Below are 115,343 nucleotides of genomic sequence, written 5' to 3'. Positions count from 1 at the left end.
GGTCATGCGCGCCAACACCGGCCCCGACGCCGGGAAGATCACCTTCGTCTACACCTTCAGCGTCGACGCCAAGGGCGGCGAGATCGCCCAGGGCAAGGCCACCCGCATGCAGCAGGTCTCCGTGACCTACGACGCCGCGACCTTCGACCAGGAGGAGAAGGACGGCAAGGAGCACCGGCCGGAGAAGCTGGTCATCACCACCAGCCAGGAGAACGGTGAAGGCGCCGGCATCCAGGCCGGTGCCGGTGCCAACATCCCCGGCACGCCGGTGACCATCGACGTCGGCGGCGGTGGCGGCAACATCAAGTCCCAGATCCACACCGAGTCCGCCGAGGTCGTCCTCGACAACGACGGCGACAGCAAGACGGTCGAGGACTGGCTGCGCGGCCGGGGCGACTCCCCTGCCAGTGACGTCCTGCCCAGCCCCTCGGACGCGGCGGAAGTCCCCGGCAGCGACGCCGGACCGCTGCAGCGCCTGCTCCACGACAAGGGCAAGCTCTCCCGGCTCGACTACAACGCCAACACCGACTGGTGGAACGCCTCCCTCGGCATCGGCTTCGGCATCTCCGCCGGCCAGGTCACCGCAGGGTTCAAGCTCTTCGGCATCGACATCACGCACGAGGAGAAGAACCAGACGATCACCGGCAACCCGTCGTACGCCACCGGCCCGAAGAACGGCGGAGCGCGTCCCTGGGTGGAGTGGAAGAACTGCACGCAGACGACTCCGATCGCCTAGGGCCTGTCGTTTGGATCAGGCCGGATCAGGGAGCGCCCGCCGCGCCGGCGGCTGATGTCCGCGTTGGTGCGTGCGAGCGCAAGGCGGAGGAGGGAGACAACGCGGAGCGTTGGCGACCGACGACAACCCGGCGGGCGTGCGTGCCAGACCCCGCGAGCCCGGCAAGATCCGAACGACAGGCCCTAGGTCGCCGGGTTCCGTGTCCCGGGCGGGTGGCCGCACCCGCGGCCATCCGTCCGGCCACCGTTCCGGCGTAAACGGGCTGGACAGCAGACCGAACGGGCAGCCGGACAGGCCGCCGGACGCGGCGCCGTCACGCTGCCGTGACGACCTGGTTAACCCCGCCCCCGGCGAGTACACATCGGGGACCACCGATGGCAAGATCGGCGCAACTCACACACCATGTGGGCTGTTGTCCGTCCCCCGCCCTGGAGGCGTCTTGTCCACCCGTACGCGTAACGTGTTGCCCGTCATAGCCACCGCAGCCGCTCTCGTCGCCATGACGGGATGCACGAGCACCGAGTCCACCGCGACCGACGGCTCGAAGGTGGAGCTGGTGAAGTCCGGCAAGCTCACGACCTGCACCCATCTGCCGTACGAGCCCTTCCAGTCCCGCCAGGACAACAAGATCGTCGGATTCGACGTGGACCTGGTGGATCTGGTCGCCAAGGAGCTCAAGGTCACCCAGGAGATCGTCGACACGCCGTTCGAGGGCATCCAGACGGGTGAGGACCTCAACGCCCGCAAGTGTGACGTCGCCGCCGCCGGCATGACGATCACCGATGTGCGTGAGGAGAACCTGGACTTCTCCGCCCCGTACTTCGAGGCCACGCAGGCGCTTCTCACCAAGAAGGGCGCCGACTTCGACTCGCTGGCGAGCCTGAAGGGCAAGAAGCTGGGCGTCCAGCAGGGCACGACGGGTGAGGAGTACGCGAAGAAGAACGGGCCGGGCGTCGAGACCGTCCAGTTCGAGGATCTGGCGCTGCTGCTCACGGCCGTGAAGACCGGTCAGGTCGACGCCGCCGTCAACGACAACGGTGTCCTCTTCGAGTACGTGCGTAAGAACCCGGACACCGAGGTCACGGCCGAGTTCGAGACAGGCGAGCAGTACGGCGTCGGTGTGCGCACCGGCAACGACGCGCTGCGCAAGGAGATCGACCAGGTCATCAAGGCGGCCCGATCGGACGGCCGTTACGACGAGATCTACAAGAAGTGGTTCCCCGCCGCTCCCAAGAAGTGAGGATCCACCACCGATGTCCATGTCCCGCCGACAACGGGCCCGCCTCGTCCGAAGCGTGCAGTACGCCGTCCTGGCCGTCGTGCTGCTCGTCGTCGCCCAGGCCGCCGACTGGGGTGAGATCCGGCGTGCCTTCTTCGACGTCGAGGTCGCCAAGGCGCAGTTCCCCGACATCATCACCACGGCGCTGGTCAACACCGTCATCTACACCCTGCTCGGCTTCGGGTTCGGGCTGGCGCTGGGGCTGCTGCTCGCGCTGATGCGGCTGTCGCAGGTACCGCCGTACCGCTGGCTGGCCATCGTCTACATCGAGTTCTTCCGCGGCATTCCGGCGCTGCTCGTCTTCATCGCGCTCGGATTCGGTGTGCCGCTCGCCTTCCAGGTGGCGCTCAACCAGTACGTCACCGTGATGCTGGCGCTGGGTCTGGTCGGCGCCGCCTACATGGCGGAGACGATCCGGGCCGGTATCCAGGCCGTGCCCAAGGGGCAGACGGAGGCGGCGCGTTCGCTCGGGATGTCGCAGGGCCGGGCGATGATATCCATCATCATTCCGCAGGCCCTGCGGATCGTGCTGCCGCCGCTGACCAACGAGTTGATCCTGCTCACGAAGGACTCGTCGCTGGTCTATCTGCTGGGTCTGTCCCTGTCCCAGTACGAGCTGGCCAAGTTCGGCCGGGACGCCCTGAATCAGAATCGCAGTCTCACCCCGATCCTCATCGCCGGTCTCTGCTATCTGGTCATCACCCTGCCGCTCGGCCATCTGGTCCGGCGGCTCGAAGCGCGTACGGCAAGGGCGAGGTGAGCGCGGTGAACGAACCGGTGAAGAAGCCGGGCGCGGGGGCGGAAGCGGACGCGGGCGCGCCCGCGATCGAAGTACGCGCCCTGCACAAGTCGTTCGGCACGCTGGAGGTCCTGGCGGGCATCGACTTCACGGTGGCGCGCGGCGAAGTCGTCTGTGTCATCGGCCCGTCGGGCTCGGGCAAGTCGACACTGCTGCGCTGTGTGAACCGGCTGGAGGAGCCGACCTCGGGCACGGTCCTGGTGGCCGGGGCCGAGGTCACCGACCCGGACGTGGACATCGACAAGGTGCGCCGCGGCATCGGGATGGTCTTCCAGTCGTTCAACCTCTTCCCGCATCTGACCGCGCTGGAGAACCTGACGCTCCCTCAACGGCGGGTGCTGGGACGCGACAAGGCGGAGGCGACACGCGTCGCCCGGGAACGGCTGGCCCGTGTCGGTCTGACCGACAAGGAGTCCTCCTATCCCGCGCAGCTCTCCGGCGGGCAGCAGCAACGGGTCGCGATCGCACGGGCGTTGGCGATGGACCCGCAGCTGATGCTCTTCGACGAGCCGACGTCCGCGCTCGACCCGGAGCTGGTGGGTGACGTCCTCGCGGTGATGCGCTCGCTCGCCGACGAGGGGATGACGATGCTCGTCGTCACGCACGAGATGAGCTTCGCCAAGGAGGTGGCCGACCGGGTCGTCTTCATGGACGGCGGGGTCATCGTCGAGGAGGGCAGCCCGGCGCATGTGATCGGCGCGCCGAGCCACGCCCGTACGCAGTCGTTCCTGTCCCGCCTGCTCGACCCGGCGGCGGCGGGGCTGAACGAGGGCGGGGCGCAGACGAAAGCCGCGAAGGAGTAGCGACGGCCCATGGTCGGCGGTCGGCGGATTCAGCGGCCGACCGCCACCAGGCCGGCCCAGAGTGCCGGATCGGCCGGGTCGCGGCCCGCCGCGAGCAGGAGGCGGAGGAGTTCGGTCGCCGCCGGGCGTACGGACCGCGGGAACGCCGCTTCCACGCTCCGCGCCGGGTCGAGCATCCAGAGCTGGGCATCGCGCAGGGCGTGCGCGGGCGCGTCGCCCTCCCGCAGACGGTGGTGGAACAACAGGTCGAGCAGCGCGGTCGCGTGGAGCCGTACGGGCCACAGTGAGCCGAGCACGGACGACGCGCCGCCCGCCAGGAACGCCGCGGCCATCGTGAAGGACTCGTCGTGGTGTCTGCGCGGCAGGCTGTTGATGCACGAGGCCAGCGAGACGCAGAGCCCCGGCCCGGCGGGCGGCACGGGGAACCGCCGCGCGGCGATGGTCTGCACGGAGAGCCGGTCCACGCCCGCGCCGGTCTGTGCGCCTGTCTGTGCGCCGGGCCGTGTGTCGCCGAAGACCAGATGGCTGCGCCAGCTGTCCGACGGGTCCGGCATCAGATGGGCCGAGATGTCCACGATCCCGTGCTCGCCGCAGGCCCGCCCGATCTCGGCGAGAATCGTCTCGGGCCTGGTGTCCCCCTCGCGTTTCCCGTCCGGGGTCAGCAGCCGCGTGCTGCCGTACAGCCGGTCCAGACCCCTGCTGGAGGAGACCCCGATCTCCTTCCCCGTGAGGCCGAGCAGCAGCAGCGCGGAGTCGGCGGCGCGCACCGGCGGCCGGGCCGCCGTGGCGGCGAACATCCGGGCGGACGGCGCGGTCGACAGCACCAGGCCGTCGACCGCGAGCCGGCGGCGGCGTCCGGCGGTACGGCCGCCGGTACGGGCCGCCGACCAGGGGACGGCAGCGAGCGGGCCGAGCGGCACGAGCACCAGGCGCGGGACGCGGCCAGGTCCTCGCCATGGCCCCAACTGCCCCTCCAGCGGCCCGATCACGGCGGATCCGGCCCAGTCGCACAGCTCGTGGAGCCGGGTCTGCCACTCCCGTGCGGCCTCCGGCGAGCCGGGCGAGGCGAGCAGCGACTCCAGCGCGGTCAGATACTCGTCCAGGTACGCGGTGGCCACCAGACCCGGCAGTGCGCTCCACCGCACCCGGCCGTCGCTGCCGACCCGCAGAGCGCCGCCGGAGGCCGAGCCCGAGCCGGCGGGCAGCAGATGGACCAGTTCGTCCGCCCCGGTGCGCCGCAGCGCGGCGGCGATGTCCGGTACCGACGGCGGGCCGATCAGCTCGTAGAGTACGCCGTGCTCCTCCAGCACCTTCCGCACCGCGACACCGAGTTGCTCGGGCAGGGGGTGTTCGACGTATGGGTCCCAGGACGTTCCGGGGGCGGGGGGCGCGGCCGCGCGATCGCCTGTCCGGGAAGCGCGGGCGGCGGTGCGCCAGTCGTGCCACCGCTCGGCGAGGCCGGCGTGCCCCAGCCCGGTCAGCCGCGCGCGTACGTCGGTGCCCGCCATCTCGGTGTGCAGTGCGAGTGCCCGGCCCCTCTCCAGCACCCCGACCGCCTCCTCGTACGCGCCGTCCTGGACGCACCACCCGGCGATTTCGCGCGACAGGGCGCCGGCGCGTTCAGCGGTGAGTACGGCGTCGGCGGCCACGTCCTGCACGAGCGCCCGGCGGGCCAGCATGCCGAGCACCTCGATGCCCAGTTCCCGTGCGCGCCGCCGGTCGGCGCCGCCGGAGCGCGTCCCGCGCCCGAGGTGCTGCCGTCCCGCCGTGAGCAGGGCTCCGAGCGGCCCTGCGGCCGTCGGCGCACCGCTGTCCGTGCGGTAGGCGCGCGCCAGATGCATGCGCACCTCCACCGCCGCCGCGTGCACGGCGTGCGGCTGCGCGGCGCAGCGCGCTTCCAGTGCCCGCAGGGTGTCGGCGCGCGAGACGACGGTCCGCGTTCCTGATCCGGAGTCCGAGGCGTAGGAGTGCGCGGCGCGGATGATCTCCTGGAGTGCCGGGCGGGCCACGACGTCCGGGCGCTCCGCGAGCCGTCCCAGCGCGTCGATGTGCCCGCGGACGGCGACGGCGTCGCCGGACCGGGTCCGCTCCTGCGTCAACGCCGCGATGCGGTGGTGCAGTTCGCGCCCGGCCCAGTAGGGCGACTCCTCGGCGGTCCTGGCCAGCGACTCGGCCATCACCTGCCGGGCCTCCGCCACCAGGTCGTCGCGGGCCGCGCCCCGGTGCGGGCCCGCACCGGGCCCGTCGGGATAGGTGGCGGCGAGCAGCAGTGCCCCGCCGAGCATCTGGAGGATCAGCGCCAGTACCTCGACGGCCTGGCCCTCGCGTTCGGCGGCCATGGTCCGCGCCTCGTCGGCGTAGAGCCGCATCTGCTCGTGCGTGCGCGCCGAGTGACCGGCGCGATGCTCCGCCGGGCCGGCGTCGTCGCCGGTGCCCGTGCAGTCCGCGTCGTCCGATCCGGCGTGGAAGTGGAAGCGCAGATGGGTGGAGGCGAACGCGGCGTCGGCGTACAACCGGTGGAGCGGGTCGACCAGTTGTCCGGCCCGGACCCGGCGCAGCAGTGTGAGCGCGGAACGTATGTCGCTCAGCGAGCCGGTGTGGTCGGCCCGCGAAGTGAGCAACTGCCCCTGTACGAGCAGGAGGTTGAGCATGTGCTCGTGGTCGGGAGGCAGCAGGGCACGGACGGCGTCGAGCTGTCGCAGCGCCACGTCCACGTCGCGGTCCGCCGACACGTCGACGGCGACGGACTGCGCGTACGCGAGGGCGCGGACCGTCAGCACCTCGGGGCGTTCGGGCGCCTCGTCGTCCATGTCCCGCAGGGCGGCCTCCAGGGCCTCGACGGCGTCCCGCAGGCCCAGTCCCTCGACGACCACGCCCAGTTGGACCGCCCGGAACAGCTCTCCCCCGAACCGCGCGGCGGCCAGCGGATTGCCCGGTGAGGCGAGCCAGTTCGCCCGGTGGTCGAGAACTCCGGCCGCCAGGCCCGTCGTACGGCTCGGGTCCGCCCCCGTGTCGATGTACGTGGTGAGACTCGACGCGATCTCCCGCAGGTGCCGGCGGACGTCGTCGTCCAGCACACTGCCCGGCCGGCGCAACTCCTCCGCCTCCGCGCGTGCGCGGATCAGCTCGGCGTGGCTCGCCGCGCCGTACTCCGCGAGCCGCTGGGTGAGGAACGCGTCGAGGTACCGCCACTGGTCCCGGCGCGCGTCGCCGGGCGGCAGCAGGCGCAACCCGCGCCGTGCCACGCCCTGGTGGGCCGTCCTGGCCGCGACCATGCGCGTGGTCGCGAGGGCGGGCGGGATGCCGTCGCGCCGGTTGACCAGCGTGCGCAGGCAGCGGTCCGTCTCCTCGTGCACGTTGTGCAGCGTGCCCAGGTAGGCGGCGCACTCCTCGGCCGGGTCCCGGTCCGACGCACCGCCGCTCCGGCGGTGTTCCTGCTCCAGCAGCCGGCGGTAGGGGTCGAGGCAGCGCGTGGCCGACGCGAGCCACCGCTCCAGGATGTCGGCCAGGGGTACGGTCGGCGGATCCTGCCGCCCGGCGAACGCGTCGCAGGCGGCCTGCACCTCGCCGATCGACCAGCTCAGGTCGTCCAACGCCCGCACGCTGTGCGGGGATTCGAGGAACTCCGCCGCGCGCACGGAGGAGGTACGCAGGACGGTACCGAACGCGCCGCCGTCCGGCTCGGGTCGCCGTGCCGGGTGGGTGTGGTCGATCACGGGGCGGTGCCTTCCTGCTGGGAAGAGGGCTGCGGGGCGAGCGGGGACGGCTCCGCCGGTGGCGGGCGCTCGAAGGTGACCTCCGGTCGCGCCCCGTCCACGCGGTTGAGATAGGCGGTGAACTCGGCGCCGGTGCGCCTGGCCGTCTCGGTGTCCGCCGGGAGAGGCCAGCCGGCCGCCTCGTACAGGGCGTCGTGGTGGCGCAGGACGGCGGCCTCCACGGTGTCCGTGTAGGCGTCCACGCTGTCGCCGAGGCCGACGAGCAGCAGGAGCGTGATCACGCACCCGGCCACCGCGACGATCCCCGCAGGCAGGTCGTGGACCCGGTCGAGGAAGGAGATCGCCAGGGAGACCAGCACCGTGAGCGCGGCCCAGAGGAGATTGCGGGCGCGGCTGAGCACCTGGTCCGAGCCCTGTTCGAGCCGGCGGCGCGCCGCGTCGTCAAAGAGCTGTTCCAGGAGGGGCCAGCCGAGGCTCGGGTCGATCCCGTGCCGCCCCCGGACACGGCCGTTCATGGCGGCGAAGCTGTTGCCGATCCGGGTGGGCAGCATCAGGTCGTCGTGGACCGGCAGACGGTGGAGCTCCTGCCGGGCGCGCGCGACGCGCGTCGCGGCCTGGGCGCGGTGTGCGGCGGCGCGGGGGGTCGGCGGCGCATCCGTGGCGGCCCGGTCGGGCGGCGGGCCCGCCTCGCCCGCTCCCCGGGCCCCGTCCGCTTCCTCCGCCTCGGCGAGCGCGGTCAGCCGCCGCTTGACCACGTACCGCCGCCGCAGTGCCAGCCGGACCAGCGGTGCGAGGAGGACACCGTGGGTGGGCAGCGAGGTGCCCGCGAGCAGTTGGAGAAGCGGCACCGCGAGCGCCGCGACGACGAGGGACAGGCCGGTGGCGACGACCACGGCCAGTACCCCGAGGGCGGTCAGCGCCAGCGGCCCGCCCTCGGCGAGGTCGGCGAGGTCGCACACCGCCGCGTGCAGGTCATCTCCCGTGCAGGACTTGGCGGTCGGGCCGACCCAGGGCCGCAGAAGCAGCACCACGACGGCCAGGAAGGCGTACGCTCCCCCGCTGATCAGCGCCGTCCAGCGCTTGGCGGGTCCGGACGCGAGCGCGGAGATGGCCCCCACGGTGTACCGCCTCTGTGTGGTGGTGTCCGCGACCGGGGCCGGCCGGGGTCGGGGTCAGGGGCGGGGTCAACGGCGGTCGCGGGGCTGGTAGGTGAGCCGCTCGCCGTGCTCGCACCTGCCGTTGCCGTACTGGGGGAAGTCCATGCTGCCGGGGATGTCCGTGGAGCACGGGGCCGAGGTCTCGGCACAACGCCAGCTGTACGAGGAAGGGTTGCCGGCGGCGGTGGCCACCGGCTTCACCACGAGCTCGCCGTCGGCGGTCCCGATGTCGGCGGGCGTGCCGAACTCGAAGTAGTCGTCCTCGTCACCGCTGTCCCGGTACCGCTCGTTCTGTGCCATCTGCCCAGTCTGGGGGACAGTCATCCGGATGGCCCATGAAGCGAAGAAAGCGCGGCCCCACGGTGAACTCCCGTGGGGCCGCGCCTCGTTGTGCCGGCAGTTGTGCGTCAGAGGTTGCCGCGCTTCTCCTGCTCGCGCTCGATCGCCTCGAAGAGGGCCTTGAAGTTGCCCTTGCCGAAGCCCATCGAGCCGTGCCGTTCGATCATCTCGAAGAACACGGTCGGCCGGTCCTGGACCGGCTTGGTGAAGATCTGGAGCAGGTAGCCGTCCTCGTCGCGGTCCACGAGGATCTTCAGCTCGCGCAGGGTCTCGACGGGCACGCGGGTCTCGCCGGCCCACTCGCCGAGGGTGTCGTAGTACGAGTCGGGGGTGTCGAGGAACTGGACACCGGCCGCCCGCATCGCGCGCACCGAGCTGACGATGTCGTTCGTCGCGAGCGCGATGTGCTGGACGCCGGCGCCGCCGTAGAACTCCAGGTACTCGTCGATCTGCGACTTCTTCTTCGCGATCGCCGGCTCGTTGATCGGGAACTTCACCTTGAGGGTGCCGTCGGCCACGACCTTGGACATGAGGGCGGAGTACTCGGTGGCGATGTCGTCGCCCACGAACTCCTTCATGTTGGTGAAGCCCATCACCTTGTTGTAGAACGCCACCCACTCGTTCATCCGGCCCAGCTCGACGTTGCCCACGCAGTGGTCGACGGCCTGGAAGGTGCGCTTGACCGGGGGCGCGACCATCGGGGCGGCGGCGGCGTAGCCCGGCAGGTACGGGCCGTCGTAGCCGGTCCGCTCGACCAGGGTGTGGCGGGTCTTGCCGTACGTGGCGATGGCGGCGAGGACGACGGTGCCGCCGTCGTCCTTGACCTCGTACGGCTCCTGGAGGCCGGTGGCGCCGTTCGCGGTGGCGTAGGCGTACGCGGCGCGGGCGTCCGGCACCTCGATGGCGAGATCGATCACACCGTCGCCGTGCTCGGCGACATGGTCGACGAGGAAGCGGCCCCACTCGGTGGACGGCTTGATGACGGAGGTGAAGACGAAGCGGGCCGAGCCGTTGGTGAGCACGTAGCTCGCGGTCTCGCGGCTGCCGTTCTCGGGGCCCGCGTAGGCGACCAGCTTCATGCCGAACGCCGTCGAGTAGTAGTGGGCCGCCTGCTTGGCGTTGCCGACGGCGAAGACGACGGCGTCCATTCCCTTGACGGGGAAGGGGTCGGCGCCGCGCGCGGTGGACGGGGCGGAATCGAGGTTCACCGAGGTATCTGCCATGACGGCAGCGTCTCGCCGTTCCGCAAGGTGCGCAACAGTTCGCGCTTTCACTGGTCAGTCTGTACAGCGGGGGGCCAGGATGACCGGACCATCTGCACAGGATGACCACCTGCCGGTGCAGCCACCATCAACCGCCTCAGGAGGCACCCATGGCGATCGACGGACTGGACGGCAGGCTCATCGCCCTGCTGGCGCGGGAGCCGCGCATCGGGGTTCTGGAGGCGTCGCGCCGGCTGGGGGTGGCGCGCGGGACCGTACAGGCCCGGCTGGACCGTCTCCAGACGAATGGCGTCATCCGGGGATTCGGTCCGAACGTCGATCCGGCCGCTCTCGGTTACCCCGTCACGGCGTTCGCAACCCTGGAAATCAAACAGGGACAAGGTTCCGATGTTCGAGCACATTTGAGCAGCGTTCCAGAGGTCCTCGAACTGCATACCACCACTGGAACGGGGGATATGCTCTGCCGACTCGTCGCTCGTTCGAACGCCGATCTTCAACGGGTGATCGACCGGGTTGTCGGTTTCGAGGGGATTCAGCGGGCTTCCACGGCGATCGTCATGGAAAACCCCGTTCCGCTGCGGATCATCCCGCTGGTGGAGCAGGCCGCGCAGGACACCGACGGTGACCGACTGTGACCAACGAGCACGACCCGAACGAACCGAACGACCTGATCGGCCGACCGGCCGACTCCCGACCGGCTGACTGCCGACCGGCCGTCCGGCCGACCGGCTCCGACCCACCGAGAGGAGCGCCGTGGACTTCTGGGACTACCTGGCCAACCGCCATCAACAGTTGCTCACCGACTCGTTCCAGCACGCCAGCGCCGTCTTCCAGTGCATGCTGATCGCCACCGTCCTGGGTGTCGTCATCGGCGTACTGACCTACCGCAGTCCCTGGGGCGGAAATCTGGCGATCCTCTCCACCGCCTCCATCCTGACCATCCCCTCGCTGGCGGCCATCGGCCTGCTCATCCCGCTGGTCGGTCTCGGTGTCGCGCCCACGGTGATCGTCCTGACGCTGTACGGGCTGCTGCCCGTCGTCCGTAACGCCGTGGTCGGACTGCGCGGCGTGGACCCCGACCTGGTGGACGCCGCCAAGGGCATCGGCATGTCACGTACCGCCCGGCTGCTCAAGGTCGAACTGCCGCTCGCCTGGCCGCCGATCCTCACCGGGATCCGGGTCTCCACCCAGATGCTGATGGGGATCGCCGCCATCGCCGCGTACGCCTCGGGGCCCGGCCTCGGCAACGAGATCTTCCGTGGCATCGCCTCGCTGGGCAGCGCCAACGCGATCAACCAGGTGCTCGCCGGGACGATCGGCATCGTCATTCTCGCCCTGCTCTTCGACGCCGCGTATGTCCTGCTCGGCCGACTCACCATCCCGAGGGGGATCCGTGTCTGAGACCGCTGACCCGAAGACGGCCGAGGCAGCCGACATCGCCTCGCCGGGTGCCGTGATCGTCCCGTCGAACGGCGCCGCGGGGGGCGCCGGTTCCACGAGCGGCGCCACCATCCAGCTCGACGGCCTCACCAAGCGCTATCCCGGCAGTCCGAATCCGGCAGTCGACAACGTCTCGATGGAGATCAAGGCGGGCGAGACCGTCATCCTCGTCGGCCCGTCCGGCTGCGGTAAGTCGACCACCCTCAAGATGATCAACCGGCTGATCGAGCCCTCGTCCGGGCGGATCAGGATCAACGACGAGGACGTCACCGACATGGACCCGGTGAAGCTGCGCCGGCAGATCGGCTACGCGATCCAGTCGTCCGGTCTCTTCCCGCACATGACGGTCGGCGAGAACATCGCGCTCGTGCCGAAGATGGTCGGCTGGTCCAAGTCGAAGGTGAAGGACCGCGTCGAGGAGATGCTCGACCTGGTCGGGCTCGACCCGCGTGAGTTCCACGGCCGCTATCCGCGCCAGCTCTCGGGCGGCCAGCAGCAGCGGGTGGGGGTGGCGCGGGCGCTCGCCGCCGATCCGCCGGTGCTGCTGATGGACGAGCCGTTCGGCGCCGTCGACCCGATCACGCGCGACCATCTCCAGGACGAACTGATACGTCTGCAACACGAGTTGCACAAGACGATCGTGTTCGTGACGCACGACTTCGACGAGGCGATCAAGCTCGGCGACCGGATCGCGATCCTGCGGGAGCGTTCGCAGATCGCGCAGTTCGACACCCCCGAGGCGATCCTCACCAATCCCGCCGACGACTTCGTGTCGGGCTTCGTGGGCGCGGGGGCGGCGCTGAAGCGGCTGAACCTCACCCGCGTACGGGACGTGGAGATCGCCGAGTTCCCGACGGTGACGGTCGAGGACCCGCTCCAGTCGATCTTCAACAAGCTGAACAGCGGCCCGCACAACGAGCTGCTGATGCTGGACCGGAAGAACCGCCCGTACAAATGGCTGCGCCGGGGCGACCTGTCGCGCGCCAAGGGCTCGCTCGCCAACGCGGGCCAGCTCGTGCACGACACCGTGACCAGGGACGCCACCCTGCACGACGCGCTGGAGGCGGTCCTGACCGACAGCGGCGGCCGGGTCGCCGTGACCGGCAGGCGCGGCGAGTACATCGGTGTCGTCGACATGGAGACGCTGATGACGTCGGTCCAGGAAATGCTGGAGGCGGACCGGCTCACCGCATTCGAGCACCAGCACGAGTTGGCGGAACAGCGCCGGGAGCGGACCGGGCAGGAGCCGCAGGGCGGTGCGGACGCATGAGTGCTCCCGCGCAGAAACAGCGCCCTCCGGGCGAGTACGACGTCAAGGGGCACGCCTTCCGGGACGAGGAGTCGGAGCCGGTGGCGCCGCCCGCCGCCCCGAAGCGCCGGATCACCTGGGCCAAGCTGGTGACGGTGCCCGCCGTGATCGCGGTCTCCCTGCTGCTGACCTACGTCTGGATCACCACTGTCCCGCTCGACTCGATCGCGAAGAACTCGCTCGTCGGCGGCAATGTGCAGCTGCGCCTGTGGCAGCACGTCGAACTGACCGCGATCTCCACCTTCTGGGTGCTGATCATCGCGATCCCGCTCGGTATCGCGCTGACCCGGCGCGGGCTGTCGAAAGCGGCGCCGGCGGTGACCGCCGTCGCCAACATCGGGCAGGCGACCCCGGCCATCGGTCTGCTGGCGCTGCTGGTGATCTGGCTGGGCATCGGCCCGTCGACGGCGATCGTCGGCATGGTCATCTACGCGGTGCTGCCGGTGCTCGCCAACACCGTGGCGGGGCTGAAGGCCATCGACCCGCAGCTGGTCGAGGCGTCGCGCGGCATCGGGATGTCGTCACTCGGGACGCTGGCCAGGGTCGAACTGCCCCTGGCCGTACCGCTGATCCTGGCGGGCGTACGGACGGCGCTGGTGCTCAACGTGGGCACGGCGACCCTGGCGACCTTCGGCGGCGGTGGCGGGCTCGGTGACCTGATCACCTCGGGCATCCAGACGCAGCGCATGCCGGTCCTGGTCCTGGGATCGGTGCTGACGGTGACGCTGGCGCTGCTGATCGACTGGCTGGCCTCGCTGGTCGAAGTGGCCCTCACCCCGCGCGGACTGGAGGAGCGCTGATGCGCACCATGCGATACGGCCACCGCAAGCTCGTGACGGGCGGGCTGGCCCTGCTGCTGAGCGCCGCCACGCTCAGCGGGTGCGGCCTCAAGAGCGGCTCGCCGATGGTGGACGACGTCGTCCCCGGCTCGGTCGGCCGGGGCGAACCCCTCAAGGGCGCCTCGCTGACGGTCACGTCGAAGAACTTCAGCGAGAACATCATCCTCGGCCAGATGATCGGCCTGATCTTCAAGGCGGCGGGCGCGGAGGTCCTGGACCGGACGAACCTGCCGGGCTCGATCAGCGCGCGCGAGGCGATCGTCAAGGGTGACGCGGACGCGATGTACGAGTACACGGGCACGGCCTGGATCACCTACCTCGGCAACGCGAAGCCGATCGTCGACTCGGGCGAGCAGTGGACCGCCGTACGGGACGCGGACCGCTCGCACGATGTGAGCTGGCTGTCGCCGTCCACGCTCAACAACACCTACTCGCTGGGCATCAGCAAGCAGAACAACGCGAAGTACAAGCTCAAGACGATGTCGGACGTCGCCGCGCTGTCGAAGAAGGAGCCGGGCGCGGTCACGATCTGCGTGGAGAACGAGTTCGCGTCGCGGGACGACGGGCTGCCGGGCATGGTGAAGGCGTACGGGATGAACATCCCCGCGTCGAGTGTGAAGAAGATGGACGCCGGCATCATCTACACGCAGGTGTCGAAGTCCAACTCCTGCCTGGTGGGCGAGGTGTTCACGACGGACGGCCGGATCAAGTCCCTGGATCTGGACACGGTCTCCGACGACAAGCGCTTCTTCCCGAACTACAACGCGGCGCCGGTGATCCACAGTTCGACGTACAAGAAGTACCCGGAGATCGCCGGTCTGCTCGATCCGCTGAGCAAGCGGCTGAACACCGGGATCGCGCAGGAGCTGAACGCGAAGGTGGACGTGGACGGCCAGGATCCGCACGAGGTGGCGAAGGACTGGCTGATCGAGGAGGGCTTCATCAAGGAGGGCTGAGCCGCCGAGCCCCCGAGCGCGAACATGCAAAGAAGTGGTTGCAAAGAAATCCTTGCAACCACTTCTTTGCATGTCTACGATGAGGCCATGTCCGAGAACCCACCCGCCTCCGAGCGGACCGCCCGCACCCTGGACCCGCGCTCACTGCGTGGCCTCGCCCACCCCCTGCGGATGCGGCTGCTGGTCGCCCTGCGCCACCACGGTCCGGCCACCGCGTCCCAGCTCGCGGAGCGGCTCGGCGAGTCGAGCGGCGCCACCAGCTATCACCTGCGCCAGCTCGCCGGTCACGGCTTCGTCGCGGACGACCCGGAGCGCGGCAAGGGCCGGGAGCGCTGGTGGAAGGCCTCGGACTACGGCGTCATGATCGACGACACGCTGCACTTCGACCCCAGCCCGGAGGTACGAGGCGCGCTGAACACCTTCATGCACGAGGTCGCCTCCATCCACGGCCAGGAGGTGAGCACCTGGCTGGGCACCATGCACGACTGGCCGAAGACGTGGGCGACCAAGGCCGACCTCAGCGACTTCACGCTCCGGCTCACCCCCGAGCTGATGGCCGAACTGGACGGCCGGATGCACGACTTGATCGCCAGTTACATGGACCGCGCCGCATCCGAGGACGACGAGTCCGTGGCTCAGGTACGGATCCATCTGCACGCCTTCCCGCAGAAGCAGCTCGACCGCCCGGACGCCTGAGCACCGCCGCCGCCCGAGCACCACCTCCACCCCTGCACCACCCCTGCACCACTCCCGCGCCTCGTCAGTCGGCGCGCGAAGGGACGATTTGTCATGCTATTTTCCGACGTGCACCTCCACCTCCACTCCCTACGCGCGGCCGAACTGCGCGCCGAGGCCGCCGCATACCGCCACCGCGCGGTCCGCCGCGAAGCGCGGGCGCGGGCCCGACTGGGCTGGCTCCTCGTCGAGTTGGGCCTGCGGCTCGTCAACGGGCCCTCGCGGCCCCGTGTCCGCCCCGTATGAGCGCCGCACCGATACGGCGGTGGCCGCTCACCGCCGTCCTGACCGCCAACGCGATCTCCGCCACGGGCCGCACCCTCAGCCTGATCGGCATCCCCTGGTTCGTCCTCCAGACCACCGGCAGCGCCGGCCGCGCGGGTGTGGTGGCCTTCTGCGCCACCCTCCCGGTGGTGGTCTCCGCGCTCATCGGCGGCCCCGTCATCGACCGGATCGGCCGGCGCCGCGTCTCGATCGCCTCCGATCTGCTGTGCGCCTTCTCCGTCGGGGCGATCCCCCTGCTGCACAGCGCCGACGCGCTCCCGTTCTGGACGCTCTGCGCGCTGGTGGCGCTGCACGGCCTCGCCCACACGCCCGGCGACACGGCCCGCTACGTCCTCGTACCTGACCTCGCCGAGCACGCGGGCACCTCGCTCACCCGCGCCGCGAGCCTCTTCGACGCGGTCGAGCGCGGCGCCCGGATGCTCGGCGCGGCGCTCGCGGGCCTGGTGATCGCGCTGCTCGGGGCCGAAGTCGCCCTGCTGCTCGACGCGTTCACGTTCCTGCTGTCGGCGCTGCTGATCGGCGCCGGACTGCGCGGCGTACGGGGCGCGGAGCCGGTCAAGCACATGGCGCCGGTGTCGCCGCGTACGTACGGCGCCGAACTGCGCGAGGGCTACGCCTACTTGGCGCACACCCGGCTGCTGGCGGCGGTCGTCCTCATGGTGATGTTCATGAACGGCATCGACCAGGGCTGGAACGCGGTCCTGCTCCCCGTGCACGCCGAACGAAATCTCGGCGGGGCCGCCGAACTGGGCCTGGTGACAGCGGCGTTCGGGGCCGGCGGACTGCTGGGGGCGCTGCTGTACGGCGCGGTCGGCCACCGTTTCCGGCGCCGTACGGTCCTCGCCGTCGCCGCCCTGCTCTGCGGCGCGCCACGCTTCGCGGTCGCGGGTCTCAGCGACTCCACGGTGGCGCTCGCCGTCGTCCTGGCCGCGGCGGGAGTGGCGGGCGGGACGATCAACCCGATACTGACGACGGTGATGTACGAACGCGTCCCCGACGAACTGCGCAGCCGGGTGGCCGGCGCGATGACCGCGGGATGCGAACTGACCATGCCCCTGGGCGGTCTGACGGCGGGTCTGCTGGTCGAGGGCGCCGGCCTCTCCCCCGCCCTGCTGCTGATGGGCGGCGCCTATCTGCTGGCGACCCTGAGTCCGGTGCTGCTGCCGGTGTGGCGCGGCCTGGACGCCGTGGGGCCCGAGGACCGTACCGACGTCAGCAGTTCGGCACCTCGCCCCCCTGCTCCAGCGCCTTCAGCGACGACACCGCGCCCTTCAGGGTCCTGACCGGGATCAGCCGCATCCCGTCGGGGAGTTCGGACCGCGCGTCCGCGCACTCCGCCTCGGGGACGAGGAAGACCGTCGCGCCGTCGCGGCCCGCCGCCTGGGTCTTGAGCGAGACGCCGCCGACCGCGCCGACGTCGCCGGTCGCGCTGATCGTGCCGGTGCCCGCGATGTCGCGGCCGCCGGTGAGGTCGCCGCCCGAGCCGTCGCCGTCGAGCATGTCGACGATGCCGAGCGCGAAGAGGAGGCCCGCGCTGGGGCCGCCGACGTCCGCGAGGTGGAGGGTGACGTCCACGGAGTCCCGCTTCCGGCCGAGCTGGCCGAGGGCCGCGTCGACGGCGGAGTTCTGCGACTTCACCATCTCGTCGGTGTTGTGCTTCTGGATCTCCTTGTCGGACTGGCCCGCCGGGTAGACGGAGTCGCGCGGCAGCACGGCGCGGTCGGTCCGGATCCAGCCGTCGAGGACATCGGCGAAGTCGACGTCGGCGGACGGTCCCGTCGCCAGGATCGTCGTCATCCGCAGTTGCCCCTCCGTCTCGCGGGTCGGCGCGCCCTTGACCGAGATGACGGGCGTGCCCTGGTAGTCGCCGAGGACGTTCGCGGTCAGGCCGGGCTGGGCCACCGCGTACGGCAACGGGGCGACTCCGACGACGACGAGCAGCGCGACGATCGGGACCGCCGAGAGGGCGAGGGTGCGGGGGCGCGAGAGACCGGAGAGACGAGAGAGCACGGCGCCAATCTATCCGCCGCTCCGGGGGCACCCGAAACCCCCGGGGCCCAGGCCCCGCGCCGGGCCCGCTCAGCGCAGTGCGTCGGCCACCTCGCGCGCGGCGTCGACCACGCGCGGACCCACCCGCTCCGGCACCGAGTCGGCGAGCATCACGACGCCCACGCTGCCCTCGATCCCGGTCACCCCGACGAGCGCGGCGGCGGCGCCGCTCGCGCCCGCCTCCAGTTCGCCGTGGGTCAGCGTGCACCGTGCCTCGGTGTACGAGCCCTGCCGGGCGGCCAGGATGGCCTTGCCCGCGGCGCCCCGGTCCAGCGGGTGCCGGAAGCCGGCGCGGTACGCGACGTGGTAGTCCGTCCAGGTCGGCTCCACAACGGCCACGGCCAGCGCCTCGGCGCCGTCCACGAGCGTGAGATGGGCGGTCGCGCCTATGTCCTCGGCGAGCGAACGCAGTGCGGGCAGTGCCGCTTCCCGTACGAGGGGATGCACCTGGCGGCCCAGGCGCAGCACCCCCAGGCCCACTCTGGCGCGTCCGCCCAGATCGCGGCGGACCAGCGCGTGCTGTTCCAGGGTGGCGAGGAGTCGGTAGACGACGGTGCGGTTGACGCCGAGTTTGTTGGACAACTCGGTGACGGTCAGCCCGTGGTCGGTGTCGGCGAGCAGTTTGAGGACGCGCAGTCCCCGGTCGAGCGTCTGGGAGGTCTCCGCGGTCACGACGCCCCTCTCCTTCGGAGTTTCGGAGTGAGCCGCCAGGCAGGCCTTGGCGCACCGGCTGCGCTCCGCGGCGGTGCTGCCACGGCGCGTATGTATTGCCGGGACATTAGCGATCCGTACCGCTCAGCGGAAGACCTCGTCCAGAATCCGGTCATGGGTGGTCAGTTGCTCCCCGTTCGCGCCAGAACAAGCACAGAAAAGGGACTCTCACTGACTATTCATGTGATTTCCCATGAATGGACGCGCGTAGAAAGGCCTCCCGGACGCCGCGACGGCGTCCGGGAGGCCGAAAAAATACCTTCGCGCTCAGCGCATTCGGGTCGCCCACTCCTGAACTTTTCTGATCCGCTCGCGGAGTTGGCCGCCGGTGGCCTCCGCGCTGGGCGGTCCGCCGCACACACGGCGCAGCTCCGTGTGGATCACTCCGTGGGGTTTGCCGCTCTGGTGGACGTAGGCGCCGACCATCGTGTTGAGCTGCTTGCGCAGTTCGAGCAGTTCCTTGTGGGAGACCACGGGGCGCCGGTCGGCGGGCAGCTCCAGCAGGTCCGCCTCGGAGTCCGGCTTCTTGCGGCTGTGCGCGATCTGCCGGGCCTGCCGCTTCTGGAGCAGCATCTGCACCTGGTCGGGCTCCAGGAGGCCGGGGATGCCGAGGTAGTCCTGCTCCTCCTCGCTGCCGGGGTGCGCCTGCATGCCGAACTCGGCGCCGTCGTAGAGCACCCGGTCGAAGACCGCGTCGGACTCCAGCGCCTCGAAGGGCAGCGCGTCCTGCTCGCCGGTGTCCTCGTCCTCCTGGCGCTCGGCCTCCGCCATCTCCTTCTCGGACTCGGCGTACGGGTCGTCCTCGCCCTCCTTCTTGGGCTTGTCGAGGACGTGGTCGCGCTCCAGCTCCATCTCGTTGGCGAAGCCGAGGAGGCCGGGGATGGTGGGCAGGAAGACGGACGCGGTCTCGCCCCGTCGTCTGGACCGGACGAAGCGCCCGACGGCCTGCGCGAAGAACAGGGGCGTCGAGATGGTCGTGGCGTACACGCCGACGGCGAGGCGCGGCACGTCGACGCCCTCCGACACCATGCGCACGGCGACCATCCAGCGGTCCTCGCCCGCGCTGAAGTCGTCGATGCGCTTGGAGGCGGCGGCCTCGTCGGACAGGACGACGGTCGCCTTCGTCCCGGTGATCTCACGGATGAGCTTGGCGTACGCGCGCGCCGAGTCCTGGTCGCTGGAGATGACCAGACCCCCGGCGTCGGGGATGCCCTTGCGTACTTCGGTCAGGCGCTGGTCGGCGGCCCGCAGCACGTTGGGCATCCAGTCGCCGCGCGGGTCGAGCGCGGTGCGCCACGCCTGCGAGGTGGCGTCCTTCGTCATGGGTTCGCCGAGCTTGGCGGCGATCTCGTCACCGGCCTTGGTGCGCCAGCGCATGTTGCCGCTGTAGCTGAGGAAGATGACGGGGCGCACGACGCCGTCGCCGAGCGCGTTGCCGTAGCCGTAGGTGTAGTCGGCGGAGGAGCGGCGGATGCCGTCGTTGCCCTCCTCGTACGCGACGAAGGGGATCGGGTTGGTGTCGGACCTGAAGGGCGTACCGGTCAGCGCGAGCCGCCTGGCGGCCGGCTCGAAGGCCTCAAGACACGCCTCGCCCCAGGACTTGGAGTCACCGGCGTGGTGGATCTCGTCGAGGATCACCAGGGTCTTGCGCTGCTCGCAGCGGTTGCGGTGGAGCATCGGGCGTACGCCGACGCCCGCGTACGTCACGGCGACCCCGTGGTACTCCTTGCTGAGCGGCCCCGCGCTGTAGTCCGGGTCGAGCTTGATCCCTATCCGCGCGGCGGCGTCCGCCCACTGCTTCTTGAGATGCTCGGTCGGCGCGACGACGGTGATCTGCTGCACGACATGGTGGTGCAGCAGCCAGGACGCGAGGGTCAGCGCGAAGGTGGTCTTCCCGGCGCCGGGGGTCGCGACGGCGAGGAAGTCGCGCGGCTGCTCCTGGAGATATCGCTCCAGCGCCTTCTCCTGCCAGGCGCGCAGCTTGTTGGCCGTGCCCCAGGGGGCGCGGCCGGGGAAGGCGGGTGAGAGGTGGTGGGAGGCGGTAGTAGTCACGGTCTCCGGTTCGCGGACGCTCGGGTGCACGGGCTGGGGCACGGGATCGAGGACGCCCCGACCCCCGGGCTCAGATACGACAACCGGGCCACCCTACCGGCGGCCCGGCCCGTTCCTCGTACGAACAAGCCGGGGCCGCTCAGGTGCGACCCGGCTCACATCGCGCCGTGCGGGACGCGCGACCGGCGTGCGATCTCACCGGCCCGCCGTGGCCGTGGTGGTCCCGATCAACGCGTCCTTACCCTCGTCGCCACCCACACCCCGGCCAGCGCCACCGCCGCCATCGGGAGGAACACCGCCGCGAACGCGGCCGGGTGGGAGGCGTCGGCCGAGGTGAGGTCGTGGGCGCCCACCGCGCCGCCGCCCAGGGCCGCGAAGGCCGCGCCGCCCGCCGCCAGCAGCAGGACGTTCGAGAGGCCGTCGGATATCTGGAGCGCGGCGGAGTTCGTGCCCGCCTCCTCAGGAGGTGAGAGCTTCAGCAGCAGCACGCTCGTCGACGCGATCACCGCGCCCATGCCGAGGCAGCCGACCGCCCAGGCGACGCCCACGACCCAGACGGGGACCCACTCGATCAGCACGCTCGGCGCGGCGGCGATGGAGGCGGCGACCAGCGCCATGCCGCCCATCAGCAGCCGTTCGCGGTGCGGCTCCATGCGGGGGCGGGACTGGATGTACGAGCCGAGGGCCCACGTCGCGCCGCCGACGGCCAGCGAGAGGCCCGCCAGCGTCGGGGACAGGCCCCGCTGGGTGACGAGCATCAGCGGTACGAAGCTCTCCGCGGCGATGAAGGAGCCGGCCGCGACGCCGCGCAGCAGGACGACCGAGGGCATGCCGCGGGCGGCGCGGTAGGTGCCGGGCGGCAGCAGGCCGAGGACGGCGGGCACGATCAGCGCGGCGCCGGCCGCGCCGGGCAGCAGGGACCACCAGCTCAGGTCCTGGCCCGCGTACTGGAGCAGGCCCGCGCCGAGCGAGATCGCCAGCGCCAGCCGGATCCGGCGCCGGTCGAAGGCCGGTACGGGCTCCGACGGGTCTGCGGGCCCGGCCGCCATCTGCCGGATCGCGGGCAGCGCGGTCGCCAGCGGCAGCACCACCAGCACCGGGATGCCGACGAACACCCAGCGCCAGCCGAGGTGTTCGGTGACCGTGCCGGAGGCGAGCGGCCCGACGACCGACGGGATCACCCAGCTCGCCGCGAACGCGGCCATGATCGCGGGCCGCAGCCGCTCCGGGTAGGCGCGGCTGACGACGACGTACAGCGCGACGATCACCAGTCCGCCGCCGAGCCCCTGGACCGCCCGGCCCGCGATGAACAGCCACATCGCGCCGGCCGTGCCGGAGAGCAGCAGCCCGGCCGCGAAGGCGGTGATCCCGGTGACGAGCGGCCGGAGCGGGCCGCTGCGGTCGGCCCACTGTCCGGAGAGCACCATCGCGAAGAGGCTGGTGGTGAAGTACGCGGAGAAGGCGAACGCGTACAGCGAGACGCCCCGCAGTTCGCGCGCGGCCACCGGCATCGCCGTACCGACCGCCGTGGCCTCGAAGGCGATGAGCAGGACGACGCAGATGATGCCGATGCTGAGCGCCCGGTGGGTCCTGCCGAGGATGCCTTCGCCGCCGGGGTCGACCGCGAGAGGTGGCGCGGGCGGGGCAGGTGGGGCGGCTTCGGCGGCGACGGCGGCGTCGCTCGGTTCGAGGGCGGTCATGGCATCAGAGTAAGGGGCATGGACCCCTGAGAACCCTGTCGCTGGTCGGGGCGGACCTGGTCCCTTGGTCGTACGCCCATGAACGCCGTGTGGCAGTCGTGTTGCGGGACGCGCCGTTCCCTTGAGGGACGCCCGCCGGCCCGCTTACGGTCGGTGCACCGGTAAGCACGGCCGTGTGCCCGAGTGGTTCAGGGGCTCGACTGCAAATCGAGTTACGTGGGTTCGATTCCCGCCACGGCCTCTTGAAGAAGTCCTTCTCCCAGCGGCACTGCCGCACTCCCCCGCCGACGAGCCGGCGCGCTCACGCGCCCGCGCCCGTCACGCCCCGGCCTCACGCCCCCGCCGTCACGACCGCCGACTGCGGCCTGATCGGCAGCCTGTTGACCGGCCGCCCCGTCGCCGCGCGAACCGCCGCCGCCACCGCCGCCGGGGACGTCACGACCGGCGCCGCGCTCGCCGGCTTCGCGCCGAACGGGGCCACCACGTCGCGCTCCTCGACCAGTTTGACGATCCGGATGTCCGGCGCGTCCAGGGACGTCGGCAGCGCGTAGCCGGTGAGGTCGGGACGGCGTACCAGACCACGCGTCGTACGGAGGTTCTCCGTCAGGGCCGTACCGATGCCCTGGGTGACGCCCGCCTCGATACGGGTCGCGAGCTGCGCCGGGTTGAGGACCCGGCCGACGTCCTGCGCGACGGCCATCTCCACGACGCGGATCGAGCCGAGTTCGATGTCGACGTCGACGACCGCGCGGATCGCGCAGAAGGCGAGGCCGACGAACGCGTCGCCCTGGCCGGAGTCGTCCAGCGGTTCGGTGGGGTGCGGGCGGCACTGCGCGGTGGCCCACAGTTCCTTGCCGTCCATCGCCTCGGTGACGGTGGTCGACAGCACACCGTCGTAGGAGGTGATCTTTCCGTCGGTGATCTGGAGCAGCTCCGTCGACATGCCGAACTGGTGCGCCAGCGGCTGGAGGAGCTGCGTACGGACCATCTTCGCGGCGCGCTCGACGGCGCCGCCCGAGACCCAGGTGTGGCGGCCGTGCGTGGCGGGCCCCGCCGGGGGCTGGTCGGTGTCGACCGAGGCGACGTGGACCTCCTCGATGCCGAGCGTCTCCTGGACGATCTGGCGGGCGAGGGTGGAGAACCCCTGTCCGGTCTCGACGGCCGCGCAGATGACCGTGGCGACACCGTCATGGACCTTGACCGTGGCCGTGGAGACCTCGTCGGCGCCCTCGGCGCCGAGCATGTGGACCATGCCGAGCGCGTAGCCCACGCCGCGGCGTACGGCGCCGGGCTCACCCGCGCCCTCGGGGCCGCCCGGCAGCAGCCAGGACGACTCGGGGATGTCCTTGGGCAGCGCGGGGAGCGGGAAGTCCCGCACGGCGCGCAGCAGTTCCGCGACGGGCGCCGGGCACGTCACCGTCTGCCCGGTGGGCAGAATGTCGCCGGTCGCCAGCGCGTTGCGCAGGCGCAGTTCGGCCGGGTCGATGCCGAGCTTGGTGGCCAGCTTGTCCATCTGGCCCTCGTAGGCGGCGCAGACCTGCATCGCGCCCTCGCCCCGGACATGGCCCGACGGCGGGTTGTTGGTGCGTACGGCCCAGCCTTCGATGAAGGCGTGCGGGACGATGTAGGGACCGCAGGCGAACGCCACGGCCGCCGCGAGGGATTCGGACGAGGCGTCCGCGTACGCGCCCGCGTCGAGGAGGATCTGCGCCTCGACCTTGACGAGCCGGCCCTCGCTGTCGGCGTGGTGGCGGTAGCGCAGCAGCGTCGGGTGCCGGTGGGCGTGTCCGAGGAAGGACTCCTCGCGGGTCGCGGCCAGCTTCACCGGGCAGCCGGTGCGCAGCGCGAGCAGACCGAGCGGGATCTGGAAGCCGGGGTCCTCGCGGTCGCCGGTGGCGCCGGGGACTCCGGTGACGACGACCTTGACCTGGTCGGGTTCGAGGCCGAAGCAGGCGGCGGCCAGATCGCGGTCGGTGTGCGGGTCGGTGGAGCCGGTGTAGATCTCCACGCCGCCGTCGGGGCGCGGTACGGCGAGTCCGGCCTCGGCGCCGATGGGGGCCGGGTCCTGGCGGCCGATGCGGTACAGGCCCTCGACGACCACGTCGCCGGTGAGGTCGGGGTCTCCGTAGCGCAGCGGGATGTGGCGGATCAGATTGCCGTCGGGGTGCAGCGGCTCCGCCTCGAAGGCCTTCTCCGGGTCGGTGACGGGATCGAGGACCTCGTACTCGACGGCGATGGCGGCGGCGGCGAGGCGGGCCGTGTCGGGGTGGTCGGCCGCGACGGCGGCGATGGCCTCGCCGTGGTGGCGTACGACCTCGGAGGCGAAGACGGGGCGGTCGACGACGAGCCGTCCGTAGGAGGGGTCGCCGAGGACGTCGAGATGGGTCACCACGGCCCGTACGCCCGGCATTTCGGCCGCCGCGCTCGTGTCGATCGACAGGATCCGCGCGTGCGGGTGCGGTGAGCGCAGGAGCGCCGCCCACAGCAGGCCTTCGGCCCAGAGGTCGGCGGCGTACGGGAACGTGCCCTCGGTCTTGGCGCGGGCGTCGGCCGGTGGGAGAGAGGCGCCGAGACCCAGGGCGGGCGGCTCCTGCCGGGGGCCGTCGAGCGTCTGGGTCTCGGTGGCCGCGTCCTTGCTCACGCCATGCCTCCGTCGTGCGGGTCGAGAGGTGCGGGGTGGGCGCCGCCGGCGCCCGGTGGTGCCTGGTGCGGGATGCGGGCCTCGTCGGCGGCCTCGGCACTCGCCGCGCGTTCGGCGACGACCTCGCCGACGGCGTCGAGGACCCCCCGGTATCCGGAGCAGCGGCAGAGATTGCCGCACAGCGCCTGCCGGGTCTCCAGCTCGCTGGGGTCGTGGTTGCCTTCGAGGAGGTCGTGGACGGTCATGGCCATGCCGGGGATGCAGAACCCGCACTGGACGGCGCCGCAGTTGGCCAGCGCGCGCTGGACGTCGGACGGTTCGCCGTCCGAGGCCAGGCCCTCGACCGTACGGACCTCGGAACCGGCCGCGGTGGCCGCCGGGACGAGGCAGGAGGCGACGAGCCGGCCGTCGACCTGGACGTTGCAGGCTCCGCACTCGCCCTGCGAGCAGCCGTCCTTGGCGCCGGCGAGGCCGAGGCGCTCGCGCAGGACGTAGAGCAGGGACTCGCCGATCCAGGCGTCGGTGACGGGGCGGTCGCCGCCGTTGACGCGCAGGACGTAGGAGTTGGCGGGGTGTTCGGCGCTGTCGTTGCTGCTGGTGAGGGGGGCCGGCTCGGGTTCGGGTTCGGGTTCGGGCTCCGGTGCCGGCTCCGTGAGGGCGCCGGGAGCGGCTTCCGCTTCCGGCGCGGCCTCGGCGTCCGTTTCCGTGTCGGCGTCCGCTCCGGCCTCGGTCGCGGCCGCCGGCTCGGCGTCGGGCGCACCGTCCGTGTCCGGCCCGGTCTCGTGAGCGGGTGCCTCGGCCTCGTCGGGCGCGGCCTGCGGCGGCTGTTCCGCCACGGGCTCCGCAACCGGTTCCGGTTCGGTCGCCCAGGGAGCGCGCGCGCCACCCGGAAGTGTGGCGGGCGGAGCGCCGCCCGACCACTGCGAGGTGATGGGCACGGACGTGGTGAACTCACCCGATTCGTCCGGAAGATCATCCGTGACGACCGGGATCACCCACTGGCCGGTGAGCTGCGACGGCGACTCCGGCTCCGTACGGGCGCCGGTGGCGCCGCCGTCGGCCGTGTCCGCGAAGGACCACTGGCCGGTCGCCTGCGGGTCGTGCGGCACATCCTGACCGCCGGTCCCGCCCGGCTGGTACGCGTGCGGGTGTCCCTGCCCGTACCCCTGGCCGTTCCCCTGCCCGTAGCCGTACGGATCGGGCTGCGTCTGCGGGGTGTGCGGCGCCCACTGCCCGACATCGGCCGGACCGCCGGGAGCCACGCCGCCGTCCGGCTGCCGCTGGTCGATCGTCGGTGGTACGTACCCGTGTCCGGGCGCCGCCAGCGGCGCGTCCGTCTTGTCCTCGGGCGGCAGTTGGACGAACGCGGTCGACTCGCCGTCGTACTCGCCGCCCTGCGGGATCGGCTGCCACGCGCCGCGCCCCTGCGGATGCCCGTGTGCGTGCGGCTGCGGACGCCCCTCCGGATTCCCGGAGTTCTCGTTCTCGTCGGTGGTCACGGCAGCGCCCTCCCCAGTGCTCGTCGAGCCAGCGTGGCGACGGTACGCCTCAGGTGCAGTACGGCGGGCGGCAGGGCGGGCGGCTCGCTCCCGTCCGCCGCCGGGGCCGGGTCGGGGATGCACGCCGCGGCGACGTACTCCCCGAAGGCCGCCAGCGCCTCGGGCGCCAGCCCCCTGTCCGCGTCCCAGTCGATCAGCGAGGCGATCCAGCGCTCGGCCTCCAGCGGGCGCAGCGGCATCGGCGCGATCGCGCCGACCGCGCAGCGCACGCCGCGGCGCGCCGGGTCGAGCACGACGGCGACGGACGCGGTGGCCCGGCCGGGGCCGGTGCGGCCGGTCGCCTTGAGGTAGACCTGCGGGGCGTGCAGCAGCGGTACGCGGACGAAGCCGATGAGTTCGGCGGGCGCCAGCATCTCGCGGCCCGCCAGCAGATGGGAGACGGGGATCTCGCGGCGCGCGCCGTCGGGGCCCGCGACGACGAGGTCCGCCTCCAGGGCCGCCAGGACGGGCAGTGAGTCGCCGGTGGGGGCGGCGGTGGCGATGTTCCCGCCGAGCGTGCCCGCGTTACGGATCTGGGGCGGGCCCGCGGCGCGCGAGGACGCGGCGAGCGCGGGGATGAGGGCGGCGAAGTCGGGCCGTCCCATGCGCGCGTGGGTGAGTCCGGTGCCCAGCAGGGCGTGTCCGTCCTGGTAGTGCCAGCCGCGCAGTTCGCTGATCCGGCCGAGTCCGACCAGGCCGGCCGGCCTGAGCAGGCCCTTGTTGACGGCGGCCATCAGATCGGTGCCACCCGCGACGGGCACGGCGGCGGGCATGGCGCTCAGCGCCGCCACGGCCTCGTCGAGCGAGACCGGCAGCGTCACGGACTGCGCAGTCTGCGGTGCGTGCGTGGTCAACCCAGCTGCCCCTTCCCGGTGTCCCGGCTGTCCGCCTGTGTTGGCCGTACCGTACGTGCTCACAGGCCGGACGAGGCAACTCTGGCACATCTTCCGGGCCTACCGGTCCGAGGGTCCACGAAGGGCGTATCCGCCCCCGAACGAGGGGAAGATCCGCTTTCACGCCTCTTGACCGACACATACGGAATGCCATCTTTCAGCATTCATGTACGACTTGGCGGTACGGACAACCCCCGTCGGGGGGCTCACGATTCACCGGGTTCACAGTCTCAGGCGGACGCGCGCGGGGCACGCGCCCCGGCGCGGACTCACACGTTCGGGGGCGGTCCATCGATCGGACGTCCGAGACTCGCGGAGTCCCCGTTCGGTGCCGGGCGCCGCTGCCAGGGCAACGGACCGCCGGGCGGCCGGTAATCGACCCCGAGGGCGTCAAGGCGCTTGTAGTGCACGGTCATTCGCCGTTCGAAATCCGTGAAGTCACGGTCCGGGGACGCGGGCAGCGCGGACCAGGCGACCTCGGCGAACGCGGAGAGTCTCGGGAAGAGCTGGTAGTCGACGCGGGAACGGTCCTGCATCACCTCGGTCCACACATTGGCCTGGGTGCCCAGGACATGGGCGGCGTCGGCCCCGGTCAGCTCCGGCGGCACGGGCTCGAAGCGGTAGACGTCCTCCAGCGTGCGGACGTATCCGATGGGCATCGGCTCGTCCTCGCCCGCCGCCTGACGGTGGTCCAGGTAGACCTGCTGCTCGGGGCACATGACGACGTCGTGGCCGGCCTTGGCCGCCGCGATCCCGCCGGCGTACCCGCGCCAGGAGGAGACGGCGGCGCCGGGCGCCAGCCCGCCCTCCAGGATCTCGTCCCAGCCGATGAGGCGCCGGCCGCGCGCGGAGAGCCAGCCGTCGAAGTGCCGGATGAACCAGGACTGGAGCTCGTCCTCGTCGGCCAGGCCGAGTTCACGGATCCGCTCCTGGGCGGCGGGCGAGCGCTTCCACTGGTCCTTGGGGCACTCGTCGCCGCCGATGTGGATGAACGGCGAGGTGGCGGCCGGGAAGAGTTCGAGCAGTTCCTCGAAGACGCCCTCGAAGAAGCGCAGGGTGTTGTCGGAGGGGGCGAGCACGTTCGGGTTGACGCCCCAGGTGTCCCAGACCTCCAGCTCCGAGGTGTCGACGACGTCGGTGTTGCCCAGCTCCGGATAGGCGGAGATGGCGGCCTGCGAGTGGCCCGGGATGTCGATCTCGGGGACGACGGAGATGTGCCGCTCGGCGGCGTACGCGACGATCTCGCGGATGTCGTCCTGGGTGTAGTAACCGCCGTGCGGCTTCTCGTCCCACATGTCCGAGAACCGGTGGCCGTACTTGGTCCGGGACCGCCACGCGCCGACCTCGGTCAGCTTCGGGTACCGCTTGATCTGGACGCGCCAGCCCTGGTCGTCCGTGAGATGGAAGTGGAAGACGTTGAGCTTGTGCGCGGCCATCAGGTCCAGGAAGCGCAGGACGCCGTCCTTGGGCATGAAGTGCCGTGACACGTCGAGCATGACGCCGCGCCAGCCGAAGCGGGGGTGGTCCTCGATGACCTGACGGGGGATCTCCTGCCGTACGCCGGGGGACACGGGCGCGCGGCGGAAGGCCTTGGGGCCGAGGAGCTGACGGAGCGTCTGGGCACCCCAGAAGACACCGGCCGCGCTGCCGCCGTGGATCTCCGCGCCCCACTCGGCGGTGATGTCCAGCCGGTACGCCTCGGGGGCCATGGACTCGTCGATGCGCAGCGAAACGGCGTTGCTGCCGCCGGGCGGGCCGGGGGCCAGCGGGAGCCCGAGGGCCGCTCCGAGGGTGGCCCGCAGCCAGCGCTCGGTGCCCTCGGTCCCGGGCGCCGCCCAGAGCGTGGTGGCCGAGTCGGGGACGAAGCCACCGCTCTGCGGGCCTTCGACACTGACAGGCGCCGGGATCAGGTCCATCACGTCAGTCCTCAGTCCTCGTTCGGCTGGCATATGCCGGAGTCAATGGGTCGTTGAACTTCCAGGCTGGACACTAGGCCCGGCCCTGACGAACGGACAAGTGGTCTCGACCAATCGGTGACCAGGCACACGTGTACCCCCCATCCGGCCGCGTACCCCCCTCGCCCACCCGCTCGCGCACCCGCGAACGCGAACTGCCCCGGGGCGCGATCGAACGCGCTCCGGGGCACTTGAGCCGGGCGACCGGGAGAGGAGCCCGGTTCCAGGCCGTGTCCGCCCTAGCTCTTACCCTTGCCGCTCTTGTCCTTGCCACCCTTGTCCTTGTCCCCGCCGGGGCCCATGGACTCGTAGATCTCCTTGCACATCGGACAGACCGGATACTTCTTGGGGTCGCGCCCCGGGACCCAGACCTTGCCGCACAGTGCCACCACGGGAGTGCCGTCGAGGGCACTCGCCATGATCTTGTCCTTCTGGACGTAATGGGCGAAGCGCTCGTGGTCGCCGTCGCCGTGCGACACCTTCGGTGTCGGCTCCACGAGGGTGCCCGTACCTGCCCCGCGCTCGGGCTCAAGAGTGCTCATAACCGCCAAGGGTACCCACGCTCGCGCCATCCTGAAGGCCCCGGGCCCGAAGGGGTGTCCGGCACTCCGCCGCCGCCCGCTCACGCGTCACGGCGACGCAGTGTCACGAGCCCCCCGCAGAGCGCCGCGGCCGTCCACAGCAGCAGCACACCGAGGCCGCCCCAGGTGCCCACGCCGATCCGGTCGTCGGGGACGACCCGCAGGATCTGGGCCCCGGCGACATTGGGCAGATACCGCGCGAAAGCGCCGACACCGGGCAGGCTCGCGAGGATGTCCGAGACGATGAAGAACAGCGGGACGAGGATGCCGAGCGCCGCCACCGTGCCGCGGAGCATCATCGTGACACCGGCGGAAATCAGACACAGCAGCGTCAGGTAGACGGCCAGGCCGACGGTCGCGCGCAGCGCGCCCGGGTCGCCGAGCGAGGCGTTCTGCCGCTCCCCCATCGCCGTCTGCGCGACGGCGAAGGTCAGGAAGGCGGTGGGCAGGGTCACCGCGAAGGCCGTCAGGGCGACGGCGGTGAGCTTCGCCGCGCCGAACACGCCACGGCGCGGTACGGCGGTGAGCGAGGCCCTGACCGTTCCCGTCGAGTACTCGGCGCCCACCGCGAGCACCCCGAAGCAGACGAGCGCGAGCTGTGCGACGTTGGTGCCAGCGAAACCGTAACCGACCGCGTCCCACTCGGGCTTGGCCCCGAAGTCCTCGTAATTGCCGCTGATCACCGAGCCGTAGAGGAGCCCGATGCCGACGGACAGGGCCACGACGGCGGCCAGGTTCCACCAAGTGGAGTGCAGCGTACGGAGCTTGAGCCCCTCGGCGGACAGGACGGCCAGGAAGTGGGACGTGCCGTGGCGGCCCGGCCCGCCGCGTACCGCGCTCATCGCACACCGCCCGACGTCAGCCGCATGAACGCCTCTTCCAGCGAACCGGCGGGACCCGCGTACGTACGGACGATCTCGTCCACGCCACCCTCCGCGAGGAGTCTGCCGCGCCCGATCACCACCACGTGGTCGACGGTCAGCGCCGCCTCGCTCATCAGGTGCGAGGAGACCAGCACGGTCCGCCCCTCGGCGGCCAGCTCCCGCATCAGGGTGCGGATCCAGACAATGCCCTCGGGGTCGAGGCCGTTGACCGGCTCGTCCAGCAGCAGCACCCCCGGATCGCCGAGCAGCGCGGCGGCGATCCCGAGCCGCTGCCGCATGCCCAGCGAGAACGTCCGCACGCGGCGGCCTGCGACGCCGTCGAGTCCGGTCTGGCCGATCACGTCGTCCACGCGGCGCTCCGGAACGCGGTTGGTCCTGGCGAGACAGCGCAGATGGGCGCGGGCGGTCCGCCCGCCGTGCACGGATGAGGCTTCGAGCAGCGCGCCCACGGTGCGCAGCGGATCGCGCAGCCGTCCGTAGGGCTCCCCGCCGATCAGCGCGCGGCCCCGGGTCGGGCGGTCGAGGGCGAGCAGCATGCGCAGCGTGGTGGACTTGCCGGCGCCGTTGGGGCCGAGGAAGCCGGTCACGCGGCCCGGTTCGACGGTGAAGGAGAGCGCGTCCACGGCGGTCGTCGAGCCGTAGCGCTTGGTCAGGTCGGACACTTCGATCATGTGCCGTACGGTCCCGCCCGCGCCGCCCCGCGCGCGTCGGGCCGGGGGCGGAGCGGCGCCGTCTCCCTCTCGGGAGGGAGGCGGTGGCCCGCCCGCCGCCTCTACGGTCGGGGCATGACCGTCGACAGCCGCGCACGAGCGGTGTTCGGGCGCCGCTTCCCCGCGCTCATCGGGCGCGATGCCGTGGCCGGGCGTGCCGTTCTGGGGCGCGACGCGCTCATCGTGCTCGTGTACGTCCTGCTGCTCACCGCCACCGGCAGCCCCGACGCCACCGTGCCGGGCGGGACGACGGCCGGCGACCGCGAGGTGCCGCTCTGGCTCCAGCTGTCGCTGATGGCCGCCGCGACGCTCCCGGTGGCGTTGCGCAGGCTCGCCCCGCTGCCCGTCTTCTGCTGGGTGCTCGGGGTGTCCGCCGTCGCCGTGGTCCTCGACGCCCTGTGGGACCCGTTCCTGCCGGCCGCTTTCGCGCTCTACGCGGTCACCGTGACGCGCGAGGGCCGCCGCTGGTGGGAGCGGTGGCTGCCCGGTCTGGCGGTCCTCCTGCTGACGGTCGCCGGTCTCTTCGCGCCGGCGGAGCTGGCGGACACGTACTGGTGGTCGGCGGGGCCCGGACAGCTGCTGCTCGGTTTCGCCGCGCTGCTGGCCGCCGGGGAGCTGGGCCGGGTCGTACGGGAGCGGCGCGCCCTGGTGCTGCGGACGGGGCAGCAGATGGCCCAGCGCGCCGTCACCGAGGAGCGGCTGCGGATCGCCAGGGAGCTGCACGACGTGGTGACGCACTCGATGGGCCTGATCGTGGTCAAGGCGAGTGTGGCCAACCATGTCGTTCGGACCCGGCCCGAGGAGGCGCACGACGCGCTGCGGATCATCGAGGCCACCGGCCGGGGAGCGCTCACCGAGATGCGGCACATGCTCGGTGTGCTGCGCTCCGACACCACCGGCGAGCGTCTGCCGGCCGCGCTCGGCCCGGTCCCGGGACCCGACGCCCTGCCCGAACTGGCCCGCCGCGCGGGCGCGGAGCTGACCGCCGAGGGGCTCGACGGGCTGCCGGAGGGGGTGGGGCTGGCCGTCCACCGGATCGTTCAGGAGGCGCTGACGAACGTGCTGCGGCACGCGGGCCCCGCGGCGCCCTGCCGGGTGCGGGTCACGGCCGTCGACGGCGTGATCCATGTCGAGGTCGTGGACGACGGGCGGCCCCTTGATCCCGGCGCGCCCGTCGAACGGCATCGTCGCGAGACCCGGCGCCGCGAGGGCCACGGCCTGGTGGGCATGCGCGAGCGCGTCGCCCTGTACGGCGGCACGTTCACGGCCGGTCCCCGGGACACCGGCGGCTTCGCGGTACGGGCGACCCTGCCGTACGCCGAGCCGCCCGCCGACGCGCGCGTGGAGGCCGCCCGGTGATCCGCGTGCTGGTCGCCGACGACCAGGCCCTGCTGCGCGGGAGTCTGCGGCTGCTCGTGGACGCCGAGCCGGGGATGGTGGCCGTCGGAGAGGCGGCGGACGGCGCGGAGGCGGTACGGCTGACCGCCACCACCCGCCCCGACGTGGTGCTGATGGATGTGCGCATGCCGGGCATGGACGGGATCGAGGCGACGCGTCTGATCTGCGCTCCACCGAAGACCTCACCGAACGCGGGGCCTGCCGAACGAGCGCCGGGCGGCGGTCCGCACGTACTGATCCTGACCATGTTCGATCTGGACGAGTACGTGTACGGCGCGCTGCGCGCGGGCGCCGGCGGTTTCCTCCTGAAGGACGCCCCGCCCGCCGAACTGCTCGCGGCGATCCGGGTGGTGGCGGCCGGTGAGGCGCTGATCGCCCCGGCGGTCACGCGCAGGCTGATCGCCGAGTTCGCCCGCAGACCCGGCCCGGCGCGGCGCGACAGCGCGGGGCTCGCCGGGGTCACCGACCGGGAGCGCGACGTGCTGGAGCTGGTCGCGCGGGGCCTGACGAACACCGAGATCGCCCAGCGGCTGTTCGTCGGTCTGTCGACGGTGAAGACCCATGTGAGCCATCTGCTCACCAAGTTCGGGGCGCGGGACCGGGCGCAGCTGGTGATCGTGGCGTACGAGACGGGCCTGGTCACCGCCGGGATCTCGGCGCCCGGCAGCCGTCCGCCCGCCGAAGACGCCCGCGCGGCACGTCAGTTGAGCGAGGGGTCGTCCGGATAGGTGGCCACCATGGCGAGTTCACTGCGCTGTCGGCGCAGCACCGCGCGCCACAGGCTCTCGGGGCGCGGCGACGACACGTCGCCGGGCTCCGACTCGACCACGTACCAAGCCCCTTCGGTCAGTTCGTTCTCCAGCTGGCCCGGTCCCCAGCCCGCGTATCCGGCGAAGATCCGCAGCGAGCCGAGCGCCCGCGCGAGCAGTTCGGGCGGTGTCTCCAGATCGACCAGGCCGATCGCGCCGTGCACCCGCCGCCAGCCGAGCGGCCCCTCGTCGCCGGGGATGACGGCGAGACCGAGCGCCGAGTCGAGGGAGACCGGGCCGCCCTGGAAGACGACGCCGGGGTCCCCGGCGAGGTCGCCCCAGGACTCCAGGATGTCCCCGACATCCACCGGGGTGGGCCGGTTGAGGACCACGCCGAGCGAGCCCTCCTCGTCGTGGTCGAGCAGGAGCACCACCGCGCGGTCGAAGTTCGGATCCGCCAGGGCCGGAGTCGCGACGAGCAGCCGCCCTGTGAGCGAGGACACCTCGGTCATGCGAGACATGATCCCGCACATTCGCCTTCCTTGGGGCCCGCGCGGCAGAGTGGACGTGATCGCAGCTCAGGCGCACGGCGGCACGGGGAGCGCAAGGACGCGCCGTAACCGGCACCGAAGTGGGCACAAACTGAAAGGTGACTCATCGCAACGGACGGCCAACAGAAAGTGTTCTGTCACCTTCCCTACGGCCTCAGGACGTCCGATGCCTTACGGGAGAGGGGCCCGAGCCCCTTACCCTTTTGCTTTGGCCCCCTGTCCGACGACTCCCGGAACGCGAGATTCATGACCGGCACAGACGATGTAATGCTTGTCCACGGCGGAACCCCGCTGGAGGGCGAGATCCGCGTCCGCGGCGCGAAGAACCTGGTGCCGAAGGCCATGGTCGCCGCCCTGCTCGGCAGCGGGCCCAGCAGACTGCGAAACGTGCCCGACATCCGTGACGTACGGGTGGTCAGGGGGCTGCTCCAGCTGCACGGTGTGACGGTCCGCCCCGGCGAGGAACCGGGTGAGCTGATCCTGGACCCGTCGCACGTCGAGAGCGCCAACGTCGCCGACATCGACGCCCACGCGGGCTCGTCGCGTATCCCGATCCTGTTCTGCGGGCCGCTGCTGCACCGCCTCGGCCACGCCTTCATCCCGGGCCTCGGCGGCTGTGACATCGGCGGCCGGCCCATCGACTTCCACTTCGAGGTGCTGCGCCAGTTCGGCGCGACGATCGAGAAGCGCGCGGACGGGCAGTACCTGGAGGCCCCGCAGCGGCTGCGGGGCACGAAGATCCGGCTGCCGTACCCCTCGGTCGGCTCGACGGAGCAGGTGCTGCTGACGGCCGTCCTGGCCGAGGGCGTCACCGAGTTGTCGAACGCCGCCGTGGAGCCGGAGATCGAGGACCTGATCTGCGTGCTCCAGAAAATGGGCGCGATCATCTCGATGGACACCGACCGGACGATCCGCATCACCGGTGTCGACAAGCTCGGCGGCTACAACCACCGCGCCCTGCCGGACCGTCTGGAGGCCGCCTCCTGGGCGTCGGCCGCGCTGGCGACCGAAGGCAACATCTATGTGCGCGGGGCCCAGCAGCGGTCGATGATGACGTTCCTGAACACCTTCCGCAGGGTGGGCGGCGCGTTCGAGATCGACGACAAGGGCATCCGCTTCTGGCACCCGGGCGGCCCGCTGAACGCGATCGCCCTGGAGACCGACGTACACCCCGGCTTCCAGACCGACTGGCAGCAGCCGCTGGTGGTGGCGCTGACGCAGGCAGCGGGGCTGTCCATCGTCCACGAGACGGTGTACGAGTCGCGGCTCGGCTTCACCTCGGCGCTCAACCAGATGGGCGCGCACATCCAGTTGTACCGGGAGTGCCTGGGCGGCTCGGACTGCCGCTTCGGCCAGCGCAACTTCCTGCACTCGGCGGTCGTGTCGGGCCCCACGAAGCTCCAGGGCGCCGATCTGGTCATTCCCGACCTGCGCGGCGGCTTCTCGTATCTGATCGCGGCGCTGGCGGCGCAGGGCACCTCGCGGGTGCACGGCATCGACCTGATCAACCGCGGCTACGAGAACTTCATGGAGAAGCTGGTCGAGCTGGGCGCGAAGGTCGAACTGCCGGGCCGCTCCCTCGTCTGACGCCTCGTCCTCACGCGACAAGGGCGGTCACCCCGACCGGGGTGACCGCCCTTGTGCTGCCTGAGGGTGTTACTTGCCCTTGGCGGCTTCCTTGAGCTTGGAGCCCGCGGAGACCTTCACGCTGTAGCCGGCCGGGATCTGGATCGGGTCGCCGGTCTGCGGGTTACGAGCGGTGCGAGCGGCACGGTGGGTGCGCTCGAAGGTCAGGAAGCCGGGGATGGTGACCTTCTCGTCGCCCTTGGCGACGATCTCGCCAACGGTCTCGGCGAGGGCGGCCAGCACGGCGTCGGCATCCTTGCGAGTCACCTCGGCGCGGTCGGCCAGGGCGGCCACCAGCTCACTGCGGTTCATGTTGTTACTCCCGTGTTCTTTCTTGCGTGTGAGGCGTGAGATCGAAGCCGATGCTGCCAGGACCCTCTGACAGTCCCTGTGACCGGGTCTGTCCTTCAGGTCTTCGCGCCCCAGTGGGGTATCCCCTGGACATAGTCCTTGAGAAAGCATCCTGCCCCCACCAGCGGCGGGAAAGCGAATCCGGGCCCTGAAACCCCCTCGGAGCAGCGGGCTCATGGTCCGCCACCCTAGAGGTGGGTGCACGGTGCCGCTAATCGCGACGCGCCGGGCGTCAGACGGACGTGGCGCCTGTCACAACGTCACCGGCGCTCTTGGCGGCGGTCCTTACGGCTCCCGCAACGGCGCCCGCGACCTTGTCGTTGAAGACCGAGGGGACGATGTAGTTCGGGTTGAGTTCGTCACCCGTGACGACGTCCGCGAGGGCCGCGGCGGCGGCGAGCATCATGTCCGTGTTGACAGCGCGTGACTGCGCGTCCAGGAGGCCGCGGAAGACGCCTGGGAAGACCAGGACGTTGTTGATCTGGTTGGGGAAGTCGGAGCGGCCCGTGGCCACAACTGCCGCTGTCTCGCGGGCGATTGCCGGGTCGACCTCGGGGTCGGGGTTGGCCAGCGCGAAGACGATCGCGCCGTCGGCCATGGCCGCGACGTCCTCGCCGCCCAGCACGTTCGGGGCCGACACGCCGATGAACACGTCGGCGTCGACGACGGCCTCCTTGAGGGTGCCCGTGACGCCCTCCGGATTGGTGTTGTCGGCGATCCAGCGCAGGGGTGACTCGGCCGCCGCGGACACCAGGTCGACGCGTCCCGCGTGCACCACTCCGTGGATGTCGGCGACGACGGTGTGCTTGACACCGGCCGCGATAAGAAGTTTGAGAATCGCTGTACCGGCCGCACCCGCGCCCGACATGACGACGCGTACGTCACCGATCGCCTTGCCGACCACGCGCAGGGCGTTGGTCAGCGCGGCGAGCACCACGATGGCCGTGCCGTGCTGGTCGTCGTGGAAGACCGGGATGTCCAGGGCCTCGCGCAGCCGCGCCTCGATCTCGAAGCAGCGGGGGGCGGAGATGTCCTCCAGGTTGATGCCCGCGAAGCCGGGGGCGATCGCCTTGACGATGGCGACGATCTCGTCGGTGTCCTGGGTGTCGAGGCAGATCGGCCACGCGTCGATGCCCGCGAACCGCTTGAAGAGGGCGGCCTTGCCCTCCATGACGGGCAGCGCGGCCATCGGGCCGATGTTGCCGAGGCCCAGCACCGCGGAGCCGTCGGTGACGACCGCGACGGAGTTGCGCTTGATGGTGAGCCGGCGGGCGTCCTCGGGGTTCTCCGCGATCGCCATGCAGACGCGTGCCACACCCGGCGTGTAGACCATGGAGAGGTCGTCACGGTTGCGGATGGGGTGCTTGGACTGCATCTCGATCTTGCCGCCGAGGTGCATCAGGAACGTACGGTCGGAGACCTTGCCGAGGGTGACGCCCTCGATGCCCCGCAGTTCCTCGACGATCTCGTCCGCGTGGCTGGTGGAGCTGGCGGCGATCGTGACGTCTATCCGCAGCTTCTCGTGGCCGGACGCGGTGACGTCCAGGCCGGTCACCGAGCCGCCGGAGGACTCCACGGCCGTGGTCAGCTGGGACACCGCCGTACCGCTCGCGGGCACTTCCAGTCGGACCGTCATCGAGTACGAGACGCTTGGCGCCGTTGCCATGACCGTGTTCCTCTGCTTTCCCTGGCTTCACTTGCCGCACCGCCTCGCGCCTGGCGTCCGGCGGGACCGTCCGATGGTCGCACCTACCTGCTGGTAGGCGGTAACGGGGGTTGAAACCGGGAAAGGCGGCAAGCACGAGCGGGTCCGCGTCAGTTTGTGACGCGGACCCGCTCCTGTGAAGACTTATTCCGGGGAATCCCCGTGAACACTAAGAAGAAAAGGATGGCACCGACCCGCCATGCTCGCCTCGCGGCAAGTGGTCGCTCGAAGCGACGAAGGTTGGGCCCGGGGGCTTGGATCGAGCCGGTGCCAACACCAGGCTAACAAACCACCCCGGAAAGTGATTCCCGCACGCGAGTTGACTTCACGATCAGTCCCCGGACCGCGTGCGGATCACTCCCTGAGGAGATCGGGGACTCCCTGCTCGTCGGGGTCGTCGCGGCCCGCCGAGACGACCGTGAGCTGCTGCGTCGCGCGGGTGAGGGCCACGTACAGCACCCGCAGTCCGGCCGGTGACTCGTCGGCGATCTCCGCCGGCGAGACGACCACCGTGGCGTCGTACTCCAGCCCCTTCGCCTCCAGGCTGCCGAGCGCCACGACCCGGTCGCCGAGCCCCGCGAGCCAGCGTGCGGCCTGTTCGCGGCGGTTCATCGCGACGACCACGCCGATCGTGCCGTCCACGCGGTCCAGGAGACGCCCGGCCTCCTCCCGTACGGCCCCGGCCAGATCGCCGTCCCGTACGGCGCTGAAGCGCGGCTCGACGCCCGTGGAGCGGACGGCGGCCGGTGACTCCATGCCCGGCATCGCGAGCGCGAGCACCTTGGCGGCGAGCGCCGCGATCTCGGCCGGGTTGCGGTAGTTGACCGTGAGGGTGAAGTGGCGGCGCGGACGGTTGCCCAGGGCCTCGTCGCGTGCCTCCGCCGCCTCGTCCGGGTCGGACCAGGACGACTGGGCGGCGTCGCCGACGACCGTCCAGGTGGCGTGCCTGCCACGGCGGCCGACCATCCGCCACTGCATCGGGGTGAGGTCCTGCGCCTCGTCGACGATGACGTGCGCGTACTCGGTGCGCTCGGCCGCCAGCCGCTCCGCGCGCTCCCGCTGCGACTCCTCGCGCTGCGGCATCAGCTCCTCGAGACCGGTCAGCTGGTCCAGCGGGTCCAGCTCGCGGCGCCTGCGCGGGCGGGACGGGGTACCGAGCAGCTGCTCCAGCTCGTCGAGGATCGCCACGTCGTGCACGGACAGCGGGCCTGTGCCGTCGGGGCCCGCGCGCCGCAGCGAGCGGGCGACCTTCCGGGTCTCGTTCGGGTTGAGGATCCGGCGGGCCCAGCGGCCGAGCCGGCGCTCGTCGGCCATCGCGGCCAGCACACCGCGCGCGGTGAGTTCGGGCCACCAGGCGTCCAGGAACTCGATGAAGCTGTCCTCGGACGTCACGTCGTCGTCGAAGCCGCCGCGCAGTTCGGCGGCCAGTTCGGCGTCGCCCTTGGCCATGTGGTCCCCGGCGCGCGACGCGGCGCCGGACTTCGCCCACAGCGCGTCGAGGAGCAGCCTGCGGGCGCGGGGGCGCAGCAGGTTGACGGGCGCGGCGCCGCCGAGGACGGACTGTCTGATGCGGTGCAGCTCGTCGGATTCGAGCTCCAGCCGGCGGCCGAACGCGACGACCCGCAGCCTGGTGGGTGTGGCGGCGCGCCCGGAGGTCCCGGGTGAGGCGCCGGTGGCGCTGTTGCCGCCGCTGTCGTCCCGTGCCGTGCCCGGGTCGTCCTCGCCGAAGGCGAGCTGGCCGGTGGGGCGCGCGGCGGTCTGTCCCGCCGTACGGCTGCCGCGTCCGCCGCGGCCACCGGAGGGCGTCCGGTCCCCCTCCAGGGCTCCGCGTGCCGCCTTGCGCAGCACCTTCAGCATGCGAGCCGAGCCCTTGACGCGGGAGACGGCGGGCTCGTCGTACGCGGTGGCCTCCGCGCCGTCCACGAGGGAGCCGACCGCGCGGATCGCGACCTGCCCCTCCTCGCCCAGGGACGGCAGCACGCCTTCCGTGTACGCGACGAGCAGCGGGGTCGGTGAGACGACGAGGATGCCGCCCGCGTACCGCCGTCTGTCCTGGTACAGCAGATAGGCGGCGCGGTGCAGCGCGACGGCGGTCTTGCCGGTGCCGGGGCCGCCCGACACCTCGGTGACGGAGGCGGCGGGCGCCCGGATCACCAGGTCCTGCTCGGCCTGGATGGAGGAGACGATGTCCCGCATGGTGTGGCTGCGGGCCTGGCCGAGGGCGGCCATCAGCGCGCCGTCGCCGATGACGGGGAGCGTGTCGCCGTTCAGCGTGGCGGTCAGCTCCGGGCGCATCAGGTCGTCCTCGACGCCGAGGACCTTGCGGCCCTTGGAGCGGATGACCCGGCGCCGTACGACACGGCCGGGGTCGACGGGTGTCGAGCGGTAGAACGGCGCGGCGGCCGGCGCGCGCCAGTCGATGACCAGCGGCGAGTAGTCGGAGTCGAGGACCCCGATCCGGCCGATGTGGAGCGTCTCGGCGATGTCGGCGGTGTCGTCGTCGCGTACGGCGTCGTCGGCGGGCTCGACGGAGGTGTACGCGCCGTCGGGGCCCTTCTTGCCGTCCTTGCCGGGCAGCAGGTCGACGCGCCCGAAGAGGAAGTCCTCGAATTCGTTGTTGAGCCGGTTGAGATGGATTCCGGCCCGGAACACCTGCGCGTCGCGTTCGGCGAGCGCGCCCGGTGTGCCGACCTGGCCGCGTTTCGCGGCGTCGTTCATCAGGAATTCCGCCTCGTCGATCTTCTCTTCGAGGCGGCGGTAGACCTGGTCGAGATGTTCTTGCTCGACAGCGATCTCGCGGTCGCGGACGGAGTCGGCGCCCGCGGAGTTCCCCGTCGGGCGGGCGGGGTGGCTTATGGCGTCGTTTCCCTTGTCGCGTACGGGATCGACAACCGATCCAGCGGATTCAACAGCGGCATCCTGCGCGGCCACCGAGGCCCCCTTCTGACGTGCACTGGGCAGCCGTCAACCGTACGCGAAGGGGGCGGGTATGTCAGGCCTCGACCTCCACCAGACGTTTGCCGTCGAATGTCCGGACCTCGAAGTGGTCGATGTCGTTGCGGTCCATGGCCGAGCCGCCGTGCACGTAGAGCGGGTTCTTCGCCACGTCGTGCGTGCTGTCCGGGAGGCCGTAACCCCACTTCGGCACGGCCCACGAGGTGACGATCTCCTCCTCGCCGGTCTTGGACACGGCGATGAGGCTGCACTTGAGCGGCCCCTTGACGTTCTTCAGCTCCAGGGCCGCGTGCGTCCCCCAGCCCTTGCGTTCCATGCCGACGGTGGCGCTGACCTTGGTGACCGGGTCCGTCGCCGCCACCTTCTCCGGCATGTGCTCCATGAAGGCGTCCTCGGCGGGACTGGTCGGGTGCGGGTCGGCGGCCCGGTTGCTCGTGCCACCGTCGGCGGAGGTGGCGACGACCGCGACGGCGGGACCGCCGATGACCAGTGCCGCCGCTGCGGCGACCAGATACATCGAGCGGCGCCTGCGCTTGGCGCGCTTGACCGCGACCTCGTCGACGAGCCGGTCGAGGAGCCGGGGGCTGGGCTGCACGGTGACCGCGGGCGCCGGTGGCGGCGTGGCGGCGCGCCCGAACGGGGAGGCGGGGGCGCCCGACGCGGCCGGCTGTGCGAAGGGATCGGACCGGCCGTAGGGCGACGCCTGTCCGAACGGGTCCGGATTGTCCGCCAGCATGGCCAGCATCGGCTCCATCCCGGCGAACTCCTCCAGATGGAGCGCGCAGATGTGGCAGCCCGCCAGGTGCGCCTCGAAGGCGGTGGCGTCGGCTTCGTCCAGGATGCCGAGCGCGTACGCCGCCGCCGCGTCGTGCGCGGTCGTGCCGTCGCCCTGCCCGGACTGCTCGTACGTGGTCATGCCGAGACCCCCCTTTCCTCCAGCGCGAGCTTCATGGAACGCAGTGCGTAGAACACACGCGACCGCACGGTCCCACTGGGTATGCCGAGCGTCTCGGCGGCCTCGTTGACCGTGCGTCCCTTGAAGTACGTCTCCACCAGAACTTCCCGGTGGGCGGGGGTCAAATCATCGAGGGCATCAGAGAGCGTCATCAGCCACAACGCCTTGTCGATCTCGTCCTCCGCGGGCATGACCTCCAGCGGCGACGGGTCGACCTCCTGCGGCCGGGCCTGCCGGCTGCGGTGACCGTCGATGACGATGCGTCGGGCGACCGTCACCAGCCAGGGTCGGACAGAGCCGGTCGCCCGATTGAGCTGACCGGCGTTCTTCCAGGCACGGATGAGCGTCTCCTGTACGACATCCTCGGCCCGTTGGCGGTCGCCCGCGACGAGGCGCAGGACGTAGGCGAGCAGGGGTCCGGCATGTTCCCGGTAGAGAGCGCGCATCAACTCCTCGTCGGGAACGGAGATGTTGGTGCGCTGTGCCTCGCTCCGGTGCCGGGCCCGGTGAGGTCGGTCGTCGGCCACGGCCGCATCCTTGCGCACCTGAACCTCCCGGGTCGAGACCTTGAGACGGCTGCTTGTTCCCATCACTGGTGACTTACGGGCCGGTGGGGAGATGTACTCAACGAGCAGCGGAAATCTTTCAAGATCTTTTACGGGGGGTGGGGAACGGCCCACGCGGGGAACCGCCCCGGCTTCTCAGGCGCGGGGGCACGATGTCTCAGGCGCGGGGAGGCCGCCCGGCGCGGGGAGCCGCCCGGCGTCTCAGGCGCGGGCGACCGCGGCCCGGCGCCGGTGCCTGGCGACCCGCTCCCTGTTGCCGCACACCTCGCTGGAACACCAGCGCCGCCGGCGCCCGCGCGAGGTGTCCAGATACACCCGGCGGCAGCTGTCGCCCTCGCACTGCCGCAGGCGCGCCCGGGCGACGGGGTCGGTCAGCAGGTCCACGGTGTCCCTGGCCACGGCCGCGAGCAGCGCGCCGCATTCGGGCTCGTCGCTGAGCGTCCGGACGAGCGCGCCGCCCGGTTCGCGTACGGCCCTGATGCCGGGCGGGGCGCCGGCTGCGATCGTGTTGACGCGCTCCAGCGCGGCTGCCGCGTACCGCCCGTCGATCTCCGCGCGCACCAACTGGCCGACGCAGTCGCGCAGTTCCGCGAAGCGCCGGACCCAGGCGGTGTCGACGCCGGTCAGCGGGGTACCCGCGGGCACCAGACCGGAGCCGGTGAGCCAGCGGCCGAGCAGTCCGGCGCCGTCGGTCCGTGGCTGTTCGTCGAAGCCCTTCGGGGCCGGTTCCCCGGTGGCCACCAAGTCCAGGCAGAGGCGCCCGGAGTCGAATCGCCACTCGTACGAGCCCACGCCCGTAGTCATGTGCCTGTCACCGCCTCGGTCACCGTCCTGCCGCGTTCTCCCCAGAGTGCATGCCCCGGAACGCGCCGGGAACCCCTCGGGGGACCACTCACTTGAACCGTGCCCCGCGATTTCACAGGCGCGACGCGGAACCCGGGCGCCGGGAACACCCTCTTACCGTCTTACGGCGCGGTGTTCGGCGGGCCGTCGTGCAGGATCCGCTGGAACAGCTCGTGGTCGCGCCACGCGCCGTCGATATGCAGATAACGCGGCGCCGTCCCGATGAGTTCGAACCCGCATTTGCGCAGGACCCGCTCCGATCCGGTGTTGGACGGCATGGTGCTCGCCTCGATGCGGTGCAGCCCCAGATCCTCCAGCGCTGCCCTGCCTACCTCCTCGACCGCGCGGGTGGCCAGTCCGCGCCCGGTGTACTCGGCGTCGATCCAGTAACCGAGGCTGGCGCTGCGGAACGGCCCGAGGACGAGGGTGGAGAGCGTGGCCTGGCCCACGACGCGCCGTCCGTCGACGAAGTGCCAGCGCAGGGCGGAGGGGTCGGCCAGCAGGTGGGCCTGCGCCTCGGGGGTGAAGTAGTCGGCGGTGCGGTACGGAGACCAGGGGCCCATGTGGTCCCTGTTGCGCAGAAGTGCCTCGGCGAGAGGGCCGGCGTCTTCCGCTCGCGCGGGCCGGAACGGAAGGGAGTCGTTGACCATCCGATTAAAATAGACGCCCCGGTTCCGGTTCCGGTACCCAAATGCCCACCGTGATCGACGGACGGTCACTTCGCGCTGTTCAGGCGCCCCCGTACTTCGTGCCGGCGGCCGGGTCCAGCGCCAGCCGGTAGCCGCGCTTGACGACCGTCTGGATCAGTTCCGACGCGCCGAGCGCCGCCCGGAGCCGGGCCATGGCCGTCTCGACCGCGTGCTCGTCGCTGCCCGCCCCGGGCAGGGCCCGCAGCAGGTCGGCGCGCGAGACCACCCAGCCGGGCCGCCTGGCGAGCGCGGTCACCAGAGCCATCCCGGCGGGCGGTACGGGCCTCAGCTCGCCGTCCAGCAGCACCGCGTGACCGCGGATCTCGAATCGGCGGCCCGCGACCGTCAACGTGCGGGTGCGGCCGGGGAGTTCGAGGCAGAGCACCTGGACGAGCGGGCCGAGGCGGAAGCGTTCGGGCTGGACGGTGTCGATGCCGTGCTCCTGGAGCGGCAGGGCGGTGACGGGGCCCACGCAGACGGCGAGTACGTCGTGGTGAAGGGCTTCGACCAGATCGGCCAAGAGACCGCGCTCATTGGCCCGGGAGAGCAGCGAGGCGGCGGCGGGCGCGCTGGTGAAGGTGACGGCGTCCAGGGTGCGCGCGACGGTCGCGTCGATGAGCCGGTCGACGGGAGCTATGTCCTCGGGCGGCATCCAGCGGTAGACGGGTACGACGACGACATCGGCGCCCCCGGCCCGCAGCGCCTCCACGAAGCCGGGCAGCGGCTCCCCGTGGAGCTGGAGCGCGACCCGGCGCCCCTCGACGCCCTCGGTCAGCAGCCGGTCCAGCACCTCGGCCATGGACTCGGATTCCGGCGACCACTCCTCGGTCAGTCCGGCGGCGCGGATCGCGCCCTTCACCTTCGGCCCGCGCGCCAGCAGCTCGGTGCCGCGCAGACAGTCGAGCAGGTCCTGGCCGTGGCCCCAGCCGTCGGCCGCCTCCACCCAGCCGCGGAAGCCGATCGCCGTCGTCGCGATCACCACATGGGGCGGGTTGTCGATCAACTCCTTGGTGGCGGCGAGGAGTTCGGCGTCGTCGGAGACCGGCACGATACGCAGGGCGGGAGCGTGCATGACGGCGGCGCCGCGCCGCATGAGCAGCGCCCCCAGTTCGTCGGCGCGCCGGGCGGCGGTGACCCCGACCGTGAATCCGGCGAGTGGTCCGTGCTGCTGCTGATCGGACATGGTCCTCGTCCCGCTCTCTGGTCCGTACGGCTCCGGTGGCGGAGCCGGGCGCTTCACGGAGCCGGCCCCGCGGAGCCCGCCCGCGCCCTGGGGCCGGGCCCCGCACGGAGCCCGGCTCATACCTCTGCGTAGTCGAGCCGGTGGCTCACATCGGCGCCGGCCCCCGTCTCCGCCTCCGTCGCCGGTCGGGCCGCCTGCTTCCGAAGGTATACCGCCCAGGTGAGCGCCGAGCACACGGCGTAGAAGCCGAGGAAGGCGACGAACGCGGCGGTGCCCGTGCCCGCCTCCTGCTGGAAGGACTGCCGGAAGGCGAGGTTGACCCCGAGCCCGCCGAGTGCGCCGACGGCCCCGATCAGCCCCATGGAGGCGCCGGAGAGCCTGCGCCCGTACCGGGCCGCGTCCTCCCCCGTCATCCCCCTGGCCAGCGCCTTCGTCTGGAAGATGCCGGGGATCATCTTGTACGTCGAGCCGTTGCCGAGGCCGCTGAGCAGGAACAGCGCGCTGAAGCCGACGAGGAAGACGGGCAGCGACTCGGTCATCGAGGCGAAGATCACCACGACGGTGGCCGCCGCCATGCCCCCGAAGTTCCACAGGGTGATGCGGGCACCGCCGTGCCGGTCGGCGAGCCTGCCGCCGACGGGCCGTATCAGCGAGCCGAGCAGCGGGCCGGCGAACGTCAGCGAGGCGGCCTCCAGGGGCGTGCGCCCGAACTGGGTCTGGAGCACCAGACCGAAGGCGAAGCTGTAGCCGATGAAGGAGCCGAACGTCCCGATGTACAGCACCGCCATGATCCAGGTGTGCCGGTCGCGTACGGCTTCCTTCGCCGCCCCGGTGTCGTTCTTCACCGGCGCCAGGTTGTCCATGAACAGCGCGGCGCAGAGGGCGGCGGCGACGATCAGCGGGACGTAGACCGCGAGCACGATCCGGGGGTGCGTGGCGCCCGCCGTCCCGATCACCAGCAGCCCGACGAGCTGCACGACCGGCACGCCGATGTTGCCGCCGCCCGCGTTGAGGCCGAGCGCCCAGCCCTTCTCGCGCAGTGGGAAGAAGGAGTTGATGTTGGTCATGGACGAGGCGAAGTTGCCGCCGCCGAGCCCGGTGAGCGCGGCGACGGCCATGAAGGTGGTGTACGAGGTCCCCGGCTCCATCACCGCGTAGGCGGCGCCGGTCGGCAGGAGCAGCAGCAGGGCGCTGAAGACGGTCCAGTTGCGGCCGCCGAAGCGTGCGACGGCGAAGGTGTACGGGATCCGCACGAGCGCGCCGACGAAGGTGGCCATGCCGATGAGGAAGAACTTCCCGGCCGGGTCGACCCCGTACTCGGGCCCCATGAACAGGACCATCACCGACCAGAGGGTCCAGATGGAGAACCCGATGTGCTCGGAGAGCACGGAGAAGAGCAGATTGCGCCGGGCGGTCCGGCGGCCCGTGCGCTCCCAGAAGTCGGCGTCCTCGGGATCCCAGTGCTCGATCCATCGCCCCCGTCCGGCGCCGGGTGCCGCATCGGTGATCGTCGGGCCAGTCATCGCGCCTCCACTGACGGTGCGGTTCGGTGACCCCTGACGGTAGGGACGGCGCGTTTCACCGGGGTGCCCCGAGATGACCGGCGCGCAACCTTGCTCTCACCCGGGGACGGGCGCCACTGTGAGCCCGCCCGCCGACCCGTCCGTCGGCGCCGTCACCAGCGCGTCGCCGTGAAGTCGACCGGCCGGGGGCGCAGTGCGGCGGTGCGGGTCGCCAGGGAGCGCATGCGCCGGTGCGACTCGGCGGCGGGCAGGTGCCTGCGGTCGCCGTGGCCGGGGAGCAGCCACTCGAAGCGGAGGGCGTCGACCGTACGGGCGAGGGAGGCGGCCAGCTCCTCGATGGAGTACCAGGTGACGTTCTCGACCACCTCGATGTCGCCGGTGGTGCGGGACCAGTAGAAGCTGTCGCCGCTGAAGCAGTACCGCTCGTCGGCGACGTACACCACGCTGCCGCGCGTGTGGCCGGGCAGCGGGTGGGCGACGACCCCCTCGGTGATCTCGACGGCGTCGGTGCCCCGCAGCACCTGGTCGGCGTCGGGAGCGGAGGCGAGGTCGCCCTCGTGGATCCAGAGCCGGGCGCCGAACCGGTCGGCGTAGGCGCGGCCGTGCGCCGCGTGGTCCTGGTGGGTGAGCAGGACGTCGGTGACGGGGCCGAGCGCCTCGAACCGGGTCGCCAGTGCCTCGCTCCAGCGCGGGGTGTCCACCATGATCTGGCTGCCGGGCGGGCGCCGGACGAGGTAGGAGTTGGCGGCGGCGGTCATCGGCGCGTTGTGTCCGCAGAGGGACACGGTGGCGTCGAGGGGCATCGGGTACGGGTCGAGCGCCGCGTCGAGCCGTCGGCCGGCCGGTGGACGGACGGACCGGGTGTGGCAGGCGAAGGCGGCGGCGTGGAGCCGCTGTTCCTCTCCGGCGTCGCGCGGCTGGCGGACGACGACGGACCGGCCGCCGCCGTCGGCGATCAGGCCCGGCGCGAGCTGGCGGGAGACGTCGCAGTTGGTGCAGCGGTCGTCCACGTGCCAGCCGGGGTCGGTGGAGGTGTCGTTCATGGTGTCGCTCCTGAGCGGCTCGTCCCTGTCCCGTACCGGTCGCGTACGGGACGGCGCACCGGCCGCGCCGCGTACAAGCGGCGGACCGGCCGGACGGGAACGAGAATCCCCCTCCGCCGAGGGAAAGCGGAAGGGGGTCCCGATCTTGTTTCTCACCGCCGCCGGCCATCTCACGGACCCGCGTGGCACTCCGCTTTTGGTGCGTACATGACACTATTGCCGCCCACCACCAGCCTCGGCCCGCCGCCCCCGCACGGCTCCAGCCAGACCCGTACACGTCCGCAGGCGCACCGCGTGTAGACGACGGTCCCCTCGGCGACGGCGTGGCGCGACGCCTCCTGGAGCGGGGTCTCGACGGGCCAGCCGCAGTCGGCGCAGACGGCGACGTCGCCGGGACGGATATCTGTCGGATCAGCTTCCATACGGCCAGCGTCCGTCCTCGGACCGTGCGCGTCCATCGCATCTTTCGGGACGGAACCATGCCGAAACAGCGTACGAATGGCGCACGATGGAGGGCGTGATCAATCTGCGCCTCCTCCAGACGCTGCGCGTCATGAACGCGCAGGGCACCGTCGCGGCCACCGCCCGCGCGCTGAACCTCTCGCCGTCCGCCGTCTCCCAGCAGCTGCGCCAGCTCTCCCGCGAGGTCGGCGCCGAACTGTGGGAGCCGGACGGCCGCCGGATCCGCCTCACCACGGCGGGCTGCGTCCTGCTGCACCACGCGGACCTGCTCAGCTCGCAGTGGGAACGGGCCAAGGCGGACCTCGCCGACCACGGCGGCGGCTCGTACCGGACGCTGCGCATCGGCGGCTTCGCGACCAGCATCGGCCCGCTCCTCGCGCCCACCGCCCAGAAGCTGCGCGACGCGTCGCCGTCGACGCGTACGACCGTCGCGGACATCGACACCCGCCACTGCTACGAACACCTGCTGGCCGGAAAGCTCGACATCGCCGTCCTCACCCCGCTGCCCGGCAGCCCCACCATGGACGATCCCCGCTTCGACCAACAGCCACTGATGGACGACTACCTGGACCTCGTCGTCCCGGCGAAGCACCCGCTGGCCGGCTGTGAGCGCGTCGAGCTGTGCGAGACGGCCGACGACGACTGGATATCGCCGCACCACGACCAGCGACGACTGATCGAAGCGCTCTGCGCCGCCTCCGGCTTCGCCCCGCGGATGGTCCACCACGCCGACGAGTGGTCGGCGGTGCTCTCGCTGATCAGCCACGGCCTCGGCATCTGCCTCGTACCGCGGCTGGTCCCCCTCACCACCCATCCGGAGCTGGTGAGACTCTGCGTCACCGGCGACCCGCCGCCCTTCCGGCGGGTCCTGACCTGCGTACGGCGCGGCAGCGGTACCCAGCCGACGATCAGCGACGGTCTGGCGAGCCTGCGTGCGCGGGCGGCGCTGAGCCCCTGGGCCGACTAGGGCCGCCGGATCCGTTCGAGCCGTTCGAGCCGTTCGGCCAGAGTCTCGGCCGCCGCTTGGCCGCGACGTCCTCGACCCACCCGAAGGCCAGGATCGCGACCGCCAGCAGCGGCCAGATCAGCACCAGCGTCAACGCCGGGTAGGCGGCGTCCAGTTGCTCCCCGTACTTCCATATGTCGGGAATCTTCCAGAGCTGGTCGATGATCGGTACCGTCGCCATGACCAGCAGGTTGTGCCAGAGGTAGATCGTCACGGCACGGTTGTTGGCGAGGGTGATCGTGGAGTCGAACTGCGCCAGCTTGCCCGGCAGTTTCTGCCACGACGGCGAGTACTGGAGCAGGATCGCGCAGAACCCGAGCGACCAGGTCGCCTGGGCCAGCGGGATCTCGTCCAGGTTCCAGCCCTCGTCGGTGAGATGCCCCGACGCCCACCAGATCCCGAAGGCCATGACGAACGTGGCCAGCGAGACCGTGATGTAGCGCGGCACCTTCTTGAACATGCCGTCGTTGTGCGCGAAGCCGAGGATCCAGCACGCGCCGTAGACCGCGAAGTCCGTGAGTGCCAGGCCCGCCTCGCCGGGGATCTCCACCAGACCGGTGCCGATGACGGCCGTCAGCGCGAGCGGCGCCAGCAGCGTCGCCCACGGCACCCGCCGGAAGGCCCACAGCAGCAGCGGCGACGCCAGCACGAACCAGAGGTACGCGCGGATGTACCAGAGCGGCCCGGCCGCCTGGTCCGCCCACGACTGGTCCAGCCAGCCGCCCTGCGAACCGCTCTCCCACGGATACGGCGGCGCACCGACCGGGAACAGATAGTTGGCCAGCTTGAGGAACCACCACAGGCCCTCCTCCCTGACCGGCTTCCAGCCCATCGCGAACATCACCGGCACCACGACCAGCGCGAAGGCCCACATCGGCGGCAGCAGCCGCCGCATCCGGCCCCGGATCACGCCCAGCGAGGGCCGGTTCAGCGAACGCGCCATCAGCGAGCCCGCCAGCGCGAACATCACGCCCATGGAAGGGAAGAGGATCGTCAGCCAGGCCCAGCCGAAGATGTGGTAGATCACCACCCGCCCCAGCGCGACCGCGCGCAGCAGATCGAGATAGCGGTCCCGGCCGGACGGGCGCACGGCGCCCTCCGCCGTCTCCGCCTCCGGCCTGGCGCCTCCCGGCGCCTTGTGCCTGGCTCGCGGAGTACCTCCGGTACTCCCGGCCACTCCCCCGATGTCGACAGAACCGCCGCTCATGCCACCGGCCTCCGAACGTCCTCGCGCCGCCTGCCGGTCGTGGCCCCCGGCGCCTCCACGGCGCCGGTGCGGCGCAGCTTCTGCCAGCGGAGCCGGCCGCCGGTGAGGGCCGTGATCCAGGACTGGAGCAGCACGACGTACATGAGTTGTCGGTAGAGGACCTGCTGGAGGGGCAGCGAGATCAGATGGATCATGCGTTCGCCGTCGAGCCGGAAGGCGTACGCGGCGCAGACCCCCTGTACGGCCAGCACACCCAGCCACGCGATGACGGTGTTCCGGGTGGGGCCGAAGACCAGCCCGTACAGGAGGAACACGTCGATGAGCGGCGCCAGCAGCGGGAACAGCACCATGAACAGCGAGACCAGCGGCAGCCCGACCCGGCCGAAGCGGCCCGACGGCCCGCGCTCGATCACCGCGCGGCGGTGCTTCCAGATCGCCTGCATCGTGCCGTAGCTCCAGCGGTAGCGCTGAGACCACAACTGCTGCACGGACTCCGGCGCCTCGGTCCAGGCACGGGCGCGCTCCGCGTACACGACCCGCCAGCCGTCGCGGTGCATCGCCATGGTGATGTCGGTGTCCTCGGCGAGGGTGTCCTCGCTCATCCCGCCGACCCGCTCCAGGGCCTGGCGGCGGAAGGCGCCGACGGCGCCGGGGATGGTGGGCATGCAGCGCAGCACGTCGTACATGCGGCGGTCCAGATTGAAGCCCATCACGTACTCGATGTGCTGCCAGGCGCCGATGAGGGTGTCGCGGTTGCCGACCTTGGCGTTGCCCGCGACGGCCCCGACCCGCGGGTCGCCGAACGGCTGGACCAGCTCACGCACGGTGGACGGCTCGAAGACGGTGTCGCCGTCCATCATCACGACGAGGTCGTGACTGGCGTGCGCGATGCCGTTGTTGAGCGCGGCGGGCTTGCCGCCGTTGACCTGCCGTACGACATGGACGCCCGGCAGCCACATCGCCTCGACGATGTCCGCCGTGCCGTCCGTCGAGCCGTCGTCGATGACGATGACCTCGATGGGACGGTCGCTCTCCATCAGGGAGCGGACCGTGTTGGCTATGCACTCGCGTTCGTTGTACGCGGGCACGAGCACCGTCACCGGTTCGGTGACCGGCTCACCCCAACTGAAGCCGCGCCGCCGCACCTTGCGCGCGTGCGCGAAGGACAGCACCAGCATCAGCCCGAACCGCCCGATGACCAGCACGCCGATCGCGGCGAGCCCGGCCACCAGTACGGCGGTGGTGCCCTCCGAGACGGCGACGGCCCCGACGAACGCCTTGCCCTTGAGCAGTTCGACACCGGAGACGGGCGTATGGGCGCTCGGGGCGCCCAGCGCCTCGGTGAGGTTGGCGAACTCGTATCCGCGCTCCTGCATGCTCGGCAGGAAGCGGCCCAGCGCGGTGACGGTCTGCGAGCGGTCGCCTCCCGAGTCGTGCATCAGCACGATGGAGCCGCGGGTGCCCTTCGGTGTGGCCCGCTCGATGATCGCCTCGACACCGGGACGCTTCCAGTCCTCGCTGTCGGTGTTGTTGAGCACGGTGATGTAGCCGAGGCTGCCGATGTACTCGGTGACCGGCCACGACTTGTCGTCCATCGCGTCGGCGAAGGAGGAGTACGGCGGGCGGAACAGCGAGGTGCGGATACCGGCCGCGCCCGCCAGCACGAGCTGGTTCTGTGTCAGCTCCCAGTCGATACGGGACTGGGTCTGGTACGCGAGATCCGGGTGGTTGAAGGTGTGCAGGCCGATCTCGTGGCCCTCGGCGACCATCCGCCGCACCAGATCAGGATGGCGCGAGGCCATCGTCCCGGTGACGAAGAAGACCGCGTGCGCGTCGTACTCCTTCAGCTTGTCGAGGACCTTGGGCGTCCACTCGGGGTCCGGTCCGTCGTCGAAGGTCAGCACGAGCTTCTGGTCGGGGACCTTCAGTGCCTTGGGCGTGGTCGTCCCGCGCGCGTCTATGACCGGGCCGCCCTTGAGGATCCGGTCCGGCACCTGGTCGGTGGCGGCCGGCGGGCGTACGCGATGGTCCGCCAGGATCTCGCTGTGCACATAGCCGCGCAGCATCAGCATCGCGAGCAGGGCGACGAGCAGCAGCGAAGGCAGCAGATAGCGCATGGGCAGTCTGCGTCTGGCGACGCGACCCCGCTTCTGCTTGTGCTGGCCGTGCTTGTGGGACGGGGCCTGTCTGCCAGAAGAGGTCATTTTTTTTACTCGGCGCCTTCCGCGACTGCCTGCTGGCCGTCCTGCACGACGGGTGGATCGACGGGCGGGGAGTCCGAGGGAGTGGGATCCGTGCCGGGATCCGGGCCCGGATCGACCGGTCCTCCCGGGTCGGACTCACCGGGATTGGGCTCGGGGTTCGGATCTCCGGGTCCCGGATCGGGATCGGCGGGATCCGGCTTCGAATCGGACTTCCCGGGCTTCGGGTCGGGGTCCGGCTTGCCGGAGGCCGACCCTGACGGGTCCGGATCGTCCGAGGCGCCGGCGCTCGCGCCGGGCGCGGACGGTGTGCCGGAGACGGAGTCCGTGGGGCTGGGGTCGAGGCCCCCCGCGCCCGGTGTGGCCACCACGGTGGGGCGGTCCGTCGGGGGCGGCTGTATCTCGACCTTGTCGGAGTCCCGCTTGTCACTGACGCCGGGTATCTGAAGCCAGGGGGCGCTGGAACTGCCACCGATCAGGGCCGCGACCAGGGCGACGGCGTAACAGGCACTGGCTATCGCCAGCACCCAGCCCAGACGCCGGAGCTTCTTGCTCCGACGGCCGCTGGCGTCGACGAAGACGGGACCTTCGGCGCTGTCCGCGGCACGCGCCGCGGGTATGCCGGTGGCCTCCGTGGTCCGGCCGGGCAGCTCGGAGAGCTGCCGCCCCAGACCGTCGAGCTCGACGGTGACATCCATCGGCTCATGCGTGTGCCCTTTTCGGGCATCTTCTCGCCAATTGTCCACTGCTGTACGCACATCCCCCACAAGATCACTGGGTGCGTGCATGAAAATGGCCGGAATACGGCCGTCGGTCGGGCCCCCACCCGAACCGAGCGCCCCCCACCCACTTGCACCCGGACCCAGAATGTAGCGCACGGCGACCACACACGTGCTCCTGCTTCACCAGTTGATATGCATCTGTACGAGTTCGCTGCCGAAGGACCGATCTTGACGTAAAGATTCCGGCCATGTGATCCGCGCGGGCGGAGCGGTCCCACTGCCCTGAACTGCTCTTGTTCCAGGGCGTTCCGGTCCGAGGCGGCGGGGGCCGGCGGACAGGTGGCCGACATCGCGCCGCACCCCGCGGGGACGCTGTGTCCGACATCACGACGCCGACGCACGACGAAGGCCCCGCTGCCGACAGGGCAGCGGGGCCTTCGCCTCACATGGGAACTGTGGAGATGGCGGGAATCGAACCCGCGTCCAACGGTGCGGAACCAGGGCTTCTCCGAGTGCAGTTCGCTACGTTTTTACTCGGCCCCGGAGGTCACGCGAACAAGCCTCCGACAGGCCCAGTCACTGTTTGATTTCCCACCGTGTCCCGTGACCGAACGCGGTGGTTTAGTTCCCTAGTTGATGCCAGGATCCGGGTCGGGAACACCCCCGGGCTGACACTCCACGGAGTCTTCGCTAGCTGCTAATTAAGCAGCGAGAGCGAAGGTGGAGGAATCGCGCTTGGAATTGGCGATTATTGTTTGCGACATATGGTTAACGAGATCATTGCCGCTTCCTCGACTCGCTTCCCCTGCCTCGACATCCGCTGTCGAAACCGATCATCCCCATGTTGATTTTTCAAACGCTGTCCCTGCTCCGCGGGACAACAACCATCGTACGTGACCAACGTGGGCCGCGGCCACCTTATTCCGTCCGACGGGCGATCAGGCCCGCTGACGCCGGCGTACCGCCGAGACCGCGCGATCCGTCTCCCGCCGGTCCTGCTTCTCACGGAGCGTCTGGCGCTTGTCGTACTCCTTCTTGCCCTTCGCCAGCGCGATCTCGATCTTGGCCCGGCCGCCCTTGAAGTAGAGGGCCAGCGGCACGATCGTGTGACCGGACTCGTTCGACTTCTGCTCCAGCTTGTCGATCTCGATCCGGTGCATCAGCAGCTTCCGCTTGCGCCGCGCCGAGTGGTTGGTCCAGGTGCCCTGGGTGTACTCGGGCACGTGCACGTTGTGCAGCCACGCCTCGTGGTCGTCGATCTGTACGAAGCCGTCCGCCAGGGAGGCGCGTCCCTGGCGCAGCGACTTGACCTCGGTACCTGTCAGCACGAGACCGCACTCGTAGGTGTCGAGAATCAGGTAGTCGTGCCGCGCCTTCTTGTTCTGCGCGACCAGCTTGCGCCCTGTGTCCTTTTCCTTTGCCATAGTGCGTTCATTTTCGCACTACGACCCGCCTCCGAGGCCACTCAATACTGTGCGGGCCCGCTCCTGGGCCCGTTCGGCCACGACCAGGTCGGGTGTGATGCCCTTGTCGTCGACCTTGTGACCGGCCGGTGTGCGGTAGTGCCCGACCGTCAGCTCGGCCACGGAACCGTCCGGCAGCCGGCTCGGCATCTGTACGGAACCCTTGCCGAAGGTGGGTGAACCGACGGTGATCGCCCGGCCACGGTCCTGGAGGGCGCCGGTGACCAGCTCGGCGGCGCTCATCGTGCCGCCGTCGACGAGCGCGACCACCGGCCGCTCGGTGTCGCCGCCCGGGTCCGCGTACAGGGACCGCTGCTCACCCCGTATGTCGTACGTGGCGACCAGGCCGCCGTCGAGGAAGGCGGAGGCCGCCTGGACGGCCTCGGTGACCAGTCCGCCCGCGTTCCCCCGGAGGTCGAGCAGGACGCCGGCGCCCCTGGGCGCCTCCAGCACGGCGTCCCTGATCTGCTTGCCGCTGCCCTTGGTGAAGGCGGCCACCTTGATCACGAGCGCGCCGTCGGCGCCGGTGTCGAGCGTGACGGCGTCAGTACTGAGGCTGGCCCGGCGCAGGGTCTCGCTCCACTCGCGCCCGCCACGAGCGAGGCCGAGGACCACGGTGGTGCCCGCGGAGGCGTCCTCGGGCTGGCCGGTGTCCCGGTCCCTGCCGTCACCGCGCAGCAGCGCGACGATCTCGGTCACGGGCCGTCGGCCCACCGGTTCGCCGTCGATCGTACGGAGGATGTCCCCGGCCTTGATCCCGGCCAGCGCCGCGGGGCCGCCGGGCTGGACCTTGCTCGCCGCGATCCGGCCGTCGGCCAGCCGCTTGGCCGAGAGGCCGACCCCGGTGTACTTGCCGTCGAGGGCCTGCTCGAACTCCTCGTACTCGCCCTTGTCGTACACGGCGCCCCAGCGGTCACCGCTGCGGCTGACGACATCCTCGGCGGCCTCGGTGCCGGACTTCCCGTCGGCCATGGCTTCGGCGGCGGCCCTCGCGACCTCGTCCTTGTCGGCCGTGGAGGCGACGGAGCGGGTGCTTATGCGGGCGGCTTCCTCGTCGGCGCGCGGCAGCGAGTCGGTGGCCGCGGCCGTGGCGAGCACGCTCGCGAAGAGCAGTGTCAGGGCCGCCCCGCGGTAGAAACCGTGGGGCCTGAGGCGATTTTCGGGGCCCGGCATGGCGCCGAGTCTAGGACAACCCCCGGCGCCGCAGAGCGGCTTGGCGAGACGACGCCAGGGGCCATTGTCACACCTTGAGGTACTTGCGCAACGCGACGGAAGCGGCCACTGCCGGCATCAGCAGACCGATCACCAGCACCAGCGGAAGGACGGCCAGCACCGCGTCCCAGCCGATGAAGTTGACCAGTTGCATCTTGTCGGCGAGCGCGAGTCCGCCGTCGATCAGGAAGTAACGCCCGGCGAGCAGCAGGACGCAGGCGACGACGCCGCCGATCAGCCCGGCGAACGCGGCCTCCATGATGAACGGCATCTGGATGTAGAAGCTCGACGCTCCCACCAGCCGCATGATGCCGGTCTCCCGCCGTCTGCTGAACGCGGACACCCGGACGGTGTTCACGATCAGCATCAGGGCAATGACAAGCATCAGCGCCATCACTCCGAGCGCGGCGACATTCATGCCCTGCATCAGGTTGAAGAGGTTCTCCAGGATGTTGCGCTGGTCCGCGACGGACTGCACACCGTCCCGGCCCTCGAAGGCGGTCGCCACCACCTTGTACTTCTCCGGGTCCTTGAGCTTGACCCGGAACGACTCCTGCATCTGGTCCGGGGTGATCATCCCGGCGATGGGCGTCTCGCCGTACTGCTCGCGGTAGTGCTTGTACGCCTCGTCGGCCGACTCGTGGTAGACCTCGTCGACGATGTCCATCTTGCCGAGGTCGGTCTCGATGGTCTTCCGCTGATCCGCGGTGACCGGGCCCTTCTCGCACTTGTCGGTGGTCTCGGCGTCTCCCTTGTTGCACAGGAAGATCGAGACGTTGACCTTGTCGTACCAGAAGTCCTTCATCACGCTGACCTGCTCGCGCATGAGCAGTGCGCCGCCGAACAGCGCGAGCGAGAGGGCTACGGAAATGATGACGGCGAACGTCATCGTCAGATTTCGGCGGAGACCGACGCCGATCTCCGACAGGACGAACTGGGCGCGCATGGCGTCCTTTCAGCTTTCGATGCTCTTCGCGTTGCTCAGTGCTGGTAGCCGTAGACGCCTCGCGCCTGGTCTCGCACGAGACGGCCCTTTTCGAGCTCGATAACACGCTTGCGCATCTGGTCGACGATGTTCTGGTCGTGCGTCGCCATCACGACGGTCGTGCCGGTGCGGTTGATGCGGTCCAGCAGCTTCATGATGCCGACGGAGGTCTGCGGGTCGAGGTTGCCCGTCGGCTCGTCCGCGATCAGCAGCATGGGGCGGTTGACGAAGGCCCGCGCGATCGCGACGCGCTGCTGCTCACCACCGGAGAGCTCACCGGGCATCCGGTCCTCCTTGCCGCCGAGTCCGACGAGATCGAGGACCTGGGGGACGGATTTACGGGTCTCGCCACGGGACTTGCCGATGACCTCCTGCGCGAAGGCGACGTTCTGCGCGACGGTCTTGTTCGGCAGGAGGCGGAAGTCCTGGAAGACCGTGCCGAGTTGACGGCGCATGCTCGGGACCTTCCAGTTCGACAGGCGCGCGAGGTCCTTGCCGAGGACGTGCACCATGCCGTGGCTGGCGCGCTCCTCACGGAGGACGAGCCGCAGGAAGGTCGACTTGCCGGAGCCAGAGGAGCCCACCAGGAAGACGAATTCCCCCTTCTCGATGTCGAGGGACACATCGCGCAGGGCGGGGCGGTTCTGCTTCGGATAGGTCTTGGAGACGTTGTCGAATCGGATCACGGGTGCACCACGTCGGCCGGGAGTAGGTGAGCGAGACCTTACGCGAACCGGCGAGGGCCGCGCAGTCGGCCGCCGGGGTTGGTCCGGGCATGGGCGATTTATCACGGATGACGGCCGGCCGCCATCGGGGACGGACCGGGCGCAATCCGACGGCGCGCGCCGAATAGAGCGGGAGCTGGCACAGTGGTACGGGGAACGGTCGCGTTTCCCGGAACGTTGGGCGCAGAGACAGTGCCCGCGGCTCCGCGGCGCGGGAGGAGGAGAGCGCATGACCTTTGATCGGCTGGTGTGCGCCAACTGCGCGGGACCGGTCAGTGAGGGCCGGTGTCATGTCTGCCGTGCGAACAGGCAGCGGCTGGAGCAGGAGGGCCCTCTCGGCGGCCTGAGCCCCGTGGCGCTGCTGACCCTGCTGGTGGTGCTGATAGCGGCGGTGGCACTGGTGGCGGTGGGGCATCAGACGGCCTGAGCCGTCCCCGGAACATGCGGAAGGGCCCGGACACTGGTTGAGTGTCCGGGCCCTTCCTTGCGTACGGGATGCCTGAAGCGGGTGCTTAGGCGGCCGTGGCGCGGTTGCCGACCAGACGCGGGAGCATCCGGAAGCCGATGCCACCGGCGATCATGGTCGCGGCACCGATGAGCAGGAAGGTGGTCTCGGCGGCGCCGGTCTCAGCCAGCTCCTCCTTGGCCTCGCCCTGCTCGACCGGCTGCGAACCGGCGTTGTCGGTGTCGGTACCGCCCGTGGTGCCCGCGCTGCTGCCGGCGTCGGCACCACCGGTCTGGCCCTCGTCGGTGCCACCGCTCTGACCCTCGGCGGCGCCACCATCGGCACCGCCGTCAGCGCCACCATCGGCACCGCCGTCAGCGCCACCATCGGCACCACCGTCAGCACCGCCGTCAGCGCCACCATCGGCACCACCGTCAGCACCGCCGTCAGCGCCACCATCGGCACCACCGTCAGCGCCGCCGTCAGCACCGCCATCGGCTCCACCGTCAGCGCCACCATCGGCACCGCCATCGGCTCCACCGTCAGCACCGCCGTCAGCGCCACCATCGGCACCGCCGTCAGCACCGCCGTCAGCACCGCCATCGGCACCGCCGTCAGCGCCACCATCGGCACCGCCGTCAGCGCCACCATCGGCACCGCCGTCAGCACCGCCATCGGCTCCACCGTCAGCACCGCCGTCAGCGCCACCATCGGCACCGCCATCGGCTCCCGAGGTGGTGCCGACGATGGTGTTGCCGCCGTCGGTGCCCTCCGTGGCGCCCTCGGTGTCACCGAGGCCGAGGCCGACGTCCAGGCCGTTCTTGTCGACATCCGCGTTGGCGCTCAGGCCACCGACGTTGACATCGATGCCGACGGCCGAAGCGGCGCCCGCGGCGGTCAGCGAAGCACCGGCGGCGATCACCGCGCCGGCGGCTATCCGCGCTACGCGGATCCGCGTCTTCTTGGTCATGTGCTTGCTACCCCCAGTAGCTAATCGTGAGTGGTGCAGCGGTCCGGGGCCGGCCGGTTGGGGGTCCGTGCGTGCGGGTCCCCCGAATCACACGCGCCCCGGAAATACGCATGCCGCGCGTCACCATTCCGAGTTTTCGCATAAGCGTCAAGGTCGTTGCGCGCGCGTTGCCCGGTTATCAAGGCAGTTGTCCGCCGAGCGAGGGGTAACTGTGACATAAACGGGAACTGCCGCCCTGGAGGCGGCAGTTACTTTGTCGACAAAGCGAGTCCCTTGCCGGGACCGTCAGTTGGGCTCTGACCTCGGCCAAAACCCCGTTGGTGACCTAGCGTTCCTGCTGCTTGCGCCAGCGGATTCCGGCCTCCAGGAAGCCGTCGATCTCTCCGTCGAGCACGCCCTGCGGATTGCCCACCTCGAACTCCGTACGGAGGTCCTTGACCATCTGGTACGGATGCAGGACGTACGAACGCATCTGGTTGCCCCACGAGTTGCCGCCGTCGCCCTTGAGGGCGTCCATCTTGGCCTGCTCCTCCTGACGGCGGCGCTCCAGCAGCTTCGCCTGAAGGACGTTCATGGCGCTGGCCTTGTTCTGGATCTGCGAGCGTTCGTTCTGGCACGAGACGACGATGCCGGTGGGGATGTGCGTGATGCGGACCGCGGAGTCCGTGGTGTTGACGCCCTGACCGCCGGGGCCGGACGCGCGGTAGACGTCCACGCGCAGCTCGGTCTCGTCGATCTCGACGTGGTCGCTGGACTCGACGACGGGCAGCACCTCGACGCCCGCGAACGAGGTCTGGCGGCGCCCCTGGTTGTCGAACGGCGAGATACGGACCAGCCGGTGGGTGCCCTGCTCGACGGAGAGCGTGCCGTAGGCGTACGGCGTCTTGACGACGAAGGTGGTCGACTTGATGCCGGCCTCTTCCGCGTACGACGTCTCGTAGACCTCGGTCGGGTAGTCGTGCCGCTCGGCCCAGCGGATGTACATGCGCTGGAGCTGCTCGGCGAAGTCCGCCGCGTCGACGCCGCCGGCCTCGGCCCGGATGTTGACGAGCGCCTGCCGCTCGTCGTACTCACCGGACAGGAGGGTGCGGACCTCCATCTCGTCGAGCGCCTTCTTCACCGAGGCGAGCTCGGACTCGGCCTCGTTGCGGGCGTCGGCGTCGGCCTCGCTCTCGGCGAGCTCGAAGAGCACCTCGACGTCGTCGATCCGGCTCCTGAGGGCCTCGGTCTTGCGCAGCTCCGCCTGGAGGTGGGAGAGCTTGCTGGTGATCTTCTGTGCCGCCTCCGGGTCGTCCCAGAGCGACGGCGCGGCTGCCTGGTCCTCCAGGACAGCGATCTCGGCCCTCATCTTGTCGAGGTCAAGGACGGCCTCGATCGACCCCATGGTCGAGGAAAGGGACTTCAGCTCTTCGGATACATCGACGACTGCCACGCACCCAGCCTAACGGCTGACGGCCCGAACCCCGCCGTCGATGCCCGCGGGACTGTTCGCCCCCGATCGGCGGACGGGCCGCGTGGTGTCCTCGATCGCCGGACGGGCCGGATGCGCTCCCGTCCGGCGGGCAGGTCCTACGGGACGGGGGAGGCCGTCGGCGTCGGGGCCGTGGGGGTGAGCTCCGCGCCGTCGCTGCTCGTCGCCAGCCAGCCCCCGACGCCGAGGACGGCGACCAGCAGGACGGCCGTCACACCCAGCGTTATACGCCGCTTACGGACGACCTCCGCCTTGTGCCGGGCCGATCCCGGCCTGCGCTGGCCCGCCGCGCGGGGCGCCCTCGCAGTGCCGCGCGCGCCGCCCGCGAGCTCGTCGGGGGCCGGGACGCGCATGCTCGTGTGGGTGTCGCGGTTGGAGTCCGGCGCCGCTCCCGGAACGAGCGGGACGGCTCCCCTGCGGCGCGGCTGTTCGTCCGCCGGGGCCCGCGCGGCCTCGGCGTCGTCGTACGCCCGCTCCTCCTCGGTCGGCTCGGCGTCGGGCTCGTCCACCTCCAGGGAGGGGATGCCGGCGAGCTGCGGGAGCTGCTCGCGGAGCCGCGCGGCCAGCTCGGAGGCGCGCAGCCGGGAGGCCGGGGCCTTGGCCAGGCACTGGACGAGGAGCTGCCACAGCTCGTCGGGGATGCCGGGCAGCGGCACGACGGTCTCGGTGACGTGGCGGCGCAGGACGGCTCCGGGATGGCCGCCGCCGAAGGGCGTGAAGCCGGCGAGGAGCTCGTACAGGACCGTGGCGAGCGCGTAGATGTCGACGGCGGCACGCGGCGGCAGGCCCTCGACGATCTCGGGCGCCAGATAGTCGGGGGTGCCGATGATCCTGGTCGCCTTCGTACGGCGGGGCGTGTCGATCAGCTTGGCGACGCCGAAGTCGGTGAGCAGCGCCGGGTGCGCGCCGCCGGGGCCGATCGGGCCTTCCATGTCGAGCAGGATGTTCTCCGGCTTGACGTCGCGGTGGACGACACCGGCGGCGTGCGCGGCGGCGAGGCCGTCGGCGACATCGGCGACGACGGCGACCGCGGCCTCGGGTGCGAGCCGGCGCTCGCGGTCGAGGCGGGTGCGCAGGTCGGTGCCGCGCACCAGCTCCATCACCAGTGCCAGGTCGTTGCCGTCCACGACGAGATCGCGGACGGCGACCACCCGCGGGTGGTCGAGTCCGAGCAGCGCGGTGCGCTCCTGGACGAAGCGCCCGACCAGTTCCTGGTCGGAGGCGAGGTCCTCGCGCAACAGCTTGATGGCGACGGGGCCCTCGGGCCCCTCGCCGAGCCACACCGTGCCGGCGCTGCCCCGCCCCAGGATCTGATGGGCGGTGTACCGGCTGCCGATATTCCGTGCCAAGACTGCTCCCTCAGCGGCTGGCTTTGCCCATCAAAGTACGCGGGTATCGGGGAGTTCATTGCCCGGTACCGCGTCAACGTTCACTTCTGCGGGGGAATTGATCCCGCGGGTATCGACAAAGCGACAGAAGCGCCGGGATCACGCCGTGACCGGTGGGAGCCCCCACCGGTCACGGTCACCGGCGTCGGTGATGTCAGTTGGAGCCGGAGCCCGAACCGCCGGAACCGGCGTCCGAACCGCCGAGGTCCTTGACCCAGCCCGACACCGTGTCGACGGCGTCGGTGATCGCCTTCCAGTAGCTCTTGCCCTCGCCGATCCAGCCCTGGAGCGGCGTCAGCTCCCAGACGAGCCAGCCGGCGACGAAGAGCAGGACCAGCGTGAACAGGCATCCCTTGAGGCAGCCGAGGCCGGGGATCCTCATCGGGTTGGCGCCGCGCTGCCGGGGCTGGCGCGGTGCGGGCGGCTGAGGCTGCTGGGGCGCCGGCTGCTGGGGCGGGGAGTACCGCTGTTGCTGCTGCTGCGGGGGCGGCGCGTAACGCTGCCGCTGGGGCGCGTGGGACTGCTGGGGCGGGTACGGCTGCGGGGCGCGCTGCCCCTGGTGCTGCTGGGGCGGCGGGCCCTGACGCTGGCCGCCCTGGCCCTGGGGCCGCTGGGGCCTGCGCCTCAGCGGGTCCTGGCTCGGGTCCAGGTACTGGACCTGGGTCTGTTCGTTGCGGTCGCGCGCGGCCCTGAGCTGGTTCTGCCAGGGGTGCGGGTCCTCGGGGCCGGGTCCGGCGCCGGGGGCGCCCGGTCCGCCTGCGCCGACCGGCATGACCGACGTCGGGTCGGACGCTCCGGGCGCGTTCGGCGCGTTGGTCGGCATGACGCTGGTCGCCGCGGCCGGGTCGTACGATCCCGCGTTGCTCGGCAGCACCTGGGTCGGGTCGGCGGCGCCGGGCTCACCGGGCACCGTGGTGGGCGACGGATCGGGCGCCAGCAGGGCCCCCACTCCCATCGCCGCGTTGACCTGGGCGGATGTCGAGTGCACACCGATGCCGGAGGCGACGGTGCGCAGGGCGCGGGCGAGATTCACGGCGCTGGGCCGCTCGTCGGGCTCCTTACGGAGGCAGCGCTCGATGACCGTCCACAGCGGATCGGGGACGGTGGAGGGGCGGCGGGGCTCCTCACTGAGGTGCCGGTGGAGCACTTCGAGGGCCGTACCGCCCGCGAACGGCGGACGGCCGGTGACCAGCTCGTACAGCAGGATGCCGGCGCCGTAGATGTCGACCGCGGAGGTCTGCGGACGGCCCTCGGCGGACTCCGGCGCGACGTACGCGGGCGTGCCGACGAACTCGTGCGTCCGGGTCAGCCCCGGGGAGTCGGCGAGCCGGGCGATGCCGAAGTCGGTCAGCATCGGGTGCAGCTGGTCGCCGTCGTCCTTCAGCAGGACGTTGGCGGGCTTCAGGTCGCGGTGTACGACGCCGTCAGCGTGGCTCGCGGCGAGCGCGTCCGCGATCTGGGCCGTGAGCAGCGAGGCGGCGACCGGGCTGAAGGGGCCGTTCTGCCGCAGGTAGTGGTGCAGGTCCGGGCCCTCGACCAGATCCATCACGAGGGCGAGGAGGTCACCCTCGACGACCAGGTCGCGGGTCCGCACAATGTTGGAGTGGGTCAGACGGAGCAGGACGGAGCGCTCCCGGAGGAAGCGCATCACCACGTCCGCGTCGTTCGCCAGCTCCTCCTTGAGGACCTTGATCGCGACGGTCTCACCGGGCTGCCCGGCCACGGCCGCCTCGGCGCCGGCGGTCTCCCGCTGCCGGGCGCGCCAGACGGTGCCCGTGGCGCCGCGCCCGATGGGCTCCTCCAGGAGGTACTTGCTGCCTACCGGCCGCACGTCATGCGCTCCCTGCTGCTGGTGGTCCTTGCATGGCCCCGGGCCCGCCCGGGTGTCCGACCCACTTTAGGGCCTGTCGTTCGGATCCTGCCGGGCTTGCGAGCCCTGGTGCCGCTCCCTGATCCGGCCTGATCCGAAAGACAGACCCTAGAGGTCCCGCGGGGTTCCCGTCGCGGTCATGTTCGAGAGGAAGACGCGAGCCTCCTACGGATGGTTGCCACTCACGTGTACCCGCGGGCTCCTCGGATGATCCCAACACGTTCCCAACCATGCACTTTTGCACGCACAGCCGACCATTCAAGATCACTTACCCCCGGTCCGTGGGCGTGTTGTCGGTGGCAGGTGCGAAGATGCCACCCAGCACTCGATGTGTGGGGTCGTTCGCTCACCGTCCGTGCCGACCTGTACCGGACGATGTGTCGGTGCCGGGTGGGGGGATTCACACAGGGCAGCACCCCTGCCGGGCACCCCGCGCAGAAGGGACCGCTGACGGCGATGCAGATCCGGCTGACCGTCCTCGCGCCGCGCAGCGGCCATCCCGCGGGGCGCGCGTGCGACGTGCTCGTCACCGCACCCGCGGGGACGGCGCTCGCCACCGTCGCCTCCGCCCTGGCGACGGCCGTCGCCGGACCCGACGTCTCGGGCGCCGTCGTGCTGTACGCGGGACGGGAGCGGCTGGACGCCCAGCGCCGCACCCTGGGCGAGCCCCCGCTGGTGGACGGAGCCGTGCTCTCGCTCCAGGTCCCCGGCGAGGACGAGGCGCCCACCGACGACGTCCCTGCCCAGCTCCATGTGGTCGCGGGTCCGGACGCGGGCGGGGTCCATCTGCTGCACGGCGGACAGGTCAGGATCGGCCGCTCGGCCGACGCCGACGTACCGCTCGACGATCCGGACGTCTCGCGGCTGCACTGCTCGGTGACGGTGGCCGATGACGGTCATGTCTCGGTGGCGGACCTGCATTCCACGAACGGCACCACCCTCGAGGGCGTCCGGGTCGGGTCCCGCGCGGTCCCGCTCCCGGCGGGCGCCCTGCTGCGGCTGGGCGAGTCCGCCCTGCGCCTCACCTCGGGCGGCCGGATGCCGACGCTGACGGTCGCGCCGGACGGCGAGGGGCATCTGCGGATCACCCCCGGGGTTCGGGACGGCGCGGGCGGCGACGGCGGAAAGGGCGGCGGGAGCGAAGGCGCGGATGCGAACGCGGGCTCCGGCGCGACGGGACCGGGGACGGCATCGGGGGCGTACACCGCCCCACGGCCCGGCCCGGACACCGGGGCTTACGGAACGGGCGGCGGCCCCGGCGGACGTACGGTCCACGCGTACGGCCAGCGCGGCCAGGCGGGTCACGGCAGCCCTGCCGTCACGCCCCGCGTGCCCGACCCGCGCTCTCCCCGCTCCGACGCCGACACCAGATACGGCGACGCCCTGTACGCACCGGTGCCGGGCACCGCCGGGCGCCCCGCGCACGACCGCGCCGACAGCGACGACGTCCACGGCGCGGCCGACGACGGCCCGCAGGGCCACAGCCGGGCGCCCGGATCCCGCCGGCAGGGCACGCCCATGCGCGGCACCGAGCTGCCCGAGGGGCCCGGCAGACGGCGTGGCGGCATAGGCGCCTGGGCCAGACGGCTGGCCGGCACGCGCGGCGATGAGTTCCCCGGCGACGACGGCGTCCCGGCGGCCACCGGCCCCGGCGCCCGCCCCACGGGCCGCGCGCCGCTCGACGAGACGTGGCCCGACCCCGCCTCCGTACTCATGACGGCGCTGGGCCCCGGCCCCCGACTGTGGGAGCGCGGCCCCGGCCACCCCGAATCACTGGTCCTTCGGCTGGGCACGACGGAGCGGCCGTCCCCCGACGGGTCGGGTCCGCTGCCCTCGGTGCCTGTGACGGTGAGCCTGCGCGAAGCCGGTTCTCTCGGTCTCGCGGGCCCCCGTGAGCGGCTGACCGGTCTCGCCAGGTCGGCCGTGGCGCAGCTCGCCGCCCTGCACTCCCCCGCCGATCTGGAGATCGTGCTGATCAGCGCCGACCGGACGAGAAGCGTGGAGCAGCGCAAGCGCGAGTGGGGCTGGCTCGGCTGGCTGCCGCACACACGGCCGGCCCACGGCCAGGACTGTCGGCTGCTCCTCGCCTACGACCGGGATCAGGCCGCCGCCCGCCTGGGCGAGCTGACGCGCCGGCTGGACGACGGGCCGCTCGGTGCGGCGTGGGCGTCGGCCGACAGCGGGTCCGTCGCCGACGCGGCCGGGCGGTACGAGGGGACATCCACCCTGGTGGTGGTGGACGGCGACCCCGGCTCGGCGGCGCTGCGCGAGACCGCGGCGCGGCTGGCCGGTGCGGGCTCCGTGGCCGGTGTCCATGTGATCTGTCTGGCCGAGACACCCGCGGCGTCGCCCGTCTCCCCGCTGGCGGCGACCTACGAGACGGCGTGCGCGGCCTCTACGGCCTTCCGGGAGTGCGGGGCGGTGGCCCTGCTGAGCGGCGATGTGGCGACGGCGCTGCGGCTGCTGCGTACGGCGGTGGGCCGGCCCGCCGGACCCGGCACGGTCGCGACGGTGGACGCGGTGTCCCCCGCGTGGGCCGACCGTTTCGGCCGGGCGCTGGCCCCTCTCCGTACGGAGGCGGGCGGTTCCGCCGCCGCGGGGCGGCGCAGGCAGGCGACCGTCCTGCCGCGTACGGCACGGCTGCTGGACGAGCTGGGGCTGGCGCGGGCGACCCCCGCGTCCCTGATGGCGCGCTGGGCTTCGGCAGCGGGCAGCACCACGGTTCTGGGCACGGGGCCGCACGGCCCGGTGACGGTGGATCTGGTGGAGGAGGGCCCGCATCTGCTGATCGAGGGGCCCGCGGGCAGCGGCCGTACGGAGCTGCTGCGGGCCGTCGCGGCCTCCCTGGCCGCGGGTGGCCGCCCGGACAGGCTGGGCCTGCTCCTGGTGGACGGCGCGGGCGGTGAGCGCGGCGAGGGGCTGCGGGCCTGTACGGAGCTGCCGCATGTGACCGAGCACCTGGTGGCTTCGGATCCGGTCCGGATGCGGGAGTTCGCGCAGGCGCTGGGGGCGGAGCTGAAGCGGCGCGCCGAGGTGCTGGGGCGGCTGGACTTCGCCGAGTGGCACAACAGACGTGAGGTGGCCGAGCGGATGGTGGGCCAGCGTGCGCCGAGCCCCGCCGAGCAGCGCGGTGCGCGGCGTGAGCGCGCGGAGCGCCAGGGCGGTGCGCGGCCCACCGGCCAGGGCGCACCCACCGGCCGGCCCGGCGAGCCCGAGCAGCCGCCCGCCGCCGGCACCGGTCCGGCGGACGGCGGCACCCTCAGGCTGCGGCAGACCGCTTCCCGTACGCGCGGCGAGCCCGGCCCCGGCCCCCTCCTCCCGAGGCTCATAGTCCTCGTCGACGACTACGACGCGCTGGTCGCGCCCGCGCTGGGCAGTCCGGGCCGCCCGGCGGCCGGTTCGGTCGTACGGGCGCTGGAGGCGGTGGCGCGCGACGGCGAGCGCCTGGGCGTCCATCTGGTCGCGACGTCCGCCCGTCCCGAGCGGACCTCGGAGACGGAGCTGGCGGGCCGGACCCGGCTGCGGGTGGTGCTGGACACGCCGCCGGTGGCGCCGGGCCCGGACGATCCGCTGCCGGGGCGCGGCAGGCTCGGGCATCCGGACGGCCGGGTGACGCCGTTCCAGGGCGGCCGGGTGACCGGCCGGATCCCGCGTACGGCGACGCTGCGGCCCACGGTCGTCCCCCTGGAGTGGGAGCGCATGGGCGATCCCCCGGCCCGTCGGCCGGTGCGCGAGCTGGGCAACGGCCCGACGGATCTGGCGCTGCTCGCAAGTGCCCTGGAAAGGGCGGCCCGTTCGGTGTCGGCGGTGCCCGTGGGACCGCTGGGGCCGGCCTGACGGAGCCTGTCGGCCAGGTGTTCGCCGGCCCGCCGCCGGGTGGCCGAAAGCGGACATCCTGAGGTCGGAGCCCTTTCTGGTCCAGACCTCGGCACGTCGCCGTGTCTTCACATCTCTGAAATTCCCCCTACGTCCGTAAACGACGTCACGAGCCCATCACGATCTTCGAATTGAAGCCCAGGACAGTATTGCGGCCTGCGGTCACGGCGCGTAGGACTTACCGCACGGGACAAGGACGGCGTCGTCGGCTCGCTCGGGGCGCCGGTCCGCATGCGTAAACATGCGTCAAGATCCGCACGCGCACGGGAGAGACGGGGCAGTCATGCGTACAACTCTTAACGGCCGCAAGGCTTTTGGAGCACGCTCAGCGGCACGAGGTACACAGAGAGCGGTGGTGGCGGCCGCGGTCGTCGGCGCCGTGGTACTCAGCGGCTGCAGCGGCGACTCCGATGACAAGGGTGACGACGGGGCCGAGAGCAAGAAGCCCGCCTCGACGGTCGAACTGCCGAAGCTGGACGGCGAGAAGATCGAGGTGGCCGCGGTCTGGACCGGGGCCGAGCAGGAGAACTTCACGAAGGTCCTCGACGAGTTCGAGAAGCGCACCGGGGCGACGGTCACGTTCGTCCCCGCGCAGGACCCGATCGTGAACTTCCTCGGCACGAAGATCGCCGGTGGCAGTCCGCCCGACGTGGCGATGCTCCCGCAGGTGGGCGCGATCACGCAGGCCGTCGAGAAGAAGTGGGCCAAGCCCGCGGGCGCCGAGGCGAAGGCGCAGCTGGCGAAGAACTACGGCAAGGGCTGGCAGGACCTCGGCGCCGTCGACGGCGAGCAGTACGGCGTGTACTACAAGGCCGCCAACAAGTCGCTGGTCTGGTACAACAACACGGCCTTCGAGAACGCGGGCGCGACCGAGCCGAAGACCTGGAAGGAGTTCCTGACGACCGCCGAGACGATCTCGGCGTCAGGTGTCACCCCGGTCTCCGTCGGCGGCGCCGACGGCTGGACGCTCACCGACTGGTTCGAGAACGTCTACCTGTCGCAGGCCGGTCCGGAGAAGTACGACCAGCTGGCCAAGCACGAGATCAAGTGGACCGACCCGTCGGTGGCCACCGCGCTGACGACGCTCGCCGAGCTGTGGGGCAAGCCCGCCCTGGTCGCCGGCGGCGCGAACGGCGCGCTCCAGACCGAGTTCCCCGCCTCCGTCACCCAGACGTTCACCGGCGGTGACGCCCCGAAGGCCGGCATGGTCTTCGCCGCGGACTTCGCCGGCGTGAACGTCACCGAGGCCGGTGCCAAGGTCGGTACGGACGCGAAGGTCTTCCCCTTCCCGGCCGTGGGCAGCGACTCCCCGGTGGTGACCGGTGGTGACGCGGCCGTGGCGCTCACGGACAGCAAGGGCGCGCAGGCGCTGCTGACCTTCCTGGCCTCCACGGACGCCGCGGAGATCCAGGCGAAGCTCGGCGGCTTCATCTCGCCGAACAAGGGCCTGGACGGCAAGGCGTACCCGAGCGACGTGCAGCGTGACATCGCCAAGGCGCTCATCGACGCCGGTGACGACTTCCGCTTCGACATGTCGGACCAGATGCCGCAGTCGTTCGGCGGTACGCCCGGCAAGGGCGAGTGGAAGGCTCTACAGGACTTCCTGAAGAACCCGAAGGACGTCAAGGGCGCTCAGCAGCAGCTGGAGTCGGACGCCGCCAAGGCATTCAAGAGCTGACGCGGTGAAGTCGGCGACAACAGGGGGCACCGGCACTTCGGTGCCGGCGCCCCCGCCCCCTGCCAAGGGGAAGCGCAAGAGCGTGACCGGCACACGTAAAGGCTTCGCGGTGGCGTTCCTGCTGCCCGCGCTGGTGCTGCTGGGCGCGCTCGTGGTCTACCCGATCGGGTTCTCCGTCTACAGGTCGTTCTTCGACCAGTCCGGCGATACTTTCGCCGGTTTCGACAACTATGTAGAGATATTCACCGAGGACACCATCCGGACCGCGATCAAGAACAACTTGATCTGGGTGATCGTGGCCCCGACGGTCGCCACCGCCCTCGGTCTGATCTTCGCCGTACTCACCGAACGGGTGCGCTGGGGAACGGCGTTCAAGCTGATCGTCTTCATGCCGATGGCGATCTCGATGCTCGCGTCGGGCATCATCTTCCGGCTGGTGTACGAGCAGGCTCCGGAGCGCGGCATCGCCAACGCCGTCGCCGTTGGCGTGCACGACACGTTCTCCGAATCGGCCGGTTATCCGAAGGCGCGTCCACTGCCGGTGCATCCGCTGAAGGCGGGCGAGGCCAAGGGCTCGTTCGTCACCAAGACACCGGTCACGGCCGGCACTCCGGTGCTGATCCCGCTGGTCGGCGTGCCCGCGGGCAAGATGCCGTCGGACGCCGTACCGGCAAAGGCGGCCGGGAGCGGCGGCGGCGAGATCACCGGCACGGCCTGGCTGGACTTCACGAAGGGCGGCGGCGGCAAGCCAAACGTCGTCGACTCCAAGGAACTCGGCCTGCCCGGTCTCAAGATCGAGGCGGTCAAGGACGGCAAGGTCGTCGCGTCCGCCAGCGCCGCCTCCGACGGTACGTTCACCCTGCCGGCCTCGGCCGACGGAGCCGTACTCCAGCTCCCCGAGAGCAACTTCAGGGAGCCGTACAACGGCGTGGACTGGCTCGGCCCGAACCTCGTCACCCCCGCGATCATCGGCAGCTATCTGTGGATGTGGGCGGGCTTCGCGATGGTGCTGATCGGTGCCGGTCTGGCGAGCATGCCGCGTGAACTCCTGGAGGCCGCACGGGTCGACGGCGCGAACGAGTGGCAGGTGTTCCGCCGGATCACCGTGCCGCTGCTCGCACCGGTCCTGGCCGTCGTGATGGTCACCCTGATGATCAATGTGCTGAAGATCTTCGACCTGGTACTGATCATCGCGCCAGGCTCCTCGCAGGACGACGCGAACGTGCTGGCGCTCCAGCTCTACCGCTCGTCGTTCGGCACGGACGCCAACGTCGGCGTGGGCAGCGCGATCGCCGTATTCCTCCTGCTGCTCGTGATCCCGGTGATGCTCTTCAACATTCGCCGGATACGAGAGGAGAGCCGCCGATGACTACGACCGACACAGCGGTCAAGGCGGAGCGGCCGCTGCCCGCAGACACGACAGCCAAGCCGAAGCCGTCCCTGTCGGCCCGGATCGCCGAGAAGGCCGGCAGCGGGGTCGTCCAGGTCTTCCTGATCCTGGTCGCCCTGTTCTGGATGATGCCGACGATCGGTCTGCTGATCTCCTCGCTGCGCGGCTCGTCGGACATCGCGGCGAGCGGCTGGTGGGAGGTCTTCACCAAGCCGGCGCAGCTCACCACCGAGAACTACTCGGAGCTGCTGTCCAACGACATCATCACCAACTCCCTCTGGTCCACGGTGATGATCACGGTCCCCTCGACCGTGCTGGTCGTGGTGATCGGCGCGCTCGCCGGATACGCCTTCGCGTGGATGGACTTCCCGGGCCGCGACTGGTGGTTCATGCTGGTCGTGGGTCTGCTGGTGGTCCCGGTCCAGGTCGCGCTCATCCCCGTCTCCGAACTCTTCGGCGAGATCGGGATCTTCGAGACGACCTTCGGCGTGGTGATGTTCCACGTCGCCTTCGGACTCCCCTTCGCGATCTTCCTGCTGCGGAACTTCTTCGCGCAGATCCCGCGCGAACTCCTGGAGGCGGCCCGGCTCGACGGCGCGGGCGAGATCCGTCTCTTCGCCCGTGTCGTGATGCCGCTCGGCGGTCCGGCGATCGCCTCGCTCGGCATCTTCCAGTTCCTCTGGGTCTGGAACGACATGCTGGTGGCCCTGATCTTCGCGGACTCCGAGTCCCCGCCGATCACGGTCGCCCTCCAGCAGCAGGTACGGCAGTTCGGCAACAACATCGACGTGCTGGCGCCCGGCGCCTTCCTGTCGATGATCATCCCGCTGGCGGTCTTCTTCCTGTTCCAGCGGCAGTTCGTCACCGGCGTCATGGCGGGGGCGGTCAAGTAGGGCCACCTCGGGCACCCGTTCGAGGGAGAAGTGCGCCAAAAGGGGCGGGCCGGTTCAACTACCGGCCCGCCCGGCGTATTTGTCCCCCGTATGCCACGTCTGGCGTAACCAGGTCACTCCATCGGCCGTTCCCGAGCCATGGCCCGGTTCAGCATCATCGTCCCCGCGTACAAGGTCCAGGCGTACTTGCAGGAGTGTCTGCAATCGGTGCTCGGCCAGACCTATGAGGACTTCGAACTCATCGCCGTGGACGACGGATCACCCGACGCCTGCGGGACGATCATCGACGAAGTCGCCGCCGCCGACCCGCGTGTCGTCGCCGTGCACCTCCCGGAGAACGAGGGTCTCGGGCCCGCCCGCAACGCCGGCATCGCCCGAGCCACCGGCGACTACCTGATCTTCCTCGACGGAGACGACACCCTCACCCCCGGCGCGCTCCAGACGATCGCCGACCGGCTCAAGGAGACGGACGGCCCCGACGTCCTCGTCTACGACTACGCCCGTACGTACTGGTCGGGCGAGGTGGTCCGCAACATCCTCTCCGACCTGCTCGACGAGAGAGGCCCCGCGCCCTTCCGGCTCATCGACAGACCGGGCCTGTTGAGGGTGCTGATGGTCGTGTGGAACAAGGCCTACCGCCGTGAGTACATCGAACGGCAGGGCTTCGCCTTCCCGCCCGGCTACTACGAGGACACGCCCTGGACCTTCCCCGCGCTGATGGCCGCCGACTCGATCGCGACGCTCGACCGCGTCTGTGTGCACTACCGGCAGCGGCGCCAGGGCAACATCCTCTCCACCACCAGCCGCAAGCACTTCGACATCTTCGACCAGTACGACCGGGTCTTCGCGTTCATCGACTCACGGCCCGCCCTGGACGACTGGCGCCCCGTGCTGTTCCGGCGGATGCTCGACCACTTCTCCAAACTCGTCGCCGTACGGGGGCGGCTGCCGCGCCGCAGCCGCCCCGAGTTCTTCCGCCGGGCCCGCGCCCACCACCGCCGCCACCGCACCCCCGGCTCCGCGCCGCTGCTGCGGGCCCGGCTGCGCCACACGCTGCTGCGGTTCGGCGCGCACCGCACCTACCGCGCCCTGTGGACGGCGCAGCGCGTCCAGATGGGCGCCCGGCAGGCCGCCACGGCCCTGGGCCGGGGCATGCGCGCCGGGGCGCTGCACCTGCACTACCGGATGCAGCGGTGCCTGCCGGTACGGGAGAACAGGGCGGTCTTCGCGGCGTACGACGGCCGGGGTTACGCCTGCAACCCGGCGGCCATCGAGGAGAAGGTGCGCGAACTCGCCCCGCACATCGGCACGTCGTGGATCGGCCGCGCGGAGTACCACCACACCGTGCCCACCGGCACCCGCAGGCTGCGCCCCGACAGCTTCGGCTACTGGACGGCGCTCGCCCGCGACAAGTACCTCGTCAACAACGTCAACTTCGACCGGCGCCTGGTCAAACGCCCGCAGCAGATCCTCCTCCAGACGCACCACGGCACCCCGCTCAAATCCATGGGCCTCGACCTCCAGGACCATCCGGCCGCCGCCCGCCGTACCGAGTTCGACCGGCTCCTGACGGGCGTCGACCAGTGGGACTTCTCCCTCTCGGCGAACCGTCACTCCACCCTCGTCTGGGAGAAGGCGTATCCGGCCGGTCACACGGCGCTCGAATACGGCTATCCCCGCAACGACGTGTTCCAGCGCGCCACTTCGGCCGACGTCGCCCGGCTGCGGGAGTCCCTGGGCATCCCCGATGGCTTCACCGCCGTCCTGTACGCGCCCACGCAGCGCGACTACCGGCGCACCCCGTACGTCCCGCTGGACCTGGAGCGGCTCGCCCAGGCGCTCGGCCCCCGCTTCGTGGTGCTGACCCGCGCCCACCACACGTACGAGGCGCCGCTGCCGCACACCCCGCACCCGCGCATCATCGACGTCTCAGGGCACCACCGGGTCGAGTCGCTGTGTCTGGCCGCCGACGCGCTCATCACCGACTACTCGTCGCTGATGTTCGACTACGTGAATCTGGACCGGCCCGTCGTCATCCACATCGACGACTGGGAGGCGTACGAGGCGGCCCGCGGCACCTACTTCGACGTCCGGGCCTTCCCGCCCGGCGCGGTGGCGCGCGACGAGGACGACCTGATCGACATCTTCACCACGGACCACTGGCGCGGCTCACGCTCGGCGCAGCTGAGGGCGGCGTTCCGGGCGCGGTTCTGTCCGTACGACGACGGACGGGCCGCGGAGCGGGTGGTGCGCCGGGTCTTCCTCGGCGAGACGGCGGGGCTCCCGGAGCCCCTGCCGCTGGAGGAGCGCACACCGGCGCCCTCACCGCTGCTGCCCCAGCAACGGCACGGCCGGAACATGTCGGAAGCGGGGCGCTGAGTTTCGACGCCGGCCGGGCCGCGTCGGCGCCCCGGCCGGCGATCGGGAAGACGCTCCTGGGGCGTGTCCGGCAAGTAGCGCCGTCCGCCCGTAGGGCGGGGCCCGAGCCCGCCGCGGAGCGGCTGATGACTCGGTTGGTGCGGTGCATCGCGAGGCGGAGGACCGGCCTTGCGGATGAATCGGCCGTACTCGGCCGACTCCGACAACGCGGCGAGGTGCCGTACCAGACGCCCCAGGCCCCGCCCTGCGGGCGGACGGCGCTACTTTGAAGACACGACCTAGCGGTCCAGCAGCGCGAACAGCTCGTGCCAGCGGTGCAGGATCTCGTCCTGGGAGTACCGCTGGACGTTCAGCCGTGCCCGCTCTCCCAGGGTGTCCCGCAGCCGGGGGTTGCCCGTCAGCCGCAGCAGCCGGCCGGCCAGCGCGTCCGTGTCGCCCGGCGGTGCCAGGAGCCCGTCCTCGCCGTCCCTGACGATCTCCCTGACGCCCGGCGCGCAGTCGAACGCCGCGCACGGCACCCCGCTCGCCATGGCCTCCATGAGCGCCAGCGGGAAGCCTTCGCCGCGCGAGGACTGGACGAAGACCGAGCACTCGGCCAGCGCGGCGGCCACGTCGTCGGTACGGCCCATCCAGTCGACCGAGCCGTCCAGCCCGAGCGCCGTGCACCGCTCCTTCAGCGCGGCCTCGTCCTGGCCGGCGCCGTAGATCCGCAGCCGCCAGTCGGGCCGCGCCCCGGCCACCGACGCCCAGCTCTCCAGGAGCAGGTCGATGCCCTTCTGGTCGTCCAGCCTGCCGATGCTGGCGACGTTCTTCCCGGTGCGCGGTGAAGGCCGTTCGGGCAGCGAGCCCAGCGCGTTGGGCATGGCGCCGACGTTGTCGAAGCCCTCGGCGATCCAGGCGTCCGCGTCCTCCTGGGTGAGGGTGAGCCAGCGGTCGACGTGCGGATAGCTGCTCTTGATCCAGCGGAAGCGGTGACACCGCTTGCTGTACTCGTACGATTCGTGGCTCATCCCGATCAGCCGCAGACCCGTGGTGTCGGCCTCCAGGACCCACTCCATCGGCCAGACCTGGGTGATGATCACCAGCGCGCCGGGCCCGGCCGCCCGGAAGATCTCCGAGAGATGGGCGACGGCCCGCCGCTTGCCCGCGACCCTGACCGCCTCACGGCGGCGGGCGACCAGGTCGAAGTGGTCGAGCGGGGAGCGCGGGCGCCAAGGAGTGGGCGGGTGGGCGGGGTAGAGCGCGGTCACCGGGTAGGCGGGCTGCTCGGGCAGCGTGAGCTTCAGCTCCGCCTCGTGGATGCCGACGACCTGGACGCGGTGGCCGTGGGCGCCGAAGAGACGGGCCATCTGATGGGTCCAGGCGGTGACGCCGCCGAGGACGTCGGTGGCGTTGGCGAGGAGGATCAGCTCACGGGGCTCGGCGACGGGAGACCCGGCGGTGTCGGTCGTCGTCCCGGTCGTCGTGTCGGTCGCGGCTGTCACCGGCGGGTCCTTCCTGCGAAGAGCACGTCCACGGCGGTACGCGCGGCCTGGCCGCTCTCGAAACCGCCGAACTTCTCGGCGAACCGGGCCCGGTCCTCCCGGTGCTCGGTGTCGGACTTCTTCAACTCGCCCATGACCCGCACCAGTTCTTCCTCGGACTCGACCACGGGGCCGGGCGCCTCGGCCCGCAGGTCGAAGTAGCTGCCGCGCTCCGCCACATAGGCGTCCAGGTCCGGTGCGAAGAAGACCATCGGCCGGTCCAGCAGGGCGTAGTCGAACATGATCGACGAGTAGTCCGTGATCAACACGTCGGCGAGGCAGAGCAGTTCACTGACGTCGTGGTGGGCGGACACGTCGATCACCGTGCCGGGTGGGCAGACCGGCAAGGCCGCGGACTCCAGGTAGTGGGCCCGTACGAGCAGGACGTACTCGTCACCGAACCGCTCCGTGAACCGCCTTACGTCGAGCGGCAGTCGTGTCGTCCGGCCCTTCTTCGGCATGCCCCGGAAGGTCGGCGCGTACAGCACCACCTGACGGTGGTCGGGGATCCCGAGGTCGGCGGCGAGCGCGGGTCGCGGGAAGCGCCCCCGGCTCTCGTCGGTGGCGCGGGCCCGCACGAGGCGGTCGTTGCGCGGATAGCCGCAGCGCACCAGCGACTCGGCGGGCAGCCGGTAGTCGCGCGCCAGGGTCGCGATGTCGTGCTCGGACCGTACGAGGAAGTGGTCGAACCGGCCTAGCGCGGCGCTCAGCTTCTCCCGCTCGGGGGCGTTCTGCGCCTTGATCCGGCTCTCGGCGAAGCCCATGCGCTTGTACGCGGAGCCGTGCCAGGTCTGGAGGTATGTGGTGGCGGGCGGCTTCCTCAGATCGAGCGGGAAGCCCTGGTTGTCGACCCAGTACTGGGCGCGGGCGAGGGCCCACAGATAGCGCCAGGACAGCCGCCGGACGAGCCGCGCGTCGGCGGGGAATCCGTCGGGGGACGACGCGTAGGACCAGGTGTGGCGCATCCCCCGGCGGCGCTGCTCGCGCAGTTCCTCGTGGATGGCGCGCGGGCTGTCGCCGTAGCACTTGCCCATGTGGCTCTCGAAGACCACCGAGCCCTTGCGGACGGGTAGCCGGATCAGCAGCCGGTTGTAGACGCGCGTCTTGAAGGAGCGGGCGGAGAGCCGGTCGAAGCGCCGGCGTACCGCCTTGGCGAGCCGCTTCGCCTTGCGGGCCGGGCGGAAGTGGGTGAGGTAGTGGAGCGCGGCGGCCGCGAGACGGCCGGGGCGGCGCCGCGCCTGAAGCTGGAAGGCGAGGTGGTGCTTCACCGTCACGTACGGCTTCCAGGTGTCGCCGAACAGTCGTCCGAGGCGCGGGCGTGCCCGGAAGTGGCCCACCGCGTCGACCCGGTCCCGCTCCAGGAACAGCGGGCCGGTGGTGGTGCCGGCGGGCGTGTGCAGGGCGAGGCGGGGGTCGCACACGCGGTCCCGCGCGCCGCCGACGCGCAGCAGGGAGCCGATGTCGACGGAGGCGCGCCAGCGGACGGTGTCGGCCTCGCGCCACATCTCCTCCACGGGTACGCGGAAGACGAGACGTCCGTCGCTGCCGCGCGCCACGAACTCCAGGGTGGCGGTCAACGGGGCGTCGACGGCCAGCAGTTGGAGCGGAGCCGGAAGCCGTCCTTCGAGTACGAGCCGGTCGCCCTCCTGACCGCAGTGGGTGAGCTGATTGAGCAACGGGGTGTCCGCCGCCGCCCTGTAGTGGTGTCCCAGCTCCGTGACGTCGAGCGCCGCCCGCTCCCCGGGGTCGTCGGGCAGCGCCGCCCGCCAGTACACCCTCCCCTCCCGCTCGGCCAGCGCGGAGGCGACGGCGCCCGGCCTGCCGAGCGCGTAGCCGGCGGCCAGTACGCCGTCCGCGTCGCCGTCGGCGAGGAGTTGGAGGCAGACCCGCTCCAGGGGCGGCAGGTCGAGCCGCAGGTCCGGGTCGGTCCGGGCGGCGGGCAGTGCGGCGACCAGGGCGGCGGTGCGGGCCCGTGTCTCCGCGTCCAGCTTGGAGAACTGCCGTGCGAGGGCGACGAGTTGATCGGCGAGGAAGGCGCGGTCACGGGCCTCGCACAGCGCCGTACGGCCCTGGAGCGTGAGGAGTTCGGCGACCCGTACGTGCGCGGCGAGCTGTCCCTCCAGCGTGCCGGCCGGGTCATCGGCCGCCCGGCCGCCGACGATCAGGTTGGGGACGAGCACGATACGGCGCGCGGCGGTGGCCGCTTCGGCGCCGAACAGGATCTCGGCGCGGTCCAGGTCCTCGGCGTAGCGCAGCCCCGTCCGCTCCAGGAGGGCGGCGCGCACACAGAATCCGGTCACCAGGGCGTCGGCGACGACGAGTTCGGGGGCGTCGGCCAACTCGTCGAGGGTCCGGGAGCGCGCGTACAGCTCGCTCTCGACGATCCGCGCCGGGGGCTGCTCCTTGGCGCGGCGGCCCGCGCGCCGGGTCCACCGCCCGGCGGCGAGTTCGGCGCCGGAGCGCTCGGCCGCCTCCCACAGATTGCGGCAGGCGTCCCGCTGGAGCCGCTCGCCCTCGCCGAGCACCATGACGTACCGGCCCCGCGCCTGGTCGAGCCCGTGGTTGCGCAGCACGGCGGTGGTGGGCGCCTCGGCGCCCGAAGTGACGATCCGGACACGCGCCGGGTCCAGCGCGGCGAGTTCGTCCGCCACGGCCCGCACCTCATCGGCGGCCGACTCGGTGTCGTCCGGGCCCGCGCCGGCCGGTCCGCCGACCGGCTGCGGGAGGGTCAGGCCGAGCACCACCACCGCCTCGTTGGCGCGCATGGTCTGCGCGACGACGGACTCGACGGACCGGCGCAGCGCCTGGGGGTCCGGTCCGGCGGTGACGACACAGCTGATCTCGACCGCGCTCATGCGCCGCCCCCCACGGGCATCAGGTCCGCGAGCCGGGCGGCGGCGGTGCCGTCGTCCAGATCGCAGAAGGTCTCCCGGAATCGTTCGTACGCGGCGGTGGGCACCCGGGATCCAGGGGCCCGCAGGGCCGCCACGAGCGCGGCGGTGTCGGTCACGACCGGTCCGGGCGCCGCGGACTCGAAGTCGAAGTAGAAGCCGCGCAGCGTGTCCCGGTAGTGCTCCAGGTCGTACGCGTGGAAGTACATCGGCCGGCCCGTCTGCGCGAAGTCGAACATCAGTGACGAGTAGTCGGTGACCAGCGCGTCGCTGATCAGCATCAGCTCGGCGACGTCCGGGTGGCGGGAGACGTCCCGTACGAAGTCGGCCGCGCCGCGCCCGGCGCCCGGGACCGTGCCGCCGACCAGATAGTGGCGGCGGACGAGCAGGACATGGTCGTCCGCCAGCTCCTCGGCGGCCTGTGCCAGATCGAGCCTGAGGTCGAGCCCGTACCGTCCGCCCTTCTTGGGCTGGTCCTCGCGCCAGGTCGGCGCGTAGAGGATCACACGCTTGTCCTCGGGGATCTCCAGGGTCTCGCGCAGGGCGTCGGCGACCTTGTCCCGGTCGGGCGCGTGCAGCAGGTCGTTGCGCGGATAACCGGACTCCAGGACCGTGCCCTCGTATCCGAAGGCACGGCGCATGACCGGTGTGGAGAAGCCGTTGGGCGAGACGAGCACGCTCCACTGGGCGGACCGGCGCGGCAGGGTCGCGATGTACGCCTCGTCGGCGTGGGCGCTGCCGGAGAGGTCGCGGCCGATGCGCTTGAGCGGGGTGCCGTGCCAGGTCTGGGCGACGTACTGGCCGTCCGCCCGCTCGAACCACTCGGGCAGATGTGTGTTGGTGACGACGCATCGGCTGCGGGCCAGCGCGTCGTACCAGTCGGCGCTGTGGAGTTCGACGGCGCGGACACCGGCCGGCAGGGTCACCTGCCGGTCGCGTACGACCCACAGGTGCTCCACCGGGGCCCGCCTGCGCACCAGTTCCTCGTGGACGGCGCGTGGTGAGTCGGAGTACTGCCGGCCGTCGAAGCTGCTGTAGAGCACGGCGTCGCGCGGCGGCCCGGCGGTGCGGGCGGTCGCGTACAGGCGGCGCAGTCGCTGTTGCCGGTAGGCGCCGCGGTCCTGTTCCGGGAGCGCGGAGCCGGAGTGCACCTGGAGCATGTCCTGGTGGTGCCGGTCCAGGGTGAACTCGCGTCCGTCCAGGATCCGTACGAGCGGCAGCGTCTGGTGCCGCGAGGGCTGGATCCGTACGGCGGTGTAGCGCTCCGGGTCGCTCTCCCCCGGCTCTCGGACGTACAACAGCCAGCGGCCCTCGGCCAGTTGGCGTACGCCGTGCAGCCCTTCGACGGCGGCGGGCAGCAGTGCCGTACGGAATCGGCCGTCGGCGAGCGTGTCGAGCGGGAAGACGTTCTCCTCGTGGTGGCCGCTGTGCCGTAACACCAACTCGGCCCGCTCCAGCGTGGGTTGGCTGCCTGTCAGGATCAGCTCGCCGTTCGCCGTCCAGTCGAGCGTGTCGACCACCGGCTGTTCGGTCTGGTCACTGAGGACGAGATCGCCCGCGGCGTTGGCGGTGACGTACACCTCGCGGCCGTCGCCCAGCCCGTAGTGTCCGGGCCGGATCGCGCCGCGGGCCGCCACGGCGAAGCGGCTGCCGTCGGCCCGTACGAGATGGACGCCCCAGGGCACGGTGGCCCGCCGCCGCGCGGTGGGGTCGCCGAAGACGGTCAGCGGGACGTCGGCGCTGAACGTGCCGTCCACGAGCCTCAGCGGGACCTCGTGGACGTCCTTGGTGTACCAGTTCTGGACGGCCAGCGCGCCTGGCCGGCCGGCGGTGGCGTGCAGCCGACCCTCGATCCGCAGGGCGCTGCCGCCGGCGGGCGCGTGGCCGCTGAGCAGGGCTCGTACGGGCTCCACACGCAGTTCGAGCTTGTTGCCGGAGAGTGCGGGCACGACGCGCGTGGTGTCGTCCACGTAGTGCACGGCGGGTACGGCGGGCGCCGCTGCCGAGCCCGTCAGCCGCAGCGGCGCCCGGCGGAGCCGGCCCGCTCCGAACACCCCCATCTCCAGCTTCCAGACGGTGCGCCCGGAGCCGCCCGTGCCCTGGGCCTTCGTGAGCCGGCGCGGATCGACGACGGTCTCGAAACCGGCCCAGTCGTAGATGTGCAGGCCCTGCTTCGACTCGTACGTCGCCGCCGGCATCCGTACGGTGCGCGTCCGCAGCGGCAGCACGCGCCGCTTCCCGGTCCGCAGCCAGGCGGCCTTGACGGACTTGCGGCGCGCGTCGGCGGGCACGTTGCGTACGTACGCGTAGCCCTTGAGGTGCAGTCGCCCCTCGCGCCACACGGCCTCGGTGAGATGCGAGGTCACCGGCAGTTCCTTGGGCTTGAGGATGGCGACGGACCGGGGCAGACCGCCGGTGAGCACCGGGTACTCGGCGCGGGACCTGCGCAGTCCACGGACGCCGAAGGCCCCGGGGTCGGCCTTCTCGTGGGCGAGCAGGGCGAGGAGTTCGGGCATCCGGCGTTCGCGGATCAGATGCCACTTGACGCGCAGATGCAGCGGCAGGCCGTCGAAGACACTCTGGTGGACCGTCGCGGCGAAGGCGTTGGCGTGGTCGAGGAAGGCGGCGTGGAAGTCCGCGTCACCGTCGGGCAGCGCCTCGATGAACAGCCACAGATCGCCGGAGAGCACGTGCTGGTGGTAGCGCCGCAGCGCGTCGGCCCAGTCGGTGCCGCTTTCGGTGTCCGTCCTCGCCCGGCCGGTCAGGAAGCCGGCGACCGACGAGACGGCGGTGACCCGGTCCCGGATCCCCTTCGGCACGGCGCGCTTCGCGGTGATCGAGCCGTCCCTGGTCCGCCAGTGGTAGACGGGGGCGGACAGCACGTCCACACCGCTCGCCAGGAAGTACGCGGGCAGGACGACGGCGATGTCCTCGTACAGCACCCCGGAGGGGAAGGCGAAGGCGTGCCGGTCCCAGAAGGACTTCCGGAAGACCTTGTTGCAGGCGATACGGTCCCCGAGCAGCACCCAGTCGCGGGTGAGCCGGGTTCCGGAGCGCGCCGTCGCCATCGACTTGCGGAACATCGGCGCCTGCGTCAGCGCGCCCCCGGGGCCGAGCCGGAGCACGTTGCCGGTCGCGAAGTCGGAGCCGGACGCGTCGAGCGCCGCGAGCATTCGTTCGTACGCGTCGTCCGGCACGGTGTCGTCGCTGTCGACGAAGGTGAGGAACTCGCCACGGGCGTGCCGGACTCCGGCGTTGCGCGCGGCGCCGAGCCCGGCGTTCTCCTGCTCGACCAGCCGGAACCGTCCGTCCGCCTCGGCGAACCGTCTCGCGATCCGTGCGCTCCCGTCCGTGGAACCGTCGTTCACCATGACGATCTCGGAGTCGGCCATGGTCTGTCCGGCCAGTGAGCGTAGGCAGTCGTCGAGATAGTCCTCCACGTTGTAGATGGGCACGACGACGGTGAGGCGGGGGGTCATGCGCGGTGCACGGTCCTTCCGAACTTCCGGACTTGCGAACTTCTCAACAGCGGTGGATTCAGGGCTTGACCGCGATCCGGCCCTCGTCCATGCGCAGCATGAGCAGCCGTTCGCCCGTCTTCTCCAGGAACTCGTCCACGGCCTGGCGGGAGCCCTGCCAGTAGCCGTAGTCGTCGATGAGCAGCACTCCGCCGCTCACCAGCCGGGGGTAGAGAAACTCCAGTTCGTGCTTGGTGGAGGCGTACCAGTCGGTGTCCAGGCGCAGGATGGAGATCTGCTCGGGCGCCTGCTGCGGCACGGTGTCCTCGACCAGCCCCTGCACGTAGTGCACCCGCTCGCCGGGGTACGGCACGTTCTCGAAGCCGGCCTGTACGTCGTCCAGCGAGGCGACGGCCCAGATCGGCCGGTCCTTGCCCTGCGCCGCGAGCAGGTCCTCGGCGGACCTGCCGTCGCGCCGCAGGTCCTCGGCGGTGGGCGGCGGCATGCCCTCGAAGGTGTCGAAGAGGTGCAGTCCGCGGTCGGTCTCGCCGAGCGCGAGCAGTGTCTTCGCGCAGGCCTGCATCGAGCCGCCGCGCCAGACCCCGCACTCGACGATGTCGCCGGGGATGTTGTGCCGTACGACATGGCGGGTGGCGAGGATGAAGGCGTTGAGCCGCTCCGGGGAGGTCATCGTGAACGGCTTGACCGCCCGGATGATCTCCTTCGCCTCGTCGTCGTAGTCGGCGGGCAGCGCCGCCGGCTTCGGTTTCGGCTTGGGCTTGGGCGCCGGTTCCGCGGCCTGCGGGGCGGGCGCCGGTACGACGGGGGGCGCGGGCGTCGCCGACCGCGGGGCGGGGACCGGGATCCGCCGGAGCTGATATCCGGTGAGCTTTTCGAGTGCGCCGTTCACTGCGTTTCGCCATGCCATGCCGACGGACGGTACGCGGAGAACTCAGCCGATGTCACCTTTCGTCAACTCACCTCTGGTTATGCCTCTTTAGTGTGCTTCTCGGCCGTTACGGGCTGTACGGCTCCGGGCTGTGCCTCCGGGCTCGGAGCGGGCACGACGGGCGCTCCTCGGCCGCAGCGGTCGCGTCCCGCGACGGGCTCGGGCAGCGGGATGCCCTCGACGCCGCCGACGCGGTTGGCGTAGCGGACGGTCAGTTCCCGTACCGCGTACTCCCACAGCCGCCGCCTGGGCCTGCGCGGCCTGCGGAACACGCCCACCGAGTCGCCCCAGTAGGCGCGCTTGCCGTCGATGGCGGCGTAGTCGAAGCGGATTCCCTTCATCGGCGGGAAGTCCGTGTAGCCCTCGGCCAGTTCGAGCCCGGAGAACGCGGCCATGGCTCTGAATCCGTCCGGGTAGTACCGCCAGCAGTCCTGCGCGTCGTGCACATGACCGCGCGAGGGCGCGGTCACGAAGGCCAGGCCGCCGGGGCGCAGGACGCGGGCGATCTCCATCATCGACGCCCAGAAGAACGGGATGTGCTCGAACGCCTGGCCCGAGATCACGAAGTCGGCGGTCCTGGACCGCACCGGAATCCGGTACGGCCTGCGCATCACGATGTCGACGTTGGGACCGTCGAGCACATCGACGCCGATGTAGTCGATGTCGCGCCCGTCGAGCAGACTGCGGTGGGTGAGGGACTGCTTGGGCGAGATGCGCGAGCCCAGGTCGACCACCCGGTGACGGCCCGACTCGGGCATGTACTCCTTCACGCAGAGTTCCATCTGCTCGTACGCGGACCTGTGCACGGTGACTCACTTTCCAATCCGGCTCGTTGGGGTGCGGCGCTCCCCCGACGCCGGTGACGTCTCCCGACGTTCGAGGACATCAACGCCCGTACGGCCGTATGGTCACGTGATCACGCGCGCCCCCGGTCAGGTCGCGGTGGCGCCGGCCGGATCACCCGGCTCGGTCTCGTCGCGCTTCTCCTGGGGGACCGTCGCGACGGCGGTCACCTCCGCCGGGGCCGCCAACAGCCTTCCGTAGACGCCGTCGAGGATGTCGGCCTGTGTCTCCCAGGTCCACCGCTCCAGCAGGCCGGGACGGTCGTACGCCTTGCGGTAGGCGGCCGGATCGCCGAGCACGGCGCGCGCGGCCCGTACGAAGTCCGCCGTGTCCTCGGCGCGGAACACCTCGCCCTGGCCGGTCTCGCGCACCTGTGCCGCCATGGTGCGCACGTCGCTGACGACGATGGGCAGCCGGGCGTGCGCGTACTCCATGAACTTGGTGATCAGGGCGAGTTCATGGTTCGGCCAGTGGTGGATCGGGATGACGCCGATGTCGGCGGTGGCCAGGAACGGCACGATCTGCCAGTGCGGGACGTACGGCAGCGGGTGGACGCGGTCGGCGACACCGAGGTCGGCGGCGTGGTCGAGCACCTTGCGTACGACCCACCCGTCGGGTGCGGGCACGACGAGAGCGGCGTGGGCGCCCGGCAGTTGGGGCAGCGCCTCGATGAGCGTGGCGAGTCCGCGCTGCGGGGCGAGGGCGCCGCTGTAGACGAGCAGCGGCGTATCGGTGTCGATGCCGCACAACTCCCGCAGATCCGGGACGGGTTCACCGGCCCGGTCGGCGGGCGGGCCGCCGCCGGGGGCGTTGAGCACGACGGCGGGCAGCCGGGGCAGCCGGTGCTCCTTGTGCAGCAGTTCGGCCAGGCTCCGGGAGACGGTGACGACCGCGTCCGCGCAACGCCCGTACTCCCGCTCGTGCGCGACATGCGCGGGCATCCAGCGCCGGTAGCCGGCACGGGGCTTGATGCCGGGCAGGTACTCGTGCGCGTCCCAGACCAGCCGCACGCTCCGGCCCCGGCCCCGCGCGCGGTGCACGGCGCGGGCGCCGACGCCGATCATCCGGAAGTCGTTGGCGTGGATGAGATCGGGTTCGAGCGCGTCGACGACGGGGCCGAAGGCGAACTCGTAGTCCCACAGATACGGCTCGAGCCTGCGCCAGCAGCGGTCGCCGAGCAGGGCGCGCCACATGGCCGTACGGAACCGCTCCGTCATCGAGTCGGGGTTGCGTCTGCCCTCGACCAGGGCGAGCTGACGGTGCCGGAAACCGACCCAGCGGGAGAGGATCCGCGCCGCCGTACGCCGGATCAGGAACCGCCGGCCCTCGGCGGACCTGCGGGCCAGCAGATCGGCGCGCCATGCCTTGACCCACTGCCTGCGGTGCTGCGCGATGCCGCCGCGCCGGTAGGCGAAGAGACGGGGGATCACGACTCTGCGGTAGTCCCTGCGGCGTTTGGCGAGGGTCATCACGACGGGGACCAGCCGGACCTCGGCGGCGCCGATGGTCCAGCGGTGCCGGTCGCGGTCCGGCGACTGCCCGAGCAGCACCACGTCCCACCCGGCGTCGGCCATGGAGCGGGCGGCCTTCTGGACGCGGGAGTCACCGTTGACGGCGTTGTCGACGAGCATGACGACCCGGCCCCGGCCGCGTCTTGGGTGCCGCCCGGAATCCGATGTGGAAGCGACACTCATGGGGCACCCGTCCTTCGGCTCGTCTGCACGGAGGGACCTGCCCTGGTCTCCCCCACACGTGAAACGAAGATTCATCCACCAGGGCTACGGAGACCCCCCTCATGTCACCCATACGGCGTCCCCACCCTCCCGCCGCCTGCGAGCTCTCAACCCCGCCCGGCACCTGCGGGCGCACTTTCAGCCCGCCCGGCGATTGAGGGCTCTCAAAGCCCGTCCGGCGATTGAGGGCACGCTTTCAGCCCGTCCGGCGCTTGAGGACAGAGAACCCCGGCCCCGGTATCAGCCGGCGCGCCCACCCGTCATCGCATCCACCGCCACCGCCGCAAGATCGTCCAGATACCCCGCAGGCAAATCACCCCGGACAACCACCAACCGCCAGTACAACGGCCCCGCGATGAGGTCCAGCGCCCGATCGGGATCGGTACCTTCGGGCAGCTCGCCACGGGCCACCGCCTCGCGTACGACCACCGCCGCGATGCCCTGGCGCCCGTCCAGCAGCGCCGCCTTGATCGCCTCGGAGATCTCCGGGTGCCGAGCGGCCTCCACCAGCAGATCGGGGATCACCCGGGACGCCAGCGGGTGGCGCAGTGCGTGCGACGCCACCTCCAGCAGGGCGCGTACGTCCCCGTACAGCGAACCGGTCGCGGGCACGGGCAGCCCCTGCGCCGCGACGGCGGAGACCAGGTCGAGCACCAGCGCCAGCTTGGACTTCCAGCGCCGGTAGACGGCGGTCTTGCCGACGCCCGCCCGCCGCGCGATGCCCTCGATGGACATCCGGGCGAACCCGACGGCGGCGAGTTCCTCGAAGACGGCTGAGCGGATGGCGTCGGTCACGTCCTCACGGAGCACGGCGGCTCCCGCTGGGGCGCGGCGTGAGAGGCGGGGGTCCGTGGGCATGGCGCCGAGCATAGCGTCACGCACGTCACGACGAAACGGTTGCGTTGCGACGTACTTCCGTTCTAACCTCTTCGTTACGACGAAACGGTCCCGTTCCGTCGCCAGACCACACCCCACCCCCACCCTCTCCGCTCGCCTCCGTTCGATGTCCCTCGTCGAAAGCGACCCCTGTGAGCCAGACGACCGCACCCCCCGCCCGGCCGAGACCCGTGCCGCAGGACCTGGACCCGAACCCGGACCTGCGCGCGCTCGCCGCCCGGCACGGTCTGACCGAGAGCGCGGCCCGCCCCCCGCTCCTCGCGTATCTGCGCGGACTGCACTCCCGCCGCCACTTCGTCACCACGTTCGCCACCGCGCGGCTGACCTCGCAGTACAGCAAGGCCAAGCTCGGCCAGCTCTGGCAGATCATGACGCCGCTGCTCAACGCGACCGTCTACTACTTCATCTTCGGCGTCCTGCTCAACACCAGGGACGGCGTGCCGGACTACGTCCCGTTCCTGGTCACCGGCGTCTTCATCTGGACGTTCACCGCCGGCACCGTCACCGCCGGGACCCGCGCGATCTCCGGCAACCTCGGCCTCGTCCGCGCCCTGCACTTCCCGCGCGCCTCGCTGCCGCTCGCGTTCGCCCTCCAGCAGCTCCAACAGCTGCTGTTCTCCCTGGGCGCGCTGACCGTGATCCTGGCCGTCTTCGAGCAGTACCCGAGGCCCGCCTGGCTGCTGGCCGTGCCCGCCCTCGTGCTCCAGACCGTCTTCAACACCGGGCTCGCGATGATCTTCGCGCGGCTGACGGCGGCGACGCCCGACATCGCGCAGCTGACGCCGTTCCTGCTGCGCACCTGGATGTACGCGTCCGGTGTGATGTGGAGCCTGGACACGGTCTTCAAGAACCAGAACGTACCGGAGCTGGTCCGGCTGGCGCTCGAATGCAACCCGGCGGCCGTCTACATCGACCTGATGCGCTTCGCGCTCATCGACAGTTTCACCGCCGGTCAACTCCCGCCCCACGTCTGGCTGGTCGCCACCGGCTGGGCAGTGCTCGTCGGGGCCGGCGGATTCCTGTTCTTCTGGCAGGCTGAGGAGAAGTACGGCCGTGGCTGAGACCGAGCGTGTTCCGACCGTCGTCGTGGACGACGTCCACATCACCTACAAGGTGCACGGCACCAAGGGCGGCAAAGGCAGCGCCACCTCGGCGCTCAGCCGGATCGTCTCGCGCCGGAAGACCCCCGGAGTGCGCGAGGTGCACGCCGTACGGGGGGTGAGCTTCGTCGCGTACAAGGGCGAGGCCATCGGGCTCATCGGCTCGAACGGCTCCGGGAAGTCGACCCTCCTCAAGGCGGTCGCCGGGCTGCTGCCGCCGAGCGAGGGCAAGGTCTACACCCAGGGCCAGCCGTCGCTCCTCGGCGTAAACGCGGCGCTGATGAGCGATCTGACGGGTGAGCGCAACGTGATACTCGGCGGGCTCGCGATGGGCATGACGCGCGAGCAGGTCAAGGAGCGTTACGCGGGCATCGTGGAGTTCTCCGGGATCAACGAGAAGGGTGACTTCATCACCCTGCCGATGCGGACGTACTCCTCGGGCATGGGCGCCCGGCTCCGCTTCTCCATCGCGGCGGCCAAGACCCATGACGTGCTGCTGATCGACGAGGCGCTGTCCACGGGGGACGCGCGGTTCCAGAAGCGCAGCAAGGAGCGCATCGCCGAGCTGCGCGGGGAGGCCGGCACGGTCTTCCTGGTCAGCCACAGCAACAAGACGATCACCGAGACGTGCGACCGGGCGATCTGGCTGGAGTCGGGGACGCTGCGGATGGACGGCCCGGCGGCGGAAGTCGTGGCGGCGTACGAGAATTTCACCGGCCCCCCGAAGAAACGCAAACGCTGAGCCCCGACGGGGCCCTCAAGCGCCGGGCAGGCTCATGTCGAGCCCGCCCGGCGATTGAGGACAGGTCCCGCCGGGACAAGGCTTACGCGTGCGTCCGCAGCAACGTCCGCATCGTCCGCATCGCCACCGACAGATTCGCCAGGTCGAAGGAGTCCGAACTCTGGATCTCCTCCAGCGTGGTGCGTGAACGCCCGAGAATCGCCGCGTTCTTCTGCTCCCACGCCTTGAAGCGCTCCTCCGGCTTCGACGTGCCGTTGCCGACGGACAGCACGTCCGACGCCAGCGCGGCGTGCGCCGCGTACAGGTCCTCGCGGATCGACGCGCGCGCCATGGACTGCCAGCGGTCCGCCCTCGGCAGCTCGATGATCCGGTCCATCAGCTGGGTGATCCGCAGCCGGTCACCGAGGTCGTAGTACACCTCGGCGACGTCCAGCGGATCCTTGCCCGTACGGTCGGCGATCTGCACGATGTCGAGCGTCGGGAACGCCGCCGAGAATCCGGCGACCCGCAACGCCAGCACATCGGGCACACCCACCGCGGTGAGCTCGTCCACGATGTTCTGGTACCACTCCAGGTCCGCGCCCCGCAGCAGCCGCGGCAGTTGCTGCCACACCTGCTCCACGCCCTCGGTGAAGAACTCGACCGTCCCGGCGATCTCCACCGGCTGCGGCCGGTTGCCGAGCAGCCAGCGCGTGCCACGCTCGACGAGCCGCCGGGAGTGGAGCCGGATCCGGGTCTGGACGTCCGCGGCGACGCTGTTGTCCAGCGCCTCGACCGAGTCCCAGACCGCACCGAGCCCGAAGATCTCCCGGGCGGCCGTCTGTGCCCGTACGATCTCCTCGATCGACGCCCCGGTCTCCTCGCGCAGCCGGTGCAGGAAGGTCGAACCTCCCGCGTTCACGGTGTCGTTGACCAGCACCGTCGTGATGATCTCGCGACGCAGCGCGTGCCCCTCGATCTGCTCCGAGAACTTCTCGCGGAGCTGCGCGGGGAAGTACGCGTACAGCAGCTTGCGCAGATACGGGTCGTCGGGCAGCCCCGTGGAGATCAGCTCGTCGGCGACCGTGATCTTGGTGTACGCGAGCAGGACGGCGAGCTCGGGCTGGGAGAGCCCCTTGCCCCCGTTGAGCAGCTCCCGGATCTGGCGGTCGGCCGGCAGGAATTCGAGCTCCCTGTCGAGGTTGCCGTCCCGCTCCAGGCGGCGCATGAACCGCTGGTGGGCGTGGAGCAGTGACGGGGCCTGGAGGACCGCGTTGGCGAGGGCCACGTTCTGCGCGTAGTTGTTGCGCAGGACGAGCGTGCCGATCTCGTCGGTCATGGCCGCCAGCAGCTTGTTGCGCTGCTTGACGGTCATGTCGCCCTCCGTCACGAGGGCGTTGAGCAGGATCTTGATGTTCACCTCGTGGTCGGAGGTGTCCACGCCCGCGCTGTTGTCGATGGCGTCGGTGTTGATCCTGCCGCCCTGGCCGTCCGCCCCGCGCCGGGCGAACTCGATCCGGCCGAGCTGCGTCGCGCCCAGGTTGCCGCCCTCGCCGACGACCTTGGCCCGCAGGTCCTCGCCGTTGATCCGGATGGCGTCGTTGGCCTTGTCGCCCACGTCCGCGTTCGACTCGGCGGACGACTTGATGTACGTACCGATGCCGCCGTTCCACATGAGGTCGACCGGCGCCTTGAGGATCGCCCGCATCAGATCGGCCGGCGTCAGCTTGGCGACGCCCGCCTCGATCCCCAGCGCCTCGCGCACGTGCGCGTTGACGGGAATCGACTTGGCGCTGCGGGGGTGGATCCCGCCGCCCTGCGACAGCAGCGACTTGTCGTAGTCGGCCCAGGAGCTGCGCGGCAGGTCGAAGAGGCGGCGGCGCTCGGCGAACGAGGTGGCCGCGTCCGGGTTCGGGTCGATGAAGATGTGCCGGTGGTCGAAGGCGGCGACCAGCCTGATGTGCTCGGAGAGCAGCATGCCGTTGCCGAAGACGTCGCCGGACATGTCGCCGACGCCCGCGACGGTGAAGTCCTCGCTCTGGGTGTCGTGGCCCAGCTCGCGGAAGTGCCGCTTGACGGACTCCCAGGCGCCGCGCGCGGTGATGCCCATGCCCTTGTGGTCGTAACCGGCGGAGCCGCCGGAGGCGAAGGCGTCGCCGAGCCAGAAGTCGTAGGCGATCGCGACCTCGTTGGCGATGTCGGAGAAGCTGGCGGTGCCCTTGTCGGCGGCGACGACCAGATAGGTGTCGTCCTCGTCGTGCCGCACCACGTCGGCGGGGTGCACGACCTCGCCGGCCACCATGTTGTCGGTGATGTCGAGGAGCGCCGAGATGAACGTCCGGTAGGAGGCGATGCCCTCGGCGAGCCAGGCGTCGCGGTCCACGGCCGGGTCGGGGAGCTGCTTGGCGACGAAGCCGCCCTTGGCACCGACCGGCACGATCACGGTGTTCTTGACCATCTGTGCCTTGACCAGGCCCAGGATCTCCGTACGGAAGTCCTCGCGCCGGTCGGACCAGCGCAGACCGCCGCGGGCGACCTTGCCGAAGCGCAGGTGCACGCCCTCGACCTGTGGCGAGTAGACCCAGATCTCGTACGCCGGGCGGGGCGCGGGCAGATCGGGGATGGCCTGCGGGTCGAACTTCATCGACACATAGCTGTGGTGCTTGTCGGCCGTGGGCTTGCGGCCCGTCCCGTCGGGCGACTTGCCCGCGCTCCGGCCCCTCTTGATCCTCGCCTCGTCGGCGCTCTGGAAGAAGTTCGTCCGGAGTGTGGCCCTGATGACGGTGAGGAAGGAGCGCAGGATGCGGTCCTCGTCGAGGCTGGCGACCTGGTCGAGGGCGCCGGTCAGCTCCTCGAGGAGCCCTTCGATGAGCTCAGTGCCGGCCCGCTGGCGGTTGGGCGCCATCCGGGCCTCGAAGAGGGAGACCAGCAGCCGGGTGGTGTGGACGTTGTTACGGAGGGTGTCCTCCATGTAGTCCTGGCTGAAGGTCGCCCCGGCCTGGCGCAGATACTTCGCGTACGCGCGCAGCACCATCGCCTCGCGCCAGTTGAGTCCGGCGCGCAGGACGAGGGAGTTGAAGCCGTCGTTCTCCGCCTCGCCGGTCCAGACGGCCGCGAAGGCGTCCTGGAAGCGCTCGCGCGCGTCCTCGGCGAGGTGGTCGTCCTTGGCCTGGTTGTTCTCGCCGCGCGGCATGCGCAGCCCGAAGTCGTAGATCCAGGCGTGGGCGCGGTCCGCGCAGCGCAGCTCGTACGGCCGCTCGTCCACGACCTCGACGCCGAGCTGCTGGAGCACCGGCAGGACGGCGGAGAGGGAGACCTGCTCGCCCGTGCGGTAGATCTTGAAGCGGCGCTCGCCGGGACCGGCGCCGACGGGCTCGTAGAGGGAGAGCGCGAAGTCCTTCTCCTCGCGGCTCAGCTCCTCGACGCGGACGAGGTCGGCGACGGCGGAGCGCGGCGAGTGGTCGGCCTTGTAGCCCTCGGGGAAGGCGTTGCCGTAGCGGCGCAGCAGCTCGGCGGCGCGCTCCTCGCCCAGCTCGGCGTTGAGTGCCTCGCCGAAGCCGTCGGCCCAGGAGCGGGCGGCCTCGACGAGCCGCCCCTCGATGCGGTCGACGTCCGCGTCGGTGAGCCCGGCCAGCTGCGTGCCCTGCGGGACCCGGACGACGAAGTGGAGCCGGGAGAGAATCGATTCGGTGTTCCAGGCGGTGAAGTCGACGTTGGTGCCGCCGAGCTCCTCCTTGAGGATGTCGATCAGACGCAGCCGGACGCCGGTGGTGTAGCGGTCGCGCGGCAGGTAGATGAGGGCGGAGTAGTAGCGCCCGTACTCGTCCTGGCGGAGGTAGAGGCGCAGCCGGCGCCGCTCCTGGAGGTACAGGACGCTGGTGACGATGGAGCGGAGCTGGTCGACGGGTGTCTGGAACAGCTCGTCGCGCGGGTACGTCTCCAGGATCTGCATCAGGTCGCGGCCGTCGTGGCTGTTCGGCGAGAAGCCGGCGCCTTCCAGGACCTCGGCGACCTTGCGGCGTACGACGGGCACGCGGCGTACGGACTCGGTGTACGCGGCCGAGGAGAAGAGGCCCAGGAAGCGGCGCTCGCCGATGACGTTGCCCTTGTCGTCGAACTTCTTCACGCCGACGTAGTCGAGATAGCTCGGGCGGTGCACGGTGGAGCGGCTGTTGGCCTTCGTAAGGATGAGCAGCTTGTGCTCGCGGGCCTTGGCGCGCGCGTCGGCCGGGAGCCGGTTGAACGACGGGCTCACCGGGTGGGCCTCGTCGTCGGTGTGCTTCGGGTCGGAGCGCAGGATGCCGAGGCCGGTGCCGGGGACGGCGGTCAGGGCGTCGTCGCCCGTCAGCTCGTACTCGCGGTAGCCGAGGAAGGTGAAGTGGTTGTCGGCGAGCCAGCGCAGCAGCTCGCGGGCCTCTTCGACCTCCTGGTCACGCAGGTCGTCGGCGGTCGGTTCGCTGGGCAGCTCGTCGGCGATGCGCAGCGCGGACTCGCGCATCTTGTCCCAGTCCTCGACGGCCTCGCGGGCGTCGGACAGGACACGCAGCAGGTCCGCGGTGATCTGCTTGAGATCGGCACGGTCGGTCTCGCGGTCGATCTCGACGTGGATCCAGGACTCGATCAGGGTGTCGTGGGTCCGCTCGGCGCTGTCGCCGCGGCCCTCGGGGAGGACCTCGATGAGCTTGCCGGTGATATCGCGGCGCACCAGGATCTGCGGGTGGATGACGGCGTGGATGCCGCGGTTCTGCCGGGAGAGTTCGTTGGTGACCGAGTCGACGAGGAACGGCATGTCGTCGGTGACCACCTCGACGACCGTGTGGGTGCACATCCAGCCGTTCTCCTCGACCGACGGCGTGTGGACACGCACGTTGGCCGTACCTTGCGGGCGGTTCTCGGCCAGCCGGTAATGGGAGAGCGCCGCGCCGTAGATGTCGACCGGATCGCGGTCGGCGAGGTCGTCCGGGGCGGTGTGCAGGTAGTACTTGTGGAGAAAGGCGAGGAGCGTCTCGTTGTCCGGTCGCTCCTCGTCGTACGTCTCGTCGTCGGTCGCCTTCGCGGCCGAGTTGTTCCGGGAGGTGCCCCCCAGACCCCCAGCCCCCCCGGCTGGGCTGTTCTCAGCGACCCGGGCCGCCCGTGCGAGCAGCTCGGCCTTGGCTTCGTCCAGCTTGGTCTGCATGTCCTCTGGCTCCTGTCGCGCGCCATTGCGTGACGTCGATGAAAGAAGCGACACAACGCCACGACGCGGGGTCTCCGGTCGATGTCGACGCTATGCCGCGATGAGAGATGTCCGGGACGTTATTGGCCAAACTTGACGGCCACGCCGGATTGTGGGGATCAGCGAGGCCCGGGGCGCTGTGGCACTCCGGGCGCTGGCCGGGAGCTTCGGTGCTCCCACGGCATATCGCACTGATCACGGCCCCAGGCTATCTCGCCGCACCCCGGACCCGTCATGAACCGCATATGTACAAAAGAAGGGCGAGAAATTTGCCGGTCCGGCCAGTGACAAGTGGCGACCGGCTGTTGGTGACCGGTGGTCAGCGCGCGAGGCTCTGCGCGAGATCGACGGCGTCCGCGAGGCTGTCCACGACGGGAACTCCCGCCGCCTCCAGGCTCTTACGGCTGTGCGATCCCCCGGTGTAGAGGACCGCCTTGGCCCCCACATGGGCGGCGGCCAGGGCGTCGTCGACCGCGTCACCGATCACCACCGTGTGCGCGGGGACTATCCGGCCTTCCTTGGCGAGCGCGGCCAGATGGCGCTCCATGTGCACGGCCTTCGTGCCGCCGGAGGGTCCCGTCCGCCCGTCGACCCGGACGAAGTGCTGGTGGATCCCGTAGTCCCGCACCACGGGCAACAGTTGTTCGTGCTCGTACATGCTGAGCAGCGACTGGCTGCGGCCGGCCAGCACCCACTGCGTCAGCAGCTCCTCGACGCCCTCGGTGAGCCCGCACCCGACGCGCCGCTCCACGTAATGCCGATGGAAGGTCTCGTCCATGACGAGCCACTCGGCGTCCGTGGGGAGGCGGCCCATCAGACGCTCGTAGAAGACAGGGATCGGCATGCAGTACACATCCCGATAGCGCTCCGCGGTGATCGATTCGAGGCCGATTTCCGCGAAGGCGGCGTTGGTCGCCCCGACGACCGCCTCGAAGTCGTCGAGCAGTGTGCCGTTCCAGTCCCAGACCAGATGTGTGTCGTGCTTCCCCATGCCGGAAACGTTACCGGCAGGGTCCGACAACGCGCCGCCGAACCTTACGCGACGATGCCCGGGATCTCCTGCACCCCGAACCAGAGCAGTTCGTGGTCCTCGGCCCCGTCCACCGTGAACTGCGCGTCGTCGTCGCCGTGGTCGGCGGCGCCCAGCGCCGCGGCGGCCGCGGACACGTCGTCCTCGGCGTCGTCGGAGTCGATGTGCACGGCGGCGGCCTTGGCCAGGGGGACGGCGGTGGCGATCCGCACCTCGCCGAGCCCGGCGGCGTCCACCCCGCGGTCGGGGTCGGCCGCGGCGTCCTTGTCCGGTACGTCGACGGCGACCACGACCCGGCGCCGCGCGGCCGACGGATCACCGGCGAGCTGCCGGAGCGAGGCGGCGGCGGCGCGGTTGAGGGCCGCGTACTCCAACTCCTCGATGTCGTCGGAGAGATACCACTCGCGCAGTCCGGGGGTCACCGCGTACGCGGTCAGCGGCCCGGGGCCCAGCTCGCCCGTCTTCTGCGCCTCGGCGAGACCGGGAAGGGTCAGAGGGACGTAGACGCGCATGCGATGACCGCTTTCGTAGTCGGGAGAGCCGTTCAAGGATACGTCCGGCGTATTCGGCCGGTCCCTCGTCGGGGTGACACTGCGGAGCCGTTTCACACCCTCCTGAACACACAGAGTGACGCCTGCGACCCTGGCCCGGCCTGCCCGGCCACTCGGACAGGTGACACCCGACGCACGTGCCGCCACGGAATCCGGCCCTTGCGACGATCCCGGATCACCCGTAGAAGATCTCCAACACAAGTTACCGCCCGGTAATGCGATGCGACCGGGCCGGCGGAACGGGGGCGATCTGCGTGAGCGGGACAGAGACCAGCAGGACGTACGACAGGGCGGCGGCCCGGACGGTCGCCACCACCCGGCCACCGACCAGGCGCGACCCGCGCAGGCCCGGGCGGGTGGTCCCCCAGCACCGCCGGCCCTCGCTTCAGCCGCACGAGCGCTTCGCGGAACAACTGCTCGCCGTCCTGAGCGGCCTGCGCCCGGTCCACTCGATGCTGGGCCGGACGATCGGCGAGGCGTACGACCAACTCGTCCGCCTGGCCCCGACGACCCCGTTGCGGGCCCGCAACACCACCCCGGTGATCCGCACCTGCCGGGGCTTCCACCCCCGACCGGGAGTGGTCGAGGCCTGGGCCAGCATCGCGGCGGGCGACCAGGTCCGCGCGATGGCGTTCCGCCTCGAACAGGGCCCGGACCTCCGCTGGCGCTGCGCAGCGGTAGAAGTGGCCCCCCGCCCACCCACCTGACCCCTACGGAAGCCCGCCCGGCACCATCCCAGCCCACCCACAGCCACCTCAAGCCCGTCCGGCGATCGAGGACGCAGCGGACCGATCCTCACCAACCCGGCACAAACCCAACCCACCCGCACCCCACCAAGCCCATCCAGCGATCGAGGACACACCCCGCCGTAGCGGACCGATCCTCACCAACCCGGCACCACCCCAGCCCGTCCGGCGATTGAGGACGAACCGGCCGCCGGACGGCCCCGGCACCACCCCGCCCGCAAACGACGACGGCCGGGCCGGACACCTCGTGTCCGAACCCGGCCGTCCCAGCGACAGCTGGAGAGAGAGGAGGCCGCTTACTTCTTGCGGCGCCGCCCCCCACCCTTCTGCGCCTTACGACGCTCCGCGCGAGTCGTCCCCGCGCCCGCCTCCGTACGGTCCGCCCCGCCGTTGCTCTCGAAGTCACCCTCGACGACGCCGCCCTCACCGTCCACCGTCGGCGCGGAGAAGTGCAGCCGGTCCCGCCGCTGCGGAGCCTCCAGGCCCTTCGCCCGGATCTCCGGACGCGCGCCGCCCGCACGGGCACCCGCGTCCGCCTTCTCCAGCGACGTACGCTCCGCCGCGTCCTGCACCGGGACCTCCTCGACCTGCTGCTCGACCTGGACCTCCAGGTTGAACAGGTAGCCGACGGACTCCTCCTTGATGCCCTCCATCATGGCGGTGAACATGTCGAAGCCCTCACGCTGGTACTCGACCAGCGGGTCCTTCTGCGCCATGGCACGCAGGCCGATGCCCTCCTGGAGATAGTCCATCTCGTAGAGGTGCTCACGCCACTTGCGGTCCAGCACGGACAGCACCACGCGCCGCTCCAGCTCGCGCATCACGTCCGGGCCCAGCGACTTCTCGCGCTCGTCGTACTGCTCGTGCGCGTCGTCCTTGATGGACTCGGCGATGAACTCCGCCGTGATGCCGGCGCGGTCGCCGGTCGCCTCTTCCAGGTCCTCGACGGTGACCTTCACCGGGTAGAGCTGCTTGAAGGCGCCCCACAGCCGGTCCAGGTCCCACTCCTCGGCGAAGCCCTCCGCCGTCTCCTGGCGGATGTAGTCGTCGATCGTGTCGTCCATGAAGTGCCGGATCTGCTCCTGAAGGTCCTCGCCCTCCAGGACCCGGCGGCGCTCTCCGTAGATGACCTGGCGCTGCCGGTTGAGCACCTCGTCGTACTTCAGGACGTTCTTACGCGTCTCGAAGTTCTGCTGCTCCACCTGCGACTGCGCCGAGGCGATGGCACGGGTGACCATCTTGTTCTCGATCGGGACGTCGTCGGGGACGTTCGCCATCGACATGACGCGCTCGACCATCTGCGCCTTGAACAGGCGCATCAGGTCGTCGCCCAGCGACAGATAGAAGCGGGACTCGCCCGGGTCGCCCTGACGGCCGGAACGACCACGCAGCTGGTTGTCGATACGGCGCGACTCGTGACGCTCCGTACCGAGGACGTACAGCCCGCCGAGGTCGACGACCTCGTCGAACTCCGCCTTCACCGCCTGCTCGGCCTTCTCCATCGCGGCGGGCAGCGCGGCGGCCCACTCCTCGACGTGCTCCACCGGGTCGAGGCCGCGCTGACGCAGCTCCGCCTCGGCGAGGTCGTCGGGGTTGCCGCCGAGCTTGATGTCCGTACCACGGCCGGCCATGTTCGTGGCGACGGTCACCGCGCCCTTGCGCCCGGCCTGGGCGATGATCGGCGCCTCACGGTCGTGCTGCTTGGCGTTCAGCACCTCGTGCTGCACGCCCCGCTTCGAGAGCTGCTGCGACAGGTACTCGGACTTCTCCACGGAGGTCGTGCCGACCAGGATCGGCTGGCCCTTCTCGTGCTTCTCGGCGATGTCGTCGACGACCGCCGCGAACTTCGCGACCTCGGTGCGGTAGATCAGGTCGGGCTGGTTGACGCGGACCATCGGCCGGTTCGTCGGGATCGGCACGACGCCCAGCTTGTAGATCTGCTGGAACTCGGCGGCCTCGGTCATGGCCGTACCGGTCATACCGGACAGCTTGTCGTAGAGGCGGAAGAAGTTCTGGAGGGTGATCGTGGCGAGCGTCTGGTTCTCGTCCTTGATGTCCACCCCTTCCTTCGCCTCGATCGCCTGGTGCATGCCCTCGTTGTAGCGGCGGCCCGCGAGGATACGGCCGGTGTGCTCGTCGACGATCATGACTTCGCCGTCGATGACGACGTAGTCCTTGTCGTTCTTGAACAGCTCCTTGGCCTTGATCGCGTTGTTCAGATAACCGACCAGCGGCGTGTTCACCGACTCGTACAGATTGTCGATGCCCAGCCAGTCCTCGACCTTCGCGACCCCGGACTCGTGGATGGCGACGGTGCGCTTCTTCTCGTCGACCTCGTAGTCGCCGGTCTCCTCGATGCCCTTGAGCTGGTTGCCCGCCTCACCCTTGGTGAGCCGGGTCACCAGCTTGGCGAAGTCGCCGTACCACTTCGTGGCCTGGTCGGCGGGACCGGAGATGATCAGCGGCGTACGGGCCTCGTCGACCAGGATCGAGTCGACCTCGTCCACGACCGCGAAGTTGTGACCGCGCTGGACTAGCTCCTCCTGGGACCACGCCATGTTGTCGCGGAGGTAGTCGAAGCCGAATTCGTTGTTCGTGCCGTACGTGATGTCGCGGTTGTACTGGTCACGGCGCTGCGCGGGCGACATGTTGGCGAGGATGCAGCCGACGGTGAGGCCCAGGAACTTGTGGACCCGGCCCATCATCTCGGAGTCGCGCTCGGCCAGGTAGTCGTTGACCGTGATCACGTGAACGCCCTTGCCGGACAGCGCGTTCAGGTAACAGGGCAGCGTGCCGACGAGAGTCTTGCCCTCACCGGTCTTCATCTCGGCGACATGACCGAGGTGCAGCGCGGCGCCGCCCATCAGCTGGACGTCGTACGGACGCTGGCCGAGCACCCGCTTGGCCGCCTCGCGGACGGTCGCGAAGGCCTCGGGGAGCAGGTCGTCCAGAGTCTCACCGTCGGCATAACGCTGCTTGTACTCGTCGGTGAGGGCCTGCAACTCGGCGTCGGAGAGGGCGCTGAAGTCCTCTTCGATGGAGTTGACCTGGTCCGCGATGCGGTGCAGTTTGCGCAGGATCTTGCCTTCGCCTGCACGCATGAGCTTGTTGAAGACGGACACTGAGGTTGGTCTCCTTGCCGGTCGGGCCTGGCACTGGGTCTGGTGAGGGACACTGGCGCGGGCGCGGCAGGCCGACCCCACCGCAACGGCCATCGTAAGCGAGGACCCGGCCGCCTCGGGAGGTCCACGTGACGCCCGGCCTCCTGTCACCCGCAATGAGAACGCGCGGGACGCGTGGAAGGTGCCGGTGAGGTACGAAAAGCGCTCGCGCCGGGGAGCCCCGGTCACCACACTCCCCCCATGGAGCCACTCGCCCCCCGGGCCGCCCCTCCGGAGACCTCCGCCACCTCCTTGACCACCGAGGTGGCGACCGAGTTGATCACCGAGCGTCTGCGGCTGCGCCCCCTGGTGCCGGAGGACATCGACGCCGTGTGCGCCGCCTGTCAGGATCCCGACATCCAGCGGTGGACCACGATCCCCTCTCCGTACGAAAGACGGCACGCCGAGCACTTCATCGAGCGGATCGTCCCGGACATGCGGCGGGCCGGGACCAACTTCGTCTTCGCGGTCGAGCCGGTCGGCGGCGGCCCGCTGCTGGCCTCGGTCAACGCCCACGGCCACACCGGTGTGTGGGCGGTCGGCTACTGGACGGTCAGGGAGCACCGCGGCCGGGGCTACACGACGGAGGCGCTGCGCGCCCTGACCCGCTGGATGTTCACGGAGCTGGGCGCCGAACGCGTCGAGTGGCGGGCCGAGGCCGGCAACGAGGGCTCACGGGCCGTCGCGCTGAAGGCCGGTTTCGTCATGGAGGGCACCCTGCGCGCCGCCCTGCTCCTCAAGGAGACGGCGCGCGACGCCTGGATCGGCGCGCTCCTGCCCTCCGATCTCGGCCTGCCGTCCAGGCACCCGTATCTGCCCGCGCGGCCCTGACAGCGGCGGCCACCGGGCCCCGGTCCACTGTCAGTGGCGCCGTCTATCGTTCGGGGCATGACCACTGTGCCGCGCGCCGCCGCCGAGCTGTCCGCAGACGAAGCACGCCGTATGGCGCTGCGCGCCCAGGGATTCCTCGGCGCCCCCGACCGCCGGGGCGGCGTGCGCGGTGTGCTGCGTCATCTCGGGGCCGTACAGCTGGACACGATCTCGGTGCTCGCCCGCTCGCACGAGCTGATTCCGTACGCACGGCTGGGCGCCGTGGGCCGCAAGACGGTCGAGGGGGCGTACTGGACACCGGCGGCCGCCGCCGACGCCCCGCCCCACCCGCACGCCTTCGAGTACTGGTCGCACGCCGCCTGCATCCTGCCGGTCGAGGAATGGCCGCATTTCGCCTTCCGGCGCCGCGCCTACCGCGCCCGCCCGCACTGGCACCACGAGCTGTCGGACGGTGCGTACGACGCGGTGATCAAGCAGTTGCGGGCGGAGGGTCCGCTCACGGCCACCGAGTTGGGCGGCGCCAAGAACGGCGGCGAGTGGTGGGACTGGTCCGAGGCGAAGGTCGCGGTCGAGCGGGCGCTGATGCACGGCGAGGTGGTGTGCACGGAGCGCCGGAGCTGGAAGCGGGTCTACGACCTGGCGGAGCGCGCCATTCCCGACGAGGTGCTGCACGACGATCTGGACGACACCGAGTGCCTGCGGCGGCTCGTACGGCTCGCGGGCCGGTCGCTGGGGGTGGGTACCCGCTCGGACATCGGGGACTACCACCGCATCAAGGGCGAGCAGGTCGACGCGGTGATCGCGGACTCGGGGCTGGTGCCGGTGACGGTCGAGGGCTGGGCGAAGCCCGCCTGGGCCGATCCGGAGGCGCTGGCGAGTGTTCCGCGCGGCCGGCACCGGACGACTCTGCTCTCGCCGTTCGACTCGCTCATCTGGGAGCGCGCCCGCACCGAGCGGATCTTCGGCTTCACCCACCGCCTGGAGGCATACGTGCCCAAGCCCAAGCGGATCTACGGGTACTTCGCGATGCCGCTGCTGTCCGGCGGGAAGCTGCTCGGCCGCGTCGACCCGGCGCGCGAGGGCACGACACTCGTCGCCCGCCAGGTCTCGCTGGACACCCCCGCCGCCGTCGAGCCCATGGCGCGGGCGCTGCGGGAGGCCGCCGAGTGGGTGGGCTGCGACTCCGTACGGATCGAGCGCGTCGACCGCCCCGAACTGGCCGCGGCGCTGACGCGGGCCGTCATCTGATCGCGGCCGTCATCTGATTTCGAGGATCTTCTCCCGCATCGCGTAGACCACGGCCTCCATCCGGGAGTGCAGTTGCAGCTTCTCCAGGATGTTGCGGACATGGTTCTTCACGGTGTTCTCGGAGATGAACAACTCCTTGGCGATATCACGGTTGTTCATTCCCGTGGCGACCAGTTTGAGGACTTCGAGCTCGCGGTCGGTGAGCTTCGGCGCCGGAACGAGTCTGCGCTCGTCGGTGCGCTGAATCATCGACTTGAACTCGGTCAGGAGCTTGGAGGCCATGGAGGGGCTGATTTGTGACTGCCCGTCGGCCACCGCGCGAATCGCGGTGGCCACCTCGTCCGTCGAAATCTCCTTGAGGAGATAACCGGTCGCGCCCGCCTTGATCGCGTCGTAGAGGTCGGCCTCCTCGTCGCTGATCGTCAACATGATGATCTTGGCACTGGGGGCCACCTCCTTGATGGAGGTGCAGGCCTCGATGCCGCCGCGCTTGGGCATCCGGACATCCATCAGCACGATGTCGGGGAGCAGGTCGGCGGCCTTGTCGACGGCCTCCGCGCCGTCTCCGGCCTCCCCCACGACCTGGATGTCCTCCTCCTGGGCGAGGACGATCTCCAGCCCCCGGCGGAAGAGGGCGTGGTCGTCCACGACAAGGACCCTGATCGGTTCCTTCCCCGGGTCGTCCGGGTCCGTGCCGGTGTCCGGTCCGGCACCGCCCGTCGTACCGCCGGCACCGCGCGCGTGGTGCACCGGCCCGAAGCTGTCCGCCATCGTTCCTCCCCCTGAAGGCCATGGGCCGAAGTACATGCGAGCTACACCAACCCCTGGTCAGGGACCGTGGGTTGGCGTGCATGGCCATGATTTCATGCCCGGCCGACAGAGCGGTGATCCAGTAGTCGCGCGGTGGTGCCCCCGCGGCCGGATCAGGCACTGCGGGGGCACCACCGAGGGGCGTTTTTTCTCTCAGCCGCCGAGTGCGCCGCCGGCGCCCGCGGCCTCGGATTCGGCCAACTGGTCGGTCCTCAGATGGATGACGCCGTAGTCGTAGGCGTGGCGCCGGTAGACGACGCTCGGCTCCTTGGTCTCGGAATCCACGAACAGATAGAAGTCGTGTCCGACCAACTCCATCTCGTAGAGCGCCTGGTCGAGGGTCATCAGAGCAGCGGTGTGCGTCTTCTCGCGGACCACCAGCGGTCCTTCGCCCTGTACTTCGAGCGAGCCGATCCTGGTGGTGGGAATGCCGTTCGACGACTCGTCCGCGGGGGCCGGACCCGATCCGTTCAGCTGGGCCACACCGGGGACGACGTCGACGACCTCGGCGGCCGAAAGCCTCCCGGCGCCACGGCGGTTGTGGCGCTTCTCGTGCTGCCTGCGCAGCCGCGCCTCCAGCTTCCCGGTGGCCAGGTCGAGTGCTGCGTACGGGTCGGCGGCGGCGGCTTCCGCCCTGATGACGGGACCGCGGGAGTGGAGCGTGATCTCCACCCGGTCGCAACGGTCCGCCTGACGCGGGTTGTGCTCCTTGGACACCTCGACGTCGAGGCTGATCACCTTGCCGTCGAGCTTCTGGATCTTCTCCAGCTTCAGCTTCTCGGCCACGTGCTTACGGAACCGCTCGGGTACCTCTGTCTTGCGGCCCTTGACGACGATGTCCACGCAGAACTCCGTTCCCGGATTCGCTCCGCCGCGTTGCGGAGCTACTCCCTCTTGCACCAGACCTCGATGGGCACCGAGGCCTCGGACTTGGTGACTTTCACCTCCTCCTCCCCCGTGGGCAAGATCCCCATTCCCTCCGACTTCAAGGTCCTGGAAAACGCTCCGCACACCACTGCATATCGACGAGGTACAGCTTTCGCTTTCCTCACAACCGAACATAGCTCGCTTGGACGGGTGTCGGCACCCGCTACCAGTGCGTACGTCCGTTCCGGTGTTTTACGACCCTCACCACCTGCAACGAAGCGAACTCGCGATCAGTTCCGGTTTATTTCGAAAGAGAGCGGAGGTGCGGCGACCACGGCGGCGCTCACCTGTATGAATGCGGGGTACCCCGGTCTCGTCGCGGCATGCATCGCGCGCGACGCCTCGGCAAGCGAGGCGCCGGTCGTCATGAGATCGTCCACGAGCACCACCCTGCCGCCCTCCAGAAGCCCCGCGCCCCCGACGGCGACCTCCAGCGCCCCGGCGAGATTGCTGAGCCTCTGGCGGGCGCCCAGGCCCGCCTGGTCGGCCACCGCGCGCCGCTGCCGCAGCACCGGAAGCACCCGCGCCGATCGCCCCGTACGCCGCAGTTCCCCGGCCGCCGCCAGGGCGATGCGCCGGGCGGCGTCATGTCCGCGCGCGCCGACGGCGCGCCTCGTCGACGGAATCGGTACGAGAATCAGCGGGCCGACACCCGTACCCGGCGGGACAGCGGCCTGGACCGCCCCGGCCAGCGCTCTGCCCAGGGGCGCGGCCAGCCCGAGGGCACCACGCTCCTTGTGGGCCAGCAGCACGGCCCGTACGGCGTCCTCGTACGGAGCGGCGGCATGCACCACCGGCAGCCCCACGGGCTCGGGGACCGGCCGCACCCGGCAGGGCCACGTCCCGTACAACGCCCTTCCGCACGCGTCGCACAGCGGCGTCCTGGGACTCCCGCAGCCGCCGCAGGCGACCGGCAGCACCAGCCCGGTGATTTCTCGCCACCACACCCGCATGTCACCCACTGTGCCAACGACTCGGGCCTCCGGCCACCCCTGTGGATAACCGGGATCGAGATCCGGCCCGAATGCCGCCGGCGCGGGGCCGTACGGGTGGAAGCCGGCTAGCCCGGGTAGACCGGTGACGAGCCTTCTTTCACCATCGTCTGCCAGTTCGCACCGGTCGGCAGCCGCACGATGCCCGCGTCGTCCGAGTCGGCCACCAGCGGCTGCTGTTCGTCGTCGGCCGCGGCGATCCCGGTGACCTGGTTCAGGCCTGGCAGCACGCCCGCCGGCGATGTCGAACCGTCCGTCTGGATGTAGCTCACCTGCTGCACCCCGCCGGCCTCCTTACCGACCACGACGAGCCGGCTGGGCCCCGCCCACGAAACGGCGGTCACCGTCTCCATACGAGGCGCCACGGCCTTCAGCTCCGTCACCGACACCGTCTGCTCCTCGGCAGGCCCGCGACGCTCCACACGGCCGATCTGGAGGGTCGTACGCCCGTCCTCGGCGAGCAGCAGCGCCACCCGTACGCCGTCGGCGGAGACCCGCAGCGCCTTGATGCGCGCGTCGCCGAGCCCGTCGACCGTGACCTCCCGGGGCGCGTCGGCGCCGTCGGCCAGCCGCAGCAGCCGGGGCTGCTTCGGGTCGCGGTCCGCTATCCACAGATCGCCGTTGCCGTCCCAACTCGGCGCCGACAACCGGTCCTCCTTCTTCTCGGCCTTGCTGACGACCAGGGCGTCGCCCACCTCACCCGCCGAGATGATGGAGCCGACGTACAGGGACTTCTCGTCCTGCGAGACGCCCGCCGCGTGCTTCTCGTCCCGCGCGACGGCGACCCGGCCGAGCGGCATCGTGCCGTCGCCGAACGGGCCGCGCACACGCGGCGGGTCGATCGGCTCCTTGCTGCTCGCCGACAGCTGTGCGAGCCGGCCCTTCGCGTCGATGAAGTACGGGCTGTCCGAGCTGCCCGAGGTGCGGTCGGCCGCGAACTCCTCCGCCTGGTCGCCGCTCAGTACGCACAGCGAGGAACCGTCCTGCCTGAGCAGTTCGACCTGTTCGCCTCGGGTGGACGTCAAGTCGCGCAGCGTGAAGAGCAGTTGCGCCGCCATCTTGCGGCACTGTTCCCGGCCGACGTTGTCGACCTTCGCGTTGAGCGGCACCTTCAGGGAGTTCCGGTCGTCGAATTCGAGAGTCCGGGTGCCGCGCTTCAGCTCCGTACCTGTCGGGAACGGCGAGTCGACCACGGGCCGCATCCAGTCCGTCGGCCCGTCGAGCAGCACCTTGACCGCCTGGGTGACGGGGTCCATCCGCGTCACCGGGTCTATGCGCTGCCTGATGTAGACGGGGTCGGCGACGAGCCAGCCCTGTCCGGAGGCGAAGTAGTACTTGTTCACGGCCCGGTAGTTGCGCTGGAAGTCGGACTCACCGAGTACGAGCCCCTGCGGAAGGTCGTCGATGCGCCACTCCTTGCCGTCCAGCACCTTCTCCTGGACGAGATGGATGGCGCGGCTGTACGGCTCGGGCGCCACCGGCTGGTAGGCGTGCCCGGCGTCGACCGCGGCGATCTGCTCGCCGTAGAGCGGGTAGGTGAGGCCGGGGCCGTCGGGACCGGACGGCCCCTGGGGGTCGGCCGGATCGGGCGCGGCGGCCAGCACCGTCGTACGGTCCGCCGGCTGCCAGCTCTGCGACGCCTGCTTCGTCAGATACTTCCTGGCCACCGCGAAGTCGGGGTCGTCGCTGGTCATCGCTTCGAGGAAGCCGTCGACGATCTCGTTCGGATCGGCACCCTCTGCGGGCGCGACGGGATACACCCGCACCTGGGAGTCCCCGCGCGGGGATGCCTTGACGGGCTCGACGTCCCCGCTGTCGGGGATCGACGCACAGCCGGCCAGCAGCAGGGCGCAGCACCCGAACACGACGGGCAGCCGCGGCACGCGTCCTCGGCCGTGACGAAGGCGGTCAACGCCCACGAGTCGTGTCCTCCCGCTCCGGTGCCTGGGGCGCGGAGGTGACCGCGGAGGCAGATGACGACGGTGTGTTCGAAGACCGGGGCGGTTTCGATGACGTGGCCGGGTCCCGTTCCACGGGCTCGCCGGTGGAACGCGGCACCACCCGGGCACCGTTGCCGGGCAGCGCCGTCGGGTCGACGACGCCCGCGGGCGGTGGCACCGGCGTCCTGGCCGGCACCGGAAGGGACGCCCCCGACGCCGACTGGGAGGGCACGCTCTTCAACCGGTGCGCGCTCTCCTTCGGGTCTCCGAAGACGGAACGCTCCCGGCCGCGCCGCGAGTCCTCCGGCTCCAGCGGTATCGGCGAGCCACGCAGCGGCTCGTCGGCGGTACGCGGCAGCGTCAGCCGGAACTGCGACCCGCCGCCCGGCTCGCCCCACGCCTGGAGCCAGCCGCCGTGCAGACGCGCGTCCTCGACGGCGATCGACAGGCCGAGGCCCGTACCGCCGGTGGTACGGGCCCGCGCCGGGTCCGCCCGCCAGAAGCGGTTGAAGACGCGGGTCGCCTCGCCGGGCTTGAGCCCCACTCCGTAGTCGCGTACGGCCACGGCCACGGCTCCGCCGGCCACCGCCATCCGCACCACCACGTCCCGCCCCTCGCCGTGCTCGACGGCGTTGACGACCAAATTGCGCAGGACCCGCTCGACGCGCCGGGCATCGGCCTCGGCGACGACCGGCTGTTCGTCCCCCATGACCCGGATCCGGGTGCCCTTGCGCTCGGCGAGCGGTTCGGCTCCGCCGATCACGCGGCGTACGACCACCCGCAGGTCTATGGGCTCGGCCTCCAGGGCCGCGGCACCGGCGTCGAACCGGCTGATCTCCAGCAGGTCCGACAGCAGTGACTCGAAACGGTCGAGCTGGTCGCCCAGCAGCTCCGCCGAGCGCGCCGTGACGGGATCGAAGTCGACACGGGCCTCATGGATGACGTCGGCGGCCATCCGGACCGTGGTCAGCGGGGTGCGCAGCTCGTGCGAGACGTCGGAGACGAAGCGGCGCTGCATCCTGGAGAGCTCCTCCAGCTGCTGGATCTTGAGCTGAAGATTCTGGGCCATCTTGTTGAAGGCCTCACCGAGGCGGGCGATGTCGTCCTCGCCGGTGACCTTCATACGTTCCTGGAGCCGACCGGTGGAGAGCCGTTCTGCGATCCCCGCGGCCATCCGTACGGGCGTCACGACCTGCCGTACGACGAGCCAGGCGATGGCCCCGAGCAGGACGACGACGAACAGCCCCGCCGTGGCGAGGGTGCCCTTGACCAGGTTGAGCGACTGCTCCTCCTGCGTCAGCGGGAACAGGTAGTACAGCTCGTAGGAATTGCCGTCGACATCGGTCAGGCGCTTGCCGACCACCAGGCCGGACTCGGACTCTCGGCCGTCCGTGTACTGGATCAGGGTGTAGCGCTGGAACGTGCCGGTGCCCTTGGTGACGGCCGAGCGCAGATTGGCGGGAACGCTCGCGATGTGGTCCACGCCGCCGGAGGCGCGCGGGAAGCGGCTGCTGGAGCCCGCCCCGTTCTCGTCGGCGCTCAGCGCCACCACGTTGAACGCGCTCTGGCCTCCACTGGCCAGCTGTACGACCAGGTCGGAGCGCCAGTTCACGGAGTTGCGGCTCGACCTGCCGTCGCCCGAGCCGCCGTCCTGCCCACCCGGCTCGACCGGTGCGTCGGCCTTCTCCTTGGCGACGGTGAAACCACCGGCCGCCTGGCTCTGGGCCGCCTTCTCCTTGGCGTCCAGCAGACCGTTGCGCACCTGGCCGATCACGACGAAGCCGAGCAGCAGCACGACGCCCAGCGACATCAGCAGAGTGGTGGTGACCACCCTGAGCTGAATGTTCCGCCGCCACAGCCGCACGGCGGGCAGCACCGGACGCCTGGCCCAGCGCACGACGAGACGCGGCACGGGGCCGCCCGCCGCCCCGTCCTGGAGCAGCCGGCCGCCCTGGAAGAGCCTGCCGAGGCGTGAGCCCCAGCGGCTCCTGTCGGCGGTCCGCCCCGTACGGACTCCCGGCTCCCCGGGCTTCGGGGCAGAACTGCCGCTGGACATGTCAGCTCGGTCCGGCCTTGTAGCCGACACCGCGGACGGTCACGACGATCTCCGGGCGCTCCGGGTCCTTCTCGACCTTGGAGCGGAGCCGCTGGACATGCACATTGACCAGACGGGTGTCGGCCGCGTGCCGGTAGCCCCAGACCTGTTCCAGGAGCACCTCACGGGTGAAGACCTGCCACGGCTTGCGGGCCAGTGCGACGAGCAGGTCGAACTCCAGCGGCGTCAGGGCGATGGACTGCCCCTCACGCTTCACCGAGTGACCGGCCACGTCGATGACCAGGTCGCCGATGGCCAGCTGTTCCGGTGCCGGCTCCTCGGACCTGCGAAGCCGTGCCCTGATCCTGGCGACCAGCTCCTTCGGCTTGAACGGCTTGACGATGTAGTCATCGGCGCCCGATTCGAGCCCGACCACCACATCGACCGTGTCACTCTTGGCCGTCAGCATGACGATCGGTACACCCGACTCGGCCCTGATGAGCCGGCACACCTCGATACCGTCGCGGCCGGGCAGCATCAGATCCAGCAGCACCAGATCCGGCTTGGCCTCACGGAAAGCGGCGAGGGCCTTGTCGCCGTCCGCGACGAACGACGGCTCGAACCCTTCACCTCGCAGCACGATGCCGAGCATCTCGGCCAGTGCGGTGTCGTCATCGACGACAAGGACGCGTCCCTTCATATCGACATCATCCCATTTTCATTTCCGTTGCGTAGACTTGCGTGATCCAGCTCACTGACCTGGGACGACGTGGACGTGTGTCCTTCACGGACCGTCGCGGCTCGTTGCTGTTGACGTCAACCACAGATGTCACACCCTGCCTCGTTGACGGGTCCTTCGACAGGAACCTTAGCGAGCCGTCCGCCCGGCGAACCCGACAGCGCCTGTTCCCCACCCCTCGCGCACCTGTCCCGTCAGGCCCGCGCCTCCTGTCGCGCCTGGGCGCACAGCTCCGCGATCCCGTCCCGCGTCACCGGCGACAGCGCCCCGTACTCGGTGACCAACGCCGTCACCAGTTCCGGCGGCGTCACGTCGAAGGCCGGGTTGTACGCCTGCGTTCCCAGCGGCGCCACCGGCATCCCACCGCCCACCTCCACCCCGGCCCCGGCCGCCTGCGGGGCCGTGAGCTCGGTCACCTCCTGCCCCGGCCGCTGCTCCACCTCGATCGACGCACCGTCCGGGGTGTCGAGATCCAGCGTCGTCGTCGGCGCCACCACGATGAACGGCACATGGTGGTACCTCGCCTGAACCGCGAGCGGATAGCTGCCCACCTTGTTCGCCACCGAGCCGTCGGCGGCGATCCGGTCCGCCCCGATGAGCACGGCATCCACCTCGCCGGCCGCGAACAGCGAACCGGCGGCGTTGTCCGCGAGCAGCGTGAACGCCATCCCGTTACGGGCCGCTTCGTACGCCGTCAGCCGCGCCCCCTGGAGCAGCGGACGTGTCTCGTCCACCCACAGCCGCCTCAGCCGCCCCGCCCGGTGTGCCGACAGGGCCACTGCGAACGCGGTGCCCTCACCACCCGAGACCAGTGACCCGGTGTTGCAGTGGGTCAGGATCCGATGACTTCCGCCCGGCAGCAACTCGTCCAGGAGCGACAGCCCCGATGCCGCCATCCGGGCGCTGGCGACGGCGTCCTCACGGTGCAGTTTCTTCGCCTCCACCAGGGTGGCCGCGGCCGCCTGCTCCTGATCGGCGCCTCCGGCGATCGCCGCCCGGTGAGCCTCCAGCGCCCGCCGTACCCCGTACCCGAGGTTCACGGCCGTGGGCCGGGCGGACTCCAGCAGCGCCGCCGCCTCGTCGACGTCGTATCCGCGTGTGGCGGCGAGGGCGACACCGTAGGCACCGGCGATGCCCAGGAGCGGCGCACCGCGCACGGCGAGCGTCCGTATCGACTGGACCAGGGCCGGCACGTCGGTGCAGACCAGCTCGGCCTCCTCGACCGGCAGTCTCGTCTGGTCGAGGAGCACCAGTACGGGCCCTTCCGGCAGCTCGTCCCAGCGCAGCGCCGGGGACATGGACGGCTCGGCCGCGAGCGGGAATGGTGCGTACTGATCAGTCATCCGCCCAGTCTGCCCGGTAGCGCTCGGACTATGAAGGTGAGAAGGAGATGGAGCACCCCGCCCGCCGGTGGGCCACGCGTGGCACGATGGCTGCCAGCCTCCCGCTCTGCTCCGCAGACAGGCACCGTTGCAGCGCCGGCTCCCAGAGCCTGCCTCCGAAACCAATCCACGAGGTGGACGACCGTGAACGACACTCCGGGCTGGGCCTCGCCCGGATCTGCCCCGTCCGACGGCCAGGACGCGAGCGTGCCCCGGCCCGCCGAGCCCGCCGACGACATCGGCACGCCCTCGGACTCCCCCTCGAAGTGGTCCAAGACCCAGCCGCCGGCCGGACAGTGGTCCGCGCCCAGCGCCCCCGGCCCCGTACCGCCCGCTCCCCGCACCGCACCGGGCTGGGGCGGCCCCGGTCCCGGTCCCGGCGGACGGCACTCCGGCTGGGGACAGCCGCCCGTCGCGGCGAAGCCCGGCGTCATCCCCCTGCGCCCCCTGGGTGTGGGGGAGATCCTCGACGGCGCTGTGTCCACGCTGCGGGCCCACTGGCGCACCGTCCTCGGTGTCACCATCGTCGTCGCGGTCATCTCGCAGATCGGCGACATACTCGTCCAGCGCTATCTCCTGCCGGAGCCGGTGGACATCGACCCGAACGCGAGCCCGACGGAAGCCCTGAACCAGGCCGTCGACGCGATGCAGTCCAGTCTCCTCGCGCTCGCGCCGTCGCTTCTCATCACCATAATCGGCACGCTCTTCACCACTGCCGTACTGACCGTGGTCATCAGCCGCTCCGTGCTCGGCCGCAGCGTCACGCTGTCGGACGCCTGGACCGAGGCCCGGCCCCGGCTGCTCCAACTCCTCGGCCTGACCCTGCTGTTGCCCGTCGTGGGCGCCCTCGTCGTGACTGTGGGCGTCCTCCCGGGACTGCTGATCGGCTCCGGTGCCGGGATCGCGCTGACGATGCTCGGCGGACTTGCCGCGCTCGTCCTGGTCATCTGGCTGATGGTCAGCTTCAGCCTCGCCTCGCCGGCCCTGATGCTCGAACGCCAGGGGATCGTCGCGTCCCTGCGCCGCTCCGCCAAGCTCGTGAAGGGCACCTGGTGGCGCATCTTCGGCATCCTGCTGCTGACGATGCTGCTGACCTTCGTGGTGTCCATGATCATCGCCGTGCCGTTCAGCCTCGTCGCCATGGCCGTGGACGGCGAAGGTGTCAGCGGTCTCTTCTCCGACAGCGGTCCGGACTTCGGCTGGCCCTTCCTGATCATCACCGGCATCGGCACGGTGATCAGCACCTCCATCACCCTGCCGATCTCCGCGGGTGTCTCGGTGCTCCTCTACGTGGACCAGCGCATCCGGCGCGAAGCCCTGGACCTCGAACTCGCACGCGCCGCCGGCGTACCGGGCTACGGCTCCGAGCGGCCTGGCAACGACGCCCCCAGGGGCTGATGCGGTGTTCGGCACGGGGGGCACGGCAACAGCGTGGCTGACGGCGCGCACGAGCGACGAGATACCGGTGGACACCTCGCGCGTCCCCGCCCGTGAGGCGGCCGAGGACGAGCTGTCCAAGCCGATGTACCACGAGAACGACCCGAATCTGCTCGAGCGCGCGATGGACCGCTTCTGGGAGTGGATCGGGGATCTCTTCAACTCCGTGGCCGGTTCCGGGGTAACGAGCCCGGTCGGTCTCGCCGTCATCGCGCTGCTGGTCGCCGCGCTCGGCGCCGCCCTCTGGTGGCGCCTCGGCACCCCCCGACGCACCGTCCGTCCCAAGGACGCGCTCTTCGACTCCGGCCCTCGCGGCGCGGCCGAACACCGCGCCAACGCCGAGGAACACGCCGCGGCCGAACGCTGGAACCAGGCCGTCCAGGAACGGATGCGCGCCGTCGTCCGCTCCCTGGAAGAGCGCACCGTGCTCGACCCTCGCCCCGGCCGCACCGCCGACGAGGCCGCCGCCGACGCGGGCCGGTCACTCCCTGAGCACGCGACCGCCCTGCGGGCAGCCGCCAGGGCCTTCGACGACGTAACGTACGGCGGACGCTCGGCGGACCGGCAGACATACCTGCGCCTGCGTGAACTGGACCTCGGCCTGGAGAACAGCAAACCCCAGCTGAGCGGCGCCACCCAGGGAGCCGCCGAATGACCGGCACCACGACGAACGCGCCTCCCGGGCCCGCGACCGGCTCCACCTCGTTGTCGCCCAGCGCCCAGCAGATCTGGAAGCGTGTCCGAGGGCTGCTGATCGCACTCGCCATTCTTCTCGTCGCCGGGATCGCCCTGGCCGCCGTACGCTCCGGCGACCAGCACGGCCGCCTCGACCCCCGCTCCGCCGACCCGCTGGGCAGCCGCGCCGTCGCCGAACTGCTCAAGGACCGCGGTGTCTCCACCCGCGTCGTCACGACACTCGCCGAAGCGAGCGAGGGGGCCGGCCCGGACACCACCCTGGTCGTCACCTCCCCCAACCTGCTGACCTTCCATCAGCAACGCACGCTGCGAAGCGCGACGGAGACCTCCGGCGGCCGCACGGTCCTTCTGTCGGCGGGACCGCCCTCCGTCGACCTCCTGGCCCCGGACGTCACCTCGGCCCCCGATACACCGGTTGCCGCGCGTGAGCCCCGCTGCTCCCTGCCCGCCGCCCGTAAGGCGGGCGCCGTCGACATCGGCGGAGTGCGCTACACCACGGACTCGCCGAACAGCGAAGCCTGTTACCCGACGGACGGGCTTCCGTCCCTTCTCAGGGTCGACGATGCCGCCGGCGGCGACACCGTCCTGCTCGGCTCCCCCGATCTCCTCTACAACGAGCGTCTCGCCAAACAGGGCAACGCCTCGCTGGCCCTTCAACTCCTCGGCTCGCGACCTCATATCGTCTGGTACCTCCCCTCACTCAGTGATCCCTCCGCCACCGAATCCGGCAGCGGCAGTGGTGACGGCAACAGCGGTGACAGAGAGGAACAGGAGGCGGGAGGCAACGAGTCGAGCTTCCTCGACCTGATTCCCTCCGGCTGGCTCTGGGGCACGCTCCAACTCGCCCTCGCCGCCGTACTCGCCGCCGTCTGGCGCTCCCGCCGACTCGGCCCCGTCGTCGCCGAACGGCTCCCGGTCGCCATCCGCGCCTCCGAGGCCACCGAGGGCCGCGCCCGCCTCTACCGCAAGGCCAATGCCCGCGACCGCGCCGCCTCGGTCCTCCGTACGGAGACCCGCGCCCGTCTCGCTTCCCTCCTCGGTGTCCCACCGTCCGAGGCCCACACCCCGGAGGCACTCGTCCCCGCTGTCTCCGCGCAACTCCCCGACAGCTCGCGGGATCCCCGCACGCTGCTCTTCGGCCCGGCGCCGGCCGACGATGCGGCTCTCATCCGCCTGACGGATCAACTCGACGCCCTCGAAAGAGAGGTACGCACCTCATGAGTGCCCCGACCCCCGAGACCGCTACGAACTCGGACAGCGCCCGCGCCTCCCTGGAGGCCCTGCGCGCCGAGATCGCGAAGGCCGTGGTCGGCCAGGACCCCGCCGTGACCGGACTCGTCGTCGCCCTGCTCTGCCGGGGCCACGTCCTTCTCGAAGGAGTCCCCGGCGTCGCGAAGACACTTCTGGTACGGGCCCTCGCCGCCTCTCTCGAACTCGACACCAAACGCGTCCAGTTCACCCCCGACCTGATGCCGAGCGACGTCACAGGCTCCCTCGTCTACGACGCGCGAACAGCGGAGTTCTCCTTCCAGCCCGGCCCCGTCTTCACCAACCTGCTGCTCGCCGACGAGATCAACCGAACCCCTCCCAAGACCCAGTCGTCGCTTCTCGAAGCGATGGAGGAGCACCAGGTCACGATCGACGGAACACCTCGGGCGCTCCCCGATCCGTTCCTGGTCGCGGCCACACAGAACCCGGTCGAGTACGAGGGCACCTACCCCCTCCCCGAAGCACAGCTCGACCGCTTCCTGTTGAAGCTGACCGTCCCCCTCCCGTCACGCGACGACGAGATCAGCGTCCTGACCCGCCACGCGGACGGCTTCAACCCGCGCGACCTCCAAGCGGCCGGAGTACGCCCCGTCGCAGGCCCGGCCGACCTCGAAGCGGCACGTGCCGCGGTCGCCAAGACCTCCATCTCCCCGGAGATAGCGAGCTACGTCGTAGATATCTGCCGTGCCACTCGTGATTCCCCCTCGCTCTCACTCGGCGTCTCCCCGCGAGGAGCCACCGCTCTGCTCTCCACAGCCCGTGCCTGGGCCTGGCTCACCGGCCGCGACTACGTCACGCCCGACGACGTGAAGGCCCTGGCACTGCCCACCCTGCGACACCGCGTCCAGCTCCGCCCCGAAGCGGAGATGGAGGGAGTCACCGCGGACTCCGTCATCACCGCGATCCTGGCCCATGTCCCCGTGCCCCGATGAGGCGATGAACCATGGCCCTCACCGGACGAGCTGCGCTCCTCGCCGCTCTCGGCTCGATTCCCGTCGGCCTCCTCGCCCCCAGCTGGGCCGGGATGCTGGCGGTCAACGCGCCCCTCTCCCTCGCAATTCTGTGCGACTACTGCCTGGCCGCGCCAGTGCGAACGCTCCGGTTCACTCGAAGTGGTGATACGTCAGTTCGACTCGGAGAAAGCGCCGAGGTCCAGCTCACAGTCGCCAATCCGGCACGCCGCACGCTGCGCGCCCACATCCGCGACGCCTGGCCCCCGAGCAGCTGGCCGACCGGCACAGAACAGGCCGCGTCCCGGCACGAGTTGACCGTCCCCGCCGGAGAACGCCGCCGACTCTCAACGCTCCTCCGCCCGACACGGCGCGGCGACCGGCGTACGGAACGAGTGACCGTGCGGTCCTTCGGCCCTCTCGGCCTGGCAGCCCGCCAGGGAAGCCACGACGTGCCGTGGACGGTGCGTGTCCTGCCGCCGTTCACGAGCCGCAAGCACCTTCCGTCCAGGCTCGCCCGACTGCGCGAGCTCGACGGCCGCACAAGCGTGCTCACCCGCGGCGAGGGCACCGAGTTCGACAGCCTCCGCCCCTACATAGCGGGAGACGACACCCGGTCCATCGACTGGCGCGCCACCGCCCGTCAGTCAGCGGTCACGATTCGTACGTGGCGCCCCGAACGCGACCGTCACATCCTCGTCGTCCTCGACACCGGCCGTACCTCAGCCGGCCGTGTCGGCGACGTCCCCCGGCTCGACGCCGCGATGGACGCCACTCTTCTCCTCACGGCACTCGCCACCCGCGCGGGCGACCGGGTCGACCTGCTGGCGTACGACCGCAGGACACGGGCCCAGGTCCGGGGACGCTCGGCGAGCGACGTACTGCCCTCGCTGGTGAACGCACTGTCCACGCTGGAGCCCGAGCTCGTGGAGACGGACGCGCGCGGCCTGGCCGCCACCGTCCTCAAGAGCGCCCCGCGCCGTTCCCTCATCGTCCTGCTGACCAGCCTCGAAGCGGCACCGGTCGAGGAAGGGCTACTGCCTGTCCTCCCTCAACTCACGCAGCGGCACACGGTGCTCGTCGCCTCGGTGGCCGATCCACACGCCCAGACGATGAGCACGGCCCGCGGCTCGGTCGACGCGGTCTACGAGGCGGCCGCCGGCTCCCAGGCTCAGTCCCAACGGCGCCGTACCTCGGAGAAGCTCCAGCGCTACGGCGTCACAGTCGTGGACGCCGCGCCCGACTCATTGGCGCCGGCGCTGGCGGATGCCTATCTGGCGCTGAAGGCCGCGGGTCGCCTCTGAATGGGGTCGGGTACGGGGAGAGAAACCGCTCCGTACCCGAAAAAGGGTCTTGAACGCAGAAATGCCCCGCACCAGAGGTGCGGGGCATTCCCAACCAAAGATTGTTCGGCGGCGTCCTACTCTCCCACAGGGTCCCCCCTGCAGTACCATCGGCG

At 70.9% G+C, this 115,343-nt stretch carries 87 protein-coding genes, 1 tRNA gene, 1 other RNA gene and 1 pseudogene (1 of these 90 running past the window's edge); 33 read left to right on the top strand and 57 right to left on the bottom strand.

What is annotated here, in order from left to right:
* From ACFWHU_RS30975 to ACFWHU_RS30960, 4 genes are all read left to right on the top strand, one after another.
* On the top strand, positions 1–736 hold the 3' portion of the coding sequence (locus ACFWHU_RS30975; RefSeq protein ID WP_387228815.1) for a hypothetical protein. The gene continues 914 nt to the left of window position 1, outside the view; the window shows 736 of its 1,650 coding nt (coding positions 915–1,650); its start codon lies off the left edge, out of view; its stop codon occupies positions 734–736.
* Positions 737–1,235: 499 nt separating this feature from the next.
* Positions 1,236–1,976 carry an ABC transporter substrate-binding protein gene (locus ACFWHU_RS30970; protein ID WP_385799696.1) on the top strand — a complete coding sequence of 247 codons (741 nt, stop codon included), beginning with the start codon at positions 1,236–1,238 and terminating at the stop codon, positions 1,974–1,976.
* Between the two features lie 13 nt (positions 1,977–1,989).
* Positions 1,990–2,775, top strand: a complete 786-nt coding sequence (locus tag ACFWHU_RS30965; protein ID WP_385799599.1) for an amino acid ABC transporter permease — start codon at positions 1,990–1,992, stop codon at positions 2,773–2,775.
* A gap of 5 nt (positions 2,776–2,780) precedes the next feature.
* On the top strand, positions 2,781–3,617 hold the full coding sequence (locus ACFWHU_RS30960) for an amino acid ABC transporter ATP-binding protein (protein WP_385799601.1): 837 nt from the start codon (positions 2,781–2,783) through the stop codon (positions 3,615–3,617).
* Between the two features lie 29 nt (positions 3,618–3,646).
* On the opposite strand, the gene ACFWHU_RS30955 is transcribed toward ACFWHU_RS30960, so the two are convergent.
* From ACFWHU_RS30955 to hppD, 4 genes are all read right to left on the bottom strand, one after another.
* Positions 3,647–7,333, bottom strand: coding sequence for a CHAT domain-containing protein (locus ACFWHU_RS30955; protein WP_387228812.1), 3,687 nt, complete (start codon positions 7,331–7,333; stop codon positions 3,647–3,649).
* Positions 7,330–8,451, bottom strand: coding sequence for a hypothetical protein (locus tag ACFWHU_RS30950; protein ID WP_387228810.1), 1,122 nt, complete (start codon positions 8,449–8,451; stop codon positions 7,330–7,332). The genes ACFWHU_RS30955 and ACFWHU_RS30950 overlap by 4 nt, the downstream gene beginning before the upstream one ends.
* Before the next feature lie 66 nt (positions 8,452–8,517).
* Positions 8,518–8,790: a hypothetical protein gene (locus ACFWHU_RS30945; protein ID WP_385799606.1), complete on the bottom strand. Its 273-nt coding sequence runs from the start codon at positions 8,788–8,790 to the stop codon at positions 8,518–8,520.
* Positions 8,791–8,897: 107 nt separating this feature from the next.
* On the bottom strand, positions 8,898–10,052 hold the full coding sequence (hppD, locus tag ACFWHU_RS30940; protein ID WP_387228808.1) for a 4-hydroxyphenylpyruvate dioxygenase: 1,155 nt from the start codon (positions 10,050–10,052) through the stop codon (positions 8,898–8,900).
* 149 nt (positions 10,053–10,201) lie between these two features.
* On the opposite strand from hppD, the gene ACFWHU_RS30935 reads away from it, so the two are divergent.
* The 8 genes from ACFWHU_RS30935 (at position 10,202) to ACFWHU_RS30900 (ending at position 16,899) form a co-directional block, all read left to right on the top strand.
* Complete coding sequence (locus ACFWHU_RS30935; RefSeq protein WP_078077110.1) at positions 10,202–10,687, top strand: Lrp/AsnC family transcriptional regulator; 486 nt, start codon at positions 10,202–10,204, stop codon at positions 10,685–10,687.
* Positions 10,688–10,805: 118 nt separating this feature from the next.
* Positions 10,806–11,453, top strand: coding sequence for an ABC transporter permease (locus ACFWHU_RS30930; protein ID WP_385799611.1), 648 nt, complete (start codon positions 10,806–10,808; stop codon positions 11,451–11,453).
* A gap of 52 nt (positions 11,454–11,505) precedes the next feature.
* Positions 11,506–12,762 carry a betaine/proline/choline family ABC transporter ATP-binding protein gene (locus ACFWHU_RS30925; protein WP_385799698.1) on the top strand — a complete coding sequence of 419 codons (1,257 nt, stop codon included), beginning with the start codon at positions 11,506–11,508 and terminating at the stop codon, positions 12,760–12,762.
* Positions 12,759–13,601 (top strand): ABC transporter permease, encoded by an 843-nt coding sequence (locus ACFWHU_RS30920; RefSeq protein ID WP_387228806.1) that lies wholly within the window; start codon positions 12,759–12,761, stop codon positions 13,599–13,601. The genes ACFWHU_RS30925 and ACFWHU_RS30920 overlap by 4 nt, the downstream gene beginning before the upstream one ends.
* An 8-nt stretch (positions 13,602–13,609) precedes the next feature.
* Positions 13,610–14,596, top strand: a complete 987-nt coding sequence (locus tag ACFWHU_RS30915; protein ID WP_385799700.1) for a glycine betaine ABC transporter substrate-binding protein — start codon at positions 13,610–13,612, stop codon at positions 14,594–14,596.
* An 87-nt stretch (positions 14,597–14,683) separates the two neighbouring features.
* Positions 14,684–15,292: an ArsR/SmtB family transcription factor gene (locus ACFWHU_RS30910; protein WP_387228804.1), complete on the top strand. Its 609-nt coding sequence runs from the start codon at positions 14,684–14,686 to the stop codon at positions 15,290–15,292.
* 93 nt (positions 15,293–15,385) lie between these two features.
* Positions 15,386–15,577, top strand: coding sequence for a hypothetical protein (locus ACFWHU_RS30905; RefSeq protein ID WP_385799617.1), 192 nt, complete (start codon positions 15,386–15,388; stop codon positions 15,575–15,577).
* Positions 15,574–16,899: an MFS transporter gene (locus ACFWHU_RS30900; RefSeq protein ID WP_387228802.1), complete on the top strand. Its 1,326-nt coding sequence runs from the start codon at positions 15,574–15,576 to the stop codon at positions 16,897–16,899. Before ACFWHU_RS30905 ends, ACFWHU_RS30900 begins: the two co-directional genes overlap by 4 nt.
* Here ACFWHU_RS30900 and ACFWHU_RS30895 read toward each other — a convergent pair.
* From ACFWHU_RS30895 to ACFWHU_RS30880, 4 genes are all read right to left on the bottom strand, one after another.
* A complete protein-coding gene (locus ACFWHU_RS30895; RefSeq protein WP_385799621.1) occupies positions 16,829–17,626 on the bottom strand; it encodes a S16 family serine protease in 798 nt (265 codons plus the stop codon). The genes ACFWHU_RS30900 and ACFWHU_RS30895 overlap by 71 nt on opposite strands.
* 69 nt (positions 17,627–17,695) lie before the next feature.
* Positions 17,696–18,337, bottom strand: a complete 642-nt coding sequence (locus ACFWHU_RS30890) for an IclR family transcriptional regulator (protein WP_023541417.1) — start codon at positions 18,335–18,337, stop codon at positions 17,696–17,698.
* 306 nt (positions 18,338–18,643) lie between these two features.
* Positions 18,644–20,428 (bottom strand): DEAD/DEAH box helicase, encoded by a 1,785-nt coding sequence (locus tag ACFWHU_RS30885; protein WP_385799623.1) that lies wholly within the window; start codon positions 20,426–20,428, stop codon positions 18,644–18,646.
* A 227-nt stretch (positions 20,429–20,655) separates the two neighbouring features.
* Positions 20,656–22,128, bottom strand: a complete 1,473-nt coding sequence (locus ACFWHU_RS30880) for an MFS transporter (RefSeq protein WP_387228799.1) — start codon at positions 22,126–22,128, stop codon at positions 20,656–20,658.
* 169 nt (positions 22,129–22,297) lie between these two features.
* Between ACFWHU_RS30880 and ACFWHU_RS30875 the strand changes: the two genes are divergently transcribed.
* Positions 22,298–22,369, top strand: a tRNA-Cys gene (locus ACFWHU_RS30875).
* Between the two features lie 90 nt (positions 22,370–22,459).
* Here the strand turns inward: ACFWHU_RS30875 and ACFWHU_RS30870 are convergent.
* The 7 genes and pseudogenes from ACFWHU_RS30870 to ACFWHU_RS30840 all read right to left on the bottom strand — a co-directional run.
* Positions 22,460–24,769: a xanthine dehydrogenase family protein molybdopterin-binding subunit gene (locus ACFWHU_RS30870; protein ID WP_385799627.1), complete on the bottom strand. Its 2,310-nt coding sequence runs from the start codon at positions 24,767–24,769 to the stop codon at positions 22,460–22,462.
* Complete coding sequence (locus tag ACFWHU_RS30865; RefSeq protein WP_385799629.1) at positions 24,766–26,268, bottom strand: 2Fe-2S iron-sulfur cluster-binding protein; 1,503 nt, start codon at positions 26,266–26,268, stop codon at positions 24,766–24,768. The genes ACFWHU_RS30870 and ACFWHU_RS30865 overlap by 4 nt, the downstream gene beginning before the upstream one ends.
* Entirely contained in the window at positions 26,265–27,161 is an 897-nt protein-coding gene (locus ACFWHU_RS30860; RefSeq protein ID WP_385799630.1) for an FAD binding domain-containing protein, read from the bottom strand. Before ACFWHU_RS30860 ends, ACFWHU_RS30865 begins: the two co-directional genes overlap by 4 nt.
* A gap of 308 nt (positions 27,162–27,469) precedes the next feature.
* Positions 27,470–29,116, bottom strand: a complete 1,647-nt coding sequence (locus ACFWHU_RS30855) for a beta-N-acetylhexosaminidase (protein ID WP_385799632.1) — start codon at positions 29,114–29,116, stop codon at positions 27,470–27,472.
* A gap of 278 nt (positions 29,117–29,394) precedes the next feature.
* The gene (locus tag ACFWHU_RS30850; protein WP_031231446.1) at positions 29,395–29,697 is read right to left on the bottom strand and encodes a DUF3039 domain-containing protein; all 303 of its coding nucleotides are present in this window, start codon (positions 29,695–29,697) and stop codon (positions 29,395–29,397) included.
* An 80-nt stretch (positions 29,698–29,777) separates the two neighbouring features.
* On the bottom strand, positions 29,778–30,578 hold the full coding sequence (locus tag ACFWHU_RS30845; RefSeq protein WP_387228796.1) for an ABC transporter permease: 801 nt from the start codon (positions 30,576–30,578) through the stop codon (positions 29,778–29,780).
* Positions 30,578–31,291, bottom strand: a pseudogene (locus ACFWHU_RS30840) (ABC transporter ATP-binding protein); the annotation flags it as partial. The pseudogene ACFWHU_RS30840 and the gene ACFWHU_RS30845, both read right to left, overlap by 1 nt.
* A 114-nt stretch (positions 31,292–31,405) precedes the next feature.
* Between ACFWHU_RS30840 and ACFWHU_RS30835 the strand changes: the two are divergent.
* Positions 31,406–32,689: a sensor histidine kinase gene (locus ACFWHU_RS30835; protein WP_387228794.1), complete on the top strand. Its 1,284-nt coding sequence runs from the start codon at positions 31,406–31,408 to the stop codon at positions 32,687–32,689.
* The gene (locus ACFWHU_RS30830) at positions 32,686–33,456 is read left to right on the top strand and encodes a response regulator (RefSeq protein ID WP_387228791.1); all 771 of its coding nucleotides are present in this window, start codon (positions 32,686–32,688) and stop codon (positions 33,454–33,456) included. The genes ACFWHU_RS30835 and ACFWHU_RS30830 overlap by 4 nt, the downstream gene beginning before the upstream one ends.
* Here ACFWHU_RS30830 and ACFWHU_RS30825 read toward each other — a convergent pair.
* On the bottom strand, positions 33,429–33,989 hold the full coding sequence (locus ACFWHU_RS30825; protein ID WP_078077097.1) for a YqgE/AlgH family protein: 561 nt from the start codon (positions 33,987–33,989) through the stop codon (positions 33,429–33,431). The genes ACFWHU_RS30830 and ACFWHU_RS30825 overlap by 28 nt on opposite strands.
* Before the next feature lie 285 nt (positions 33,990–34,274).
* Between ACFWHU_RS30825 and murA the strand changes: the two genes are divergently transcribed.
* The gene (gene murA / locus ACFWHU_RS30820) at positions 34,275–35,615 is read left to right on the top strand and encodes a UDP-N-acetylglucosamine 1-carboxyvinyltransferase (protein WP_147875535.1); all 1,341 of its coding nucleotides are present in this window, start codon (positions 34,275–34,277) and stop codon (positions 35,613–35,615) included.
* A 69-nt stretch (positions 35,616–35,684) separates the two neighbouring features.
* On the opposite strand, the gene ACFWHU_RS30815 is transcribed toward murA, so the two are convergent.
* The 11 genes from ACFWHU_RS30815 to ACFWHU_RS30765 all read right to left on the bottom strand — a co-directional run bounded on the left by ACFWHU_RS30815 (position 35,685) and on the right by ACFWHU_RS30765 (position 47,889).
* Positions 35,685–35,966, bottom strand: a complete 282-nt coding sequence (locus tag ACFWHU_RS30815) for an HU family DNA-binding protein (protein WP_003954777.1) — start codon at positions 35,964–35,966, stop codon at positions 35,685–35,687.
* Between the two features lie 271 nt (positions 35,967–36,237).
* Positions 36,238–37,671 (bottom strand): NAD-dependent malic enzyme, encoded by a 1,434-nt coding sequence (locus ACFWHU_RS30810; RefSeq protein ID WP_385799642.1) that lies wholly within the window; start codon positions 37,669–37,671, stop codon positions 36,238–36,240.
* A gap of 393 nt (positions 37,672–38,064) precedes the next feature.
* Entirely contained in the window at positions 38,065–40,641 is a 2,577-nt protein-coding gene (locus ACFWHU_RS30805) for a HelD family protein (RefSeq protein ID WP_385799644.1), read from the bottom strand.
* 61 nt (positions 40,642–40,702) lie between these two features.
* Positions 40,703–41,581 (bottom strand): zf-HC2 domain-containing protein, encoded by an 879-nt coding sequence (locus ACFWHU_RS30800; protein ID WP_385799646.1) that lies wholly within the window; start codon positions 41,579–41,581, stop codon positions 40,703–40,705.
* Positions 41,578–42,210 carry a sigma-70 family RNA polymerase sigma factor gene (locus tag ACFWHU_RS30795; RefSeq protein ID WP_242573591.1) on the bottom strand — a complete coding sequence of 211 codons (633 nt, stop codon included), beginning with the start codon at positions 42,208–42,210 and terminating at the stop codon, positions 41,578–41,580. Before ACFWHU_RS30795 ends, ACFWHU_RS30800 begins: the two co-directional genes overlap by 4 nt.
* Positions 42,211–42,387: 177 nt before the next feature.
* A complete protein-coding gene (locus tag ACFWHU_RS30790) occupies positions 42,388–42,990 on the bottom strand; it encodes a CGNR zinc finger domain-containing protein (protein ID WP_385799648.1) in 603 nt (200 codons plus the stop codon).
* Between the two features lie 161 nt (positions 42,991–43,151).
* Positions 43,152–43,679, bottom strand: coding sequence for a GNAT family N-acetyltransferase (locus ACFWHU_RS30785; protein WP_385799650.1), 528 nt, complete (start codon positions 43,677–43,679; stop codon positions 43,152–43,154).
* Between the two features lie 79 nt (positions 43,680–43,758).
* The gene (locus ACFWHU_RS30780; RefSeq protein WP_387228786.1) at positions 43,759–44,901 is read right to left on the bottom strand and encodes a uroporphyrinogen-III synthase; all 1,143 of its coding nucleotides are present in this window, start codon (positions 44,899–44,901) and stop codon (positions 43,759–43,761) included.
* A 116-nt stretch (positions 44,902–45,017) separates the two neighbouring features.
* On the bottom strand, positions 45,018–46,424 hold the full coding sequence (locus ACFWHU_RS30775; RefSeq protein ID WP_387228784.1) for a nitrate/nitrite transporter: 1,407 nt from the start codon (positions 46,422–46,424) through the stop codon (positions 45,018–45,020).
* Positions 46,425–46,576: 152 nt separating this feature from the next.
* The gene (locus ACFWHU_RS30770) at positions 46,577–47,467 is read right to left on the bottom strand and encodes an MBL fold metallo-hydrolase (RefSeq protein ID WP_387228781.1); all 891 of its coding nucleotides are present in this window, start codon (positions 47,465–47,467) and stop codon (positions 46,577–46,579) included.
* A 170-nt stretch (positions 47,468–47,637) separates the two neighbouring features.
* Positions 47,638–47,889 carry a hypothetical protein gene (locus ACFWHU_RS30765; protein WP_385799656.1) on the bottom strand — a complete coding sequence of 84 codons (252 nt, stop codon included), beginning with the start codon at positions 47,887–47,889 and terminating at the stop codon, positions 47,638–47,640.
* A 95-nt stretch (positions 47,890–47,984) separates the two neighbouring features.
* Between ACFWHU_RS30765 and ACFWHU_RS30760 the strand changes: the two genes are divergently transcribed.
* Entirely contained in the window at positions 47,985–48,896 is a 912-nt protein-coding gene (locus tag ACFWHU_RS30760) for a LysR family transcriptional regulator (RefSeq protein WP_385799658.1), read from the top strand.
* Here the strand turns inward: ACFWHU_RS30760 and ACFWHU_RS30755 are convergent.
* The 8 genes from ACFWHU_RS30755 to ftsE all read right to left on the bottom strand — a co-directional run bounded on the left by ACFWHU_RS30755 (position 48,838) and on the right by ftsE (position 57,411).
* Positions 48,838–50,142, bottom strand: coding sequence for an acyltransferase (locus ACFWHU_RS30755; protein ID WP_387228778.1), 1,305 nt, complete (start codon positions 50,140–50,142; stop codon positions 48,838–48,840). The genes ACFWHU_RS30760 and ACFWHU_RS30755 overlap by 59 nt on opposite strands.
* A complete protein-coding gene (locus ACFWHU_RS30750) occupies positions 50,139–52,259 on the bottom strand; it encodes a glycosyltransferase (RefSeq protein ID WP_387228859.1) in 2,121 nt (706 codons plus the stop codon). Before ACFWHU_RS30750 ends, ACFWHU_RS30755 begins: the two co-directional genes overlap by 4 nt.
* Before the next feature lie 92 nt (positions 52,260–52,351).
* Positions 52,352–53,041: a hypothetical protein gene (locus ACFWHU_RS30745; protein WP_385799662.1), complete on the bottom strand. Its 690-nt coding sequence runs from the start codon at positions 53,039–53,041 to the stop codon at positions 52,352–52,354.
* A 477-nt stretch (positions 53,042–53,518) separates the two neighbouring features.
* Positions 53,519–53,906, bottom strand: a transfer-messenger RNA (tmRNA) gene (gene ssrA, locus ACFWHU_RS30740).
* A 97-nt stretch (positions 53,907–54,003) separates the two neighbouring features.
* Complete coding sequence (smpB, locus tag ACFWHU_RS30735) at positions 54,004–54,489, bottom strand: SsrA-binding protein SmpB (RefSeq protein WP_385799663.1); 486 nt, start codon at positions 54,487–54,489, stop codon at positions 54,004–54,006.
* An 18-nt stretch (positions 54,490–54,507) separates the two neighbouring features.
* Positions 54,508–55,701, bottom strand: coding sequence for a S41 family peptidase (locus ACFWHU_RS30730; RefSeq protein ID WP_387228775.1), 1,194 nt, complete (start codon positions 55,699–55,701; stop codon positions 54,508–54,510).
* A gap of 67 nt (positions 55,702–55,768) precedes the next feature.
* Positions 55,769–56,686: a permease-like cell division protein FtsX gene (gene ftsX / locus ACFWHU_RS30725; RefSeq protein ID WP_385799666.1), complete on the bottom strand. Its 918-nt coding sequence runs from the start codon at positions 56,684–56,686 to the stop codon at positions 55,769–55,771.
* A 35-nt stretch (positions 56,687–56,721) separates the two neighbouring features.
* Positions 56,722–57,411 carry a cell division ATP-binding protein FtsE gene (gene ftsE / locus ACFWHU_RS30720; RefSeq protein WP_078077079.1) on the bottom strand — a complete coding sequence of 230 codons (690 nt, stop codon included), beginning with the start codon at positions 57,409–57,411 and terminating at the stop codon, positions 56,722–56,724.
* Between the two features lie 268 nt (positions 57,412–57,679).
* On the opposite strand from ftsE, the gene ACFWHU_RS30715 reads away from it, so the two are divergent.
* Positions 57,680–57,877: a hypothetical protein gene (locus ACFWHU_RS30715; protein ID WP_078077078.1), complete on the top strand. Its 198-nt coding sequence runs from the start codon at positions 57,680–57,682 to the stop codon at positions 57,875–57,877.
* 85 nt (positions 57,878–57,962) lie between these two features.
* Here the strand turns inward: ACFWHU_RS30715 and ACFWHU_RS30710 are convergent, their stop codons facing one another.
* The 4 genes from ACFWHU_RS30710 to ACFWHU_RS30695 form a co-directional block, all read right to left on the bottom strand.
* The gene (locus ACFWHU_RS30710) at positions 57,963–58,865 is read right to left on the bottom strand and encodes a hypothetical protein (RefSeq protein WP_387228772.1); all 903 of its coding nucleotides are present in this window, start codon (positions 58,863–58,865) and stop codon (positions 57,963–57,965) included.
* A gap of 325 nt (positions 58,866–59,190) precedes the next feature.
* Positions 59,191–60,297, bottom strand: a complete 1,107-nt coding sequence (prfB, locus tag ACFWHU_RS30705; protein ID WP_385799671.1) for a peptide chain release factor 2 — start codon at positions 60,295–60,297, stop codon at positions 59,191–59,193.
* A 137-nt stretch (positions 60,298–60,434) separates the two neighbouring features.
* Positions 60,435–61,685, bottom strand: coding sequence for a protein kinase (locus ACFWHU_RS30700; protein ID WP_385799673.1), 1,251 nt, complete (start codon positions 61,683–61,685; stop codon positions 60,435–60,437).
* A gap of 193 nt (positions 61,686–61,878) precedes the next feature.
* The gene (locus ACFWHU_RS30695; protein WP_387228769.1) at positions 61,879–63,555 is read right to left on the bottom strand and encodes a serine/threonine-protein kinase; all 1,677 of its coding nucleotides are present in this window, start codon (positions 63,553–63,555) and stop codon (positions 61,879–61,881) included.
* 495 nt (positions 63,556–64,050) lie between these two features.
* On the opposite strand from ACFWHU_RS30695, the gene ACFWHU_RS30690 reads away from it, so the two are divergent.
* The 5 genes from ACFWHU_RS30690 (at position 64,051) to ACFWHU_RS30670 (ending at position 73,810) form a co-directional block, all read left to right on the top strand.
* Positions 64,051–67,431, top strand: coding sequence for an FHA domain-containing protein (locus ACFWHU_RS30690; RefSeq protein WP_387228857.1), 3,381 nt, complete (start codon positions 64,051–64,053; stop codon positions 67,429–67,431).
* 322 nt (positions 67,432–67,753) lie between these two features.
* A complete protein-coding gene (locus tag ACFWHU_RS30685; protein WP_385799677.1) occupies positions 67,754–69,148 on the top strand; it encodes an ABC transporter substrate-binding protein in 1,395 nt (464 codons plus the stop codon).
* A gap of 4 nt (positions 69,149–69,152) precedes the next feature.
* Positions 69,153–70,517: a carbohydrate ABC transporter permease gene (locus tag ACFWHU_RS30680; RefSeq protein WP_387228766.1), complete on the top strand. Its 1,365-nt coding sequence runs from the start codon at positions 69,153–69,155 to the stop codon at positions 70,515–70,517.
* Positions 70,514–71,431 carry a carbohydrate ABC transporter permease gene (locus ACFWHU_RS30675; RefSeq protein WP_387228764.1) on the top strand — a complete coding sequence of 306 codons (918 nt, stop codon included), beginning with the start codon at positions 70,514–70,516 and terminating at the stop codon, positions 71,429–71,431. The genes ACFWHU_RS30680 and ACFWHU_RS30675 overlap by 4 nt, the downstream gene beginning before the upstream one ends.
* A gap of 138 nt (positions 71,432–71,569) precedes the next feature.
* Positions 71,570–73,810 carry a CDP-glycerol glycerophosphotransferase family protein gene (locus ACFWHU_RS30670; protein ID WP_385799682.1) on the top strand — a complete coding sequence of 747 codons (2,241 nt, stop codon included), beginning with the start codon at positions 71,570–71,572 and terminating at the stop codon, positions 73,808–73,810.
* 278 nt (positions 73,811–74,088) lie between these two features.
* Here ACFWHU_RS30670 and ACFWHU_RS30665 read toward each other — a convergent pair whose 3' ends face one another.
* The 7 genes from ACFWHU_RS30665 to ACFWHU_RS30635 form a co-directional block, all read right to left on the bottom strand.
* Complete coding sequence (locus tag ACFWHU_RS30665) at positions 74,089–75,219, bottom strand: glycosyltransferase (protein WP_387228855.1); 1,131 nt, start codon at positions 75,217–75,219, stop codon at positions 74,089–74,091.
* 71 nt (positions 75,220–75,290) lie between these two features.
* Positions 75,291–78,188 (bottom strand): CDP-glycerol glycerophosphotransferase family protein, encoded by a 2,898-nt coding sequence (locus ACFWHU_RS30660; RefSeq protein ID WP_387228761.1) that lies wholly within the window; start codon positions 78,186–78,188, stop codon positions 75,291–75,293.
* The gene (locus ACFWHU_RS30655) at positions 78,185–81,703 is read right to left on the bottom strand and encodes a CDP-glycerol glycerophosphotransferase family protein (RefSeq protein WP_387228759.1); all 3,519 of its coding nucleotides are present in this window, start codon (positions 81,701–81,703) and stop codon (positions 78,185–78,187) included. Before ACFWHU_RS30655 ends, ACFWHU_RS30660 begins: the two co-directional genes overlap by 4 nt.
* Before the next feature lie 58 nt (positions 81,704–81,761).
* Entirely contained in the window at positions 81,762–82,610 is an 849-nt protein-coding gene (locus tag ACFWHU_RS30650) for a TylF/MycF/NovP-related O-methyltransferase (RefSeq protein ID WP_385799687.1), read from the bottom strand.
* Between the two features lie 59 nt (positions 82,611–82,669).
* On the bottom strand, positions 82,670–83,437 hold the full coding sequence (locus ACFWHU_RS30645) for a methyltransferase domain-containing protein (RefSeq protein WP_387228757.1): 768 nt from the start codon (positions 83,435–83,437) through the stop codon (positions 82,670–82,672).
* A 126-nt stretch (positions 83,438–83,563) separates the two neighbouring features.
* A complete protein-coding gene (locus ACFWHU_RS30640) occupies positions 83,564–85,168 on the bottom strand; it encodes a glycosyltransferase family 4 protein (protein ID WP_387228755.1) in 1,605 nt (534 codons plus the stop codon).
* A 279-nt stretch (positions 85,169–85,447) separates the two neighbouring features.
* Entirely contained in the window at positions 85,448–86,077 is a 630-nt protein-coding gene (locus tag ACFWHU_RS30635) for a TetR/AcrR family transcriptional regulator (RefSeq protein WP_387228853.1), read from the bottom strand.
* Positions 86,078–86,274: 197 nt separating this feature from the next.
* Here ACFWHU_RS30635 and ACFWHU_RS30630 point away from each other — a divergent pair, with 197 nt between their 5' ends.
* Together ACFWHU_RS30630 and ACFWHU_RS30625 are read left to right on the top strand one after the other, a co-directional pair.
* The gene (locus ACFWHU_RS30630) at positions 86,275–87,165 is read left to right on the top strand and encodes an ABC transporter permease (protein ID WP_387228851.1); all 891 of its coding nucleotides are present in this window, start codon (positions 86,275–86,277) and stop codon (positions 87,163–87,165) included.
* Positions 87,158–87,946 carry an ABC transporter ATP-binding protein gene (locus ACFWHU_RS30625; RefSeq protein WP_385799694.1) on the top strand — a complete coding sequence of 263 codons (789 nt, stop codon included), beginning with the start codon at positions 87,158–87,160 and terminating at the stop codon, positions 87,944–87,946. The genes ACFWHU_RS30630 and ACFWHU_RS30625 overlap by 8 nt, the downstream gene beginning before the upstream one ends.
* A gap of 82 nt (positions 87,947–88,028) precedes the next feature.
* Here the strand turns inward: ACFWHU_RS30625 and ACFWHU_RS30620 are convergent, their stop codons facing one another.
* From ACFWHU_RS30620 to ACFWHU_RS30610, 3 genes are all read right to left on the bottom strand, one after another.
* Positions 88,029–93,101, bottom strand: coding sequence for an NAD-glutamate dehydrogenase (locus ACFWHU_RS30620; RefSeq protein ID WP_385804473.1), 5,073 nt, complete (start codon positions 93,099–93,101; stop codon positions 88,029–88,031).
* 358 nt (positions 93,102–93,459) lie between these two features.
* The gene (locus ACFWHU_RS30615; protein WP_385804475.1) at positions 93,460–94,131 is read right to left on the bottom strand and encodes an HAD family hydrolase; all 672 of its coding nucleotides are present in this window, start codon (positions 94,129–94,131) and stop codon (positions 93,460–93,462) included.
* Between the two features lie 44 nt (positions 94,132–94,175).
* A complete protein-coding gene (locus ACFWHU_RS30610; RefSeq protein ID WP_385804477.1) occupies positions 94,176–94,682 on the bottom strand; it encodes a DUF6912 family protein in 507 nt (168 codons plus the stop codon).
* Between the two features lie 293 nt (positions 94,683–94,975).
* Here ACFWHU_RS30610 and ACFWHU_RS30605 point away from each other — a divergent pair, with 293 nt between their 5' ends.
* A complete protein-coding gene (locus ACFWHU_RS30605; protein WP_387228751.1) occupies positions 94,976–95,428 on the top strand; it encodes an Rv3235 family protein in 453 nt (150 codons plus the stop codon).
* Positions 95,429–95,763: 335 nt separating this feature from the next.
* Here ACFWHU_RS30605 and secA read toward each other — a convergent pair whose 3' ends face one another.
* Complete coding sequence (gene secA, locus ACFWHU_RS30600) at positions 95,764–98,589, bottom strand: preprotein translocase subunit SecA (RefSeq protein ID WP_385804481.1); 2,826 nt, start codon at positions 98,587–98,589, stop codon at positions 95,764–95,766.
* 240 nt (positions 98,590–98,829) lie between these two features.
* On the opposite strand from secA, the gene ACFWHU_RS30595 reads away from it, so the two are divergent.
* Both ACFWHU_RS30595 and ACFWHU_RS30590 read left to right on the top strand, forming a co-directional pair.
* A complete protein-coding gene (locus tag ACFWHU_RS30595; RefSeq protein WP_387228749.1) occupies positions 98,830–99,459 on the top strand; it encodes a GNAT family N-acetyltransferase in 630 nt (209 codons plus the stop codon).
* A 57-nt stretch (positions 99,460–99,516) separates the two neighbouring features.
* Complete coding sequence (locus ACFWHU_RS30590; protein WP_385804485.1) at positions 99,517–100,707, top strand: winged helix-turn-helix domain-containing protein; 1,191 nt, start codon at positions 99,517–99,519, stop codon at positions 100,705–100,707.
* 9 nt (positions 100,708–100,716) lie between these two features.
* Here the strand turns inward: ACFWHU_RS30590 and ACFWHU_RS30585 are convergent, their stop codons facing one another.
* The 7 genes from ACFWHU_RS30585 to mtnA form a co-directional block, all read right to left on the bottom strand.
* Entirely contained in the window at positions 100,717–101,478 is a 762-nt protein-coding gene (locus ACFWHU_RS30585; RefSeq protein ID WP_078077048.1) for a response regulator transcription factor, read from the bottom strand.
* 192 nt (positions 101,479–101,670) lie between these two features.
* On the bottom strand, positions 101,671–102,360 hold the full coding sequence (gene hpf / locus ACFWHU_RS30580; protein WP_385804487.1) for a ribosome hibernation-promoting factor, HPF/YfiA family: 690 nt from the start codon (positions 102,358–102,360) through the stop codon (positions 101,671–101,673).
* Positions 102,361–102,674: 314 nt separating this feature from the next.
* Positions 102,675–103,397 carry a ComF family protein gene (locus tag ACFWHU_RS30575; RefSeq protein WP_385804489.1) on the bottom strand — a complete coding sequence of 241 codons (723 nt, stop codon included), beginning with the start codon at positions 103,395–103,397 and terminating at the stop codon, positions 102,675–102,677.
* Positions 103,398–103,504: 107 nt separating this feature from the next.
* On the bottom strand, positions 103,505–105,319 hold the full coding sequence (locus ACFWHU_RS30570) for an LpqB family beta-propeller domain-containing protein (protein ID WP_387228745.1): 1,815 nt from the start codon (positions 105,317–105,319) through the stop codon (positions 103,505–103,507).
* Between the two features lie 25 nt (positions 105,320–105,344).
* A complete protein-coding gene (gene mtrB, locus ACFWHU_RS30565) occupies positions 105,345–107,432 on the bottom strand; it encodes an MtrAB system histidine kinase MtrB (RefSeq protein ID WP_387228743.1) in 2,088 nt (695 codons plus the stop codon).
* A 1-nt stretch (position 107,433) separates the two neighbouring features.
* The gene (mtrA, locus tag ACFWHU_RS30560; RefSeq protein ID WP_005486885.1) at positions 107,434–108,111 is read right to left on the bottom strand and encodes a two-component system response regulator MtrA; all 678 of its coding nucleotides are present in this window, start codon (positions 108,109–108,111) and stop codon (positions 107,434–107,436) included.
* A 233-nt stretch (positions 108,112–108,344) separates the two neighbouring features.
* Entirely contained in the window at positions 108,345–109,493 is a 1,149-nt protein-coding gene (mtnA, locus tag ACFWHU_RS30555; protein WP_385804497.1) for an S-methyl-5-thioribose-1-phosphate isomerase, read from the bottom strand.
* A 183-nt stretch (positions 109,494–109,676) separates the two neighbouring features.
* On the opposite strand from mtnA, the gene ACFWHU_RS30550 reads away from it, so the two are divergent.
* The 5 genes from ACFWHU_RS30550 to ACFWHU_RS30530 are packed head-to-tail and all read left to right on the top strand — an operon-like array spanning position 109,677 to position 115,188.
* Positions 109,677–110,930: a hypothetical protein gene (locus tag ACFWHU_RS30550; RefSeq protein WP_385804499.1), complete on the top strand. Its 1,254-nt coding sequence runs from the start codon at positions 109,677–109,679 to the stop codon at positions 110,928–110,930.
* Between the two features lie 4 nt (positions 110,931–110,934).
* The gene (locus ACFWHU_RS30545) at positions 110,935–111,624 is read left to right on the top strand and encodes a DUF4129 domain-containing protein (protein ID WP_387228741.1); all 690 of its coding nucleotides are present in this window, start codon (positions 110,935–110,937) and stop codon (positions 111,622–111,624) included.
* Positions 111,621–112,886: a DUF4350 domain-containing protein gene (locus tag ACFWHU_RS30540; protein ID WP_387228739.1), complete on the top strand. Its 1,266-nt coding sequence runs from the start codon at positions 111,621–111,623 to the stop codon at positions 112,884–112,886. Before ACFWHU_RS30545 ends, ACFWHU_RS30540 begins: the two co-directional genes overlap by 4 nt.
* Positions 112,883–113,866 carry an AAA family ATPase gene (locus ACFWHU_RS30535; protein ID WP_385804505.1) on the top strand — a complete coding sequence of 328 codons (984 nt, stop codon included), beginning with the start codon at positions 112,883–112,885 and terminating at the stop codon, positions 113,864–113,866. The genes ACFWHU_RS30540 and ACFWHU_RS30535 overlap by 4 nt, the downstream gene beginning before the upstream one ends.
* Positions 113,867–113,877: 11 nt before the next feature.
* Positions 113,878–115,188: a DUF58 domain-containing protein gene (locus ACFWHU_RS30530; RefSeq protein WP_387228736.1), complete on the top strand. Its 1,311-nt coding sequence runs from the start codon at positions 113,878–113,880 to the stop codon at positions 115,186–115,188.
* Positions 115,189–115,343: the final 155 nt, after the last annotated feature.

Source organism: Streptomyces sp. NPDC060366, from assembly GCF_042725135.1.
GTDB lineage: Bacteria > Actinomycetota > Actinomycetes > Streptomycetales > Streptomycetaceae > Streptomyces.
The sequence above is the reverse complement of the archived record's forward strand: the minus strand, read 5'-3'. Positions and strand labels throughout refer to the sequence as shown.

Excerpts from the sequence above, each read along its gene's own strand:
- smpB (WP_385799663.1), bottom strand. The coding sequence starts at position 54,489 with ATGGCAAAGGAAAAGGACACAGGGCGCAAGCTGGTCGCGCAGAACAAG.
- ACFWHU_RS30970 (WP_385799696.1), top strand. The coding sequence starts at position 1,236 with ATGACGGGATGCACGAGCACCGAGTCCACCGCGACCGACGGCTCGAAG.
- ACFWHU_RS30590 (WP_385804485.1), top strand. The coding sequence starts at position 99,517 with ATGACCACTGTGCCGCGCGCCGCCGCCGAGCTGTCCGCAGACGAAGCA.
- ACFWHU_RS30745 (WP_385799662.1), bottom strand. The coding sequence starts at position 53,041 with ATGGATGTCACCGTCGAGCTCGACGGTCTGGGGCGGCAGCTCTCCGAG.
- ACFWHU_RS30775 (WP_387228784.1), bottom strand. The coding sequence starts at position 46,424 with ATGACTGGCCCGACGATCACCGATGCGGCACCCGGCGCCGGACGGGGG.
- hppD (WP_387228808.1), bottom strand. The coding sequence starts at position 10,052 with ATGGCAGATACCTCGGTGAACCTCGATTCCGCCCCGTCCACCGCGCGC.
- ACFWHU_RS30795 (WP_242573591.1), bottom strand. The coding sequence starts at position 42,210 with ATGGGAACAAGCAGCCGTCTCAAGGTCTCGACCCGGGAGGTTCAGGTG.
- ACFWHU_RS30640 (WP_387228755.1), bottom strand. The coding sequence starts at position 85,168 with ATGAGTGTCGCTTCCACATCGGATTCCGGGCGGCACCCAAGACGCGGC.
- ACFWHU_RS30530 (WP_387228736.1), top strand. The coding sequence starts at position 113,878 with ATGGCCCTCACCGGACGAGCTGCGCTCCTCGCCGCTCTCGGCTCGATT.
- ACFWHU_RS30800 (WP_385799646.1), bottom strand. The coding sequence starts at position 41,581 with ATGACCACGTACGAGCAGTCCGGGCAGGGCGACGGCACGACCGCGCAC.
- ACFWHU_RS30535 (WP_385804505.1), top strand. The coding sequence starts at position 112,883 with ATGAGTGCCCCGACCCCCGAGACCGCTACGAACTCGGACAGCGCCCGC.
- mtnA (WP_385804497.1), bottom strand. The coding sequence starts at position 109,493 with ATGACTGATCAGTACGCACCATTCCCGCTCGCGGCCGAGCCGTCCATG.
- ACFWHU_RS30835 (WP_387228794.1), top strand. The coding sequence starts at position 31,406 with ATGACCGTCGACAGCCGCGCACGAGCGGTGTTCGGGCGCCGCTTCCCC.
- ACFWHU_RS30660 (WP_387228761.1), bottom strand. The coding sequence starts at position 78,188 with ATGAGCGCGGTCGAGATCAGCTGTGTCGTCACCGCCGGACCGGACCCC.
- ACFWHU_RS30730 (WP_387228775.1), bottom strand. The coding sequence starts at position 55,701 with ATGCCGGGCCCCGAAAATCGCCTCAGGCCCCACGGTTTCTACCGCGGG.
- ACFWHU_RS30675 (WP_387228764.1), top strand. The coding sequence starts at position 70,514 with ATGACTACGACCGACACAGCGGTCAAGGCGGAGCGGCCGCTGCCCGCA.
- ACFWHU_RS30900 (WP_387228802.1), top strand. The coding sequence starts at position 15,574 with ATGAGCGCCGCACCGATACGGCGGTGGCCGCTCACCGCCGTCCTGACC.
- ACFWHU_RS30575 (WP_385804489.1), bottom strand. The coding sequence starts at position 103,397 with ATGCGGGTGTGGTGGCGAGAAATCACCGGGCTGGTGCTGCCGGTCGCC.
- mtrB (WP_387228743.1), bottom strand. The coding sequence starts at position 107,432 with ATGTCCAGCGGCAGTTCTGCCCCGAAGCCCGGGGAGCCGGGAGTCCGT.
- ACFWHU_RS30690 (WP_387228857.1), top strand. The coding sequence starts at position 64,051 with ATGCAGATCCGGCTGACCGTCCTCGCGCCGCGCAGCGGCCATCCCGCG.
- murA (WP_147875535.1), top strand. The coding sequence starts at position 34,275 with ATGACCGGCACAGACGATGTAATGCTTGTCCACGGCGGAACCCCGCTG.
- ftsX (WP_385799666.1), bottom strand. The coding sequence starts at position 56,686 with ATGCGCGCCCAGTTCGTCCTGTCGGAGATCGGCGTCGGTCTCCGCCGA.
- ACFWHU_RS30620 (WP_385804473.1), bottom strand. The coding sequence starts at position 93,101 with ATGCAGACCAAGCTGGACGAAGCCAAGGCCGAGCTGCTCGCACGGGCG.
- ACFWHU_RS30750 (WP_387228859.1), bottom strand. The coding sequence starts at position 52,259 with ATGCGCTATCTGCTGCCTTCGCTGCTGCTCGTCGCCCTGCTCGCGATG.
- ACFWHU_RS30585 (WP_078077048.1), bottom strand. The coding sequence starts at position 101,478 with ATGGCGGACAGCTTCGGGCCGGTGCACCACGCGCGCGGTGCCGGCGGT.
- ACFWHU_RS30915 (WP_385799700.1), top strand. The coding sequence starts at position 13,610 with ATGCGATACGGCCACCGCAAGCTCGTGACGGGCGGGCTGGCCCTGCTG.
- ACFWHU_RS30845 (WP_387228796.1), bottom strand. The coding sequence starts at position 30,578 with ATGAGCGCGGTACGCGGCGGGCCGGGCCGCCACGGCACGTCCCACTTC.
- ACFWHU_RS30905 (WP_385799617.1), top strand. The coding sequence starts at position 15,386 with ATGCTATTTTCCGACGTGCACCTCCACCTCCACTCCCTACGCGCGGCC.
- ACFWHU_RS30785 (WP_385799650.1), bottom strand. The coding sequence starts at position 43,679 with ATGGTCAACGACTCCCTTCCGTTCCGGCCCGCGCGAGCGGAAGACGCC.
- ACFWHU_RS30910 (WP_387228804.1), top strand. The coding sequence starts at position 14,684 with ATGTCCGAGAACCCACCCGCCTCCGAGCGGACCGCCCGCACCCTGGAC.
- ACFWHU_RS30615 (WP_385804475.1), bottom strand. The coding sequence starts at position 94,131 with ATGGGGAAGCACGACACACATCTGGTCTGGGACTGGAACGGCACACTG.
- ACFWHU_RS30715 (WP_078077078.1), top strand. The coding sequence starts at position 57,680 with ATGACCTTTGATCGGCTGGTGTGCGCCAACTGCGCGGGACCGGTCAGT.
- ACFWHU_RS30810 (WP_385799642.1), bottom strand. The coding sequence starts at position 37,671 with ATGGCAACGGCGCCAAGCGTCTCGTACTCGATGACGGTCCGACTGGAA.
- mtrA (WP_005486885.1), bottom strand. The coding sequence starts at position 108,111 with ATGAAGGGACGCGTCCTTGTCGTCGATGACGACACCGCACTGGCCGAG.
- ACFWHU_RS30540 (WP_387228739.1), top strand. The coding sequence starts at position 111,621 with ATGACCGGCACCACGACGAACGCGCCTCCCGGGCCCGCGACCGGCTCC.
- ACFWHU_RS30780 (WP_387228786.1), bottom strand. The coding sequence starts at position 44,901 with ATGTCCGATCAGCAGCAGCACGGACCACTCGCCGGATTCACGGTCGGG.
- ACFWHU_RS30610 (WP_385804477.1), bottom strand. The coding sequence starts at position 94,682 with ATGCGCGTCTACGTCCCTCTGACCCTTCCCGGTCTCGCCGAGGCGCAG.
- ACFWHU_RS30790 (WP_385799648.1), bottom strand. The coding sequence starts at position 42,990 with ATGACTACGGGCGTGGGCTCGTACGAGTGGCGATTCGACTCCGGGCGC.
- ACFWHU_RS30770 (WP_387228781.1), bottom strand. The coding sequence starts at position 47,467 with ATGAACGACACCTCCACCGACCCCGGCTGGCACGTGGACGACCGCTGC.
- ACFWHU_RS30855 (WP_385799632.1), bottom strand. The coding sequence starts at position 29,116 with ATGGACCTGATCCCGGCGCCTGTCAGTGTCGAAGGCCCGCAGAGCGGT.
- ACFWHU_RS30825 (WP_078077097.1), bottom strand. The coding sequence starts at position 33,989 with ATGACCGAGGTGTCCTCGCTCACAGGGCGGCTGCTCGTCGCGACTCCG.
- ACFWHU_RS30765 (WP_385799656.1), bottom strand. The coding sequence starts at position 47,889 with ATGGAAGCTGATCCGACAGATATCCGTCCCGGCGACGTCGCCGTCTGC.
- ACFWHU_RS30755 (WP_387228778.1), bottom strand. The coding sequence starts at position 50,142 with ATGAGCGGCGGTTCTGTCGACATCGGGGGAGTGGCCGGGAGTACCGGA.
- ACFWHU_RS30935 (WP_078077110.1), top strand. The coding sequence starts at position 10,202 with ATGGCGATCGACGGACTGGACGGCAGGCTCATCGCCCTGCTGGCGCGG.
- ACFWHU_RS30595 (WP_387228749.1), top strand. The coding sequence starts at position 98,830 with ATGGAGCCACTCGCCCCCCGGGCCGCCCCTCCGGAGACCTCCGCCACC.
- ACFWHU_RS30880 (WP_387228799.1), bottom strand. The coding sequence starts at position 22,128 with ATGACCGCCCTCGAACCGAGCGACGCCGCCGTCGCCGCCGAAGCCGCC.
- ACFWHU_RS30710 (WP_387228772.1), bottom strand. The coding sequence starts at position 58,865 with ATGACCAAGAAGACGCGGATCCGCGTAGCGCGGATAGCCGCCGGCGCG.
- ACFWHU_RS30670 (WP_385799682.1), top strand. The coding sequence starts at position 71,570 with ATGGCCCGGTTCAGCATCATCGTCCCCGCGTACAAGGTCCAGGCGTAC.
- ACFWHU_RS30635 (WP_387228853.1), bottom strand. The coding sequence starts at position 86,077 with ATGCTCGGCGCCATGCCCACGGACCCCCGCCTCTCACGCCGCGCCCCA.
- ACFWHU_RS30685 (WP_385799677.1), top strand. The coding sequence starts at position 67,754 with ATGCGTACAACTCTTAACGGCCGCAAGGCTTTTGGAGCACGCTCAGCG.
- ACFWHU_RS30850 (WP_031231446.1), bottom strand. The coding sequence starts at position 29,697 with ATGAGCACTCTTGAGCCCGAGCGCGGGGCAGGTACGGGCACCCTCGTG.
- ACFWHU_RS30945 (WP_385799606.1), bottom strand. The coding sequence starts at position 8,790 with ATGGCACAGAACGAGCGGTACCGGGACAGCGGTGACGAGGACGACTAC.
- ACFWHU_RS30655 (WP_387228759.1), bottom strand. The coding sequence starts at position 81,703 with ATGACCCCCCGCCTCACCGTCGTCGTGCCCATCTACAACGTGGAGGAC.
- ACFWHU_RS30650 (WP_385799687.1), bottom strand. The coding sequence starts at position 82,610 with ATGGCATGGCGAAACGCAGTGAACGGCGCACTCGAAAAGCTCACCGGA.
- ACFWHU_RS30965 (WP_385799599.1), top strand. The coding sequence starts at position 1,990 with ATGTCCATGTCCCGCCGACAACGGGCCCGCCTCGTCCGAAGCGTGCAG.
- ACFWHU_RS30920 (WP_387228806.1), top strand. The coding sequence starts at position 12,759 with ATGAGTGCTCCCGCGCAGAAACAGCGCCCTCCGGGCGAGTACGACGTC.
- ACFWHU_RS30815 (WP_003954777.1), bottom strand. The coding sequence starts at position 35,966 with ATGAACCGCAGTGAGCTGGTGGCCGCCCTGGCCGACCGCGCCGAGGTG.